The sequence below is a fragment of the Spirosoma endbachense genome, assembly GCF_010233585.1.
Lineage (GTDB): Bacteria > Bacteroidota > Bacteroidia > Cytophagales > Spirosomataceae > Spirosoma > Spirosoma endbachense.
The window spans coordinates 8,103,238-8,218,580 of sequence record NZ_CP045997.1 but is presented as its reverse complement, the minus strand read 5'-3'; the positions used below and the strand labels follow the sequence as shown (position 1 = coordinate 8,218,580).

Below are 115,343 nucleotides of genomic sequence, written 5' to 3'. Positions count from 1 at the left end.
AAACGTTTTGACCTGGAGCCGTGCCACGGTTCCTGATGACGATTAATAAACCACCGTCTGCGGCTGCGGTGGCACGGCTCCAGGTCAAAACGTTTTAAAACCAACACAAATCGTTTTCCTCACAAAGCAACCTTATCAACTTATCATGGAATCTACTGATCAAAAACCTGCTGACCGCGACCCCTATTTATGGAAACAGGCCAAAGCCCGCGTTGGCTTTCGGATGCACTTACGTTCTTATTTACTTGTCAATAGTACACTCTGGATTATCTGGGCCATTATATCATTTGCGTTTCGTTCACCAAGCCATTGGGGATTCATTTTTCCCTGGCCAATCTTCCCTACACTCGGCTGGGGTATTGGGCTGGCTTCGCATTACTTTGGTGTTTACCGGGGTGGTAGCGAAAAAGACATGATCGAACGGGAATACCAGAAGCTAACGAGTCAACAACGATGAACCAGCTAGTGAGTTTTCCGGCCGGATTCAGCATAAACGATTGCCTCCGGCTGGAAAACTCATTGATTGATTACAAGATCGTATTTCGTCAAAAGGCCGGGCAAATTATCCAGCGAGAACCGGGCTTTTTTCAATTTATTGTCATCTGGATTCAACTCCAGATTGTATGAAGTCGAGAAGTCTACCTGAGCCAGATTGTTTTCTTCGAATCGGGCCAGTTCCAGGTCACACTGTTTAAATAGTGTTCCGACCAGCTCGCATTTCAGAAAATGCGCTTCTTTCAGAGAGCAGTCTATAAAATGAGCTTTTTTCAGCTTACGGTTAATGAAAGCGGTATAATCAAGTCGGCACTCCTGAAAATCGACGTGGAATCCAAACGCATTGCACTGCCCAAAATCAACATGAGCTAGTTTGCAGTTGATAAAACGAACATCGTAGAGCTTCGTATTCCGTAGCGCTATTCTGGTTAGATTGCAGTCTTCGAAACGACAATTGACAAAATTCGACCCAGTAAATTCCATTTGGGCTAAATCGAGTTTACTGAATATGCATTGTTCAAATTCCTGACCAATCCATTGCGCGGGGGCTTTACTCTGTAGGTCAAAGACCTGATTATAGTATTCCATTGCTCGCTACCTAAACGGCTACTGGCGCTTTAATGGCCGGATATGGGTTGTAATTCTCCAGTGTAAAATCCTCGTATGTAAAGTCAAATACCGATTTCACGGCAGGATTCAGGCGCATGGTTGGCAATGGGCGTGGTTCGCGGGATAGCTGCGTTTCGACCTGATCCAGGTGATTTAGATAGAGATGCGTATCGCCACCAGTCCAGATAAACTCATATGGTTCCAGACCACATTCCTGAGCAATCATCATTGTCAATAATGCATAAGACGCAATATTGAATGGAACGCCCAGAAAAACATCGGCGCTACGCTGATAAAGCTGGCAGGATAGCTTGCCATCGGCCACATAAAACTGAAATAAAGCATGACAGGGCGGCAAGGCCATTCCTGGCACATCCGCTGGATTCCAGGCCGATACGATCATCCGGCGCGAATCGGGCGAATTTTTCAACTGCTTCAAAACATCGCTCAGCTGATCGATCGTACGCCCATCGGTAGCCGCCCAGCTTCGCCATTGACGACCATAAACCGGCCCCAGATCGCCGTTCTCGTCGGCCCACTCATCCCAGATCGAAACTCCGTTGTCTTTCAGGTATTTAATATTGGTATCTCCTTTGATGAACCACAGTAGTTCATGTATAATTGACTTCGTATGAACCTTTTTAGTAGTCAGTAACGGAAAGCCCGCCTGCAGATTGAAACGCATCTGATAACCGAATACACTGATGGTGCCGGTGCCGGTGCGATCGGTTTTGCGGGTGCCATTAGCGAGAACATGGCGCAGTAGATCGTGGTATTGTTGCATTCAGCAAAGAAACGAAAAAGCGACTTTATTACAGACCCGAAGCCTACCTTTTTGCAATCGATTCACGGGAAGTATGCCATTGATAGTTGTCGAAGTCGGTATTAGCTGATTACTAATTAAGCCGCCAGGCTCAGCGTATAGACCTGGCAGTCGGCTTGGGAAAGATAGCCTGGGAACAAAAAATGTTTATCTACTAGCTCATTAGAAGAACTTATTATTTATTTATTTTTACATTTATATCATTTGTATGATTTTACCCGATCTTATGTCTGGCATACTGAATCTGTTTTCATGTACGTCAGCCTGAAGGTTGAACTCTATTTATCCTACAAATTCTCTGCCTACCTCTATAGTAGTCTGGCTTCGATTCTATGAATTTTACTACACGTATTGGCTGGATACTGGCCGTTGGCTTATTAATTCCAATACTCATTGGTATAAATGCCCACCGCACAACAGAGCGCATGGTCAGCCAGAATCGTCTGCTCATTCATACGCATCTGGTATTGCAGAAAACGCAGCAGATCCAGGCGCATTTAACCAATTTGGATAATGATCTGCGGGGCTATCTGCTTAGTCAGAATAATCCTTTCTTTAAGGCAGATTACGATCGGAATGTCAGGCAAATGGCGGGGTTTCTAAAAAATATAGCCGCGCTCACTGTCGACAATCCCGCTCAACAACAGCGGCTGCGAACGATCAGTCAGCTTTTCGAACAAAAATTAGCTCATGGTAACATATTGTTCACCAAGCGATCACCCCAGGAGGGATTGGCTCGCCTTGATTCTGTGCGAACATTCATGGGCTTCAGCGACCAATTGTTCCACCAGTTAAAAACAATAGAAGCCGTAGAGAACGAACTGCTGACGGTAAGGGCAACTGCCAGTGAGCAATCGGCTACCTATGCCACCCGAAGCAGCATTGCAGGTGCCGTTGCAGCACTAGCGATCATTCTATGGGCCATTTTTCGGCTACTAAAAACCCTTAATAACGCAACGCGCCTAAATCGGCAGCTTGCTCAGAATGAACAGCAGCTTAAACGGTTTCTGGAAGCGGTACCCGTCTCAATTGTGGTTGTCAATAAAGATGGGGATCTGTACTATGCCAATCAGGCTGCAGCTACCATGTTCGAAGCAATTACGAAACTCAATACATACGCTGATATTTTAAAACAGATTACCATTTACCAGTTTCCCAATGGCAATCCGTATCCTACCGAAAAACGGCCTGCTTTTCGGGCAATGAAGGGGGAAACATCGCAGGTAGACGACATCGAAGTTCGGATTGGTGATAAGGCCATTCAAATCCTGAGTTCATCGAGCCCGGTTTACGATGCGGAGGGTATGCTGCAATATGTAGTCTCCTCCAGCATCGACATTAGTGATCGGGTTCAATCGCAGCTCCGTTTGCAGGAAGCCAAAGAACTGGCCGAACAGGCCGCCCGGATCAAGGAGAACTTTCTGGCCAATATGAGTCACGAGATCCGCACACCATTAAATGCGGTGATTGGTTTTTCGAACCTGCTGGAAGTGACACCCTTGAATGAGGAACAGGCCGAATTTGTAAAACTGGTTCAGACGGCGGGAAAAAATCTACTGACGATTGTCAATGACATTCTGGATATTTCCAAGATTGAAGCGGGTATGATTCAGATGGAGTCAATTCCGTTTAGCATTCGTTCGCTGGTGGCCTCGCTTCAAACGATGCTTCAACCGACGGCAGCGGATAAAAATCTGAAACTGGTCTTCGATGTAGATCCAACCTTGCCTCCTCTGGTACTGGGCGACCCAACCCGACTCACTCAAATTCTGCTTAATCTACTCAGTAATGCCATCAAGTTTACCAAAGAAGGTTCCATAACGGCTCAAATTACCAGGCAGGAAGAAACGGAGCAATCAGTACGCGTACAGTTTAAAGTAACAGACACGGGCATTGGTATCGAGGCTGATGCGCTTCCCCATATCTTCGAGCGATTCCGGCAGGCCAGCAATTTTACCACCCGCTACTACGGCGGTACAGGTCTGGGACTTAATATTGTCAAGTCGCTCACACAAATTCAGGGGGGCTGGATTACCGTAACGAGCAAACCGGGTAAAGGCTCCGAATTTACACTGGAAATTCCTTACCAGATCGCACCAGAATCAGTTCGCAAGGGCATTGATCCAGATTTAACCAAAACCAATGCGGTAAAAAAATCACTGACCATTCTGGCCGTAGAAGACAATCTGATGAATCAGAAATTGGTCTTACAGGTAATCAAACGTTTAGGCTACAAGGCCGAACTGGCTGAAAATGGTCAACAGGCACTCGATATGCTGCAAAAAGAGTCTTTCGATCTGATCCTGATGGATATTCAGATGCCCGTGATGGACGGTTATCAAACCACTCGTCATATTCGAACTACCCTGCAAAGTAATATCCCGATCATTGCCATGACAGCCCACGCACTTGCGAGCGAACGCGAACAATGTTTGCAGGCGGGGATGAACGATTTTCTGCCTAAACCCTTCCAGATGGAGGATTTACAGCGGATGATTCAGCATTATGGGTTCCCGAATGGCGAACAGGCACCGGTAGTGGAGACTTCGCGCCCTGTCCATTCAATCGATTCAACCTCATTCTCAGTCGAGCCGTTACTAAACTCAGTAGGGAATGATGCCGAATTAGCGATGGAACTGCTGGAAATATACCTTGATAAAACCCCGGATGAAATTAAGCAGTTGCAGCAGGCACTGAGCGATGGCGATGTGAAAGCGATTGGCCGTACGCTCCATACGCAGAAAGCACCCGCCATGATGATGGGATTAGAAGAGGCAACGGAGCTGAATTTAAAAATTGAAGCACTGGTAAAAGCCGATAAAGATATTACAGCCGTAGCTCCCTTGCTTGAGCAATACATCACCGTTGTCGAAGCCGGATTACCGGCAATTCATACCGCGCTGCAAAACGGAACAAATCAGGATTAACCTCTTTTGTTTGTCCAGTAGTACTACAGCGGCTGTTTAAATTTTAATCAACTAGAGATTAGTCAGATAGTAAAATAATTTCGAGCGCCAAGCCGGTGATTTTCCAGCGTGATTCTGTATTTTTCAAGCAAATCAGCATTTCCCACCTAACCCGGCTCAGCCAATGAATCAACTTCCGCTTACTGTCAGGAGATCAATTGAATTACTGGGGTTATTTCTGCTGGGCGCGCTGATCATCATCGGGAAAGCGGTGATTATGCCATTAATCATCGCTTTTTTTGTCAGTATCGTTCTTCTGCCCGTGCATCGCTTTCTGATTCAGCGTCGTGTTCCGGAAACGGCAGCTATTATTCTGTCCATTCTGCTGATGATGCTATCCGGAGTTGTCGTTATCTGGTTCTTTTCATCACAAATCAGTAAGCTATTAGCCGATTTCCCGCAGATTAAACGAACGATATTGCTTCATATCCACCAACTGAGTGACTGGCTGGTTGAACGCACTCATTTTTCAACGCAACAGCAGCTGCAGTTTTTTCACGAACAAAACGCCAAAATCCTGAACTCGGTTGGGGGTTTGCTGGGTGGTGCAGCCGTGTCGGTATCGTCGGTTTTTATGCTGCTGGGACTGATGCCTATTTATGTTTTTCTCCTGCTCTTTTACAAAAACTTACTGGTTCGATTTGTCTTTCTGTGGTTCCCCCCTCAAAACCACGACCAGGTCGAAGAAGCCATGTATGAGACCGAAACAATTATCAAAAGCTATCTGATTGGTTTGATGATTCAGATCGCCTTTATTGTTGTTATTCTGGGCGGTATACTACAAATCCTGGGGGTTCCTCACGCCTTGCTGATCGGCATTATTCTGGCGTTTCTGAACCTGATCCCCTACGTCGGAATTTTTGCGGGCACCCTGATTGGCGTACTCGTTATTCTGGCCTCTTCTGAAGAATTGTTGCCCATTATCGAATTGATTGTTGTGGTTATTGTCGTTCACTTCGTCGATCAGAATATTCTGCGTCCTCGCGTAGTTGGGTCTAAAGTCAAAATCAACGCATTCAGTAGCATCGTCGGCGTGGTCATTGGCAGTCATCTGGCGGGCATTGCGGGTATGTTTCTGTCGCTACCTATTATTGCCATCCTCAAGCTCATTTTTGAACGAACGGAAATGTTTTACCAGTGGAGTGTCTTGCTCGGCGACGAACGACCCGATGATAGCCCCATGCGAAAGCCGGAGTTACGAATCAAGCCCGGCGATGATCCCATCGATTAAAAAATAGAGTCTGAGATAGTTATAAAAGTCATTGTTTGTCTCTTTCTAAAAGCAGGCGGCTGTTAGAACGAGTTATTTTGTGTGGTGCGTTACAACTGGTTACGGAATTATTGCCTCTAGACAAGCTGGATTGCGCTTATTATAAATCTTGAATTACCCCGATTTCAAGGATCAGACGTTATGCACTATAGGTCATTCTTTTTGCTTTTCTTATTCCTTATCAATAATGCGCTTGGTCAAACGGCAAGTTCTGATAGCTCATTTCTGGTTTCGGCCCAAAATCAGGCAGTTCAGCTATACGAAAAAGCACTGAAAGAGAAAACCCATCTGTATAATGGACATGAATACTTTCAGCATGATCGCCGTATACAAATCCACCCTTATTTCGCTACGGATAGCTTAAGATCAGGAGCTATTTCGTACAATGGATTACAGTACCAGAATGAGCAAATGCTTTATGACATCGTCCGCGATGAGCTTGCCATTCACATGCCCGGAAATATATTCCGAATTCGCCCGCACAGCCAGCAGATCAACTTTTTTTCGCTGGGTAATCATCAGTTTATCCGAATTGTTGGCGATAGTGCTACCGGAGTTCGCACCGGTTTTTACGAATTGATCCATAAAGGACGCGTACAGTTTCTGGCAAAACGGGTCAAGACGATCCATGAAGACATTTCCGGTGGGGTTTATAAGGCTGATTACCTGCCCAAAGACCGGTACTTTATTCTAAAAGATGGTATTTACCACGAAGTCAGAAAGAAACGATCCGTTCTTGCCTTATTCCCTGATCAGGTAGCTCCGCTCAGAAAATACCTGCGTACGTCAAAGATTAAATTCAACGAACAGCGCGAGCAGGCTATAATGGCTCTTGTCGAGCAGTATGAAAAACTTATCCAGTAACTATGGCTCAACTTTACCGCCCTTTCCTGCTCGTTCTAACTCTATTTTGCGGCCTTATCAGCGCATCGGCACAGCAACAGGCCGATAAACCAATTAGCGGAGATTTCACGAATCTCCGCTTTGAGCAGTTCGCCAAACAAATCGAAAGCCAGACTCCCTACTGTTTCTTCTACAATCCCAGCGATATCGACAGCCTTATTGTCAATGTACAGGCTACGAATCAGCCACTTCGCGCTATTCTCCGACAGCTTTTTGAGGGAAGTAAATATTTCTTTGCCATTGATCAGAACCAGCGCGTCTACATAACCTTCGATCGACCGATACAGACCGAATTGCCCGTTGGTTATTTTCGGGGAGGCAGTGGCAGTACGGAAAATGATTCGACCATGAATGCCTATCTGAGACTGGGGAAGGCGAAGCGGGTCGAAACAGAGACCAAAGTCTATGACATCGGCAAACGAACGAATCCAATCCGGCCCGGTCGATCTACCATTGCCGGTTCTGTACGCAGCATTTCGTCGGGAGAGCCGATCGTTGGGGCCGCTATTTACGTCGAGAATCCACGAATCGGTACCGTAACCGATCAGTTCGGGTATTATTCAATCACACTTCCCCGCGGCAGGTATGACCTGAAGCTACGGAGCATTGGCCAGAAAGATACCCGGCGTCGGGTAATTCTTTACGCCGATGGCAAGCTTGATATTGAGATGGAAGACGATGTGATTGCTCTGAAAGAAGTCGTGATCGAAGCCGAAAAAGACGTCAATGTATCGGGCATGCAGATGGGTCAGCAACGCGTCGACATCAAAACGATCCGTCAGGTTCCTACTGCCCTGGGCGAAGCGGATTTACTGCGGGTAATTCTGACACTACCGGGCGTAAAATCAGTGGGCGAGAGTTCAACCGGGCTGAATGTGCGCGGGGGCTCTACCGACCAGAATCTCATTCTGTATAACGATGCGCCGATCTACAACTCATCGCACCTGTTCGGCTTTTTCTCGGCGTTCAACCCCGATATCATTAAAAGCGCCGAGTTGTATAAAAGCGGAATTCCGTCCCGTTTCGGCGGGCGATTGTCGTCGGTGCTGGATGTACAGACGCGCGATGGAAACAAAAAAAAGCTGGTCGGTTCGGGCGGAATTGGTCTGCTGACTGGTCGGTTAACGCTTGAAGGTCCGTTGTTAAAAGACAAAACCTCGTTCATTATTGGCGGTCGCTCAACCTACTCCGACTGGCTATTGCGGCAACTACCCAATTCATCGTTTAAGAACAGTCAGGCTTCGTTTTATGATCTGAACCTGCATGTTACACACGATTTCAACGAAAAAAACACACTTTACCTAACGGGCTACCTGAGTCAGGATCGGTTTCGGCTCAATAGCGATACGACCTATCAATATCAGAATCAGACCGCAACCCTGAAATGGAAACACATTATCAATAACAAGCTCTACAGTGTGTTTACGGGTAGTTACAGTGGTTATAAATACAATGTTTACAGCGAGAAAAATCCGATCAATGCCTATCAGTTAGACTTCGCCATTAATCAATCGCAGGTTAAGGCTGATTTTAATTATTACCCAAGCAATCGGCACGCGGTCGATTACGGAATCAGTTCAACGTATTATAAGCTGTCTCCCGGCAACTTCCGGCCACGGGGTAGCGAGTCATTAATTGTTCCGGATCTCGTTTCCGGCGAACAGGGGCTGGAGAATGCCGTGTACATAGGTGATAAGTTCGACATTACCGATCAGTTGTCCATAAGTGGCGGCCTGCGCTATTCGGCCTACACCTACCTGGGGCCAAAGTCCGTTTTTCAGTATGCGCCGGGTCAGGCACGAACAGAGAATACGATCATCGATACGGTGTCTTATGCTACTAATCAGGCCATTCAAACCTACCATGGTCCCGAATATCGTCTGGCTCTCCGGTATGCTTTATCCTCTACAGCATCCATAAAGGCCAGTTTTAACCGGATGCGACAGTACATTCAGATGCTCTCCAACACAACGGTTATCTCGCCCACCGATATCTGGAAACTGAGCGATCCAAACATTAAACCGCAGATTGGCGACCAGTATGCACTGGGTTTCTACCGGAACAATCGAACAAATACGATCGAGACATCCGTTGAGGTGTACTATAAAAACATCCAGAATCTCCTCGACTACCGCAGTGGTGCAATATTGCTTTTAAATCACCACATCGAAACGGATGTAGTCAATGCCCAGGGGAAAGCCTATGGTATCGAGTTTCTGATTAAAAAATCAACGGGCAAATTAAACGGCTGGCTTAGCTACACCTATGCCCGGACGCTGCTCCGAACCAATAGCCCAAACAGCGCCGAAACCATTAATCAGGGGTCCTACTACCCCAGCAATTACGACAAGCCGCACGATGTTACGATGATTGGTAATTACAAAATCAACCGCCGGTTCAGTTTATCGCTCAATTTCACCTACAGTACGGGGCGGCCAATTACGCTACCGGTATCAAAATACACGCTTGATGGTGCTCAGCGCCTATTCTACTCCGAGCGAAATCAGTACCGGGTTCCCGACTACTATCGGGCCGATTTTGCGATGAATATTGAAGGCAACCATAAGATCAAAAAATTAGCGCACAGTTCCTGGACCATTGCCGTCTATAACCTGACTGGTCGGCGCAATGTCTACTCGGTATATTTCAAATCAGAGAACGGTGTCATCAATGGGTATAAATTATCCATTTTCGGTCAGCCAATACCGTCTGTTACCTATAACTTCAGATTTTAAGGGAGCCATGAAACAGACGCTAATGCAGTTTAACCCGCGCATGAAAAAAACAGGTTTTTCCAGAGCCATCGGCTGGTTGATGATCCTTGTATTCGGGGGGTGTGTTGATCCATATCGTCCGCCCGAAGTTACCTCGCCCGGCAGCTACCTGGTTGTCAGCGGGTTCTTCAATAGTGCGCCGGGTACAACAAGCAGTATTCAGTTGTCGCGAACGCAAAACCTGACCGACCCCAAAGCACCGGCTGTAGAAACCAAAGCGCAGGTAACCATTGAAAGCGCCAGTAAGATGACCTACACACTGCGGGAAGGCACAGGTGGCGTTTATACCCTCTCGGGCGTAGTGCCCTTGCCTAACGAAACGTATCGATTGCGTATTCGCACGGCTCAGGGCAAGGAATATCTATCTGATTTTGTGCCGGTTAATACGACTCCCCCAGTTGATAGCTTAAGCTGGCATGTTGAGAACGATGGGGTTCAGATCAACGTAAATACGCACGATCCGGCGAATAAAACGCACTTTTACCGCTGGGAATTCGATGAAACATGGGAGTACGTGGCTGCGTATGATTCGGGCTATGAACTCAAAAATAAAGAGATCGTCTCCCGAACCGAACGAATCTATCAATGCTGGAGCAATTTTGTCGATAAGTCGATTCAGTTGGCTTCATCAGACCGACTGAGCCAGGATGTTATTAGTCAGCGACCATTGACGTTCGTTCGGGGCGCGTCCATTAAACTCGGCATTAAATACAGCATACAGGTCAAACAAACGGCACTCACCAAGGCTGCTTTCGACTACTATGACCAGCTGGCTAAAATAACGCAGAATGTAGGGTCTATTTTTGATCCGCAGCCCTCACAGATTACCGGCAATATTCATTCAGTAGCCAATACGAATGAACCGGTTATGGGTTTTTTTCGGGTTGGTACCGTAGAAAGTCGCCGTATTTTTATCACTAAACGACAATTGCCCTACTGGCTCACCGAGACAGGAAATTTTGGATGCCTCGTCGACACGCTGTCGGTTAGTAAGATCATTGATGAACAGCCCGGTATTATCACGTTCTATGATCGGACCAGTTATCTGACATCCAGCCATTACTGCATCGATTGCCGACTACGGGGTGGTGTCAACAAAAAACCAGACTATTGGGATCAGTAGGGAATGGTGATGTCGGGTTTGAGAATCCGACAAAAATTGCTGACGCGAACTGTCGGGTTCGAGAACCCGACACCACATACTGCCAACTGAAGATTGTCTACTGAGAACTGAGTTTATATGTATTTTATAATTAAACGAGAGCTGCTAATCAAACTGCTTCTTCTGAGCGGGTTGCGCGCAATTGCTCAGGCACCAGCATCGATTAGCCCGATCACGCAGTCTTTCGATACTTATCGCCGTCAGACGCTACAGGAGAAGTTATTTCTGCATGTAGACCAGCCGATGCACTTTACGGGCGAAACGGTATGGTTTAAGCTTTTTTACGTTGATGGCTCCTTTCATCGGCCCTTGAGGATCAGTAAGGTCGCTTATGTAGAGTTGCTGGATAAAGACCAGAAATCGGCATTACAGGCTAAAATTACCCTTTCGGCAGGTGGCGGAAACGGCAGTTTGTTCCTCCCGGCATCGATTAGTTCAGGTAATTATATACTTCGGGCGTATACGAGCTGGATGCGAAATTTCAGCACAACTTATTTCTTTGAACAACCGCTGACCATCATTAACTCGTTCAAGCCCCTGGAACCACCAGTCGCTAAAGAGACGCCCAATTTTTCGGTGCAACTGTTTCCGGAGGGCGGGAATCTGGTTCAGGGATTACCGGGTAAAGTAGCCTTTAGCGTAACCGACGCGGCAGGTCATGGCATTTCGGCCAAGGGCTTCCTGCTGACTGCTCAAAACGATACTGTTTCCCGATTCAGCACCTTCAAATTCGGTATTGGCAGCTTTTCATTTACGCCAGTGGCCGCTAACGCCTACCGGGTTGTTATCAGCGATGAAAAAGGTCGGACGGTAACGCAGGCACTGCCAGCCAGTTATGAGCACGGCTACGCCCTGCATCTGGACGAAGCCGACAACGATCAGCTAAAACTAACCGTCACGACCAACGTTACCACAGCCTCCGCGGTGTATTTACTTGCGCATACGCGGCAACTCATCAAGACCGCAGAAATGAAGCCGATTCAACGGGAAGCTACGTTTCTGCTTGACAAAAAAGCGCTGGGTGAAGGCATCTCCCACCTGACGATCTTTGACGCAGACCGCAAACCAGTGTGCGAACGTTTGTATTTTAAACGCCCTATTCATCCACTGGCCATAACGCTAAAAACCGACCAGAACCGATACGCCTATCGGACCAAAGTAACGCTGGATGCTACGGTTCAGGCATCGGCCACGAACGCTGCCCAGGCCGATTTATCGGTGGCGGTCTATCGGGTCGACTCGCTGGCTTCCTTCAAATCGAAGGATATACTCAGCTATTTGTGGCTATCATCTGATCTGGCAGGAGCGATTGAATCACCCGACTATTACTTCCAGCCCGAGAGTGTCGCCAGCCGACAGGCAGCAGATAACCTGATGCTCACCCACGGCTGGCGTCGGTTTAAGTGGGAATCAATTCTGACGAATTCGAACCAGCAGCCGGGTTTTCAGTTTATACCCGATTACAACGGACTACTGGTTCAGGGACGCATTACAGATCCTTCGTCAAATGCGCCTGCCCCCAAACTACTAACCTATTTGTCGGCACCGGGCAAACCTGTTCGGTTATTCGTTTCCAGGAGCGATTCAGTTGGGCGGATTCGGTTTGAAATGCAGGATTTCTACGGCCCCAGACAGGTCCTTGTTCAGACAACTCCGAAGGATAGCCTCTACAAACTGACCATCGACAATCCGTTTTCCGAGCAGCCATCGGCCATGCCCTTACCCGCCCTGGAAATCAATGAGCAGAACACCGAAGCCATTCAGAACCGGAGTGTAGCCATGCAGGTACAGAATACGTTCTGGGCCGATCAATCACTGCGTTATCACTACCCAACAGTCGATAGCACGGCCTTTTATGGAATCGCCGAAGAGTCGTACTTACTGGATGCTTACACGCGCTTCCCAACGATGGAGGATATATTGCGTGAATATGTGCTGGGCGTACTACCCCGAAAACGCCAGGGACATTTTCGGTTAATGGTACCCAATGCTCCCTATCGCGAGTTTTTCGATGAGGAGCCGATGGTTCTGGTCGATGGTGTTCCGGTGTACGATATGGACAAGGTTATGGCATTCAGCCCGCTTAAAATACAGAAGCTGGACGTTATCACGAACCGCTATTTTATGGGCCCTGCCTTGTTTAATGGCCTCATCAGTTTTATGACTTACAAAGGTGATCTGGCAGGGTTTCCGATCGACACCCGTGTACTAAAACTGGACTACGACGGGTTACAGCTACAGCGGGAATTCTACGCTCCCCGTTATACAAACGCCAAACAACAGGAAAGTCGTTTGCCGGACGCACGCACGTTATTGTACTGGAATCCATCGGTACGTACCAACGAACTGGGTAAAGCACAGCTTGATTTTTATACGTCCGATATGGCAGGTATTTATCTTATCGATGTAAATGGGCTCTCAAAGGATGGAAATGCTGGTTTCCAGCGGATTCTTTTTGACGTCAGGAAACCTGACTAAGCAAATCCTTATTCAACGAAGTAATTCCGCAAAATCCAGGAGATATTATACAGTAAGAACAGGATAACCACTCCGCCATGGAAGCGTTCATTTTTTACCCGAATGGCAACCATGCATAACAGAAAATGAGTCGCCACCCGTATCGGATACTCCGGGCCTAACCGATCGAAATACGCTTCCCCTTTCAGGAATGTATCGATCATATCGACCAGAAATGTTGTCCCCAGCATACCGTAAAACCATTGCTTTCGGGCAAAGAAATAGGCTTTATACCCTTCATACTCCGATAGATCTTCTGGAAACAGTAAGAAACAGATGATATAATATAGTACGATGTAAAAAATGACGAGGCTATAGGCAGCAAACGTCCATTCGTGCAATTGACTAAGCCGATACTCCCACCACCAGAAATAGACAAGAGCCAGAAAACTATACAGCGCCCATAATAAGTGTATCCAATAAGGTCGACTTTTAGTAGGATGGACAATAAACCTGGTAACACCCCGAAGCAGATGAGCGATACTTAAGCTTAAAATAAAGCCCAGTATCATCCGTATGTGGGCGAACTTATCCATGAAAATCAGTTGATTGGCATACTGAACAGCGGTCTAAGATACAAAAAAGGAGCATCCGGCGGTTCCCCGTCAGGACCGGATAAAAATAGGGATTCTCAACCCGCCTTCTTTATAGTCATCCCTGGTTGTTGACTCGCCCGCACATAGGCATACAATTTTGATATACAGATAATTAACAAAACCATCCGGTCTACCAAGACCAGGCAGACCGGATAGTTTGATTGTTCCAGGCTATCGTACGATCACTTTCAGGTGCCTATGTTCGAGAGCGGTCCGAACCTCGAGCAATAACAAACCTTTACGGTAGCCTACCGGAAGTTTGATGTATTCCAGCGAATGCGCTTGATCAATCCGATGCTGATGCACCTGCTTGCCTTGCTGATCAACCAACTGTAGATCTACCCACTGACCCGACACGCCCTTTACCTCCAGCTCAACAAACTCGCCTTCTACCGGATTGCCCAATAGGGTTAACTGTAAATTAGACGTTGGTTCTCCCGTTCCCAATCGGGCTGGCGCACTACAGGCCGACAACCAGTTGTAGCTATAACTAGCCTCCCCGGCTGAACCCGATTGAGCCGCTTTCAGGGTAATGGTCGGATTATCGGTGTAGAGATTTAGCGTGTAAGGCCCCGCTGCCGTTGTGGCTACCAGTTCATTTTCCACCCTAAAGCTGATCGGCTGACCCGTCAGCCCAGCATACTGGGGCAGGAACGTGACCGACCGAAGCCCAGCGCTTAACGTTACACAACTCAGCGTCTGTACGCCTGTGATGGCAAAACCAACTGGATTACCTACCGATGTCGAATTCACTACCGTCAGCACAAAACTGGTGGTGTTGGTGAGTCCTCCGCCATCCGTGGCGGTCAGCTTCACGGTGGATACCCCACTCACCGATGGCGTACCACTAATGGCCGTACCTGTGAGCATCAGGCCAGCTGGCAACCCTGTGGCCGAAAGGGTAACCTGATTAGGGGTTTCCTGATCAGCAAATACATTGGCTAAATTCAGATTAAATGGCTGCCCCACCGTTGCTGTCTGACTGCCCACCGGGCTGTTGATCCAGGGCGGTGTATTATCCTGTCCAGCACTACTACAGGCCGCCAGCCAGTTGTAGCTAAAGCTGGCCACCTCAGCACTTCCCGTCTGATGAGCCCGCAGGGTAATTGTGGGGTTGTCCCGATAGAGCGTTAGTGAGTAGGGTGCTGGATTGGTAGTTGGAACGAGCTCATTGACCACCTCGAAAGCAATCGATTGTCCATTCAGACCTGCATACCGTGGAGCAAAACTGAGACTGATCCGATCCGCCACGGGTGTACAACTGATGGTTGTGACGCTGGTGATGGCGAACGGGGTCGTTGGATCGGGTGGAGTACTAGCGGGCAGTACCGTCAACGTAAACTGGGTACTCACAGAGAGTCCTCCCGGATCAGTGGCCGTGATGGTCACCGAAACGGGCGAACCCACGGTGGTAGACGGTGTGCCACTCAGGGTGGCTCCCGCAAAGCTAAGTCCAGCGGGCAGTCCGGTAGCTGACAGCACCAACCCTTGCGGTGTCTCACTATCTGTGAATGTATTCGAAGGAATTACAAAGGTCACCGATTCATTTACCCGAACGGTTTGATTGGGGATTGGAGTCACCAGTCGAGGTGGCGTATTAGGCCCCTGAGAGCTCTGACAGGCTGCCAGCCAGTGGTAAACAAAACTGGTCGAGCTGCCTTGCTGGGTAGCCTGCAGGGTAATAACTGGTTTATCACTGTAGAGCTGCATGGTGTAGGGCCCCGGCTGGGTGGTGGGCAGGAGCTCATTGACCACCGAGAAGGAGACAGGCTCACCGCTCTGCCCAACGTACTGGGGCATAAAGGTGACGCTGTATCGGTTAGCCGTACTGGGCGAGCAGGCCAGAGTGGTAACCCCGGTCATGGCAAATGGAACAGTTTCCACCGCTGTCACAGTCACGCTGACTATCCCGGAAACCTGTTGTTGACCTGGCTGGCTGTTATCAGTCACCAGTACGGTAAAGCTATGCACTCCTACTGGCAAACCAGACACACTGGCTGTGTTTACCGATGGTGTGATACTACCGGCCCCTGTGAAGCTGTAGCTGTAGGGCATGGTGCCACCCGCTACAGTTGCTGTCAGGGTTGTTGCCTGATCGGTTGGTATAGGGTTAGGGCTGGCCGCGAGGGTCAGGCTCAATGGTGCTACCGGATTCGTGACGCTCAACGCGAATGCATTCGAGGTTAGGCTATTGCAGGCGCCCGTGATGACCACTGAGTAGCTACCCGCATCGGAGAGCTGGACATTGGCCAGGGCCAGCTGAGCACCCGTTTGATTAGGCAGAGGATTGCTCAGATTGTCCTTGTACCACTGGTAAGCGGTAGGTTGGCCGATAATTTCCACGGCTACTGAGACGGAACTCCCCACAAAGACCGTTGTGGCCGAGAGAGGTTGCTGCGTAATCGTTATTGTCTGGTCAGGCTGCTGACTGACGATTATACTGGTGGAGGCTGTACAACCCGTTGGAGACGTGAGCGTCACCGAATAGACGCCCGCCGAACTGACTGTGATCTGTGGTTCAGTCGAACTTGTGCTCCACAGCAAAGTACCAGTGCCTAAAGCCGTTAGTGTGGCTGTTGGACTAGCACAGGTGAGGGTAGCTGAACTAGGGCTGATACTGAGCGATGGAGCCGACTGGTCGGCGGAAATACTGGTGCTCGCTGAGGCTGTACAGCCGCTGGGAGACGTTAACGTAACCGAATAGATATTTGCCGCACTGACCGAAATTGTGGATGAACTAACCCCCGTTGACCACAGGAAGCTGCCTTCACCACTGGCCGTTAGCGTCGTTGATGGGCTGGCGCAGGTTAAGGTAGCGCTGGTGGGATTGATACTTACGGTTGGCGGGGTATTATCCTGACTGATGGTTACGCTACTGGTAGCCATACACCCATTAGGGGCCGTCAGTGTTACCGAATAGGTAGTGGCCACGCTGGCAGAGATAATCGGAGTCGTTGAGCCTGTGCTCCACAGAACAGTACCTGTCCCAACTGCGGTCAGGCTCACACTGGGACTACTACAGGTGAGGGTAGTACTGGTCGAGGTTATATGTACGGTAGGAACTGTATTGTCCGCGCTGAGGGTGATGGAGGCCGATGCTGAACAACCGCCCGGTGCCGTCAGGGTTACCGAGTATGTACTGGCCGTATTCACACTGATCTGGGCATCGGTCGAGCCGTTGGACCACAAAACGCTTCCGGATCCGACCGCCGTCAGACTAGCCACTGGATTACTACAGGTCAGTAGCGTGTGAGACGCGATAATGCTCAGGAGAGGAGTGGTCTGATCCGTCGATACCCCAGCAGTCGCAGTCGATGAGCAACCATTCGCCCCGGTTAACGTCACCGAATACGTACCAGTTGTTCCTACAGTAATGGTTTGACTGGTAGCCCCTGTGTTCCACAGATAGTTACCAGTACCGCTGGCCGTTAACGTCGTTGTGGGACTGGCGCAGGTGAGTGTAGCACTGGTTGGGTTTATGTTAACAATGGGCGCGGTGCCATCTCTGACAACCAGAACATTCGTCGAACTAAGGCAGCCCGCAGCATTGGTAACCGTTACGGAATATGGCCCTTCGGCATCCACTATGGCAATACCCGCTGTGGCATCCTGGCTCAGGATACCCGGTCCTGCAAAGGCATAGCTCGTTCCACCACCGGCCGTCAGGGTCACACTGCTGACTGCACAGGTGAGGGTAGCACTCGCTTGCAGGCTGGCTATTGGCAGCGCATTGACCCATAGGCTGGTTGCTGATGCTGTGGACTGGCCATCGCTACTGATGGTTAGTGTGAAACTCTGATTGCCTGTCTCAACTGCAGTCAGACTCTGATTGAACGTCAGGCTGGGTGTTGTGCCACTTGTAGTACTGGTGCCGTTGGTGAGGGTATACGCGTAGCTACCCGTCACATTCCCTACTAGGGCGGTAAAGGTGATGGGACTGCCTACGCAAACGGATACAGAACTCGCGCTAAAGCCCGTAAGGGTAGGCCCTGGAGATGCTCCCCCGTAGACCAGTTTGACCGAGGTACTGGTGTAAACAACATTCCAGTTGGCTGGAAGTCCTGTAACGGAGGTGAACATGCCGGATATTGCCTGAGCAGTCAGAATAGTTACTTCATCACCACTGACCGGGGTATAGTTGATCGATACGGCCAGGGTTCCGCCTAATGTAGCCGTTCCCCCTACGTCTATCTGGTCGAAATTTACGCCTGCCGTAGCCGTTCCGTTAACTTCGATGTCCATGATGCTGTTACTAAAATCTTTGCTTTCATTAAACGTCAATTTGCCTGGGGAATAGCCCGGAGATAGTGTCCCACCGGCATTGGTAAAGGTCAATGCTGCGATATTGCCCGTTCCTTTGAAAGTTCCCGCTGTATTGTTACTGAAATTACCTGCTCCCTGTTGGGTTAGCAAAGTGGTTACATTTTGTAACGCACCAATGGTAACGGTTCCAGTATTGGCAACGGTGTTATCCTGAAGATAAATGCCCACTCCCGCATTGTTGACATTAATTTGTCCTGTGGTTTGGTTTGCGAAGACAACCTGATTGTAAATTCCGTATGAGCCAACACTGGCCGTCGAGCCGATGGTTATACCCGCTGCATTGGTGAAAGTACCAGTAAAGTTCCGAAGCCCCGCCAGGGTTGAGCGATCGATATGGATGTCACCCCCGGTATTGTTGGTAAAGGTCGATCCATTGAAAATACCATGAGAGCCCACACCTGCTGTCGCGCCGATAGTGATGCCAGCCGTATTAGTGAAAGAACCGGCTGCATGATAAAGTCCTGTATCGGTGGAACGATCGATCTGGATACGCCCACCCGTGTTGTTGTTAAAATTACCGTTATTCACAAGGCCATAAAAGCCCACACCTGCTGTCGCGCCGATCGTGATGGTCGACGAGTTTGTGATCGTTCCGGTTGGGTTGTTTAACCCGGTGTCGGTGGAACGATCAATTCGGATATTTCCACCTGCGTTGTTGTTGAAAACAGCCTGATTGTAAATTCCGTAGGTTCCGACACCAGCCATTGCTCCGATGGCAATAGCCGCTTCGTTGGTAAAGGTGCCATTAAAATTGCGAAGCCCTGCCAGGGTTGTACGGTCAATATTAATGTCTCCTCCTGCATTATTAAGAAAAGTAGATTCATTGAAAATCCCATGAACCCCCACATTTTCCGACGCTCCAATGGTGATCGTTGCCGAGTTGGTGAACGCACCTTTAAGTTGATAGATCCCGGTGTCTGTAGAGCGATCTATTCGGATATGCCCGCCCGTATTGTTGTTGAAAACATTTTGGTTCGAAATGCCATACGTCCCGGCACTTTCCGCTCCTCCGATCGTGATGTCTGCATCGTTGTTAAAAGTACCGCGTAAGTTGACGATCGCGATACTGCTGGAACGATCTATGCTAATAATTCCACCAGGGCTATTTCTAAAGTTACCTGAGTTCAGTAGTATCCCATTGACTCCAACCGTTGTTGATGCCCCAATGGTGATCGTTGCTGAGTTGGTGAACGTAGCTTGTGAATAAAGCGCGACTACTGTTGTACGGTCAATTCGTATGTGCCCTCCCGGACTGTTGTTGAATGAGCCACTATTCACAAGGCCACGATTTCCCACAGCAGCAACGGCTCCAATAGTGATACTACCTACATTGGTAAAGGTACTGGCAGCAGCAATATCACACGCGAATAGATTGGTGCGATCTATATTGATGGTCCCATCTGTGTTGTTAGTAAAGGTAGCCTGGACCTCCAAACCTGTATACCCGCCATTAGCCACTCCGCCGATCGTGATGGCCCCAGAATTACTGAAGATGCCAGCAGTCTGATTCATTCCTACCCCCCCTGACAAGGTAGTTACATGATCAATTCGAATGGTTCCGCCCGTATTGTTGTTAAAAGTCGCCCGGCTCCAGAATCCATATTTCCCTACACTCTCCACCGACCCAATCGTAATGTCCGCTTCATTTGTAAACGTTCCGGATGCATGATGAAATCCGAGATTGCCGGTACGGTCAATCTGGATGAGACCACCTGTGTTATTGTTAAAGATCGCCTGGTTTTCCAAACCCGTTTTACCTCCACTGTCTACTCCTCCGATGATGATGGCTGCCGCATTTGTGAACGTTCCGGAAGTATGGTAAACCCCAAAGTCTGTAGCACGGTCAATCCAGATATGTCCACCTGTATTGTTGTTGAATGTACTCCAGCTCGACAGGCCATATGTTCCCACACTAGCCACCGCCCCGATAGTGATGTCGGCTACATTAGTGAAGCTACCCGAAGCATGATAAAGCCCATTGTCGCTCGTGCGATCAATGTTGATGCTCCCACCTGTGTTGTTGGTAAAGGTTGCGAGGTTCTGAAGGCCCGTTTTCCCCACTGTTTCTGTGGCACCAATGGTGATGGTTGCCGAATTGGCGAAGGTTGCCGATATCGATTTGGATTCGTCCGCATTGTTCATCAGACCGCGAACCGATGAGCGATCGATCTGGATGGTTCCCCCCGGATTATTGTTGAAGGTAGCTTCGTTCCAAATACCATTTAGCCCCACGTTGGTATTCGCTCCAATGCCGATGATAGCGGCATTGGTAAAGGTCCCAAATGCGTTAAACAGCCCTGTGTCAGTCGAGTTGTCAATATGGATTGCCCCGCCGGTATTGTTGGTAAAGGTGCCCTGATTAACAATGCCATATGTTCCGACACTGCTTACCGAACCCAGGGTAATGTTACCGCTATTGTTGACCGTTCCCAGGTTGTTCAACCCAGCCGTGAAATTAAACGTAAATGGCGTGGTGTATGCTGCCGAACCGTTGATGGCCAGGCTACCGGTAGCATTAATGGTCAGTAAGGCATTGGCCTGAATGAGCACCGATTGGGCTAATGCCCCTATTCCGCCTGCAATGACGGGATCGTTCGCAACGTCGGGAATTATTACATCGTCTGTCGCATCTGGTACACCCGCCGACCAGTTGCCTGATTTTTGCCAGGCGTTATCAATACCACCAGTCCAGGTGGTCTGAGCAAACGCACTGCCCGCTATCCACACAAGCATCGGGAGTAGAAGCAAAAACCGCCGTGCACCGAATCCCGGCACGGCAGTTTTTTTTGTATAAATAAGTAGTGATTTTATCATTGAATTTTATGTTCATTAAACTGATTCACCCCAAACCATTTTTCATCGTTTGGGGTGATAGCCCGTTCATTCACGACAGGAATGAAGCACAGCCTTTTTTTAATCGATAGCTGAACGGATTATTGATTTGTGTGAATGGATTGCCTGGGTTGGGCACACCGATGCCTGCCTCATAGTCGAGCCATCCTGGATTTCATACCCAGAGCACAGAAGCACCGTCCTATTTAGTTATTCCGCTGTATCCCGGAGTTGCTTCCACATCATAGTCTGCTCATGAAGCAATTAGTAAACTGTCTGCTTCATAGGTCGAACCATCCTGGTATCAATCCATTTTCCAACGGGAGCTATATACGTAATCGTGTCGCAGACAAATTTTAGCCATACGTTCCTAGTCATGGCGGCATTGTCGTCGTCTGGACCGCTGGCCATACGCAGGAGTCGTATTAGTTTTTGCCAGGTTGAGGAATAATGCGCAGGTAAGGCTTGATGGTTTTCCAACCATCCGGATATTTTTCTTTTGCTTCGGCATCAGAAACTGCCGGAACAATAATTACATCTTCCCCATCGGCCCAGTTTGCTGGCGTAGCTACCCGATGTTCGGCCGTAAGCTGCATGGAATCCAACACACGAAGTAGTTCATAGAAATTACGGCCCGTTGTCATCGGATAGGTCAGCTGGAGCTTTATTTTCTTGTCGGGGCCCACCACAAAAACAGAGCGTACCGTTTGATTGGTGGCAGCCGTCCGGCCTTCCGACGTACCCGGCTCTTCAGCGGGAAGCATATCATACAATTTTGCAATTGCTAATGTGGGATCGCCGATCATCGGATAGGTCACGGGGTAACCCTGGGTTTCTTCAATGTCTTTTTCCCATTTAAAATGGCTTTCAACCGGATCTACACTCAAACCAACCACCTTACAATTCCTCTTCTGGAACTCCGGTGCCAATTTGGCCATATACCCCAGTTCTGTAGTGCAAACGGGTGTAAAGTCTTTAGGATGCGAAAAAAGAATGGCCCAGCCATCGCCAATCCAATCATGGAAATGAATGACTCCCTGGGTAGTTTCGGCCTGAAAATCAGGAGCTATGTCATTTAATCTGAGACTCATGGTAGTTATCGGTTAATTGGTTATAATTAGAGTAAAGGTGTATTGACAAGTAGGGGTGTCAGAAAAAAAGAAATTGCTTTTTACAGGTTTCGCACCTGTAGGTTTTAGGTTGGATAGCGCCAAAAGAAATCACTTTCACCAGCCAACCGGCGATGGATTTTTTCTCAGAAATGACCAGGTTCCCACCGCAGGCTGTGCAGCGAATTCCCAGTATAGTTTGTTTAATGATGATTTTATCCAGATCGAGCAAGCCCATAACAGCGCCAAAAGTGGCGTTGCCTGAGCGTATGGCCAACTAAAAGGGATGAACGTGGCTGTTCAGGGATGAACAGCAGGAACTTTGGGAATACAGGCTGTGACAATGGAACCCAGTCCATTGAAAATGTCAGGGTTGGTTTATGCCAAGGGCATTAAAAAGCTCTTCCCGATAGGATTTCCCGATTGGAAGTTTTACACCCTGCAACGAGAGTTCGCCGGGAAAAATGTCATCGATAAGGTTGATGTTTACGGAGAAACGTCGGTGAATGCGTATGTACTGATTAGGGGGCAACTGCTTCATGAAATCATTGATCGTAGAGCGCACGATTACCCGCTTTTGTGCGATTAACTGCAGGTTAATGTAATTAGCCTCGCTCTCCAGATAAAGCAATTCACTGAAAAATATTTTTCTGAAGACATAGCCGTCTTTCACAAACATAAAATTCTTTGCGTAATGCGAAGCACTATTATCCGGTTTTGCCTCGGTTCGATTACCGGCAAAATTGCTAAAGGCAATTTCGATGGCTGCATACAGTTCCTCTTTCGTAAACGGTTTGACAATATAGGCGTGAGGTTTAACCTTTTTAGCCATGTCAATCGTTTCGACGTCGCTATTGGCGGTTAGAAAAATAAAGGGGATTTTATGGGACTCATTGATTTTTTCCGCTACGTCAAAACCATCTTTCCGACCGGCCAGCTGGATGTCGAGCAGCACTAAATCCGGTTTGTCATTGTCAAGCATATCCAGTGCTTCGGTATAATTAATGGCCGGACCACAATACGAATACCCCAGTTCATCCAGTACACTTAAAATCGTTCGTGCGATAACAAGCTCGTCTTCTATAACCCCGATTTTTAAAACTGACATAGGTTTTAATCTTCGTTTTTACGCACGTCGCGATTGGTAAAATTAATCGTAAAAGTAGCCCCTTCTTTACTCGAATACTGAACCTTTCCCCCAATTTGCCGGCTTAGGTCATTGACCAATTGCAGGCCAAGGGTAGTGGCTCCGGTCAGGTTAAAATCACTCGGTAAGCCGGGTCCATTATCGGAATACACTAACTGGTATTTCCCTTCGCTGATTACACAGATTGCCAGCTGTATCTTACCCGCCGGAACCCGTGTAAAGGCATATTTAAAGGAGTTGGATAACAGTTCATTCAAAATCAATCCAAGCGGAACGGCTGAATCAATATCCAGCTGCAAATCAGGCACAAGTATCGTGATCGTTACGGGTTTTTGTTTTTGAAAGACACTCTGCACTTGTTTGCTTAAATCATTGACAAACCGCTTCAGGTCAATGATGCTGAGATTTTCGTACTGGTACAGGTTCTGGTGGATCAAGGCGATACTTCGGACCCGGTTTTGCCCTTCCCGTAAAGCCTCTCTGGCTGTTTCATCCGTCAAGCCTTTGCTTTGAAGCTCCAGCAAACCCGAAATAACCTGTAAATTATTCTTTACCCGGTGATGAATTTCTTTCATGAGTACATCCTTTTCCAACAGCAGGGCAGACTGTTCGGAAAGCGACTGTTTTAACTGGGTCGTTCGTTCATTGACGGTTTCCTCTAATTTCTTTTTATCCCTGGCTAATTGTTGCAATCTGAAATGAATCAGTAGATAAATCGCCAGAAAAAACAGGAATACAGCCGTTAGAACGAACCACCATTGCAAATAAAAAGGTTTCAAAACGGACAACGGAATGATCAATTGACTACGACTCCACGTACCCTCCCGATTCTGGGCTTTGATATGTACCGTAAAGTTGCCGTAAGGCAATCTGCTGATTCGGATCGAGTTTTCGTTGATATAGTTCCAGTTTTTATCGAGACCCTCAATTTTATACGCATAATGGTGCCCTTCATCAGTGGCAAAATCCAGCAATTGAAAGTCAAGCGTAAAGAACTTATCGTCGGGCTCCAGGGTGATTTTCGCTGTCTTCAGCAACTCAGCTGTTTTATTGATCAATTCGTTTTTTGAGCCAACGAACTGGTTGAACGCAATGACCCGTAATGGCACTTGAAGCGTGTTGGTATCAGTTCTGAAATCGCGGGGATCAAACGCATTCACCCCGTTCAATCCGCCAAAAAACAGCCTGCCATCGCTGGCTCTGAACGATGAGGTTCGGTTAAACTCATTGTGGGAAATACCATCAATGGTCGTATAGGTATTCACTAAAAAACTGTTCCGGTTGAAGCAGATCAATCCATAATCGGAACTGATCCAGAGGTTTTCATAGCTATCAGGTTCAATTCTGTATAAAACATCGGAGGGAAAACCCGCCGTGATGTTGAATTGCCGGACGGCGTTGGTTTTAGGGTTCCAGCGGTAGAGCCCTTCGCCATTTGTGGCCAGCCAGAAGACCCCGCTGGAATCCTGATAAGCATCGAGCAAACTTAGCCCGTTCAAAAAAGGAGATTGGAGCTTAACCATCGACCAGCCATGATTGGTCTTTGCCGATAAACGATGGTTGGCGACAAGCTTATACAAACCGTTCTCTGCAATCGCCCAGATGATACCAGTTCTGTCGTAAAAAAAACGGTACACAAACCTGGCTTCAGTGCCAGAAGCAGCCACCACAGGGATCGAATCAAACCGGTGGGTGTTTGTGTTAAATAAAGAAAAACCGGTCGTCCTTCCCAGAAGCAACAGGCTGTCGTTCATCGAAAACATCGACCATATTTCAGATCCTAACCCGCCCGAATAGTTGGTCACCCTGTTCTTTACATCATCGTACAGAACCAGCGAATACCCGCCACTATATAATGCGGTATGGTGTTCAACCAGGGCATAATTAATAGCGTCGTGCGCAATAGCCTGTATTTTTCCGCCCTGTTGGCTGAATGTATGCATCCATATATTGGCGACAACCTTTCCGGTCCGATCTGCATAGATTCCTCTGGCCTGGCTGTTGGGTTGGATGGATTGCTGACTGCTGGAAAAATAAGGGGTAAACCGATTCTTTTTGAGCGTCAGTTGCAGTACTCCATGCGACGTGCAAAGCCACTGGTTGCCAAGTGCATCTAAAAACAGTCGATACAAAAATAGATTCTCAAACCCTTTCAGTTCAGATTTGTCAATCACCTTCACAAAGGCGTGTTTATGCCAAAGGTAAAGTGCATCTGTGGCGTCGTAAAACATGGAAGCAGCCCCGCTGGTTGACACGCAAACCTGGTACCAGTATCTTCCTTTCACGGTGTTCAGGTTGTATTTCGCCAAATCCGCTACAGGTACAAGGTTACCAGCAGGTGTTAGTTTGTCGATGGCAAATTCATTGACGTTGGTGGCGGTGTTGTAGGTGATTAACAGTTCATTTTGGTCCGTGAAGCCAACGGGTAATGATCGTAATACATTGTGTTGACGAAAGCCAATGACCGCATCTTTTGTGATCAGATATTGCTTTTCCTGATTGGTTAATTTCAACAGAGCTTTTTCCGGTGTAAAGCTACAAACAGGTCCCGTAGTGCGGTAGTCAAATGCTAAGCCCGTTTTGTTCCAGTCTTTCATTTCGTAGCGCAAACGAAACCCTGTTTTAGCCGAATATTTCCAAAGCCGGAACGGAAAAGCCGTCAGAAAACTGACTTCATCGGTACCGTCGTTGGCGATCCAGTACACATCCTGCTCTTTAAAAGGTAAGTTTGGATAAGTAGCCGTGAGTGTTTTAACTTCCTGCGTTGTGATGTCCATCACATCCACTTTTCCGTTGGTTATAAGTTGAAAACCTGTACTGCCATACTCAATAAACAGGTGATTGGCATCATCTTTTGCCAACTGGACGATTTTATTATCCTGAAGTTTATTACGTTGTCGGGTAAAAAGCAGGCAGGTTTTACCATCATAGCGGTTCAACCCATTACGGGTTCCAAACCACATAAAACCAGCGGCATCCTGTACGCCACAAAACACTTCGTGGGAAGCCAGTCCATTTTCAATGGAAAGGAGCCGTTTAGTGATTGTATAGACCGAAGTTGCAGGCGTGAATTTACTTTGCCCCCGTAAAGAATGAGCAGTTAGCACATAAACCAGCAGGAAGGAACTGCGAAAGAAAAGGAGAAGGGTATTTCGCTTTCCAGGTTGAAAGAAATGGGTCATTTTACAACGCCTTACTTAACAGGTAATTATAGTCGATAGGAGTGTCCACTGAGGTCGATGCGTCGATGACAACATAAAGACCAAAAGCCAACAGGTGATTAATCTTCGGCGGGTAAGGTGTGCTGCTGGCTTAGTTTCAGGTAATTAGCATGGTATTTTTTATTGGCCTTTACGCCAACGCTGGTTAGCACGCCACTCATAATGGACTTGATCCAGTAACCGAAAATAAATTTCTTCTGGTCGCGATCGTAGAAGATCCGTGCTTCTTGCCGATTCTTTTTCCGTAAAATATTGCTGGCCACAAAATTCTCGAATTTTATCAGCAGCGAGCGCCGGGATGTATCCTTATGGCCAAGCAGGCGAAGTTTTAGATTTTTGTAATAAAACCGCATATTACCAACCGACGCATACTTATTACCCGCAATACGCGCCATGATTGGTTCGAGATAGCCATCTTCCAGATCGGCCGCAGCCATCGGATTGGTAATCGGACTAAGCTCCGGCATGTTTAGATCCGACGTTCGCAGGATCATGTGAAAGCCCGACAGCGAATCACCGTACGACTCTCGATAGTGTAGTCTTTTTATGTGTAAGCCCAGGAGTTTTGTGCTGGCCAGCAATTTCAAACTATCGGTTGATTTAGTCGGTCGATTGGTAACCGTTTTCAATGTACCATTGATGTCTTTCAGGGGAACAGTGCCTACCCGGTTGGTTATTTTTGACGTCTCATGGTAATTAACCTGGCTGTTGATCACACTAATCGAATCAATATGAAACGGCACTTTGATGCCTGAAATTAACCGGGTTGGCATTAGCTTGTTAGGCAGAACGGCCGGGTCAGGCAATCGTTTATCGCGGGAAACATCAGTAATGATATTTTTAACGACAATATGATTGACGACGAGAGTTGAATCACGGTACCAGCGGGCTGCTTTAACGCCATTTAGCTGAGCCTGTTCACCCTGTATGGTGATGTAGTCTGACTGCAGGTTCGGCGGAGTCATAAACTCCTCTTTGGTAATCAGGGGACTTAGTTGAAAGTTATCAAGTTGCAGGCGCTCATTCTTGTGCTCCCAACTCACCTTTGCGGCCTTTATGGTCGATCGGGCACTCTTAAACGATAAGTCGGTAATCGCTACATTGGCATGATCAACAAACGTTGGCCACGCCATTTTCTGACCAGCGGTCCAGCGAAAATTCGGCATATCAATTGTTCCGGCAAGCCCTTTGATCCGAAGCTCTGGCGGAGCCGTATTTTTCTTCGATGTCAATGTGGGGTGCAGATCCTGGAGTGTTAGATTAGCCAGCAGATGCGTCGTTAGCGATGGTTTTCCGTCTTTGGTGGCCAGTAATTTTCCATTCGTTAGCTGAACATTGACCGACTGAACGGTTGTCTTTATTTTGGGCATGGCCAGTTTCAAATCAGCCGGGCTCACGCGTATCGAAGCAAATGTAGCATCTTCGTGTTTTTTGGCATGGATCGATTTAGCCTCCACATCAACTATGGTTTGTAGCTGAGTCGAATCCTTGCCTTTTTTAGTAATAAGGTTTATTCGGGCCTGCTGTATGTCTAACTCATGAAGCGCCAGATTAAGGGGTATGAAAAATGCTTTAGCTATCCCGGATGCCCCTGATTTTTCTTTAAATTCCGTAACCATTGTCACCTCAGGTCGATCCAGCAGTACTGAACTAAGGTTGATATTAGTAAAATCAGTGGATGGAAATGGGCCTTTAATCTGCATTTTCGGCAATACGACGTGCATTGTTTTCCCCTGGCTATTATCGGCATAACGTATGTCCGACAGGACCGTATGCTGATGACTATGCAAGGCTATTTGTGCCACAGTGATCTGCCTGCCATTGGGTTGCCGGAAATATAAATTATTGAGATTGCCCAGGAACTGCGCCCATCGGAAATACTTTGGATCGGTAGTAAGCTCAGCTATTTCAATAGTATGTCCCTCAAAACCAGCCAAACCGCTTTTCGGCAACGACGCTTTCAAATTGAGGTGATCAGCCAGTAACTTACCAATTCGCAATTTGGGTAATCCTTTAGCCTGCGGTTTGTCGGCGGCTGCAACAACCGGTTCGGCAGCAGTTGCTTTTGGCTTTATTTGGGCATCGACCAATAAATCATGCACCCGAACCTGATCGATCTGAATGACTTTGGTTTGCTGGAGTATATCCCAGCTGAAAGCCTCCCAATAGAGCTTATTGGCCGCTACACTTACTCCACTAGCCAGATCAATCTGCAATTTATCGACCCAGTTAAAGCGATGCCTGCCGTTCATTCTATAATTGGAAAGTTGCAGTTTCAAGCCATTCGCAGCAACAGTCATCTGCTGAACTTTTAGGTCAGCAATAGCCCGTTTAATCTTGATGAGCGAATCACTCGCCAGTAGATCCCTAACCATAATCAGGGCATTCAATCCCTTTAATTCGGCATGTACAGGTTTCGTCTTCCCGGCTAATTTGTATTGGCCACTGCCGTTGATAATATGAAATCGATCCACCTGAAGTAACTCACCGAAGCTATTCAGCGTCTGATAGATATCCGTTTTTTTGCGCGTAACCGTATCATGATTCGCGGTGATTTTCGGCTTCAATGGCTCTTTTCGGGTAGCGATCAGTGTAATATTTGGATTAACCAATTCGGCATCGGTAGCAACCAAACGCTTCCGGATTAAATCATCGAGACTAACATTGTTCAGGCGCAGGGCTGGTGCGGTAAAAGTCAAACCCTTACCTGCCACTTTTGGCGAAGCAGGTCCATAATGAACATTCTTAAAAAGAACGTCATCATTTAGCAGCGTGAACCGTTCTACGCTGATTTTGAACAGACTGTCTTTCGAAAAAAATGTGATATTGTTCAGGTTTAAATTAATGCTATCCGTCGTTATGAGGTGTTCGTTCTGCGGATTAACCTTCAGATTGAAGATGTTTAGATTAGCCTTCTGGGTACCTGCTTTGAGGGCATTATTTTTAGGACTTCCCAGCAAAATTTCACCGTCTTTTATTTCCGTGTAACGGATGGCAACGTTTTTAAAAAGGCTTTTAATGTTCGAGTGAATACTCGTGTCTTTTACGGGTACTCGCTGGGTAGTAAGTGGCAACGTAAGCACAGGCCTTACGCAAATAAGTGTATCGAGCGATAATTCTCCTTTCTGATAAATAGCCGGTAAATGCTTCGAGTTGAAGTAAAATTTGTCGGCCCGCAAAATTACTTCGTCCTGTTCAGCAGTAGCAGGTTTATGAAAGTGTACGGAATCTATTTCAAACAACTGGCTTGCGCTCGAAAATCGCAGCCCTCTAAAACTTAGTATATTTTTCCCGTCCGACAATACCCACCGTTGCCTCCCTAAGGCCAATTCCAGGTTATCAGAGCCAAATAAGCGTTTGTCGTTATTATCTATTTTCAAAAAATTATGAACAGTCAGCGTAACATCTTTAATGCGCAGCGGCTCGGCGCTGTTTCGCTTGAAAAGTGTCAATGACCCCTCCTGAATAACAAATGATTTAGCGTGTAAATGGTCTAAGATTTTTTGTAGGTTTTCCAGAATCATTGAGGTATGAAAACTGGTCTGATGACGGCTTTTTTCATGAACTTTATAATCGTGAATAACAATTTCGGGTTTCTCAATCAAAAAGCTATCGATCAATAATCGTTTATTAACCAGAAGTTCACGCCAGGATTCGATAGACAACTGTGCTTTCGGGATCTTTACGTCGTAGTAGACTGGCACATTCGTAGTATCTTTTCTGGTAAACACCAAATCATCAATCCTGACCGTTTTATCCAGAATTGAGAGTTTAATGTCTTTGCTTTTCAATTCATAACCACCTTTGGTTTGTTTCCCAATGGCGTACTTGATTACATCTTTTAAATCATTGACCAGAATAAAATAGGCTACACCCACTATCAGAAAGGGAATAGCCGCTAGAAGTAGAAGTAGTTTAACCCAGCGCTTCAAAGATATATTCATCAGTTTAATAGCTAGTGCTAGTAGAGTTTAAACACCAAGGGCTTCAAAATGGGCCAGCGCATTTAAGTCAGGTTCTATAAAATCAATCTCTATTAATTTTCTGCCAGTAGTCGTACGCCAGGGGAAACAATCTCCCAAAAACGACGCTCAGCTACTGCAATGTACTGTTTTCGAGCAACTTCATTGCAATCCATTGACAGCCAAAAAGCGAAACAATCGTATACTGCACAGCCCGTTTAAACCGATCAGCTTTTGCCAGACGCCTTAAGCTATAGATTATGAATGTATGCAAGTAAGAGACCAATAACAACGTGATTCACTTTTGCATTGACCGGATCGCCTAACAATAAATTTGACTCGTTTGGCGTATCGAAATTAACCTCGGGCTTAAAGGCGTTAGTGGTGCCATACGATAGCAGCAAGCCAGGCCGAAAGCTAAACTTTGGTCGCCGGATATTGGCTCCTAATTGTGCGTGGTAACTATTCCAGTTTGTTGTATAAGCGACGTAACCACCAGTATCGGCAAACGATTTTTCATCGGCATACGAGAAGTCGGTCCGTATGGATACGTATCCCATAACGGATGGTTTCACGGGAAAGCTAATTCCTACCGCAACGTTCATCACGGCCTTCCGAACATCTTTAAGTTTTAAGGAATTGGCTGTTGACGTGCTGCTTGAACCTGACGTATCGGAGCGAATGAAGTAATCATTGCGGGGCGTAATAATGGCATAGTCTTTAAGCCGGGCAAAATACTCAGCAGCCAGGTAAACATGGCCCCGTCCATAATCATAGCTGTAGCCTGCCGCCAGACTAAATGGAGTTTTGTAGTTTGACGTTAACTTCTCCTGACGCGTGTTAGCCAGCAAATTAATAGGCTCTACCGTTGGCACCAACCGAATGTTCGAAACGACATAATCGGTCATGAGCATTCCCCGGCTGAAAACACGCATCAGTGGCAGTGTAGCCAATAAACCGACATGATGCCTGGCCTGATTATAAGCAAGTCCAATTTTGGGTTTCAGGCCCATTTGCGTGTAGTCGACCCGATAAACAGCTTCGGTATTGGAGAAATCTGGAAAAAGTAAAGGCTTGGCCCCAACAGCTTGATTTAGCAAGGCCCGGCCACTATACTCAATATCGAAGGTTTTCCGACGAACCTGTGCTTCAAGCGAGGCACCCACATACAGTTTTTCGGATAGCTTAAACCCCGCACTAAAGACTCCAGAAATTTCGCTTACCTGATTTACTTCGCTGAATTGGCCGATATAATACTCAGAACCAGGGCTATAGGCATCATTCAATACATTCATTTTGGTGTCCTGCCGCTGGTTTACCCGATTATTCAGTATATAGTTGTTAATCAGTGCATAAGCCAGCACCAGCCGTTCATTCTGCTTTAACTTAAAACTGCCCGAATGCATTTGGGGTGAAATTCCGCCCGATACTGATTTCAAATCTTTCCCTTTTCCCAGCGCGTCAATGATTCGGGTAGATTCAATTTGGTATAAACTCCCCGAAAACTCCAGGGCCGTTTTCGGGCGGATAGCCAGCAGAGCCGGATTATAAAAAAAGACACCGCTATCCTTTGTATCGGCAATGGTAGCACCAGGCGTCATTAAACCGCCAGGACTATAATTCGACGACCAATAATGCGAATCCTGTGCAACAGAATAATGCAAACTAAGCCTAACCAGGAGAATGATAGTAGTGGTACGGAGCATAGCATATTGGTTGATAAGGTGGCACACCTCCAAGCGAAAGTTCTAAAAATGATACATAAGTATATCGGCTATCCTGCTTCCAGTAAAACCATATATTTTCGACTGGCCGGATTAATTCTGTACCCCACTTTATGGCATAAGCCTCTCGATTAGCATAGTTTAGTAGAAAAAAGGGAAACAAATCATTTCTGGTCAGCGTATAAATCCTGGTTTCTGTCAAACACAGCACTAAAGTGGAACGGAAACAGCCCAAAACCGCTTTATAACTAGCCAGTTAACATAACCAGAAATCTGGTATGCGCTTTACAACGTAGGTAATTGACGATAATCGAGCTTATTTGGCATGATGTGTTACCAAATCTGGCAGTTAAATTAAATTTATATTGTCTTTGTTTGTTTACCTCTTTTAACTTCCTATACCTTTAAGCTAACTCAAAAGCTATTTTTTTAAGAATTGCTACAACTTGTGTATACTAAAAAAGCTATGCAGAAGCAAAATAAAAGGAGTTAATCGCTCATTTTTCAGGGCTCTACAAGTCCGGTCCGAACGTTGAGCTATTACATATTGTTATTTAACTATATATAATCTCCCGTCCCTATTTCGTTGTCCATGACTTGTCTGGTTGCACAAGTGAGAACTTTTGCGTCTATATTTGGCTCGGTCGATGAGGAAAGCCTAGCGGAGATATTTTCAACCTGAACACCAACTATGTCGAAAAACTTAGTCATTGTGGAGTCGCCGGCGAAGGCGAAAACCATAGAAGGCTATCTGGGTAAGGACTTTACGGTGAAGTCTAGCTTTGGTCACGTACGCGATTTGCCCAAAGATGGGCTGGCTGTTGACGTGCTGAACGGCTTCCAACCGTCTTACGAAATTTCGCCCGACAAGAAAAAACTGGTTAGTGAGCTGAAATCGCTGGCTAAATCTGCCGAAGAAGTATGGCTCGCTACTGACGATGACCGCGAAGGAGAAGCCATTTCGTGGCACCTGAAAGAAGCGCTTGGACTGCGTGATAATACGAAGCGTATTGTTTTCCGCGAAATCACGAAGAATGCTATCCAGAACGCCATTAAATCACCACGCACGATTGACGTTGATTTAGTGAACGCCCAACAGGCCCGTCGAGTACTTGATCGGTTGGTGGGTTATGAGTTGTCGCCCGTATTATGGCGCAAAATCAAAGGTGGTAGCACAGGTTTGTCGGCTGGACGTGTCCAATCGGTTGCTTTACGGCTCGTTGTTGAACGCGAACGTGAAATCGACAAACACCAGTCGAAGTCATCATTTAAAGTAACGGCACAATTCATCGTTGATGGCAGTAAAGTTCTGAACGCCGAACTGCCGAAGAATTTTGCGACGGCTGGTGAAGCGCGGGCTTTTCTGGAGGCTTGTATCGGAGCTACGTTCACCATCAAAAACCTGGAGGTGAAACCCGCCAAGAAGTCACCAGCTCCGCCATTTACGACCTCAACACTTCAGCAGGAATCTTCCCGCAAACTCGGTTATTCTGTTGACCGCACCATGCGGATTGCGCAGAATTTGTACGAAGCCGGTAAGATTTCGTACATGCGGACCGACTCAACCAGTCTGTCGCAGGAAGCTATCGATAAGGCAAAGGCTGAAATTGAAACCGAATTCGGCCCGAAATACGTTCAGACCCGCCAGTTCAAGACCAAGAACGAATCGGCGCAGGAAGCCCACGAAGCCATCCGGCCAACGAACTTCAACGATCGCAATGCCGGGGCCGACCGCGATCAGAAACGACTGTACGAGCTGATCTGGAAACGATCGATTGCCTCGCAAATGGCTGATGCGCAACTCGAACGCACGACCGTTACGATTGGTATCCGATTTGCCAATGGCGTAACAGCAACGGTTCAGGCTCACGTCGATGACAGTCCATTTGCCGATACGCCACCAACGCAAGGAAGGAGCTTTCCCAATGAGCTTATTGCGCAGGGAGAAGTGATCAAGTTCGACGGATTTCTTCGCGTTTACCTCGAATCGAAAGACGACGAGGACGACGAAGACGCGAAAGGAATGTTGCCGCCGTTAACTATCGGTCAGATACTGAACCTCGGTCAGATGAAAGCTACCGAGAAGTTCACTCGTCCGCAACCGCGCTATGCCGAAGCGTCGCTGGTAAAAAAACTCGAAGAAATGGGCATCGGTCGACCATCGACTTATGCACCAACTATTTCGACGATCATTAACCGGGGCTACGTTATCAAACAGGACAAACCCGGTCAGGAACGAAAATACACGGAGTATACGCTTCAGCGGGAACAGATCAGTGAAACAAGTGGCAAAGAAACCTTCGGTTCCGAAAAAGCCAAGCTGTTTCCAACCAATACGGGGATCGTTGTCAATGACTTTCTGGTCGAATATTTTCCTGACATTGTCGATTATCAATTCACGGCAACAGTCGAGAAGGACTTTGACGAAATTGCCGATGGAAAAATGAACTGGCAGACAATGCTGGGAGATTTCTACGGTGATTTCCATAAGAACATCGAAGAAATCCAGGGATCGTCTATCGTTTCCTTTAAGACCGGGGCGCGGGAGTTGGGTATCGATTCCCGAACGGGTAAAAAAGTATCGGCCCGTTTGGGTCGCTATGGTGCCTTTGCGCAGATCGGCGAATCTACCGACGACGAAAAACCGCAGTATGCTAACCTGCGTGAAGGTCAGCTTATTGAAACGATTACGTTGCAGGAAGCCCTCGACCTGTTTGCTTTACCCCGCGAGGTTGGTTTCTTTGAAGATAAACCCATGACCATCGGTATTGGTAAGTTTGGGCCTTATGTGAAACACGACGACAAGTACGTTTCGCTAACCAAGGAAGATGACCCCTACTCCATCGATGCCGAACGGGCCATTCAGTTAATCCAGGCCAAGCGGGCAGAATCGATCAGCGAAGCCCTGGGTGAGTTTGAAGGCAAGCCGGTTAGCACAGGCAAAGGGCGTTTCGGGCCATACGTTAAATTCGAGGATAAGTACATTTCATTGCCTCGAAATGAATCGCTGGCGGGTTTAACACTCGATCGTGCAATTGAACTGATTCTGGCCAAGCGACAGATTGAAGCGAATAAATACATTAAGGAATTCCCGGAAAATCCAGCTGTAAAGGTTGTCAACGGCCAATATGGTCCTTATCTGGCCGTTGGTAAGCGTAATGTCAAAATCCCGAAAGATATTGACCCCGCTACGCTCACCCTGGAAGATTGCCTGAAACTGGCGGGCGATGATCCGGCTGCGGCTAAGTCTCCCGCTAAAAAAGCGGCCCCGGCAAAAGCAAAAGCGGCTGACGCAACGGCCAAGAAACCAGCGGCTAAAAAGACGACTGCTACTGCGAAAAAAACAGCAGCGAAGAAGTAGACATCGAGCATTCGGTGGTCTGATAATTACGGGATATGCTGGCCTTACCGGCTTTAAATGGCTTCTTCTTTTATAGACAAAAAAAACGGCCTGCTTTTGAAGCAGGCCGTTTTTTTGTAGTCGTTCAGGTTCCGAAAACCCTTACTTACCGAATATTTACATTGAACGTACCGGCGGTCAATGTCCGTTTCTTAAGCCCTGTTGCATCAAAAGCAGTGAAACTGAAGGTTCCGGTCATATAGGTAGCAGTTTTTTTCGTAATCGTTATTGTTCCGCTGCCTCCATTAGTAGTCGAAAAATCTTCTTTATTTAAGGTAAGAATGCCAATGTTGACATTACTCAAAGGATAGGTTCCCTCAACGGCCGTATTGGGCAGCGCAAGGGCTACTACATCGCTTGATTTACTATCGAGGCCATAAATCGCATAGTAGCCATTGGCACCCGTAAAGGATGAGAGTGCGTAAGCGAAGTCTGGCATATAATCCTTTCCATCAATCTTCACCTGAAAACCCACCTGCGATTGGCTTGAAGTTGTTGTTTGGGTTGGGTTGGGTGTAACATCATCCGATTTTTTGCTGCACGAGCTGATGCCGACAATACCAACGATAGCGAGGAGAATTACAATGCGAGAGGTTTTCATGAAAAATAGAGTGTTTAACGTGTAGATCAGGTACGAACCAGATGAATGGTGATTGCTCTTTCGTTCGCTTGACATGTCAAAACTACGACAACCGGAACGGGTCAATAGATGAAACTATGTAGGAGGAAGGTTTGGCTTTAAGCACGGTGAGAATAGCCCAAAAAGTGGTAAATCCGGGAAACTATTCGTTTCGATCAATGTCCGATGACTATAGTGCCTGAGCAATCGGAAAGCCATCCATAAAGCCTGGCCTGAGGGCTGTTATCCGCATCCAGGTACTGTCCAGAAACGTACTTATCTTGTCCAGAAACGGACAAGATGCGAACCGGCAAATACCCAAAATAGGCCAGAATTAAGTAGAATCGACCTTTTTCTGGTTTGGCAAGGCATTTGTTTAGCAAATAACAAGAAAATATGAAAGGCGATCATTTGCGATTATGGGTAGAGCATATTTAGGCGAATTTGAAGAATTGGTCTTACTCACCGTAGCCGTATTGGAAGGGGGAGCTTATGGCGTTACCGTAGCGGCCGAGCTGAAGCAACGCACCAACCGCACCATCAGTCTTAGTGGCGTACATATCGCCCTGTATCGTTTGGAAGAAAAAGGCTTCGTACACTCTGAACTGGGTGGTGCTACAACAGCCAGAGGAGGCCGTAGAAAACGGCTTTTCGCTATTACGGCATCAGGCAAACAGACGCTGGGCGAACTGAGGGAAGTTCGTAATCACCTGTGGGACTCCATTCCTAACCCTTCTGTGTCGTAAATCATGGCTAACTACTCCCCCACTCCCCCGATCTGGGCCGACCGTTTGCTTAAGTGGCTATGCCCTCCTCAATTGCTGGAAGAACTACTGGGTGATCTGCACGAGCAGTTTGCCGATCAGGTAGCACAGGTTGGTGAGCTAAAAGCCCGCCAGCAGTATGTAGTTGAGGTGCTCCGGTTCCTTCGCCCTTACTTTATTTCACGCCGAGCCGTTGCCCTTATTTCCAGCACAACTAATACGATCAAGACAGCAGAGCACTTTCCAAAACCGACGGCCCACCAGTTCAGGCACACCCGATATGGTGAGTATCCCCGACCATCTTTACTCCATCATTCTATGCTACGTAATTATCTGAAAATTGCATTTCGTAACCTTTGGAAAAGCAAAGGCTATGCAGCCATCAATGTTATCGGTCTTTCGGTAGCCTTCTTTGTCAGTGTCTTTTTGTTTCTGACCGCTTATTTCCAGCTATCATTCGATTCCTTCCATGAAGATGGCGGCCGTATTTTCCAGACCTATCTTTTCTCTAATGATCCCGAAAAGGCCAGCCGGTCGGGGTCGATGCCGCTTCCCCTGATTCCAACGCTAAAAGCAGAGTTTCCCGAAGTAGAAGCGGCTGCAAGGCTAATGAATGGCAGTAATGTGGTGACATATAATGGAAAATATTTCGACAAGCAGGTCATGCTAACCGATCCTGATTTTCTGAAAATATTCTCCTTCCCAATGCTCAACGGAAACAAGGCAACAGCGCTTAATGACCGCAGCAACATCGTCATTAGTCAGCATATGGCTAAAGCCGTCTTTGGCAACGAAGATCCAATGGGCAAACGAGTACAACTGGGCTTAGATGACAACAAAAAAGATTTTATTGTAACGGGCGTACTAGGCGATTTTCCCGACAATTCCTCGATTCAATACGATGCGTTCATCCAAATTGCCAATTCGGGTAGCTATCAGGTCGATAAAGACAGATGGGACGCTATGTCGCATAAAGCGTTTGTAAAAATAGCCCCGCATGTCGATCAGACAGCGTTTGAAAACCGATTAAAGTCCTTTGCCCAAAAGTACTTTTCAGGAAGTTTTGAGAGCCTTAAAAAGAAAGGCGCAAAACCTGATGAACGTGGCGACGTGTTTGCCTTACGATTACAGAAACTGTCGGATGTGCATTTTGATACGGCCATATCGGGTGGGGCCGGAGCACCCATTACGCTTGTTTACGCCCTATCGGGAATTGCCTTTTTTATCCTGCTGATTGCCTGTATCAACTTCATTAATCTGAGTGTTGCCCGATCCTTTACACGTGCGAAAGAAGTAGGCGTTCGTAAGTCGTTGGGTGCGCTTAAAAACCAGCTTTTCGTTCAGATCTGGGGCGAAGCGGCCATTATTTGTTTTGTTGGCTTTGTTGTCGGGCTGATTTTGGCTTATCTGCTTTTACCAACTTTTAACACCACGTTTCAGGGCAAGCTGAGCCTGGATTATGTATTACAACCCGACAAGCTCGCCCTCATACTAAGCATTTTTATTGTGGTTACGCTGGTGGCCGGTGGCTATCCGGCGTGGCAAATGTCGAAATTCAATGCGGTAGAGGTATTGAAGGGGAAAATCACGATAAAGCGTCCCGGCATTCTCCGCAACTCGCTCATTGTTACCCAATTCATGCTGTCGAGTTTATTGATTTGCTGTACAATTATAGCCGTTCAGCAGGTCGATTACATGCGTAAACAACCATTGGGCTTTCAGAAAGAGCAGGTGATCAGCATTCCGGTCGGCAACAAGGTAAATGGGCAGCAGGCGCTCAAACGGATGCGGAATATGCTGGCCAACGACCCCACTGTTATAGCACTCTCTGGCAGTACCGTAAACCTCGGACTGGGTAAGGATCGAAGTACGTCGCGATCCGTTATAGGGTTCACTTATAAGGAGAAAGAGATTTCGACCGACTGGTTGCAGGTCGATTATGATTACCTTAAAACCCTTAATATCAAATTAGTAGCTGGCCGTGAGTTCAGTCCGGCCTATTCGTCAGATACGCTCGACCGAGTGATTATTACGGAAAGTATGGCCAAAATGATCGGTGAAAAAGATCCGATTGGCAAATTTTTCCAGACCGACACCGCTGGCGTCAAGTATCAGATTATTGGTCTGGTACCCGATTTCAATCTGTATTCTACAAAGAATGAGAAAAAGCCAATCACAATGTACCTGGCTCATTCTCAATCCATTCCCTACATTTTTGTCAGAGTGGCCCCGCAGAGTCTGGCGGGTTCGATGGATAAATTGAAAGCGATCTGGAAAGAAGTAGCTCCTCAATCCGAATTTATCGCTTCATTTCTGGATGAGAATACCGATTCCTGGTATAAGAACGAAGAACGGCTTTCGCAGATTTTTAGCCTTGCTTCGGGCATAGCCATTCTGCTGTCCTGTCTGGGTCTGTTTGCTGTGGCGCTGATGGTCATTGAGCAGCGAACCAAAGAAATTGGCGTTCGGAAAGTGCTGGGTGCCAGCATCCCAAATATCGTTTTTATTCTCTCACAGGACTTCGTAAAAATGGTCGTTCTGGCCATCGTAATTGCAACGCCCCTGGCCTGGTTCTTTATGCAGAAATGGCTGGATAGCTATTCGTATCGAATAGAAATAAGCATCTGGATATTCATTTTAGTCGGGCTTGCTGCCATAGTCATTGCACTTGCTACGGTAAGTTTTCACAGCATCAAAGCCGCGCTGATGAACCCGGTAAAGAGTTTGCGCAGTGAGTAATGAAAGCCCTAAATCAATAAAAGGTAGCTTTTATGAAAATTTGAGTGTCTGGTTGGTCAGTTGTCTGGATTTTAGTTTTCTATTCAGATAGCTACGGGCTGGAAGTTCTACAAACCGGTACGATAGGGCCGATACGCCCAGCACAATAGCGACAAAAACGATGCAGGTAATTGGTCCTGCAAGGCCGTACACAAGCGGTTTAGCCGGGGCAGATGGGGCTGGCGGATTAATAAGTTGTATGGTCAGAAACGAAAACAGAATGGGCATGTGTACCATATAAATCGAGTATGACCAATCGCCAAGACGTTGGAACGGGCGGGTTTGCAACAACTTCGACACGCGCCCGGTGTTATAGCAGGCACCTAAAATCAGTAAGGGAAAAAACCAGATTGTCAGCGTATCAGATAACTGTAGATGATAGCTTATGGCCAGTCCAATACCCAACGCGACAAATACCCAACTCCGGCGCAACCAGTACAGGCCCGACTGCTGATTATAAGCATGATAAGTAATCATACCAAGCAAAAAGCCCGTAAAACAGCGCAGAAAACTCATTGGGAAGGTGATGTTGTCAAGCGTATTGGGTAGCAACCAAAGCCAGGGCTTGTAGGGCTGACCAGCCTGAATTGACTTTGTCAAATAGTAGTATAACCCCAATACCACGAGCAACAGAGCGAATCTGCCCATTGAAGGCAACCGCCGGAAGCCGAGCATCAGTATTGGAAATAGCAAATAGAGTAGCCATTCGCTGCCAATAGACCACGATGGAGTATTCCATGTTGCTGACCGAACGGTATTAAAGCCATGTAGCATTAACACATGCATTGGAATAGCTGATGCGTCAAAGACCCCCTGAGCAATAGGGTCTAAAACGACATGATACCCCTGAGTGAGCAGTAAATAAAGCCCAATTACCCAGAGGAGCGTTAAAATGTGGAGCGGATAAATTCGGGCAAACCGGGCTGCCATATAGCGCCGAAACGATACGGCCAACACCCGATCTTCAAACCAGCTTCCATATACATACGTTATAATGAAGCCACTCAGAATGAAGAAAAAGTCTACGAATAAATACCAACGGCGGTGTAATTGAGTGATGGCAGGATTAATAATTGGCAACACAAGCATATTGAAATGGAAAACTACCATTAAAAGGGCAGCTATCCCGCGCAAAGGCGTAAGGGTAGTCAGGTATGCACGTTTCATGGGTAAAAAGATAGAAGGGTTTGAGGAAGTTACTGATACGGAGCAAATAAATTAACATTACCATAGGTGGTTTACACCTGTATACCTTCAATCAGTTGAGTTACTACATAGCATAGTCAATACGCGAAGTCAAATTTCTTTGGTATGCCGAAAGTGAGCAGTATCGTGTTCGGAATAAAACTAAGATGAAGCCCAAAGATGATGATATAAACCATTCCCCATAGGGCAATTTGTGGGTTTTTTCATTGGTAATCAAGGGTTTAGTTCTGACTTGTAAGATAGGAATTCAATGTATCTTCACAAACTAAACCCATTAAGCGTACATTATTTCGTACAAAGCCCCACTGTGTCTAAACCTGGCCCTGTCACCTGCCACAACTCAGGCGTTTGTACCATTGACCGAAAGTTGGAGGTTGAGACAACTTATTGGTTTTTCATTCAACATCGGCAAGGGCGTAAAGCCGCGACACTAAAATAGCTCTGATTATCAGAGCTATTTTAGTGTCGCAATACTTCCTGCTGCAGCTTTTTGATCAACAAAAACAAGAAAATAGTTTACTAATTGCCAATACATTTTCTTAATTTTAGCCTAATAAAGGCAGTATATATTGACATGATAATTGGTAAGCGTGTGGGAACGGGTATTCTGCCTATTTCTTCAATGACGATAAGCTGCTATAGCGCACCCGCTCATTTTCTGTTTTACCGTAGCTTACCCGAATTCACGTAAAAATCAGAGAGTAACGACAGGAATTCATCTTTCCGGCGACGCGATACTTCTATTTCGGTATTATCACTCATCCAGACCTGTCCGCCGTCGCCTTTTACGTATCGTTTGATGTGTTCGAGATTAATGATATTTGACTGGTGTACCCGAAAAAAGTAATAGTTATCCAGAATTTCTTCGTACTCTTTCAACAAGCGTGACACAACAATAGCCGGGCCTTTGGTCAGGTGAAATTTGGTGTACGACCCCAGCGATTCACACTGGATAATATCGGTCATCTGCACAAAGTGAATGCCTTCAGCAGTAGGTAGAGCAATGCGCTGGTTGTCATTTTTTTTCCGCTGAATCAACCGAAGACTTTGTGGAATGTCGAGGTGTTCCTGTAAAATCTGAAGCTGTTGAGGATTTACGCTTGCCACCTGCGATTTCGACTTTTCGACGGCAGCCTGTAACTCTTCAGGATCAATCGGCTTGAGCAGGTAATCGATCGCACTGAACCGAAACGCCCGAATGGCATATTCCTGATAAGCGGTCGTGAAAATCACGCCAAAATCTACTTTTTCGAAACTCGACAGCAAATCGAAGCCCGTTTTGCCTGGCATCTGAATATCAAGAAAAACCAGGTCGGGGTGTTCTTTCTTAATCAGTTCGATGCCCAGATCAGCATTTTTAGCTTCGCCACAAATTTCCACCTCCGGGCAGAGAATCTGTAGCAGATTGGTCAGGGCCTCACGGGCATTTGTTTCGTCGTCAATAATCGCAGCGCGTAGGCGTTTCATGGTCTTATACTTTTTCGATAGGAATCGTCATTTGTACCCTCGTTCCTGCCGGGTTGTTGTTATCATCAAACAAATCGATCATCTCTATTTTGGCTTCACTGTCTTTCCGACGAAGTGATTCAAAAATTCCTTTTGTCATTTCCTGCCCGCGCGAAATATGGCCTTCTGTCCGGGGTGCAAACTCGCGTCCTACACCGTTGTCTTCAATAATACAAACAATGTGATTCTGATGAACCCGAGCCGTAATTTTCAGTTTCTTTTCTCCTTCTTTCGGCATCAGGCCGTGCCAGATGGCATTCTCGACATAGGGTTGAAGCAGCATCGGTGGCAGGAGTGCATCCTGAAGCACATCATTCTCTTCAATATCGAACGAATAGCTGAATTCGTGGTTGAAGCGAAACGATTCGATTTCGACGTACATGCGTAAGGTGTCGATAATTTTCTCGAAGTGAAGATACTGGTGGTTCGAATTCTCCATAATCCGGCGCACCAATTTAGAGAACTTCGATAGGTATTTAGCGCCTTCGACACCGCGATTTGTAAGCAGATAATTCTGGACTGAATTGAGCGAATTAAACAGAAAATGCGGATTCATCTGCGATTGCAGGGCTTTCAGTCGCCACTCCGCAATTTCCAGATCCAGCTGGTTCCGTTCGGCAAGCGTATTGACACGCCAGCGCATCATGCCAACAATCAGGGCGGCAATGGACAATCCAATAAGCGTCCTAAAAAACCAGGTACTTGTAAAATAAGGTTTTACCATTAATCGGATAACCAGCGGTTTATCGCTCTTTATACCCGAATTGTTGCTGCTTCTTACGCGTAATGTATACGATTTAGCGGGCAAATTTGTAAAGGAAACCGTATGCTGATTACCCATCTCGACCCAGTTGGGTTCAAAGCCTTCTAACTGGTAACTATACAGGTTTTGGGAAGTAGGCTCGAAATTCAGTGTCGTAAAGTTGAACGTTAGTAGATTTTCGTCGGGTTGAAGAACAATCTCTTCCGTGAGGTCCTGATGGAGCATTTTACCCTTCACCTCAACCGAACTGATGGCTATCTTTGGGGTCGTTATCTGCCTGTTTAACTGGTTAATATTTAGAATATTGATGGCATTGGTATGCCCCAGAAACAATTCATTTGCCGGGCTATAGAAGAACCCGACCGGCGCATTACTGAACAATCCCTCAATGGTGGTGAGGTAACGGATAGCATGGGTTTTGGGATTGGCTATGTGGATTCCTTCATTGGTGCTAAACCAGAGATTCCTGTCAGGTGCTTCCGCAATATTAGAGCAGTAGGTGTCGATCAGTGCATCGGTCTTAAATTCGAACGTGGTTAAAATCTTACCTTTAGCCGATATTTTCGATACACCTCCCCAACTGGAAATCAGAATAGATCCATCCGTGGTTCGTCGCATACCATTGATGCAATCGCCACCGATGCGTATTCCTTTATTGTCCGGCAGTTTATCGATGTTGATAAATTGGCTCTGTTTTTCGTCGAAAAAGAATAGACCACGCGAGCAGGTAGCCACCCAGATACGTCCATCAATACCTTCCAGAACACCTTTTACGTAGGTGAGATTTAACAATTTACCAGCCTCTTTGTCAGACCAGAGTTTGATTTCCTGATTCGTGAGGGGATCTATTACTTTCAGACCTTCGTTCAGGTTAGCAATCCAGAGACGTCCTTTTCGGTCGAGTAAACCATCTCGAAAGTCAGTGTTCTTAAACAGACGAGCTGTCGGCTCCCAGAGCGAAAAACGGCCATTCGTTTTATCGCCCACAAAAACCCCTTTATCCGTAAAGGCAAAAGGGCGACCCTGAATCCACCGAATCTGCTGCGTAAATGCATCAGTGGGATACGGCAATAACTGAAATTGATTGGCGGCTGGCTTCCACGATAGTACACCCGAATGCGATAAACCCAGCAGATAGTTGCCAGTGGCGGGTGCTGGTGAAATACTCGTTACCTGAACAGGCAATCGCACAACGTTGTGAGGGATCGCTACGGTTCGAATACCGATGTTCCGATAGCGGTACTTATAGACTCCACCGCTGGTGGCAATCCATAGAATACCGTTGACTTTGTCGTCGTACATATCTTTGACCTGAATACCGCTGTTATAAAATTCAGGCAAGTGATACAGTTCGTTCCGGTCAGGATAAAAAACGCTTATGCCATCATTGGTACCAACGAATAGTATTTTGCGGCCATTTTCATCCTGCGACTCCTGCACACAGACGACGTTATTGTGCTCAAAGCCTGCTTTTCTAATACTAAACGATTGATTTTCAGTAGAAAATCGAACTAACCCATATTCATAACCACCAATCCAAAGGTTACCCGCGGCATCGGCAGAGGCTTTGCACAAGCGGATTGGCACTCGGTTCCGGGGTAAACTGGCTTCTTTCCCAAGCACACAGATGAGCTTGTCGTGCCGACGGTCATAGCGATACAGACCAAGCTCTGAAACGATCCATAATGTATGCCCGGCATCTTCAAAAAAGCTGGCATACTGATACACATCCCCGCCCGACACCGTATGTGAAAACGTGTAGCGACGCAGTTTTCCGGTCGCCGGATCGTACCGTTGTACAGACGTATAGTCGCACACCCAGACCTGATCGAACGAATCAACCATACCCTGTTCGTGCAAATCATTGCTGGGGTCGGCATCATCATAATCGTTTTTCACCAGGGTCGTTACGGTCAGTGTTTTTGCATCGATTTTGCAAAGCCCCCTGGTATCGTTAGACGTATAGATATCACCCTTCGAGTCGGTCGATACGCCAGAGCAATAACCCAGTTTGAGGCTATCCAGGCGAAGGAAATTATAGCCATCGTATCGGCATATGTTACGGCCTGTACCTATCCATAAAAAGCCTTGTTTGTCTTTCGTTAAACACCATACATCATTGGATGGAAGCCCTTCTTTGGTTGTCAGGTGATCGATGGTTAGCGTAGGCATTTGGGCATCGGTTTCCCAACAGGCAGAAAAAACCAGCAGAAAAACCAATAAATACCTCATAAAATGGTGTTTTGCGAGCAAATTACAATAAAGCGATTTAGCTTCTCCCAACCCGATACGAAAGCTAATGGTCTGGCATGTGTACCCACTCATACCAGACCATCTTTATTCAGTCAATAGTAACGTATAAAATGCTCTGCCACCGCCCATAGCTCTTTCATCGTATTAATTGGTATGGTAGATACCCTTGAAAGCGGCTGATCTTTCTTTTTTCACCGATGTAGTCACTATATTCATTGCTTTTCCGCTCAATGGCTTTATCACAACACGATTTTGGTCAGTATCCGGTATCGATCTGGTGTTCCGATAGGAATCCTCTACCAAATTACCTGCCAGTTGCAGATACAGTTGAAACGGAAACATTTTAGGCTGAACAGGTGCCACACGCTGAATGGAGGTCGTGTATCTCCGTTGCCGGTCGACCAGTTTGGTTCCTATTACGAATAAGCTAATCAGTACCAGATAAGGAAATAATGCTTTCATAACTGGTATTATCGCTCGAAGATTTGGACGAGTTTAGATAAGGTGCTGTAGGTTCGGAGTGCTTTTGTGGTACTGTTTCTAGCATCGTCAAGCACTACATTACCATGTTCGTCGGTTACGTATTCGTATATCGTACCCTCATGCGCATAAACCCTGTATTTTCGCAGGAATATCCAGCACAGAGTACCAATCAGGAACAGAAGTCCAGGGAATATCAACAGATAAATAGTATCATGAATCTGACGTTGGTAGGTGCTTGTTAAATAAAACGTGTCAGACACCGGGCTATACAGAATTGGAGCCGGTTCACCTTCCCGTACAGCCGCGAATTCCTCTACGGAAATTCCACCTGTTCTGGTACGCATGACTACTTTACCTGCCTGATCGGTAAACCGAATATCGAGGCTATTGGCCGATTTTTTCAGTACGATTGCCTGGGTTTCAATACCCGTTTGCTGAACGCATTTCAGGTCAACATAATCAATATACCACCAATAGCAGACGGCAGCTCCCACGAAGAAAAAGAGTGAGAAAAGGCGAAATCCCAGCGTGTTATACTTCCGCAGAACGAAGTAGTAATACGCCATCAGGAAAGCTCCCACAGCAAGTGTTTGAAGCGTAGTCATGGTAATTTAGAGGATTTAAATCGAGTCTGTTGGATGAACCAAACTTAATTGAATCATCGACCCTCTACAGCATGACTCTATATCTGGTGGGGCGCTACTAAAAAGTGGTAGGTTTTGCTTTATAGGCGGTTGTCGCTGGTTTCGGAAAGGTGAAGAATACTTGCCTATTTTAGTTACCCGGCTTTATACTGCTACCATACAACGTGCCCCATAGACGCTAAAGCAGAGTTTTAGCGTCTATGGGGCACCACTGTTCAGTCTAAAAATTGGCGGCTAATTCACGGTTTTCCCAAGCGGCCTCAACATGACATCATTTACGGTAATATTGCCCGGCTGACTAAGCGCATAGACCACTGCATTAACGATGGCTTCTGAATCCATTTTGGGGATGCCATCCAGATTGCCATAAAGGGCACGAACTTTGGGGCTGGTGATATCATGTCCCAGTTCGGTAGCTACAGTACCCGGATAGATCGTCGTCACTTTAATTTTCTCGCCGACTTCTTTGCGTAACGTTTCCATAATGGCCCGAACGGCAAATTTGGTACAGCTATAGACTCCACCACTTGGAAATGTATTTAAACCGCCCATCGATGAAGTAGCCAGAATATGCCCGTCTCCCCTTTCCAGCATATGCGGCAGAACAGCATTAATGCCATATAACACGCCTTTAATATTGATATCAATCATGCGCTCCCATTCGGATACCTGCCCTTCCTCAAAGAACGAGAGCGGCATAATACCAGCGTTATTCCATAACACGTCTACCTGCCCAAACCTGCCGATTGCCTGCTGAATGAGGTTATCCATATCGCCCTGTTTGCTAACGTCGGTTCGTACATACATGGCATTATCACCAATTTCATTGATCAGGACTTTCAACTGATCTTCTCTTCGTGCGGCCAATACTACTTTAGCACCAAGCTGGCCGAGTTTTCGGGCTGTAGACGCGCCCATGCCACTACTGGCACCGGTGATAACGATCACTTTGTTTTTAATAGCTTCCATGATAGTATGAGTATGGCAATAAGTCAGAATAAGCAAGGTTAAACAGTGCCCGTCGATCTGCTTATTTGTCTAGATTAGTTGATAACGTGATGTGTTTCCAGGATTCAATTTCTGCCGTTTCTGCCTTACGCGCTTCGGTTAAGATCTGGTAAGCATCCGGCCCCATCAATAAGTGTACAGGTGGATTTTGCGCTTCGGTGAGTTTAACCAATGCAGCTACCAATTTATCGGGATCGCCCGGCTGGTTACCGTTTATCTGGCGCATAGCCGTTTCCAGTACGTCACTATTGTATCCCTCGATCCTGTTTTGGGCCACCATAAACGTACCCTTATCCAGAAAACTGGTTCTGAACAATCCGGGGGCAACAACGGTCACTTTTACGCCAAACGGCTTGACCTCTTCTGCCAATGCTTCAGAAAGGCCAATCACGGCAAATTTTGCTGCATTATAACTTGCCGCATTTCCATTACCCGTATACCCGGCAATGGAGGAGATGTTGATGATATGCCCTGATTGCTGCTTTCTTAGGTAAGGCATTGCCGCCCTGATCACGTTAAACGTCCCGAAAACATTGACTTCCATTGATTGGCGGAACTCCTGTGCGGTCAACGCTTCAACACTTCCCAATATAAAATACCCCGCATTGTTGACGATCACATCCAGACGGCCAAACGAGGAAATTGTCTGGTTTATAGCTTCATCGACACTTTCCTCGTTTGTGATGTCTACTGTCAGCGGCAACAAATTTTCCGAGTGATCAGGTATCTGTTGTTCGATGTCGGCGGCATTTCTGGACGTAGCGGCTACCTTGTTCCCGTTTAGCAACAATAATTTAACCAGCGCAAGGCCAAAGCCTTTAGATGCCCCGGTAACAAACCAGACTTTTCCAATAGTCAAATTTTCCTGTACCATACTTCTGTTTTTTATGGTACAAAATTAGATTCCGTCAGGATGTAAAAATTATGCCAATCAAATACATACTTATGAAATAGCGATAACTTCCCGGCGGAAATGGTTGGGGGTTTGTCCCGTCTGCTTTTTGAAGAATATATTGAAATTAGACGCATGCTCAAAACCCAGACAATAGCCTATTTCGGCAATATCCCAACTGGTGTGCAGCAATAAGGCTTTCGCTTCTTTGATTAACTTTTCGGCCAGATGTTCCGTCGTTGTTTTACCCGTGGTTTCCTTTAAGGCGCGGTTCAGGTGATTGGTATGAATGGCCAGTTGACCAGCAAATTCGCTGGCATTTTTAAGCCGAACAGTATGCTGCGGTGAAGTGATCGGAAACTGCCTGTCCAGCAGGTCTAAAAACAAGGCGCTAATTCGGGCTGAAGAACTACCGGGCAGTTTTTCTTTTTCAAGCGGTTCAATCTTAAGTGCTTCATGCATGATGATTTGCACATAACTGCGTAACAAATCATACTTGTTTATGTAGGACGACTGCATTTCAGTAATCATTTGCTCAAAAATTCCAGCCAGAAACTGCATGGATTTTTGATCAGGAACCAATACGTGATTACCACTGACTTTAAACAAAGGAGATTTTGACAGGCTATCGGCCTTTAGGTGATGCGTAATAAAGTCTTCCGTAAATAAACAGGAGTACCCTTTATCATTGGTCGACAAAGGCTCCCAGGAGTAAGGTATCATCGGATTAAAAAAAGCGATGACATTATCTTTAATATAAAAGCTCTTATCGGCATAAGATAGAACTCCTTCTGCCCTGGTTACTAACGATATTTTATAAAAGTCCCTTCGGGTATGCGGTAATGGAGTTGTGCCGTGAATGTCTTCCGTTTTGTAAATAGCAAACTGCCCTGGCTCAGAATGATCTCTGGTCAGACGCTGATGAAAATCGTTGGCGGTTTCTTTTTGCTCCATCACACAAAGTTATGTGATTCAAACAGTACATTTTACAACGACCGGCAATTTGTATACTTCTTTTTACAGTTAAGATTGCCTGGCTCATGGAAGAAGTCAGGCCAACGAACCTGGCTTTCGCATAAGCACATGCCGCCGTTTACTACCGACAAACACACCCGTTGGCAATCCGTAAAATAGGCGTTCGTAAAAAATAGAATGAATATTTTGATTAGTAAATAAACGTTTACTTACTTTGTATCATCATTTATTCTTCTCACTTAAAAAGGAAGTATGTGCATCATGAGGCCTAAAAATCTAGAAAAGGAAGAAGCGATCCGAAGCATAGCCCTTCAAATAATCGCAGAAGAAGGTCTGGAAAATCTTAGTATGCAGAAACTGGCGAAAGCTGCCAATGTATCGCCACGCACGATCTATATAAAATACGATAGCAAGGAAGATTTTCTGGTTAAGCTGTTCATCGATGAGGTATTAGGGGCTTATGAAAAAGCAGTGCTGGAAACCTTTCGCTCCGACATGGATTTTCCGGAGGGCGTAAAAACGATCTGGCTGAACACATTCCGGTATTTGACAGGGAACAGACACCATTTTGCCCTGATCCAGCATGGCAAAGCATCTCCTTTGCTGAATAAAGCCTACCAGAAAGCAAACATCAGACAAGGGCACTTTTTCGCACCCATACACCACTTCCTGGAACGCCATATTGCAACCGGTGCCATCCGGAATTTTCCATTTGATGTACACCGGGCATTGTTGTTTTCGCCCCTTTTTGACTTAGCAAGTGAGTATTTTGATTACCGGGAAAGACCCCACCAAATCATAACCGAAGAACTGGTTTTAACCTGTTGCGATGTGATGATAAAAGGCATGTTGAACTGAAAAAACAAGAACAATGAACTTACTTAACAATAAGAAAATAGCTATTGTGGGCGGAGGCCCAGGCGGATTAACGCTCGCAAGACTGTTGCAAATGAGCGGTGTAGATGTCCATGTGTATGAACGGGATAGGCATAAAGATGCCCGGCCAAAAGGAGCCACCCTGGATTTACATGAGGAGTCGGGGCTGGCGGCCCTGTACGAAGCCGGGCTGATGGAAGCGTTTAAAGCCAATTATCGACCGGGAGCAGACAAGCTGCGCATCGTTGATAAAAACGCAACTATTCTGTTTGACGACGATGCGAACGGTAAGGAAGAAACAGCCAGGCCCGAAATTGATCGCGGCCCGTTACAGACAATTTTACTCGATTCCCTGCAACCCAACACTGTTGTCTGGAATAGCCATTTTGTAGCGCTTTCACCGCAAAGTGATTCCTGGAAACTGGACTTTAAAAACGGCACGTCTGTGATTGCCGATGTAGTCATTGCAGCAGACGGGGCAAACTCAAAGATTCGTCCATACATTACCGCCATCAAGCCTTTCTATTCTGGGGTTACAGGCATAGAAGGCACCGTATATCAGTCTGAAACGGCAAGCCCAAAGGTGCATGAACTGTTGAATGGGGGGAAAATATTTGCGATGAGTGACGAGAAAAGTTTGATCGTAAGCTCAAAGGGTGATGGCAGTCTGGTGTTTTATACTGGCTGCAAAACCGATGAATACTGGAGTCAAGAAAGTGGAATCGATTTCTCAGATAAGGCGCAGGTACTTGCCTGGTTCAAAGCCACCTATTCGGGCTGGGATAGCGTTTGGGAAGAGTTGGTTAACAATGCGACGGCTCCTTTTATACCTCGTCCCTTTTATTGCATGCCTTTAGATCAGACCTGGGAAGCGTTACCAAACCTGACTATACTGGGTGATGCTGCCCACCTCATGCCCCCCTATGCCGGTGAAGGCGTAAATATGGCCATGCTCGACGCGCTGGAGCTCAGTAAATGCCTCACCAGCAACGATTTTCCTGACGTACAATCAGCCATTGCCGCCTATGAAAAACAGATGCGCACAAGAGCCTCTGAAACGGCATTAGCTACACTGGAATCAACTGCTGCGTTGCATTCGCCAGAAGCCATCTCCTTTCTTATTGATATCGTCGCTTAAGCTAACTTCAGCTTGCATAAAGCCCGTCTAAATCTCTATTCTTGCGTTTTGACGAGCTACTTTTTCTGTCATTCCGACGCTACCGGGCTTAAAGTGCCGGACTTTCCCGCAAATCCAGTATGTGCACCCAGAACCGAATGTCGGTACTGCTCTGCATCTGAAAAATGAGCCAGAAAATACCGTACCAGACCACGATAGGCATCAATCCACTGATCACGATATTTAGATCTCCAGTCTTAAAAAACTCGCTAACACTAAAGAAAAGAAACAACGCTAGCGGAAACGCAAACAATAGAAAAGCCACAATCAGAACTGGACTGGGGCTCAAACTGAGCGAAAGTAATGTTTTGCCCTTACTGCTTTTATACATGCCCTCTATACTCGGGGCAAAACTCTGTTTTTTGATTTTACTACTCACTTTCCGCACCGAAAAACTGTAGGTCGTAAAATCGCCGTAGTAAGGTTTATGGCTATAAAAGCTAAATCCGGTAATGACATGTTCGCTTAAATAGCACCGGATCTGGTCGGGAGTTAGTTCAGTCTGGTAGTTAATCTGGCGGTAGGGCAACAGCGTAGTTCGCATGAACAGAAACGGTAGCGATAAAAAGCGAGTCCGACAGTGAGGGTACAATACGGCTAATCAGTGCATTGGATTTCCCGTAAAATCGGTACTGACAATTTCTCTGAATTGCTCAAGCCCATCGGTTGATTTGAGTTGGTTATTCTTCGCAAATAGCCATTGAACGTTGGGACAACCGCGTAGCGTTTTCAAATCGACAATCTGATTGTCAGACACATCAAGTCGGCCTAGCTTCTCGGATTGCAGGCCACTCATATCGAACAGATGACAGTTTTTAAGGTATAGGTCGCCTAGTGCGGGTAGCTTTGAAAAAAGAGCCAGGTCAGAAATCCGATGATCCGACAGGTTGAGGGCAGTTACGCGCCCTTTCTGCACACAAATCTCAAAACGATTCGAAGGATTAGCCGATTGAGCGATGTGCCAGTGCTCGGTAAAAACAGCGTTCTGCAAGCCCATACCTGCCCCATTCGCGAGTTGCTCGACAGCAGCTTTCTCGGCAGGGTCAAGCCTTGAAAAATCATAATCATACTGTCCCGGCGCTGCTCTGCCATGTCCGGCTTCCATAAAGAAAGCGGTGGCATACAACCCTAAACCAAATGCACAAAATCCCAGCGACAACAAGGCAGTAATTTTATGATCACCGAAGCCTTTGAATGCCCACCAGGTTGCCAACAGGTATAGGAGGAAGCAGACTAACAGCATCGGTATGCTTAACCAATCGGGTATTTTTTTCAGGAACGAATTGGGATCCGTCAGGCCCACGGTAAACGAATAACCCAAAAAGCATGTAAGTGCAAATGAGAGCAATAAACTGCGAATGGCCATGAGGTATGCCTGCTTATACGTGAAACCAATATAATACACCTGCTTTTAGCACATAGACGGATCCATTGGCAGATTGCAGATAAAAGTCGTTTGATAGAGCCAGCGGGTAAATCCACTTGAAGCGAGCGATTTTGCCGCCAATTTTCAGGTCGAAATAAAACAGAAATTCGTCGAATGAATTTCCGCCCCACATCAGGTCGCCGTATTTTGCGGTTATCCCCTCAGTCAGTTGTAATACGCTCGTTCTATCGGTTACTGCCTGGCCTTCTGACAGGGAGAAGCGGCCATCCGACAACGAAACATCGGAATTGTTTCGATCGATGGTTACCCTGGTGTTCACATCGTATGGATGGAATTTGACGCCAGCCTTTTGTATAATTGCTTCGTCCAGCGTAAACGCAGTTGTGCTACCATCGGCAAACTTGGTAAAAACATAGGACGCATAGTTATCAGGACTCCGGTATGCAAAAGACAATTTACCAGACCTGATGCGTGCCAGAGCGTAAGCCTCATAATAGGCCTTATGCCGATCAGGTTCAAACTGAGTTCTCAGGTCCGACCGGGCTTTTCGAATGGCCTCCCAATAAGCATCCGCGTTGGTTTTGTTGCCTTTCAGCACTGCCAATGTTATCGAATCGGTTTCCTGAATATCAAATTGCTGGCCAATCTCTTTCTGCTTCAGTCGGAACCACGCCTGACTTTCCCGGTCCACCCTTGCCCAATCGTTGTTTTTTTGATCATCAGGATAGTTCCCTGTCCAGAACGCACGGACTTTATCAACGACCTTAAACGCATCCAGATCAATACGATAAAACAGGCCCGAAAACTCCCATAGTAGCAAATTCGGTTGCAACAGGGCCAATTCCATTTGTTGAATGCTCATCTCACCAAACGGGAGCTGGCGCAACCGATGACCCGCCTGATCGAATTCAACCAGTGTGTGTTGCGCAAACACGCCCGTTGAGGCAGTCAGAACAATCGCGTAGATTTTCGTTTTATCCGCCGAGAAGATAAAGTTACGAACCATCGTATCCGGCAATGAATCGACCCGAATGCTGGCATTATCGACTTGCGGTAAAAGCGGTATGTCGGGGTGCGTATCGGTACGCATGAAACAACCCGATAAGGACCAGGAAAGCAGGCTTACGCAAAGAAGGGTGGTATAGTTCATCTGAATTCACCGAAAGCCAGCAACTTTTTTATGGCCATAAGTCTTCTTGCTGCGCCTAGTTCGACCAGTTTGGGAACTGCTCTTTCAGCTGATCATCCAACTCGTCGGCCCACAATTCCAGATCAACAATGCAGGTTGTTAGTTCCTGATAATCCATTCCCCGAATGTCGCGCTCATAGGTTGCATACACGGTTTGTGTCTTGGGAGCAATGCACAACTTCACACCCAGGCGCAGATCGTTCAGTTCGAGCAGGTGCCGATAGAAACTCAGCAGGTTATTGGTCGGAATTTCGAGCAGAGGAGAGAAAATTCGCAGGTAATCGCGTCGGCTACCGTTTGGAAAATTGATGGTTTGAATGAATACTTCAATCGTAGCCGAGCCATTTTTCCAGAGCCAGTTGCTGTTTTTGGGATTGTAGGTGCTCTCTTTGGTCAACCCAATAGACTCGACATAGTGCTGAATCATGGTCGTCACACGATTGTACTGTTCATTGTAAGCAGCAGCCTGTACATCATCCGGTCTGGCCGGAGTCGGGTTTTTAATTGGTTCCATTTGATTGAGGTAGTTTTAGAATGATTCGTTTGAACAGGTCAAAACTACTACACCAGCAGAGGCCCAATAAGACAACTCTATGCCAAGTTGGTTTGGCTTTACAATTGGTATAAACTGCCTTAAAAGTGGTTATTTGTTACCCAGCAGCAGGTAGAGTTTGCACCGTCTTGTCAGGAACTCTTGTCTTCTGGGCTTCTCGCAGGAACTGGTCGCAAGTTTGTCAACGCGGTAAGTCATCGGCTCGTGAATTGCCGCTAATCTTTAGTATCCACGTTAGCCAGTAAGTATTGTTGGATAATCCAGTCTTCAGCAGCCTGTTGCGAAACCCCACCCAGGCCCTGAACGTAGGCTTTATTAAAATTAGGTTCAGCTTTCAAAAAAACATGATAACCTGCCCCCTGAAACCAGCCCGCTTCCAATGGCGATTTCTCCAGAATAGCTTGTCGTTCGGCTTCAGTAAGTCGCTCAATTTGCCGTCGAAGTCGACGGTTTTTGCTGTATTTTTCCCAAAGCATAAGTCTGTAAGTCGCGGCTGACCTGCTTTACGTTCATCGGATTACCACGAACTACCCGAACCACCGCCCCCTGAGCTGCCGCCCCCCCAACTACTGCTGGACGAACTACTACTGGATGAACTGCCCGACGACCCTCCCCATGAACTGCTGCTACCCGACGAAGAATATGTAGTGGATGAATGTGAAGTGGAGGGTTTACTTTGTCGGATAACCGCAATGGTGTACTGTTCTTCGCGATGGTGGCCACAAGCCTGGCATTGATAATCATGGCTCCCTCTTCCTTCGCGTTCAGTGGTCGCTTCCGTCACGATGCGGTTGCCTGTCAAGGACATGGCTCTCGACCCGCATTTGTTGCAGTTCTGATAGACTTTATCGTTCAGGTTTTCGTAGGCAATAGCCTGCGTGATGTTGTGGGATTCGTTGCGCCAAACATCATAGTCAACGCTACCCAGCCGCTGTTCGGTTCTCTGGTAATCAGTCAGAAAATCACCTTTCCGGGTATTATCCACTTTAGTAAGCATGTATCCTTCCGCCGATTGACGGCTATGATTTCGAATCGCGTCCAACGCCCGGTTATCCTCGCGTTTAAACCACCCGAACGGAATAGGAAATAACAGAACAGGACCCCAGCCGTTGAGTCGCGCGGCTTTGTATCGCACATAACGCGCTGACTCGGCCATGGTGCCAAAGAGTTTCTGAAACGCATTTTTTCGACGTTGCCGACGTTCCCACACGACTGCTCCTGTGTAGGCATACATAACGAGGAGAATTTGCCAGCCATGCAGCGACAAAGGTGCCCGAAGCTTTACAACCATGAATCCTACGCATACCGGCAGAAGGACATACAGCAGAAAAACTCGGGGAAATCGCCATTTCGATTGCGAAATTGTTTCGTCGATTTTGTCGACAATGGGATTCGATTTTCTGAAGAAGAATGATAGTAGTCGAAATATGAACAAAGCAGGAATTAACAACAGGAACAAGACGAAAATGGCCGAATTCTCTAGTGGCTGTCCTGCTCGGTACGTAGATTTTGACTTGTCATAAACTTCCTTTGCAGCTTCGGGTTCACTGATCAGGCGGGCAATCTCGTTAACACCGGCAATCATGGCCCCGTCGAAATCGCCGACTTTAGCCAGCGGAATCATTTTCCGGGTCTGAATCCGGCTACAAATGGCATCGGGCAGGACACCTTCCAAACCATAGCCGGTTTCCATCTCGATCCGATGCTGGTCTTTCACCAGCAACACCAACAGGCCATTATTTTTCTTCTGATAGCCCAAACCCCATTTCCTGAACAGCGCCGTAGCAAAGTCTTTGGGTATGCCTTCCCCAATGGAGTTAAGGCACACAACCGCTACCTGCGCCGTTGTGGAGTCTTCCAGCTTTCCCAGCACCAGATTAATCTGACTTACGGCCTCATTTGACAGGATATGATCCGGATTGCTGACATACTGTGCGCTCCGGCTTTGCTTCGGATTGGGTACGGTTTCAGGCGTATAGGTTTGTGCAATTCCTGGCGTAATACCTCCACACGCAAGCAGCAGGAAAAGGACTATTAACTGGATAAATTTCTGGCTCATACCCATTTAATTTTGATTTGTAGCGCCGTAACCCGACGAATACGTTCTATGCTTATCTCTGGCCTGAAGATAAGTTGTTTCTTCAAATGTGGCTGGATCGGCTCCTTTAACGGCATAATTACTGAAATAGACCCGTTCCTTGTCTTTGGCATAGTATTTTCCAATGCTTGAAAAGGTAGCGAGGTCAACTGCTTCAATTGGACTCCAGTAAAGGTCTTTACCCAGCACCAGCCCCCAGGCCGTGTGTTTATCACTAAAATTGAAGTCCGAGACTTTTCGGAATGTTGCGCCATCTACGCCCTCGATCGGCCGATCCTGAAAATAAACCCGTCGGCGGTCATGCGTCAGGTAGCTGCCATTAAACATCGGAACAAAGACAAACGTAGAGGGGTCGGCCCCTTCAATTATAAATGTGTCTTTATAAACCCGATACCGATCGCGGGCATAGGGAATCCCTTCGGCCGATATATGAACAGGCGTCTCATTGGGATTAGGGACAAAGGAGAAATGTGTTCCATCGTTGCTGATTCGCTCATCCCGGGAGTAGCCATTGTGTTTGTCTCTGGAATAGGCACTTGCCAGATACTCAAACGTAGCGGGGTCAGCATCCGGAATAATTTTCCCGATGTAGAACGCATGGTTTTTATCTTTTCCATACTCGTCATTGATTACCGTAAATGACTCAGCATCAGCCGAATCGACAATCGATCGGGTAGCTGGCCAGCCCCTATACATGACCACCTCGCCTTTTTCTATTCGATAGCCTCTGCGTGAGCTTTCGCCACAACCGACGACCAGCAACCCGATAAGTGTAAAAGCAATTGACGCAAAAGGAGCGAATACTTTTTTGAGTAGAAAATTCATAGTGAGCGGCATTAATAGCGGCTACGAGTTTGTAGTTTTGGCGTTTGACCAAGCGCCTGTTCGTGTTGCGGTCTACTGGTGCGAAGAACTGGATGATCCGTTGATTCGGTCGTCAAGGGCGAAGAAACGTTGCGCTCAACCTGAAGGATACTGTCCATTTTTTCCAGACTGACACCCTGCTCTTCTACTGGCTTTACTTCTGCCCTGGTTAGTCGATTTGTTTTTAGCCAGTTCAGGTAATAGGCAAAGTGTTGCGCGTCATGATAGGTTTGCCAGATAATCACGAAACTGCCATCCTGCGTTTCTTCGATCCGAATGGGTGTTTCGGTATCAAGAACAAAAAAACGTTTGAATTTCTGCCGGAAGGGAAGCCCTGACGTATCCATTTTTGCGCGGGCCATCTGTTTAAATTCCTCACTAACAACGCTGGGGCCGAACGAAATGGCCAGGTAATGCGAGAATGTAGTAACGTGAGACTTCCCCGTCGAGACCATAGACGAGGTCATTCCCTGCCACCAGTTGAACTGAACCACTTCGCCCGATTGGGTAGTTAGTGTTCCTTCCGCACAGGAATAATAAGGACTGCCAAGCAGTTCGGACACTTGGTCCGGAACAACGGTTGCTTTATAAATTTGATTGCTACTGAAAAACTGCTGAAGGCTGCTGTCTTCTTTTTTGCGAAAGACAACCAGCGATGCAATGAAGCTGGGAATAAATAATAATGTTGAACTGGTACCACCGAAAATCAGCATAACCGCCATCAGCCCGACCCAGCAACCAACCGCAACCCGAATTGCCAGCGACGGTGAGACTTTCCGGCCAATCAGGTACGTCATCAGAAAAAAGACGGCATAAATTCCGCCGAAGAAAATGCTTTTATAGACGATGTCCTGGTTCATGAAAGTCGATAGTCAAGCCTTAAAAAAAGATCAGCGTAAGCAGAATAATTAACGTTATGACAACCAGTGCAATCCAGTCAAACCCTCGTTCCAGGAAACGCTTTGATCCTTCTTTGATCGATTTTACTACGTCTTTTTTTATAAAATGCTCGCCCCGATCCATACCCGTTTCTTTTGGTGTTGATATTGATAACTCATTATAAAGTTGAGTCAAAAATTCAGACAGATTTAGTCGGATTGATAAGTGGATGGAACGGCGTAAAAACCGGTAGAATTGGCTTGATATATGGCCCGGCTTTTTTGAGTAGGTTTAGGAGTATCGACTAGAGTCGTGCCACGGTTTGTGTGCGGGAATAGTGAACCGTGGCACGACTCTAGTCGATACTCCTACGGTTGTGTTTCTGAAGAAACGATTTTACCCTATACACAGAACTGCGAAGTTTAGTCGAAGCATCCTATGTTTCGACTAAACTTCGCAGTTTTGTGTACTAACCCAATCAGAATCTCATGGTTCTGAACGCTTATTCAAAATAATACCCGAAAATTATACCCATCTCATCTTCGCTGGTCAGGCCAAAACGGACAAGCTTGGCGGTGGTATTATTGTACGTTATTTCAGACATTAGCCCTTCTCCTTTTTGCAACGAAATGGGTGTCTGGAAGGTAACAATATCAGGGTGTTCCCAGTCGGTCGATGTATAAATGACTTCACCATCGCGGCTCCCACCTTTGATTTTAATGACAAACTTTTCGCCCAGTTTGTGCATATGCGAAGTTAAAGTCAGGACTTTGCGTGGCTTATCAAAAAGAAAAGACTTCGAGATCGTAACCCGGGTATTGGCTGGAATAGTAAGATTCGAGTTTCCCAGATCGAGCGTCTGAACCAGTTGCTGTACTTTAGATTTGTCTACTGTGTATAGATTGATCTGCGCTTCGCCCTTCATCACCGACGTGGTTTTATTGACAAAGTGTGAATTAAGATCAAGCGAAGTGCCCGCCGGAATCAACAATGCTGCCCCTTCTGGAAACTTATAATCCTGGTATTGAGCCTGCGACCCCGCCAGATACACATGGTTCGACATGGATAGCGTTGTGAGCAGATTCAGTGAATTATCGGCATTTCGCAGATCACGAATGTCGTTCATGTTCGGCAGAATCGTATTATCCCGAAAATTATAGGCAACAAAGTGGTGGCTGCCACTCCGCATTTTGGTTTCGTACCGGTTTACGTATATATCCTGTGTATTGCCAACCACCCGACGGGTAAATAATTCACGTTCAAAATTCGGCTGAATATCAAACGCGGGAACGGCCATTTGAATACCGGTACCCGTTGCTGGTACCGGCAGGGGCTCATAAGCCGTTCCAGATACGGTTTTATCATCTAATAGGGTGGGATCAGCGATACTACCCGTCTTGGGTGCACCGGCATCAATCCACCGCCGAACATATTCAATCTGTCCATCAGAGAGTGGTGGGCTACCCAATGGCATGGGATTACCATATTGTTTGCCTGTATGGTGGCTAGCCGTAGGGGTCAGTTTATGGTACAAAAGGCTCTCCAACGATGCGAACGCTTTTACACGCTTTAAGCCGTCTGCTTTAGCCGCACTATTTTTCGGATCGACACCTACCAGATTTTCATAAGCTACGCCGGCTGCTAACACCAGACCATGCTGCACAAAATCAGCGTCTTTTTCAGATGAATGGCAACCCGATGTGGCACAGGATGGTGTCAGAATTTTTTGCTGAATTAAATCGAAGGAAGCAACGGCCATTGGGTCCTCCGTACCATTAGTAGAATTCTGACAGGAAACCGAATTTAACAATATACTAACAATAAATATACTAATTCCAAAACGGATAAAATTCAAGGATTTCATATAGCAGTAATCAGCCAGAGGTATACTGAAAATTAACTATATTATCTCATCTTCCGGCGCATAATTTATTTCAAGGACTATTAAAACTAGCGACTATATTCGGCGGGCCCTAGACGCAAAGCTGTGCCACGGTTTGCTGAGATGTAGTGAACCGTGGCACAACTTTGCGTCTAGGGCCCGCTAAAACCTTAGTATGAAATCCTGACGCGGCTGCTCTTTTCTAAAAAATACCAAGCCCACCCAGAATAAGTCGACCGATACGCTTACTGAGGAATGTGCTTTAATAGTTGCCCACGCCTGTTCCATTTCGGCAGACCAGTGAATATCGTCGAATACAAATACCGTATCGTTGTGGATCTTCGTCAGGCATGTTTCAAAATAGCGAATTGTCGGTTCGTAGCGATGATTGGCATCAAAAAAAACAAAGTCGAGTGGTGTCGATTTTTCCACCTGGATAGGCAATGTTTCGTCGATATTCCCGACTACGATGTCTACATTTTGAATGCCCAGCTCATCAAAATTCCGGCGGGCAACAGCCGCCGTCTCCGGACACCCTTCAAATGTCAGAATGCGTCCATTTTGTGGTTTGGCAGCCTGGGCCAGATAAACCGTCGTGACCCCAAGTGATGTACCTAAATCCAGAATAGTTTTTGCGTCGAACCGGCGAATGAGCCGAAACAGCAATCGACCGAACCGGGCTGGTTTCTGGGAGTTTCGGGCAATATCCCGAATGCTTCGCTGTTGGGAGGCATTTACTTTCGAACCCGCTCCGAAGTCCGTTATATGAATCAGCTGGCGATTTTGACGAAGCTTACTTTGTAATGCCCGAATAGGTTTAAAAACAGGCTCAGAACGATTGCCCGCCCGAATGACACGAGTATAAAGCGTAAACAGAAAGGGCGAGTGAAGAGAATGCTCGTCGCGAGCGCGAGCGAGGTAGCGTAAATAAGCAAACAACATAGGAAATGGATAATGTAGAATATAAAATGAATAGTTCCGTCATACGACAGTTATTCATTGAGAACCGCCCACGGGGTTCATTATCCATTATGGCTCATTAATTCAATTTATAGGGTACAATCATCGTGAACTCCGGAATGGCTACACGAACCTGTTTCCCATCAATAATGCGTTCAACGAGGTAAGTACCAGCCATTTTGCCCATACTTGAGCGGAGATTACAGCCCGATACATACTGATGAACTTCTCCGGGTTCCAGTACGGGTTGTAAACCAACCACGCCTTCCCCTTCAACCTCACGGACGGTGCCGTTGGAATCATAGATTGTCCAATGCCGTCTGAGCAACTGAATGGTATAGTCGCTGGCATTTTCGATCGTAATCCGGTAAGTGAACACGTAATGCGCCTGGAGTGGACTGGAGTAATCGGATTGATACTCTGTCTTCACACTTACCTTTACGCCTTCTGTGACTGACGATACCATAAATTTAGTGTCGTTTGCAACCTTAAAACGAAAATTAAGTTGATTAGTTTTGATACGCAAGAACAGTCTTGAAAAAATTTTCAAAGAGTGGCTCTCGGCGTTTTTAGGCCTATAATGCCGAATCACCCTTATCAGTTCCCTACATGAACGTATCTATTGCAGAATCATGGCAAACAAGGCTACAGTCCGAATTTGATAAGCCTTATTTTACCGCATTAGCGGAATTTCTGCGGCAGGAGTACAGCACCCAGCGTGTTTATCCGCCCGGTCGGCTGATGTTCAATGCTTTCAATTCGTGCAGTTTTGACGATACACGCGTTGTCATTCTCGGCCAGGACCCCTACCACGGTGAAGGGCAAGCCAATGGACTCGCGTTTTCGGTTGCCGATGGCATCAGTAAGCCGCCCTCTCTGGTCAATATTTTTAAAGAAATTCAGGATGATCTGGGCAAACCAGTTCCTAAATCGGGAAATCTCGAACGCTGGGCTCACCAGGGTGTAATGTTACTCAACTCGACGCTTACCGTACGGGCGGGTCAGGCAGGTTCACACCAGGGCAAAGGCTGGGAAACGTTTACGGATGCTGTGATCAAACTGATCTCCGATGAGAAGCAACATGTCGTTTTTATGCTTTGGGGAGCTTACGCTCAAAAGAAAGGCGCTGTCATCGATGGCAAAAAACACCTGGTTCTGAAAGCAAAACATCCATCACCGATGGCTGCTCAATGGGGTGGCTGGTTCGGTACCAAGCATTTCAGTCAAGCCAATAGCTACCTGGAGAGTAAAGGTCTACCGCCAATCGACTGGTAGTTTTTAGTAGGCAGTTTACAGTCCTCAGTAGGCAGTATTTAGTCAATAGTCATTTACTTACTGCCTACTGCTATCGTAATTTATAATCTGCCCGCATACCATCGCATATCCAGTTAGCCAGAGCCTGCCGGTTACCTGCCAGCAAAAAGCGACGCTGATCTTTCTCGTTCCGGATATTGCCTAATTCAATAAAGACGGTTGGCGGATGGCTGTTTTTTACCACGTACAAGCTACTCCGGTCCGATACGTTGCCCAGATAGCTCCGGTTAGGCTGGTATCGCTTATAGCCAGCGTTGAAGCTCCGATGGATATTTTTTGCCAGCCTTTTCCCTACACCACTGTTCTGGTGGTGATAGAAAAACACATCGATGGTTTCGCCCGCGCTCCGGCTGTCGACATGAATGGTTACCATTCGTTGATACGCCCCCTTATGTTTTCGGTTTAGCCGGTTCACGGCATCCGTACACTGGCGTAGCCGAAGGGTCTGGTTTAATGGGATTGTCTGTCGGAGATACGTAACTTCGTCGCGGTCCAGCTTCAGTATTTTATCGTCCCGAATGCCATCATTAGGATCCTGAAGAATCATGTAAACAGTAGCACCATGTTCCATCAGGGCGCGAGCCAGCCGGATAGTTACGTCGTAGGCGTATTCATCTTCGGGTAAGACATACTTGCCATACCGGCCCAGCGCGCCCGGATCAGGCCCGCCATGCCCCGATGCCAGATAATAGACCGCTCCTCTCAGCAAATGATCTTTCACCGCTACACGGGCATATCTCGGGCCAAACAAGGCTACAGTCGTTGATGAAACGACCTTCTTGTTTTCCTTAGCCAGCGCTTTTCCCTTCGTTGCTTTGCGATTGACTGCGATTGACTTGATTGTTGAGCGCCGATGTACTTTTCCCGCTATTCGTTTCTTGCCGGGTTTAGTCGGAGCGACATGGCTATTGGTTGGTCTGGCCAGAATCTGCTGATCTCCCCACCGACTTAAGCAGAAAAATAGGGTTAAAAGGACGACAAAAAACTGAGTATTGATGGAAGTATTCCGTTTCTGCACTGGCGTTATGTAGCTATCTATGAACAAAGTAACGCTATCTTTCAGTGAATTGATGTAGATATAGCGAATAAACCGACTTCCATTTATGGAAAGGCCCCGAATGTTCATTCGGGGCCTCACGTCAAACTCGTATGGTAGATTGATTAATCAATCGTTCGGAACAACCGATTCCAGCGGATTTTATTCCAGACATTAGCTGGGTTTGGATCAAGTGACATCCAGACAAATACCGCTTTCCCAACGATATGATCCTCGGGAACGAAGCCCCAGAAGCGGGAATCGAGTGAGTTATCACGGTTATCGCCCATCATGAAGTAATAATCCTGCTTGAAGGTATAGGAGGTGATAGGCTGACCGCCAATTTTAATACCGGTTGGTGTTACCTCCACTTTCTCGTTGCCCTCATACAATTCAATAACCGAGCCGTATAACGCAATTGTTTGCGCGTTGACCTGAATTGTAGCCCCTTTTTTCGGAATGGTGATCGGCCCGAAATTATCATGATTCCACTTGAATGTCGGTGTACCATAAATACCGGGCGACATCTCGCCGGGCTTGTCGGCCATTGGCTCGATACCCTTCACCCAGTCGAATTCTTTAAATTTGGCCATTACATCGGCAGTAGTGTTCACCATATAGCCAACCATCGCCGATGTTTTGGTCGAGTCGTTGTACTGCTCCAGTGGCTTCCAGTTTTCGGTTGGCTGGCTTGGATCACGATAGTCGTTAACGATTTCGTATTTACGGAAGAAAGTAGCATCCAGCACTTCCGTTGTTTTTATGAAATATTTCTGTTCCGAACGGGGCGGAGTTGGAAACGCTTTTCCGTTCACGAATACCTCGCGCTGACGGACTTCGAGCACATCGCCCGGAATGCCAATGCAGCGCTTGATGTAATTCGTTTTCAAATCAACGGGATAGTCGATATTGTCGTTGAGATACTTAGGAGGAACATTAAAGACCACAACATCTCCATTTTTGACGTGTGTGAATCCCGGTAAGCGGTAAGATGGCAACTGGATGGCCGTGCTGTAGGAAGGTATTTCGGTACCCCATATTTTCTGGTGCGTCAGCGGAACCTGCAAGGGGGTTCTGGGTGTGCGGGTGCCATAATGAAGCTTGCTTACAAACAGGAAATCACCAACCATCAGGCTATTTTCCATCGAAGGTGTCGGAATCGTAAACGCTTCCATAAACAGCCATCGGATAAGCGTAGCCGCTACAACAGCGAACAAAACGGAATCGAACCACTCCCGAATGGCCGATTTTTTGGGTTTAGCCGGCCTCGTTTCGGCCTGTGTTTTGGTTATCGACACTGTAACTAATGGTGAATTATGAATGATAAATGATGACTACGTTAACTAACGGGTAACTAATTGAATGAACTTTTAACGAAATTACGAAGATGGATTGGTTTTATTTGACCTATTCCGATTCATAATTGATCACTCCCCAATAAATCGTCCATTCCAAAGATGCCCTCACGGCCAATAATCCACTCTGCCGCAACCACCGCTCCAAGGGCAAAACCCTGCCTGCTGTGGGCAATATGTTTAATTTCAATTTGGTCAACTTCCGAGTCATACCGAACCGTATGGGTTCCGGGCACGGTTCCTTCACGCAGCGACTCAATTTCAACGGCATCAGTCGAGTCGATTAACGAACCTTCGCTGCCCGCTTCCCGATTCACCCAGCGATTTTTGCCCGGTAGGTTTTCCAGTACGCCCTCTGCCAGTGTAATGGCCGTTCCACTGGGCGCATCCCTTTTCTCGGTGTGGTGAATCTCTGTCATCGACACCTGATAGGATGGGTAATTCCGCATAAAACGCGCCAGCGTTTTATTTAACCGAAAGAACAGATTTACACCGATGCTATAGTTCGATGCGTAGAAAAACGCACCTTTTTTTTCCTGGCATATCTGCTCGATTTCAGCCCGGTGGCTTAGCCAGCCCGTTGTTCCGCAAACTACCGGCCAGCCGCGTTGAAGGCAGTACTTGATATTCTCGGCGGCCGACTCAGGCGAGCTAAATTCAATCACCACATCGACAGCATCTGATGGCGTAGTTTCCAGGTCAGCACGATTGTCAGCATCGATACGAACGGCTATCTGGTGGCCCCGTTCGAGCGCAATTTGCTCGATGGCCTTACCCATTTTTCCGTAGCCAAGAAGAAGAATATTCATAAATAGTTAATCTATAACGAAGAATGTTAACGTAGATGGCATCGATTAGTGTACATCATACATCCTTCATTTAAAGGTGAAAGCGACCCGAACGCCCGGAACAAACCCTGCGCCCGGCACAGGTAAGACCCGGGGTTCGATGCGCATAGAAATATCGTCGGATAAATCAAACGTTTTGAGGTGTGCCGCTACATTAGCCTCAATGATGTTGATGGCCCAAAGCCCAACCGACAGCAAAATATTCAGATCACGATACCGACGATACAGATCATAACCTGCTTTGGCCCCTGTTGTCGTGCGGATAATTTGCGTTCCGATCACAACAGAATCGACGGGCTCATATACTTTATCACTAATTTTTCGTCCGTATAGAAGCAACCGATACCCGTCTTCTGCCTGGTTAGCCAGACCTTTGTATTTCACAAATAAATAACCCATCACACCGAAACCAGCGTAAATAAATGGGATTTTATAGTATTGTCGATTGTAGGCCTGCCCCAAGCCGGGCAGAATCAGCGAGCGAATGGTGGCTTTACGGGGGATGATTTTCCGGATTTCAGCTTCCTGCTTCGCTGTAACCTGAACGGTATCGCTGGCCCGTATTCCCGAACCGCCCTCTGGTGTCAACACGGAGCTTCCAACCCGAATCGGTCGGGGAGCCGCATCTGTGCCAATCCGGCCCTTTTGCTGAACAGCCGGTGGAATCGTATCCGGGGTTGAACGCAAATTCAAATTACCCGTCGAATCGATTGGAGCCGGTGTTGGGGCCGGATTAATGGCTGGTTGCTGGGCAAACAGGGGCAACGTGAACAACAGAATAACGACCAATAAGGCACTAATTTGTTTCATAGAAACACAACGCCCAATGCCACTTCGTCTCGACCGACGAGTCACCCTTTTAAGGTAATTTAACACGGTCACGCCTGTGAGTTCAGTACCTCCAGAATTTTAGTTAATTCTTCCTGAGAAGTAAACGGAATTTTGATTTCGCCCTTATGCTTTTCGTCTGCTTTAATCGAAACCTTCGTACCAAACAACGACGATAGCTTAAACTGAAGGCTACGCATCTCCTGCTTGGGCAGTGTTACACGACGACTGGCAAGGGGTTCCTCGCCATCGTCAGAGAGATTTCGAACGGCTTCTTCAACCTTCCGAACCGACCATTCTTCGTCGACGGCGCGATTAAAAAGGCGAATTTGCGAATCGGGGTTTTCAATATTAATGATCGCACGGGCGTGCCCCATCGAAATTTTATTGTCACGAAGAGCCGCCTGAATCACGGGCGGAAGCTTCAGAAGCCGAATGTAGTTATTAACCGTTGTGCGGTTTTTTCCGACACGTTCGCCCAGTTCTTCCTGTTTCAGACTACACTCGGTAATAAGACGCTGATAGCTCAGGGCAATTTCTATGGAGTTGAGGTTTTCGCGCTGAATGTTCTCAATCAGAGCCATTTCCAGCATTTGCTGGTCATTGGCCGTCCGGACATAAGCCGGAATATGAGTCATTCCAATCAGTTTGGATGCCTGAAGACGCCGTTCGCCCGAAATTAACTGGTAGCGATCTTTGCCCAGTTGCCGAACCGTAATGGGCTGAATAATACCCTGAATCCGAATCGAGTCGGCTAATTCCTGTAAGGCTTCTTCATCAAAACGGGTACGGGGTTGAAAAGGATTTGTTTCAATCAGCGTTAAACTGATTTCCGTCATCGTACTAATGGACTCAAACGGCGACGGTTTCGACTGCCGATTGACCGCTTCGCTGTCGTGCAACAGGGCACCCAAGCCTCGGCCCAATCCTATCATCTTCTTATTCGGTGCTTTGGTGTTCGCGTTGTCCATACCTGTAGCGCGGGAGGAAGCCCGCATTTTCTCTACACTACTAACGGGTTCCCACCCGCTTTACACTTCATGTGGCATCAACCCGTTTTTAGCCAGAATTTCGCGGGCCAGATTCAGGTAGCTTACCGCTCCTTTGCTGTCGGCATCCTGAGCAAGTGCCGGAACGCCGAAGCTTGGCGACTCACTCAGTCGAATATTCCGCGGAATTATGGTGCTGAATACCATCTGCTGGAAATGACTGGTCACCTCGCCAACTACCTGATTTGAGAGTCGGACACGCAGATCATACATAGTCAGCAAAATTCCTTCAATGGACAAATGCGTATTTAATCGCGATTGAATAATCTTGATCGTATTGAGCAATTTACCCAGGCCTTCGAGCGCAAAATACTCGCATTGAACCGGAATTATAACTGAATCAGCAGCGGTCAGGCTGTTGATTGTAATTAACCCCAGCGACGGCGAGCAGTCGATAATGATGAAATCGTACTCGTCGCGGATGCTGTCGAGGGCATTTTTCATCTTATCCTCCCGGTTTTGGAGATTAATCATCTCGATTTCAGCACCAACGAGGTCAATGTGCGAAGGAAGTAAATTCAGGTTCGGGAAATCCGTCTGAATAATGGCATCCTGTGGACGAACTCCTTCGACCATGCACTCGTAAATGCTGTTCTCGATTTCTTTTGGATTGTATCCCAGCCCGGAGGTTGAGTTCGCCTGCGGATCTGCATCTACAATAAGCGTCTGAAATTCGAGGGCGGCCAAGCTGGCGGCCAAGTTGATTGTTGTCGTAGTTTTACCGACGCCCCCCTTTTGGTTGGCGATAGCAATGACTTTACCCATGGGTCTGTGCGTTGCAGTCCCAAAGATGCCGGATAGTTTTCACGAATGCAAGAACTGTTCCACGGAATGTTCCACAAAATTTAAGGAGTGAATGAGTGAATAAGTGAATAGCTGGCGCAAAAACTATTCACTCATTCACTCATTCACTCACTCACTCATTCACAATTAACTCAGGCCCAAACCTTTGTACCTTCGGTACAGTTGCGGCACATTTCTATTTCAGAACGGGAGCGGAGTAATGTCTGGCGAAACTCCTGGTAAGATGGACCCTGCCAGAGGTCAGCAAATGATTCGTTCTGAAGGTCACCAAGCCGATGGTGAGCATCTTTATCGAAACAGCAGGGCACCACCAGACCATCCCAGGTGATCACGCAGGAGTGCCACATTTTCCAGCAATGGTCACCGAAGCCATTCTTGATTGCATACGTCCCGTCGGATTGATGAGCGTACCGGCTATACTGGTCTATTGTCGGAATCAGGTCTGAACCGTGCTCATAATCATAGATCTGCGCCGTTTTCAGGCCAACTTCATCGACACCTAATTCACGCGCCAGTTTTTTCACTTCCGCGATCTGATGCTGGTTGGGCTTTACAACCAGAAACTGGAACACAACATGGGGCGTCCGCGATTTCAGTTCTTTTTTCCAGCGGATAATGTTCTTCGTGCCCTCCAGCACCTTTTCGAGTTTCCCACCTACCCGATACTGCTGATACACTTCCTGCGTTGTTCCATCGATGGAAATAATCAATCGATCCAGGCCCGATTCAACCGTTTTTCGAGCATTGGCATCGGTTAGGTAATGAGCGTTGGTGCTGGTTGCAGTATAGATATTACGGTCAGTGGCATACCGCACGAGTTCCAGGAACTGTGGGTGCAGATAGGGTTCGCCCTGAAAATAAAAGATCAGATAAAGCAGCGTTTCGTGCAGTTCATCGATCGTGCGTTTGTAGAGATCTTCCCCGAGCATTCCGGTCGGTCGCGTAAATGATCGCAGACCGCTGGGGCACTCAGGGCATCGCAAATTGCAGGAAGTAGTTGGTTCAAACGACACAGACATAGGCAAGCCCTGGTGCATGGACTGGCCCGTTTGTCGGGAACGGTAATAACTGTACAATACCTTCAGCGCATTAGCCACACGCTTTGGCGTTAGTTTGGAAGCAAAGTTAAGGCCGTCGAGCAGGTTGCGATTCATCGTGTAAAGGTACAACCGAAAGCGCTAGCGAAACACGTTCTTCAAATCAATCGAAATGTCATTGGTTAACAGGTATAGTTGCCCGAAACTACCAGCTTTTCAACCTTCCAACGACTCGATAGTATGCCAGATCCGGCATCCACCCTCCTCAAAAACCAGCTCCATCGAAGCTGTTTGCTCCAGTTCTGGAATCGTATCGGGTAACTCGTCGGAATAAGCTGCAGCAAAAACATAGCCCGTTGGCCCCGTGTGTGTCCAGGCAATGAAGTCACGATCGGTGCTCTGTGCATCGGGAGCCACCAGCCAGCGGGTTTCCTGACCGGCAATGACTGGCCAGATACGTTCGGCAAACGTCCGGATACGCAGAATACTTTTGAATTGCTCTACGTTCTGCCCCCATTCGTATGGGCCGTGCGTCACCTTATCGGGCTGACGATCATCTTCGATCTGAAAAACGTACAGTTTCGAGTATTCTTCGTTTGTTCCCCGCTCATCATGGAGATTACGCAATTCAAATCCCAGGCCGATATAACTGGGCATATCGGTAAGAAAGAGCGCCGTAAAATAGCGAAACAGATTGCCGGTCTGGTAAAATTCATCGAAGCGCGGATCATCTTTATCGGCCGAGATAACGGTAAAATTAGGCGCAAACCGACGCGTCTTCAAGTAGTCGTAATAGGCCGAGAACTGGCGATTAAACTCCTCAGAGCCCACGACCAGCGACTGCAAATCACCCAGCGTCGATTCAGCCTCAATGGCGTCCAGATGATCTAGTTCATCGCCATAACCCATCACATCAGGCGGAGCCAGAAATGTTTCGGCAAAGAACGCGAAATGAGGTGATCCATTCCCCCGGACATAGCGTTTGATGGCCCGCAAGGGGTCATAATAGTGCCCTATCATCTCCGGAACGCCCGCTGGCCGCATCTGAACATGCGCCATGTCGCCCCGCATAAAGTCGAAATTATAGGTCTGCTGACACTCGTGCACTTTCTGACAGATATAGGCCCAGGCCGGGTAATTCGGTCGGTCGAAGTCAAGCTCCCAGTTCTGGTTATTATCTTTCGATTCATAGAAACGATACCGGGCTAATGGGCCAAATACGCGCGACATCAGTTGCGGTTCGTCGAAGGCATACTGATACCACGTCTGCCCATACTCATCGACGATAAAATCTGTTGGATCGATATGAATTCCCCGATACGGTGGAGCCATTGTCATCGGCAGCGTTTCAAGTCCCTGTGCCGTCAGGTGACGAATCAGATTAATTCTCCGCTGAAGACGGCCGCCATAGTCGTTAAAATGACCAAACAAAATTCGTGATCGCTGATCGTCGGTCAGAATAGCCAGCTCGGTAGAAAAGAAAACGTCTTTGGCGAACGTTATCGGCGTTCCATCGGCGGCACCAACATACTTCAGGTATTGCCAGATCGCTTCTTCCACATATTTATAAACCAGACTGGAATGATCATTAATTTTATCGCCGTCGCGCTGAACCCACTCGAACAAGGACGGACAGGCCAGCACCATTTCCGAAAAACGGTCGGTATGCGGAATGACATCCATTCCAACGGTGCGCCCCATAGCATGGAGCAGGTTCATAACCACCTTTAGCTGTTTTTCGACCGTATCCAGCGCCGGAACAAAGCGCGCCAGATCGACATCAAAAAACTCAGGATTGATTTGCCAGCTTACCATGCCATATAAGCTCCCCACCACACCCGGCTCCCAGATCGGTAACAGGTGAATACTGTCATGACTGGCCGGAAGCGTGAGAACGTAATTGACAACCTGCCAAAAGGAGCCAGTCGTCCGTACGTTGACACCGATCATATTACTACGCTTCATCCATTCGCCATCGGGCCGACCTTTAACGGGGCTGGCAATGGTTTCAACCGGATCTAATGCCCGTCGAAGCGTTTCATTCCCTAAACGCTTGTGCAGCATTTCCAGCGTCTGATAGACCGAAAATTGCATGGCAAATTGCGGCAACAGATTGGTAATAAACGATGAACGCCCAGATTGATAGGCCTCCATGTAGATTGGGTGATTCAATTGCCAATCGGCTTTCAGATCGTTGGACAAGATAGACATGGAGCAAATGTAAAACGGTTTTTATAAAACCAAATAGACTTGTTAATTGTCTACTTATTTATCGAGAGCACATCAAACTAATGAATAGCCTTCGGGTCTGAATTACTGTCGACAATCGGGATGTTCAAAACAGACGTTGTCATTATTGGTGGCGGGCTGGCTGGCCTGGTCAGCGCCCTTGAACTGGCGAAAGCGGGCCATGCCGTTGTGCTCGTGGAGCGTAAGTCCTATCCGTTTCATAAAGTCTGTGGCGAATATGTATCGAACGAAGTAAAACCTTACATCCAGGCTTTAGGCGTTAACCTCGAGAGCCTTGGAGCGGCCACTATCAATCATTTTCAGGTATCGGCTCCTTCGGGTCGGTCGTTATGTGCGCCCCTTGATCTGGGCGGATTTGGCATCAGTCGTTATACGCTTGACCATGAGTTGTATCAGTTAGGAAAAGCCGCTGGTGTTGAGTTCCTGCTCAACCAAGAGGTCGACAGCGTACTATTCAATGACAGCCTGTTTACGGTTTCAGTAAGCGACCGACTCACTGGAACCAGCCAAATCCTGACCAGTCGATTAGTGATTGGTGCCTTTGGAAAACGATCCAAACTCGACAAAACCCTCGATCGGTCTTTCCTGCGACAACCCGCTCCGGCAAGCCGGTCTTCTTATATCGGAGTCAAGTACCACATCAAATGCGATTTCCCGACGGATCTGATAGCGCTGCATAATTTCACGGATGGCTACTGCGGTATGTCGGCCATTGAAGACGGCAACTATTGTCTCTGTTACCTGACAACCCGCTCTAATTTGCGCTTATTTGGCAACATTCCTGATATGGAGCGAGCTGTTTTATATAAAAATCCACATCTGAAGATTGTCTTTGAGAACGCTGATTTTTTGTATGACAAACCTGAAGTGATCAATGAAATTTCATTTGCGTCGAAACAGTCCGTCGAAAATCATATGCTCATGGTGGGCGATTCGGCCGGGTTGATTACCCCCTTGTGCGGCAATGGCATGGCCATGGCTATTCATGGGGCAAAGCTGGCCAGTAATCTCTCGGCTGCTTTTTTGAGCGGTCAGCTAAACCGCTCCGATATGGAACAACGCTACCAGCGCGATTGGTCGAAGTTGTTTGCTCAACGCCTTTGGGTTGGCCGGACTGTACAACAACTCTTTGGTACTGACTGGTTATCGGAGCTGGCCGTGCGGACGCTGAGTGCGTTCAAACCGGCGCTTCGCGGCATTATGCGCCAGACCCATGGAGCCATAATTTGAAAAAGCCGTTCTCAGTAAGCAGTGTGCCGGGCTTGATTGCCTACTGAGAACAGAGAACCTGCCTATTCGCTTTTAAATCGCTTTGGGAAGCGAACCCGAACCAGAGTGCCTCTGTCGGAATTGGTTTCGATATCAAGATTAGCTTCCAGCAACTCACAAAGGCGTTTTACAATATGCAATCCGACACCTTCTCCTTTCGATTTGATGACGTTCGGTTGGCGTGGAGGGCCTGGCGACTCACTCACTGGCAGGTCTGGCTTAACCCGGCTATCAAATACGGATGCGCTATCCTGAGTAGGCTTCAGCGTACCGACTATCGACGTAAGTGAACTATCGGGCATTCCTGGCCCTGTATCCTGAATGCCAACTGTCCATTGGTGATCATTTTCTTCTACCCAGGAAATAGAGACAACACCCGTTGAGGTGTACATGAGTGCATTTAATAACAGATTTTGAACAATGCGTCGAACCTTACCCGGATCGCTTTTTACCACAAGCTGTTCTGGGCCATCGGCCAGAAGTGGTAAACCCTGCTGAATGGCCAAAGGCTGAGCACTCTGCACTAATTCGTGCAATAGAGCTGCTACATCGAACTCACTGATTTCCGGGGTCTCCTGCCCCGCTTCTAGCCGGGCCAGACTCATCAGGCTTTGCAGCATGGTTTCCAGACTGGTCAGGTTTCGGTTGAGCATCGCCATCAACTGGTTACGCTCTTCGGGACTTTGATTATCCAGATCGAGCATAAAGACAGCCCCTTGCGCAATGCCTACGCTACTGCGAAGATCATGGCTGGATGTTCGTAAGAGGTCCGATCGCTGACGAGCAAGTTCGTTTAGTTGATCTAGGGCCGCCTGAAGTGTATCAGCACGGCTAACTGCGGCCGTTCTTTCCAGGTCATCGTAGCGAGCAGCACTTCCTTCGAGCGTCTCTTCATTGATTCCAATAATTTCACCATATGCCCGCGTAAGCACGTTTGCATTCGTGGCTGGATAAAGCTCGGCATACGTCTTTAATTCATCCGAAATAATTCGAAACAGATGTCCGACTTCTTTCAGCAACTCCCGTAATGTGTATCCTTTATGCCACCGATGTAACCCATGTTCGTTGGCGACTTGCATAGGGTCCAGTTCTGCCGGTTGTCCACTCAGTCGCTGCCCCAGAATATTGAGAATGGTTGGCACCATATCATTAAACTCTTCGCGGGAGAGTCCAGAAGTAGCCAGTATGGTTGTATCCTGTTCGCAGCGGGTTCGCCATCCGTTGAGTATTGCCTCGCGCCGGGCAAATAAGTAGGTAGCTAAGTCTGGTTGCAACGAAGCCGCTGATAAAGGCTCATTTGTCATAGCATTAGCAAATTTTAGTGTATGTAGACTAGTGGTTTTTATCAATTCTATTAACTGTAATGGCTTAATTGAGTTTTATAGTTATGCTGGTAAAGTCGTTTTTTTCGGTTCTGGTTATTTCAGGAATTTCGCCGAAAGGCGTGCTGCGGTTCTTAATGATATTCTGATAATACGTGGCACACCTTGCTGCGAAACGCCTAATAGCATAGGCTCAGTCTACTGAATTATACCACAAGGATTATTCAGCAATGCTGGCTTGAGCAACTCCATTTCTCAGGAAAAGAAATGACGCATTCAGCAATTCGTAACCAGTCACTCTGGTAGCTGTCAGCGAACTCAATTGCTATTTTTTCTTGATTCTACCCCTTATATTGCCATACTAATCTTAAATCTCCTTCTCAACGCAACAAATGAGCTTGAATCGTCACAATTTGTCAGTAAGCAGCCAGAATTTTAAGCACGCCAGTCTGCTGGTTGTTGAAGACAATGACGACCATTGGCGTTTGATACAGCTGGCAATGGGCCGGTCATTGGCAGAGGTTAAAGCAATTCGGGCAGCCAACGCCGATGAAGCTATTACCTACCTGAATAATTGTTTCTTAAATGGCCATGATTTACCAAAACTGATCCTGCTTGATTTATATCTGCCCGATCGTGAAGCAGGATGGGGTTTATTGAAACAGCTTAAGCACAGTTCATCGGCCTTTAAACAATTACCCATTGTCATTCTAAGCTATTCTAATAACCGGGAAGACATTACCGAATCCTATTTCTACGGAAGCACATCCTACATCACTAAACCTACCGATGTAGGAGAATGGCAATCCTATATTGAAACCCTCCGCATTTATTGGTGGGAAACAGTTACGTTACCGAACGATCGCATCATCATGTAAGTACGGCTATTGATCCTTGCAGGGAATCTGCATTCGTTATTATTGAACAGTCATTTACTGCTCATTACTTTATCAATGGGTAACGCAGCAAAGGTTAGCCAGTACCGGCAAATACGCTCGGTAGCTTCAGTAAAAGCAACATAATTGGTTTCACAGACAACCGAATTGGCTCCGGCAGCGTAACAGATTTCAACGTCATTGCCCGACTGCTCCCGCAAAAACACAACGGTAGGAATCTGCCGGAATCGATTATCTGTCTTAATAAATTCAAGCGTATTCAATAAGGCCCAGCCAACCGTCCGAACTTCCAGCAATACCAGGGCAGGCAGGCTCTCGGGTACAGTCTGGGGCAACTGCCCAATCAGTGAAGTACTGGATTCGAAAAACTGAATGGTGTAATGGGGGCATTTTTCGCTGATAATCTCTGCCAGCAACTGGCGTTTTCGTTCGTCCTGCATAAACGTATACACGAATCGCTCAGGCAATTCGATTCCCTGTTTTGCTCGACCGACCTGGCTTTTGCCGTTCATTTCAACGGGTTCCTCCCGTAAGCCTTCCGTTCCATTCGTTTCATCGTGAGTTGTATTGGAAGCGTGTAAACTATCGGCCACCTCCAGCCATCGACGGCGGCTAATAGGCAGTAGCGTTCCCCCCACCATGGTTATAGATCCCGGTGCTTTCGCACGCAGGGGCGGGGTGATATCTTGTATATAAGCTGGATTTATCAGCGCCGTCTTATGAATTCTGATGCATGACGGCAGCAACTTTTCAAAGTAAGTTAATGACTTCGACACCAACAGCCGGGGTCTGTCTTTGAAGTAGACCCACGTGTAATTACTAGCGCCTGTCAGATGAGTAATTACCGCCAAATTGCTCACTATCTCCTTCTGCTTCATACTCTACTAAAGCAGTGTTTGTATTTTTTTGTTTATCAGGAAACGGAGACAGCGGGCTAAACTGGCTTCATCGTACGTATCTCAAAGCACACCTCCGATCGGCCTGATTAGGATTTTTTCTGGAAATTATCAATTTAACACTCTTTTAACCGCGCCTTAAGACCAATTTAAGTTGTTGACGGCACCTTTGCGCAGGGTAATTTAGTCCACCGCCAATTCATGAATAAATTCATCAAAGGCATTCTGTCGTTCTCACTGAAGAACAAATTCTTTATATTTTTCCTGACGGCACTGGCTGTTGTTGCAGGGATTATTAGCTACCAGAATACGCCCATCGAAGCCTTTCCGGATGTAACAAATACTCAGATTACGCTCATCACACAGTGGCCTGGCCGCTCGGCTGAAGAGATTGAGAAATTCGTTACGATCCCCATCGAAATTGGGTTGAACTCCGTTCAGAAACGTACAGACATCCGATCGACATCGCTTTTTGGCCTGTCGGTCGTTAAGGTACTTTTTGAAGATGGTGTCGATGACGCATTCGCTCGCCAGCAGGTTAACAACCTACTTAACGGCGTCGAACTTCCGGAAGGAATCAAGCCCGACGTTCAGCCACCCTACGGCCCAACCGGCGAGATTTTCCGGTATACGTTGCAGTCGCCGACACGCACGGCCCGCGAACTGAAAACCTTGCAGGATTGGGTCATTGAACGGCAGTTGAAGAGTGTACCGGGTGTGGCCGATGTGGTCAGTTTTGGAGGTGAGGTAAAAACGTATGAGATCTCGGTCGATCCGCGCCGGTTAAGCGACTACAACATTACACCCCTTCAATTATATCAGGCCGTAGCCAATTCCAACGTCAATGTTGGCGGTGATGTGATCGAAAAAAATTCGGAGGCTTATGTCGTTCGGGGAATCGGTCTGTTAAAAAACCAGCAGGATATCCAGAACGTCATTATTAAAAACGCCAACGGAACACCGATCATGGTTCGCAATGTAGCCCAGGTTTCTGAAGCGGCTCTACCCCGGCTCGGTCAGGCAGGGCGCGATAAACAGGACGATGTTGTTGAGTGTATTGTTGTAATGCGCAAGGGCGAAAACCCCAGCGAGGTCATTGAGCGGGTAAAGGATAAAATCAATGAGCTCAACACCAGCATTTTACCGTCCGACGTACAGATAAACACGTTCTATAACCGCGAAACGCTGATTCATTTTGCGACCCATACCGTAACGCACAATCTTATCGAGGGTATCGTGTTCGTAACGGTTATCGTGTTCCTGTTCATGGCCGACTGGCGAACAACGGTCACGGTGTCGATCATCATTCCTCTGGCGTTGCTGTTTGCCTTTATCTGTCTGCGCCTGAAGGGAATGTCGGCCAATCTGCTCTCCATGGGTGCCATCGATTTTGGTATCATCGTCGATGGGGCCGTGGTTATGGTAGAAGGTATTTTTGTGACGCTCGATGAACTGGCTCACGAACGGGGCATGGCCAGGTTCAATAAACTGGCCAAGCTGGGTGTTATTCGTAAGACAGGAACAGAAATGGGGAAAGCTATTTTCTTCTCTAAACTGATCATCATTACCTGCCTTGTCCCGATTTTTTCGTTCCAGAAAGTTGAAGGCAAAATGTTCTCGCCACTCGCCTGGACCCTCGGGTTCGCGCTGCTGGGGGCACTCATTTTCACACTGACGCTGGTGCCGGTACTGGCGAGTATATTGCTCCGCAAAAACGTTCGCGAAAAACACAATCCATTCGTGAACCTCGTGACCAAATACTCGACAAAAGCATTTGGATTCACCTTCGCTCACAAGAAAATGAGCCTGCTTGTCACGGCCATTATCGTTGCTATCGGCTTATCTGGTTTTACGCTGCTTGGCACCGAGTTTCTGCCCGAACTCAACGAAGGCTCTATTTATGTCCGGGCCACAATGCCCATGAGCATTTCGCTGCCCGAATCGGTGAAGCAAACGGTTCAGATGCGCCATATTTTTGAAGACTTTCCTGAAGTAAAAGGCGTCATTTCACAAACGGGCCGTCCTAACGATGGAACTGATCCGACAGGCTTCTATAACATTGAGTTTCTGGTGGATATCTATCCACAGGATGACTGGAAAAGCGGCCTGACGAAAGAACAGCTCATCGACAAAATGCAGGAACGACTGAGTGTCTTCCCTGGTGTGAACTTCAACTTCTCGCAGCCCATCATGGACAACGTTGAAGAAGCCGTATCGGGGGTTAAAGGGTCCATTGCCGTTAAAATTTACGGTCCCGATCAGAGCATTCTGGAAGAAAAGGGGGGTCAAATTGAAAAGCAACTGGCTACCGTACATGGTATTGAAGACCTTGGCCTGATTCGTACGACGGGTCAGCCTGAGATGCGGATCGAACTCGACGAGCAGAAACTGGCTGTTTATGGCGTTAACAAAGCGGATGCTGAAGCCGTAATCGAAATGGCCATCGGCGGGAAAGCTGCCACGGAGATATACGAAGGGGAGCGCAAATTTGACCTTCGTATCCGATACGACCGCCCGTTCCGGTCAAACGAGCAGCAAATCAGCCAGCTTATGGTGCCAACGGAGAGTGGTTCGATGATCCCGATCAAAGAAATTGCTCATGTATATACCCAAACCGGACCGGTATTGATCTTCCGTGAAGCCAGTCAACGATATGGAGCGGTGAAGTTTTCGGTTCGGGGCCGCGACATGGGTGGTGCCGTTGCCGAAGCTCAGCAAAAAGTAACGGCTAATGTGAAATTGCCAGCGGGTTATACCATAAAATGGGCGGGTGATTTTGAAAATCAGCAACGGGCAACCCTCCGCCTGGAACAGGTCGTACCGATTAGCCTGCTGGGTATTTTCTTTATTTTGTTTGTGTTGTTTGGCAACGTGAAGGATGCCGGTCTGGTGCTGTTCAATGTACCCTTTGCGATTATTGGCGGCATTGCGGCTTTGCTAATCACGCACGTCAACTTCAGCATCTCGGCCGGTATCGGCTTCATTGCGCTGTTCGGTATTTGTATTCAGAATGGCGTTATTCTGATATCGGTTTTCAAGAAAAACCTGCATAACAAAATGTCGCTCAATGATTCGATTCACCTGGGTGTGGTTTCACGCATTCGTCCAGTGGTTATGACGGCAATGATGGCTGGCATTGGTCTGATTCCGGCGGCTGTTTCGCACGGGATCGGCTCCGAAACGGCCAAACCACTCGCGATCGTCGTAATCGGTGGTTTGATCACAGCCACACTCCTGACATTGTTCGTGTTTCCGTTAATTTTTTACGCCTTCTACCGGAATAAGTTTGCAGCGCTCTCCGAGTAAGCATACCGTTAAACGAACGAGCGGTATCCGTTTCAGAAACGGATACCGCTCGTTCGTTTAACTAAGTAGTACGGCCAAACCGCTACATAGCTTAAAATCCTATTCGCTCACGGGTTTGCTGAATACCCAGCGTCCGGGCCAGCTCGAAAGCGATGCGATCGTCATATTTTCGTTTCCAGTAATCGGCCTCCAGACGGAGCTTATCCAGTTCAACCTGTTGCTTCTCAACAATCAGGTTCAGGGTTGCCAGCTCATGGGCAATGTCCTGCTCATTTTTTTGCTCAACGACCTGCGCCGGAATAGCCTCATCGGAAAGCAATACCAATGGCGATAGAGCCAGCACGCTGGCAATCTGGTTCAGGCGCGAAAGGGTCAGTTCAGTTTTACCGCGCTCAATATCGCCATAAGCTGTTGTTGACAGATTGAGCAGATCGGCCATATTTTCCTGCGATAAACCCCGCTGGAGACGTTGCAGCCGTATTTTTTCTTCGATGGACGTCTTCATATCAAGTAACTACGATAAATTCTAAACCCAAACCGACACTAATTTTCGGTAGGATAACGCAATTTTGCAAGGAAAGAATTCGGATCGGCCGGATATTAGCGTTAGGAACACCCAACGTCCAGTATCAATAAATCCCGAACCTGATTCGCCCATTATTCGTTCTCAAACCAAAGGAGTAAACCCAATTATGAATCAAGAAAAAGAATTCCGCAATTTCGCGGTACACCACATGGGCCTCAATGGCCTGACCGTAGATGGTTATATGAACCACACTGTCGAAAACATGACTCGCTCGGTTATTGAAGAACGTCCGATGAACTTCCGTGAAGTAGACGTCTTCTCCCGGCTCATGGCCGACCGTATTATTTTCATGGGCCTGCCCGTCGATGACAACATTGCTAACATTATTGTGGCGCAGTTGCTGTTTCTGGAGTCGGCTGATCCTAAAAAAGACATCCTGATGTATTTGAATAGCCCTGGCGGCTCGGTATATGCCGGTCTGGGTATTTATGATACAATGCAATATGTTCGGCCCGATGTTGCCACTGTCTGCACGAGCCTGGCAGCATCGATGGGTGCTGTGTTGCTCGCTGGCGGTGCTGCCGGAAAACGGTCGGCTCTGCCCCATGCCCGTGTTATGATTCACCAGCCATCGGGTGGTGCACAGGGAACCTCGAAGGATATGCAGGTGACCATGAAAGAAATGCTTGAATTAGAAAAAGATCTGTATCGCATTTTAGCCAGTCACTCCGGTCGTACGTACGAAGAAATCGAACAGGCTTCCGACCGCGACAAGTGGTTCAGAGCCGAAGAAGCCAAAGAATACGGTCTGATCGACGAAGTCCTTCGCCGGGAAAAAGCGTAAGCTGATTTCTTCAAAACATATAGTTTTGATCAGTTGATTAACATCAATAAGCGCAGATTGCCTCCGGGCGGTCTGCGCTTATTTGCGTTAAGGACTTTATACCAACTAACCGTTCGCTAAACATTTTGCCCTGAAGAAACGTTTTCCCTACAGTATAGCGTTTCATGACCTGATAGTGCCTGGCTTCAACCAATAACCCGCATGAGAATCGGTTCTATATTGATTCGGCTGAGCTATATAGCGGTTCTTCTGAAACTGACTGGCTGTTCGGCTCCGAAAGCCGACGAATCTGGCCCAACCCCGCACTATCGGCTCCATAAAACAACTTCATACGCCATTGCCGGACGTACTGTCAATGTCGATACAACGGTCTTTACGTATGACGCGACCGGGCGTCTGACCAATTACGAATCTCATGGGACCGATCCAAAGCTTATTCGCAAAACAACCCTTTCCTACAACTCAGCCGACCGGATTGATCATATTGATCAGATTTTGCCCAGTAGCTATGTCGACGGTGTTAACAGGATAATTGGATTTCGGGCGGTTTACAGTTACAATGCAACAGGGAACGCCGAAACGGTTAAAGTATCCCTAATTGCTGAAGGCTTTACCCTATTCATTCCGCAGGATGAGTATAGTCTTACCTACGGAGCTGATAATATACCAACTAAAATAAGCCATGTTAACCTGAATAGCCCGTATCAGGATGAGTATGCTTATGTGTATTCAGGCGGTAATGCCGTTAAAGTCCGGTATTCAACTCACACGCAAACCGTAGACTACAGTTATCAGTATGATGATAAGCCAAATGCTTACAAAGGAACTGTAAAGCTCATTCCTGCTATTGATCCGTATAATAAAAACAATCTGATCAGCGATCTCACACCCACCTACAACGAACAGGGTTATCTCATAAAAACAATAGGCTCAGGGCAATACCAGGGTAATATAGCCACCTACGACTACGAGCAATACCTTGCGAAATAAGCAAGGCACTACTGTAACCCGACCAATGTCTTTTATCAGCTTATTTGGCCTTTTCAATACCAAATGGTAATTTTGTTAATTACGAACGGCCCAAATTAGCATGGGTCATTTTTTCTGCTGAACTTAGTTTAAAAAGCGCCGGGACAAACTGTTAACAAAACCAGTCAATAGCCTGCCCAGGTAGCTATTTATTCGTATAACTACGTCAAATACACTGCAACCTTACATGCCACAAATCAGTTGCTCGTTCTGCGGACGGCGCAAAAACGAGGTACTGTTGCTGCTATCGGGCATCGACGCACACATCTGTAACTACTGCATTGAGCAGGGACACCAGGTGGTACTGGAAGAAATGCGCCCGAAACGGAGCGAACCGACAGAGGTAAATATCAACCTCATCAAACCCGTTGAGATGAAGCGCCACCTCGACCAGTATGTTATTGGTCAGGATGATGCAAAAAAAGCCATTACCGTAGCGGTCTATAATCACTACAAACGGTTGATGCAGCCCAAAACCAATGATGACGTTACGATCGAAAAATCGAACATCATTATGGTGGGCGAAACGGGTACGGGCAAAACGTACCTGGCCCGATCAATCGCTAAAATTCTTGAAGTCCCTTTCTGCATTGCCGACGCCACCGTCATTACCGAAGCCGGTTATGTAGGTGAAGATGTCGAAACTATTCTGACACGACTATTACAGGCCGCCGATTACAACGTTGAAACAGCAGAACGCGGGATCGTTTACATCGATGAGATTGACAAAATCGCTCGTAAGTCCGATAATCCAAGCATTACGCGCGATGTAAGCGGAGAAGGGGTTCAGCAGGCCTTGTTAAAGTTGCTGGAAGGCTCTGTCGTTAACGTCCCCCCCCAGGGAGGCCGTAAACATCCCGACCAGCGGCTGATCGCCCTCAATACGGAAAATATTCTCTTTATATGCGGGGGAGCTTTTGACGGGATCGAGCGTCATATCGCCAAACGGATCAACACTCGGCCTATTGGTTTCTCCGGCGATCGTCGGCTGAATGATACCTTCGAAAAAGGTCACCTGATGCGGTATATCTCTGCTCTTGATCTGAAATCATTCGGTCTGATTCCGGAACTTATCGGCCGACTGCCCGTTCTGGCGCATCTTGAACCGCTCGACCGCGATGCGCTGATGCAAATTCTGACGGAGCCGAAAAATGCAATTACCAAGCAGTATAACAAGCTTTTCCAGATGGAGGGAATAACCCTGCACTGGGACCCCAGCGCCCTGAACTATATTGTTGATCAGGCTTTGCAATATGGACTCGGAGCACGCGGTCTACGGTCTATATGCGAATCAATCATTATGGATGCGATGTTCGAGATGCCCTCACAAACCGGGGTTAAAGAACTAACCGTAAGCCTGGAATACGCTCAGGAGAAATTCGGCAAGTCGAGCACTTATCAGATGCGTTCAGTAGCCTGACAATAGGAATTTATTAAAAAACAAGCCCCGATTTCCTGACGAAATCGGGGCTTGTTTTTTCCATTAAATCGGATTTTATCGATGGTTTTCAACAAATGTAAAGGCAGCCGGTTTACCCCTTGATAAGTCTATTCGTTACACGTAAGCCAATCAATTTAACACAATGAAAACCAATACTCAACGCTTGTTGGTAGGTCTCCTGATGACCACCCTGTTCACTGCCTGCAACCGCCCGGTCGCCTATTTTCAGAAAAGCCCACGCGAACACTTTGCGGTGACCACACCAACGCCCGCACCTGTCGTAACGACTGAATCCGCTCCCGTAGCCCTGGCTGCGACTACCGTTACACCCGAAACCGCGTCAGGCCCGGTTGCCCAGGCCACCCAGGTGAACGAAGCGCTAAATCAAATGGATGCTCTGGTTCGTAACGACAGCAAATTAGCTGCCGACAAAACCGTTCAGAAACGTCTGAATCGCATTCGGTCGTTAGTAGCCTCCACCTCCGCTAAATCTACGCTGGCACCTTCGGCAACTACTGCTCCCAAGAAAGCAAGCCTGATGGAACGGCTCGTGCTGAAGCAGATGAATAAAAAAATCAGCAAACAACTTGCTCCGAATAACCCCAATAAAACAATGGCCAATACCGGTATTCTGGCAACAGGTGCCGTTCTGGTTATTATTGGTCTATTGCTACTCCTGCTAACTACTGGTACCGGCGCAACCGTCGGTGTTATTGTTCTGCTGGCAGGTGCCGTCATTTTACTGGTTGGATTGCTGTAGCGAAATTTTCTGATCAGGACTATGTATCCCGTTCAGCCTTCTTACACACTGGCTGAACGGGTTTTTATTGCGATTTTCCGGTTCGCTCACTCAGATTCCAACTTTTTTCAAGCGAATACGCGATAATTGCGCAACAAACCGATAGAGTTCCAGTTGTTGAGTTTGATAATTTTATGGTCCCACTAAAAAAAACGTGTTCTATGAGCCCAATTTCCAAACACCTTTTCGCAGCCCTGTTAGGGGTATCTATCCTTTCTTCATGCAGCCGTCCGGTAGCTTACTTCCAGCCAAGTCAGCGCGAACATTTCACGTCGCCTAAAACCGAAACCGTTGCAGCCGTCGCCCCGACTGTAGCACCCATAGCCGAGCCAGTTGCAACCGAAGCGCCTGTCGCATCTGAAGCCGCTCCCGCTCAAACAGCACAGGTTGCTCAGGCAAAGCAGGCAATGAGTCAGATTGAAGCCTATGTTCGCAACGATAGCAAACTGGCATCCAACAAGAAACTGACGACGCGGATGGCAAAAGTGAACGAGTTACTCGCGACTGCAACCGACAAGGCTGACGTATCAACAAAGGCTACATCAGCGAAGAAAATGAGCCTGATGGAGCGGGTGATGCTCAAGAAACTGGATAAGAAGATTAAAAACCATGTAGCACCTGAGGAGACCAAAGCGCTTAACCGAAATACCAAAAATGGTATCATCATCGGTGCTATCGGTCTTATTCTATCGCTCATTTTCGGTGGCGTGCTTGGGGTAATTGGTCTCGTTCTGCTCGTGGTCGGTATCGTTCTGATTCTATTGGGCGTTCTGGAAAGCTAGAACAAAGTGCTTAAACTATTCCTAAAGTCGGCGTGACTATCGATCAGATCAGTCACGCCGACTTTTTTGTACTCCTTCCTACCACCGCTCACACGATTTATGCCAATTTTTAAGCGTATTCCAGCATTTCTTATACCTACTGGTTAACAAAGTTACCAACGCGTGGTTGTTGGGAATGAGAATCAATAATTATACTTTAAACGAAAACTGCTCTATGAAAACAAGTCTCAAACACGTTTATTTTGCTCTGATTGGAATAGCGATTCTCTCGTCCTGCAGTCGCCCCGTGGCTTATTTTCAACGTGGCCCGGTCGAACGCTATCACACATCAACGATTGAACCAGCCGCCGTTCGTACACCTGCCGAAATTACCCCATCGCCCGCACCCTCCTCAATCACCAGCGACGTAACGATTCCAGTAGCCTCCCCCACCGAACAGGTTGTTCAGGCCAAACAGGCCGTGAATCAGATCGAAGCGTACGTACGCAATGATAACAAACTAGCCTCCAACAGGAAATTGACGAGCCGGATCGAGCGGGTTAAATCAATGCTTAGCTCGACATCCGCGAAAATGTCGCTGGCTTCGACCCCGCCTGTCGCGTCTAAAAAAATGACGCTGCTTGAACGTGTAGCCGCCAAAAAGATCAATAAAAAAATTCAGCAGAAACTATCACCTGAGCAGCCTATGGCCACGTCAATGCTAACCATTGGCCTGATTGTAGCAGCAGCCGGTTTGTTATTGCTTCTTATTGGCAACGGCTTTGGTGCGGTCATTGGCGCCATCGCTTTAGTGGTTGGCCTGGTGCTGATTCTGCTGGAACTTTTGAAACAATAAGCTTAGTCAACCATAGCATGCAGACTCCATTTTCGGTGATTCTAATCCACGGTCACGGTGTCGATGCATCCATCTGGGATAGCATCCACGCCGATCTGGCCCTGGATCACCCTGTTCTAAAACCTGACGTTGCCCGCCTGACTTCACATGCAACCATTGAAGCTTATGCGGAAGAGCTAAACGCCCGGCTCCAGGCTGCTTCCATCAACGATGTAGTGCTGGTTGGCCATTCGATGGGTGGTTATATAGCGCTGGCTTTTGCCGAACGTTACCCGACACAGGTGCGTGGTCTGGTCCTTTACCATTCGACGGCCTACGCCGACGACGAAGATCGTAAAGCACAGCGTCGCCAGCTTATTGAAACGATGCGCACTCAGGGCGGGGCACAATTCATTGAAAAGCAACTCCCGAAAATGGTTGCACCCGATTATCCTGCCGAAAAAGTACAGGAGCTGATCGATCGCTATCGGGATTTGCCTACCGATGCGCTCATTGCCGGTATGGAAGCCATTGCGGGACGCCCCGATCGGACGAACATTTTACGGGATGCGCCCTTTCCGATCCTGCTGGTTTTAGGAAAAGAGGATCAGCTCATACCCCTTGAGAAAACAAAGAAACTGGCCGAATTATCGGATCGAATCCGTGTAGCACTAATCGACAACGCGGGCCATCTGAGCATGGTCGAACAACCCGAAGCATCGCAGACAATACTCCGCGACTTTGTGAAGCCGCTCTAAGCAGTCATTTGACGATAGATGAGCAACTAAGAGGAGGCCAACTGGCTTCCTTTTTGCGTTTAAACGCCGTTTTCCCCCCGATTCTCCGTAAACTTGCACTGGTTTTCAAGAACCTGGTCATCATTATCATCGTAAATGCCGGATACATTGGTTATTCGGTCTGGCAATGGCTGAACTTTTTAACGTTTACCCGCTCTACGACATTGAACCCGTTCGGGCGCAGGGAAGCTATTTATGGGACACAAATGGCACCCGTTACCTCGATCTATATGGCGGTCATGCCGTAATTTCGGTCGGCCACACGCACCCACGTTATGTGCAGGCGTTAACCGATCAGCTTCATAAAATTTCGTTCTATTCTAATTCTGTCCGAATACCTCAGCAACAGGAACTGGCGGATAAACTGGGAAGCCTTTCAGAGCATCCTGATTATGCGCTGTTTCTATGTAATTCCGGAGCAGAAGCGAACGAAAACGCCCTCAAACTGGCGTCGTTTCACAATGGCCGGACACAGGTAATTGCCTTTCGGAAAGGCTTCCATGGGCGTACGGCGGGCGCTGTTGCCGCCACCGACAATCCATCCATTGTCGCACCTGTCAACTATAACAAGCACGTTACGTTTCTGCCCTACAACGACGCCGAAGCAGCTCGGGAAGCGATCACAACCGAAACTTCAGCCGTCATCGTTGAAGGCATCCAGGGTGTGGGCGGAATACATGTCGCCAGTGATGACTTTCTGCAAACCCTCCGGAAACGGTGTGATGAAACCGGTACGGTCCTGATTCTGGACGGCGTTCAGTGCGGTTACGGTCGCTCAGGGAAGTTCTTTTCGCACCAGTTCAGTGGTATTCAGGCCGATATCATTTCGATGGCGAAAGGCATGGGCAATGGATTTCCAATTGGTGGCATCCTGATATCTCCCAAATTCAAAGCCAGCTATGGTTTGCTTGGCACCACCTTCGGTGGTAACCATCTGGCCTGCACAGCCGCTATAGCTGTACTGGATATCATGAAAGAAGAAGGACTGATCGAAAATGCCGTTCGTATGGGCGATTACTTCATGAACGGTATTCGGCAGATTGGTGGTTATAAAGAATTGCGCGGTCGAGGGTTGATGATCGGGATCGAGTATGATTTTCCGGTTGAGTCGCTGCGTAAAAACTTATTGTTTGAGCATAAGCAATTTACCGGCGTAGCGGGTAAAACGATAATCCGGTTGTTGCCTTCGCTGGCTATTGGTACAGACGAAGCCGACATGTTCCTGGAAGCGCTGGAAAAGTGTTTAAAAACAGAGCAAACAGCGGCTTAAAATGAGTGGTGTCGGGTTTGAGAACACGACACCACTCATTTACATATCCAGTATTTTTTTGACAGACAGAGCATCTGGATCTGATAGTGAATAGACGAAGATTGCCAATTTATTTTTTGCATAAGCATCAACCCAATAACCATTAATGGTTTTAGGGCAGGTATAAAAAGGCTCTTCAAGTCGATCTTTATTATCCGCATCAGCAATTAATAGTATATCAAGAAAATCACGAAAATCGTAGAAATTTCGTGTATGGTTTTCAGAAAATCGTTCAGCTATGCAATCCCTAATTCTAATAATTCGGTTCATATCACACCTTGTTTTTAGATCCATTTTTAAACTTCAGTAAAGCTACAGGTGACAGTAAATGTATCCTAATTCATAACTTGTTTTAGTTATGATAGCCCCATAAAAAAAACGAAGCGATTTACCTTTGCTTAACTTACATTCATGATAAACTGGCAGGAGTATATTCATTCGGACGAAAAAGTATTATTGGGGAAACCTGTCATAAAAGGAACGCGCTTATCCGTTGAATTTCTGTTAGAACGTCTGGCAGACGGCTGGACGGAGCAGGATTTATTAGACAATTATCCGCGCCTTTCAAAAGAAGCTTTGCAAGGTATTTTTTGCCTTTACAGTAACACATAAATGACTAATTTTCTGTCCCTCGCCGATGTCACTGACCTCGACGCCCTGATACAATCTGGCCGCGATGCCAAAGCCAACCCGTTTGCCGATCAACACCTGGGGAAAAACAAAACCATTGGGCTTATTTTCTTTAACTCCAGCCTCCGCACGCGCCTAAGTACCCAGAAAGCAGCTCAGAACCTCGGCATGAACGTCATGATCATGAATGTCGGGCAAGACAGCTGGGGTTTGGAAATGGAAGAAGGCGTATTGATGAATGGCGACAAAGCCGAGCATGTTCGTGAGGCCGCTGCGGTGATCGGCCGTTACTGCGACATGATCGGCATTCGGGCTTTTGCTGAGCTTAAAGACCGCGATAAAGATTACAAAGAGCAGGTCATGCACCAGTTTGCACGCTATGCAAACGTCCCGATTGTTAATCTGGAATCAGCAACGCGCCACCCGTTGCAATCATTGGCCGATTGCATCACCATTGAAGAAGCGAAAGCCAATTCGAGTCTGATTCCGGCCCGCCCGAAAGTGGTGTTGACCTGGTTGCCTCACTTCAAGCCCCTGCCACAGGCCGTCGCCAATTCGTTCTGTGAGTGGATGAATGCCCGCGCCAAATCAGGGAACGTAGATTTTGTGGTAACACATCCCGAAGGCTACGAACTCGCTCCTGAATTTGTTGGCAACGCCCGTGTCATGCATAATCAGGATGAAGCTTTTGATGGCGCCGACTTCATCTATGGTAAAAACTGGTCGTCCTATACGCATTACGGGCAGGTTCTCACTCAGGATCCCTCCTGGGCAGTCACGATGGACGATATTCGCCGGACGAATAATGGCAAATTTATGCACTGCCTTCCCGTTCGACGTAACCTGAAAGTGTCGGATGAAGTGCTGGATAGTCCTCATTCACTCGTCATTGAGCAGGCAGCTAACCGCGAATGGTCGGCGCAGGCAGTCCTGAAAGAAATTTTAAAAAGTATATAAATAGACGTTGGAAACTGAACATTCGACTTTCTAAGACGGGAGTCTATTGTCTGACACCAACCAACGTTCTTGTGTTTATGAACACCCTTACGGTTATCAAAATAGGCGGGAATGTGATCGACGATCCAGCCGCTCTAAAACGTTTCCTGACCGCCTTTGCTTCTGTGTCGGGCATGAAAGTTCTTATTCATGGCGGAGGAAAAATTGCGACGCAGGTAGCCGACAAATTAGGCATCCAAACGACCATGGTCGAAGGGCGACGGATCACCGACCAACCCATGCTCGATGTTGTCACGATGGTTTACGGCGGCCTCGTCAACAAACAGATTGTTGCGAAATTACAGGCACTCGACATCAATGCGATTGGCCTGACCGGTGCCGATGGCGGTACGGTTCTGGCGAAAAAACGCCCGGTTAAGGATATTGATTATGGGATGGTGGGCGACATTGAAGAAGTGAATTCGGGACAGATTCAGTTTTTTCTGCGTCAGAATTTAACCCCGGTTTTTGCCCCGATTACGTATAGCCAAACAGGCGATTTATTGAACACCAACGCCGACACCATGGCTTCTGCCATAGCCGTAGACATGGTCGGGCACAATGCCGTTACCCTGGTTTATTGTTTTGAGAAAAAAGGTGTTCTGGCTGACCCAACCGACGACCATAGTGTTATTGGTGAACTAACTCCTTCGCTCTATGCTGAACATAAAGCTGCTGGATCGATAAACAAAGGTATGATTCCGAAGCTGGATAATGCCTTTAAAGCACTGGGTAATGGCGTATCGAAAGTAATTATCTGCCATGCCGACGAAGTAGCAGCAGCTCTTCAACAAGGTGCCGGGACCACGTTGAGACTGGATGATTAACAGTGATTGGGTAACGGCCCAATCACTACTTATTTGTCAGGAGATTAAGTACGCGCCGAACGCCCACGAACCGACGCTGATAGTAAGAAGCATGCAGATAATCGTAGCGGACGCCCCCATTCCAGGCGGAGTGGATAAATTTGATACGGTCGCCAACAACTTCGGTAATCAGGCCTACGTGCCCGATGTGGCTTCCGCCAGAGCTATGTCCTTTAAAAAGAATCAGGTCGCCGGGTTTTGCATCGGCTTGATCAACCGCCTGACCTACATTACCCTGGGCAGCACTGGAATGAGGAAGCGAAATACCGAATTGGCTGAAGCAGAACCGGGTAAAACCAGAGCAGTCGAAACCGCGTTTGCTGGACCCTCCCGAGCGATAACGAATCGAGAGATGTTCTTTAGCAAAGCCGATCAGATCACCTACGAGCGGAATTTGCTCGTAAAACGACTTTTGACTAGAAGTTACGGTGGATAAATCTTGGGTTACGGCGGGTTTACTGTCTGTTACGGTAGAAATGTCTTGTGTTACGGTAGGTACGGTCTGGGCTTGAACGATGCCAAACGAGACGGCAATAAGCGCCGTCAGGAGCATTTTCTTCGTCATAGAAATAGGTCAAATCCAAGTTAGGTTGTATAAAAGTAGGGCATTGTGGAATTATTGCCAAATAAATGAGGAGTATTTTCTACACTTTTAATGTAAAGTAATTTTACTGATTTTTATATGATACTGGTTTCCAATGAAGTAAGTACACAAAAAGTTACATACGAACCAGAAATTTAATATCACCTACTCTGGATTAAGTAACCTAGCCTCGCAGACAAGCACAAAAAAGCGTTGCATCATATTGACCCCAAGTTCTCAGGCATTAACATAATGAAACGCTCTCAAAGAAAGTCAGTAATAGGCTATCCGTTTCGCCAGAAGCCTGCCCTGTCCATCCCGACTGCCCGGACCATGAACTGGTTGTTATTGGATGGAGGAATAAACTAGTGGTTTAGGATTGGGTGCCAGTGCTCTTCAATCAAGAGAACTTCCCCTAGATGTATGCGACGATCAGGAACATAACTTAAGCCTTCTCTTCTGTTTATTACTAATTCCATGAAAGCTCAGAAGCCTGAATGTATCCGATTATATCGTATTCTGGCCAAAAATGTTCGGATTTGGGACAAGGCGTACTAAAGAAGATTGCATCTCATTTTTTTAGTCTATATTTCCTTTATTAATTAGATTATCAGTTAGTTAATATGTTATTTCTATCCTCTAACCTTAGACTCACTCATGAATCCGCTCTCCATTCCTCCCGAGGAATCAGACCCTCATTCTAAAACCGTTACCTATGCCTTATTAGTCGGTATTAATACTTATACCATTTCTCCACTTCAGGGACCTGTCAATGATGTCAAAAAGGTAGCTGATTTTCTAAAAACACTCACCGATATTGATACGCACATCAAGATATTAACAGATAGTGAAGCGACAAAAACCGCACTAATCACCGCTTTCCGCGAACACCTCGGCCAGGCAAAATCAGGCGATACAGTTCTATTTTATTTTTCGGGTCATGGTACCAGCGAACGAGTCGATACGACCATCTGGTCGGACGAATCGAGTGGAGTTTTAGAGTGTATTGCCTGTTATAATGGCGACACAACCAACAGCTGGGACTTTTTGCTGGCCGACAAGGAACTACGGTACCTGCTTCATGAAGTCGCCCAGGAAGGGAAAGTGCATACCGTTGCCATATTTGATTGTTGTCATTCTGGCGATAACACAAGAAGCCTCCTCGACCTGGACGCACAAGACACGCGTCAACGCAGTATTCAAGATATTTTTCCGCTTCGCCCCTGGACTGCTTTTCTTTTCAGCAGTCAAATTTCTGAAGAGCAGGCTCATTCTCAGCCAATGCCGGAATGGCTTCCAGAGCCAATACATATACAAATGTCGGCCTGTGCAGCCGACGAAAAGGCATTAGAGGTAGAAAATGAAGGCGTGTTCACTAAAAATCTGTTGTCTGTATTACAGGCTAATAGTGGGGCCGTTTCGTACGAATCTCTGATTGATCACGCACGTCAGTACATGCGTTTTGGGTATGACCAGCGTCCCCAACTGTTCGCATCAGGCAGCATTCCCGAAAAACTCAAGCGAAGCCCCTTTCTGAACCGTTCTGTTAATACTGAATTGCCCGCCGTTCAGGCACAGTTTAGCCAAAGTAAAAATGAAACTCAAGGTGGGTGGTATCTGAACGTCGGGGCTTTACATGGGCTACAACCTGGCCAGGAAGTTAAGTTGCTAACGTCTATAGGGCAACCGTTACTAACTGCACCCGTCTCGGAAGTAGGGTTAGATTATGCACGCTTGTCAATAGACTCAGCGGTATCGGTTCAGCCTGATCCAGCAATCGTCTATCGCGTCGATGTGCCTGGGTTGATGAGCAAACCCCTGCGAATTTTCTTTTCCAGCCGAAATGGTTCTCCGGCCGAGCAGGCAAAAATGATCACCAATCTGATGGCCGGAGCGGGCAGCTGCTATGTGCCCGAAGAAGACGAATCGGCGGCTGATTATGCGCTTTATGCCCGTAATGGCTGGTATTTTTTAACCCTTCCCAACACCGAAGACCAGCCCGACAATGAATTCCGGCCATTGGTTAGTCCGGTCATGTTTACCGATAAAAATGTCAATCAAAAACTCGGAAATTATATTCGTCAGTTCTCCCGCTGGACGTATCTGAAAACCTTAAAAAATCCGGTAGCCACTGGGCCAGGGGTTAAAATCGAGGTTGTGCCGGAAGGCAGTTCATCTGTTGCCCATAATGGCCCTATTGTGCCTATCACGCTGATCGAACGAGATGAAACGCATACGAATGAGGTCGTTGTTCGAGTTACCAACACTACAAACCAGTTATTGTATTGCACTGTCGTTTACCTGACACACGGCATTGGTTCGTGGCTCCAGTTTCTGGACACAAATACGGAACTGGTACCAAATCAAGTGGTTATTATCGGTCAGAATGCCTATGAAGGAGCCGATAATTCAACGCGAATTTCGATTCCGATATCCTCGGCAGGAGAAAACGTTGTACACGACTATAATTGGCCCGCCGTAGACGAGCGATTACTGTTCATTTTTACCACCAAATCAGCGAATGCGTCGGGTGTGTTGAGTGAGTCTACCCTGAATTTTCTGCAATTTGATGAACTCCCTCCACCGCCTACTCTAGCCGACCGAATGGACGGAGGAACGAAGGCCATAGCTGCATCACGTGCATCAACGGCAGTGGCTCTACCTACCTGGTGGACACAATCGATCAACCTGCGCTGGGAAAACCCCGCGTACAACAAAATTAGTAAGTATGATCTCCATGCGATGATCAGTCCGCAACCAGATACAGTTGCCGATGATGCGCTGGCCGATTGTGCGCTGGGTTTATATTTTACGACCAGCACCAATCAATCGCCTACTCTACAGGTCAAACCTCAACTTCAGCAATACTGGATCAACCAGCAGGATGGCCAGAAAGGCCTGGGTGAAGATATCTCCTTGGCGTTGGCCAGTCGAGTATCACAATCCATTCGAAACCGGCAGTTTCAAGAAAACCGAACGGTTTACCCAAATCGGGCACGGGTCGTCGCTAGTGGCGATTCGTGGTTTCAGTATCCCTTTCTGATTCGCGATATTGTCGACTGTTTAAGCAATGGATATCTGGTGTATAGCCTTGCTTCGACGGATAACACGCTCCAAACCATTGAGCCAAACGACGTTTTGCAGGCTATTGACGAATCCGACGCTCAGTTTTTATTGTTTAGCGGTGGGTTAAATGACCTCATGGATCAGTTTCCTGATCGGTTCATTCTTGACATAACCGATTTGCCGCAGACAAATCCGCGCCAGTGGCTGACCGACGAGTTTTTTCAAACTCTTGATGCCATGCAGGTTCAATATGAGTCGCTGTTCGAGGTCATCCGGCGAGAAAAATCCAACGTGTATATCATTGCACATGGTTATGATTATATCCGGTCGGTCAACGCGGTATCGGAAGAGCGGAACTGGCTGGCCCCAGAACTTACCAGAAAGGGAATCTCCAGCCCACAGGTACAGCAGGACTTGTTGAACCTGGTAATCGATGAGTTTAATGAGCGGCTCAAAACCGCAGCCGACAAATTCGATGACATGGTAACATATTTGGATCTGCGCCACATTGTGGCCAAACCAACCTACTGGCACGACGAAACGCATCCGAATGATGCTGGCTTTCTGGATTTGGCCTATCAATTTGTAAAACAGATCCGCACGATTCAAAAGCCAGCCAGCGCAACAATTCACTGACCGGATTTTGATTATTACGGCTATCACCCTAAATGACCAGGGGTGATGGCCGTGATCGTATTTTAGTTTGTAAAAATGCCCAAGACAAGCTCCCTAAACCTATCTATCCATGTACAGACGTTATATATCACTCAGTTTGGCTCTGCTATTCTGTTGTTATAGCTTAGTTGGACAGATAATACGTGCACCTCTAAAATTGGCTTCCCAAAAAAAGTCTATCGTATCTACGACCGAAACAAGGAGCTATTGGGTAAAACAAGGAGACGCATTCATGCGGCAACGTCAATACACGGCTGCCTATTCGGCGTTTCTGCTGGCAAAAAGCCTGGGAGCATCCGGCATGTCGGATAAAATGCAGAATGCCCAGCAAAAAAATAGTAAACAACTTCAGGACAATGCCGTCCAACTTCGGGCTAATTCTGTCCGTCTTGCCTTTCAGGCAGGGTTGCAGCAAGCCAGAAACATAGCGGATACCAATCTGACTCAAAGTCTACGCCTGCTCGAATTTCTGCGGAATACCTACGACAGCACAAGCCGCAACGAAGCTGCCGTGCTCCGGATCATCAGTGAGGTGGTTGCTAATTCTGAGCAGGGACTCTATCAGACAAACAGAACAAGGCGCCTGTCATCCAATGAATTTGCGTCAGAAAACGATACGGTCAGGTCAGATTCGCTTCCGCAAAAACTCCAGCAGCAAGTCGATTCTGTTTTTCGGCAACTGACTGTGCCTCCTTATCAGCCAATAAAAGGATTTCAGGCGTCCCTCCCAATAGGAAAAAAGGAGCCAGGAGGCTATCATTTTATTGCCGCCCATCATCTCCTCTTCACTTATTATACTTATTTCTACTATGACACTAATTCTGAGGAAAAGCGGGATTCATCCAATTCGGTTATTCTCTGGCGAACCGATGGTGACCATCTAATTCCTATTCACACATTTATTAATCAATTTGACAATTTACCACGCCTTTCGTCCGATGGCCAGATACTGGCCCTTCAGTTAAAGCTAAATAAGGGCGGGGCTACGGTTAAAATAGACAGCATCTACCAGGTAACCGACACCGAACTCATTGGCCTTAAAGGATTTACCGACCAGGGCTCTATCTGGTTCTCTCCCGATAACCACTATATCGTGATCCATGGTGGAGGCAGGAAAGGACTGAACATTATCTGGCGAAAGGTAAACAGTGATCTGTATTACATGCTGTCCATCAGTGGGTCTCCTCTATCGACCCGGTTTGCAGGAGAACAGATTACGATGGATATGCTGAATGAAGCCGACCCTTATTCGACAACGTCCCTGACCATCGATTTGAAAACGCAGCAGCTAATTCTGCCCCCCGCATGCCATTATCGAACCAAAGCAACTAACGTTTTCTTCGTGGGCGATAACTACCTGATGGTCCAGCATTTGGCGGACAAGCCACATATTGTTCTGTATTCGATACAGGACTGGTGGCTGGCACAATGTGAGACGATCTTCTGGGGTGATTTCAGGACTGGATCAATGGCGTCGAATGGTCGGTATGTCGTCCTGCGCCCCCGCGATTCTGCCAAGCCCGCCGAGTTATGGGAATCTGACCGATTTGGTCACTTTAATCGGGTAAGCGGATTATCGGAATCGTTCGAAAACGCCATTTTCTCGCCAGACAGCAGAATGGCTCTTTTTTCTGATAAAAAACGCTCTGGTCAATTACGGATGCTGGACAACACCGGCTTTCGCGTTATTCACACATTTACTGAACGTTTTAAAGCTACAGATTGCCAGTTTTCACCGAATTCAAAATGGCTGTTCGTCGACTTTTTCGGGAGTGCCATTGATTCACTCTGGCAGGTTAGATCAGAAGGGCTGGGTCCTGCCAAAGAAACGATATCTTTTGAGCCCACGATTACGGCAAGATTTCACCCCAACAGCCAACAGCTAGTCACGCTGACTGGGGGAAACAATATGATAAAATACTATGAACTTGGGGCTGATGGCCTCGTAAGCAACTTATATGACCCAACGCAGCTTCCGGCAGCAAATACCCTGTATATCATTGGTGATCAGATCGTTTACAGTAGCACCGACACGTATTCGACAAATCGTACCCAGCAGGATCAGGACGGTACACTCATAACGAATAAACTAAGCAAGGGGGCTCTGGAATCACCCGTTTATGACGACGGAGAGACCCTGTTTTTTGTGGTGTATTCCGAACTGTCACGCCAGCGAACACTGGTGGGTTACGACAAAATACTTCGGGAGACGGTCCTGAGTCGCCCGGTGAATGGCGCATTCGATCTGACCATGACCGATGATAAAAACATCCGTCTCGCCGATCCAACAGGACTTTATACCGTCATACCGCCCCGAAAAATACTGCGGCTACTTCAAAGCGGCAAAGTAGCTCCATTAACGGATGAATTGCGCAGAAAATTTGAGCCCATTCAACCTTAAACCTGTCGTGTATGTTTCCTAACCGCCACGCTTATCTGCTAGGAGTTCAGGACTATCAGGATAGCAGAATTCCGAAACTATCAACACCCATCAATGATATCAACCGACTAGCGTTGATATTAAAGGAAAGGTACAATTTTACGGTCGTGTGTATTCCTAATCCGACAGCAAATCAGTTTCGTAACGTATTTATCGAAGACCTTAAATCCCTGCCTTCCGATGCCCAGGTAGTCATATACTACGCAGGTCATGGAATGACAGCGCAGGAATACAACGTAAACCAGTCTGATACTGAACAGGGCTACCTACTTCCGGTCGATGTAGTATCCACCGACAATGGAGAGGCCCCAGATCTGGCCATTTCCATGGAAGAAATAGCCCACAATCTGGCCGACCTACCTTTTTCTCAACTGCTGCTGGTTCTGGACTGCTGCTATGCAGGTATGTTTCAGCAGGCTGCCATGAAATTTACTCGTCCAATTACCCTTAAACGATCTGATAGTAAAACCCTAGAATTGGAAACCCACACGGCTATTGCGTCAGGTACTGAGCGTGCAATAGCCGGATCGCGGGTTAGTCGACAGGTAAACAAGGAAGAGTTCAATGCATTTATCGGCTACAAAGCCAGGCAGATCTTCACCTCTACGGCCTATGACCAGAAGGCAAAAGACAGTTATATGAATGTTACGCTCGAAAACGGGAACTCACCGTTTGCCGATAAGCTCTGCGATGCGTTGAGTTCTGATCAGGAAACAGTAGATAGCAATGATGACATTATCACTCTTTTTGAACTACAAAACTACATGCAGCCCCGGCTGGACCCCTTCCAGCAAGTCTGCTGCATTTTCCCATTTTCGGGTCATAATGGCGGAGAATTTGTTTTCCTGAACAAGAACTCAAAACACCTTCCAACGGATAAACGCAGAAATCCATTTATGGGCTTGCTCGACTATGAATCGAGTGATGCACCGTATTATTTCGGTCGCCGGACCGTGATCGACGAACTAACACCGCTGGTACTCAACAATCCATTTGTCGTTGTAGTAGGCGCATCAGGAAGCGGCAAATCATCGTTGGTGAAAGCGGGAATTTTACCCAAGATCGAATCAGAACCCCATTTGAAAGTGATTCGACCGGGGAAAAATCCGATGGAAGGCCTGGCAAACTTTTCGGCTCATCCAGAGCAGTTTCTGGTCATTGACCAGATGGAGGAACTCGCCACCCAGACTGACATATGTGTACAAGACAAGGTACTTCAGAATTTTTTCCAGGAGGCCTTTAAACTAATCGACACCCAACAGGTTCGGGGAATCATTGGTACGTTACGGATCGAATTCATAAAACCCATCAAAACCGCCGTTGAAGCCGTAAGACCAGGCTTTTGGCAGCAATACCTGGTTCCCACCTTCAGTATTGAAGACCTTAATGATATCATTCTCTGTCCGGCTGAGCTCGTAAAAGTTTTTTTTCAGCCTGAACGCGAAGTAGTTGGCAAAATCATCAATGATTTTCGACTATATCCCAATGCATTACCGCTCCTCTCACTGGCTCTGGACGACCTCTTTTCCAGTACTTTCCGGATCGATCGCACGATTCGATTGGTGGACTATAAAGGCATTGAAGCCGTCCTGCAAAAGAAAGAGCATGTACTAAAAGAGATTAAGACTACCGATCTCGAATTAGATCAGCACGACATCGATGAATTTCGAAAAAACCTGATGATTCGCTTTGTTTCGTATCAGAATGGAACCTATGTCCGACGAAGAATTCCGACTATCAATGGTGAACTATCGTTTGGTCAGAAGTATGACCAGCTAGCGAAACGCCTGATCAACGCGCTGACAGAAAACCGGCTCGTCGAGAGAATAGAACCCAAACTCGACAGTAGTTCAAATGCAGTTAAGCAGGAAGGTCATATTGAACTGGCGCATGAAGCGCTGATTTTTTCGTGGGATGAATTCCGGACTTTTCTGCTCGAACTGGGTTCCGATTCGCTCATCCGGCGCAATAAACTAGCGGATGATACGACGCTGTATAATCCTGCCGACCCAGAACCGTCTCTTTGGACGAATAGCCAGATGCTCGCCCTGCTCAGCAAAGCAGATCGAAATATCGATACCATGGATTTTATATTGGGTAAATATATACTGCGTCCTATACTGCGTCGGTTTGGCAAAACAGAGCGTCCGCCGTGGACCTATTTCCTGATCTTTGAGCCATTCGAGAGCGTATTTGGTGCTATAAACTGGCTGCTGACAGCCGAGCAAAATTTCCTTAGAGTAAGTTACAAAGCTGCGGTCGGCAGACGATTTAGAGCGGTTAAAACGACGCTGATCGCCTTTTCGTTTCTTTACGTTGCTCAACTGGGGCTGAGTATATATATAGGTAGACGTTATGAGATGGACAAACAGAAGGAAAAATTAGAGGACGAGATGATACGTAAAACAAAAGAACTTGAGGAAAATACAAAAGATGATATTAATGATAAAATGAAGTCTGCGGAAGCGCTGACTTACATCAATGCTTACCCTGAAGCCCTCAGGAAATACAGCGAACTGGATCGTTTTTTAGTGGCCGATACGCTCCTCCGGAAAGATAGTATACGCACCAAACGGGCCGAAATCAGTCAGAAAGTCAAACAGACAAAAAGCCGCCAGAAAGCGTTTAATGCCATTACGCAACTTATTAAAAAAGCTGATTCATTAAGTCAGTGGCCCCTAGTACACCCAACGTCGGAAATGGCAGAATCCTGCCTTCATCATACCTATTTTAAGATGGCCGCTGATCGCTATGTGGAGGCTAGCCAATACTTGAATGCCAATAAAATGCTATTCAGGGACAAGTTCTTTTCGCAAACCTGGAATGAATTAAACCGGCAAACCCAGAACGGTCTGAATATAGCCACCATCGAACTCAAAAATTTGCAGCGTATTTGTCTGGATGTGAGTGCCGGATTTAACCTGGTTAACGCCAACACAGGAAATTATACCCAGCAACAGAGTAAATACAAGCAGATTAGTCAGGCTATCGACGACTATCTGAAGCAGAAGAAACCCAAGCCGACGAAAAACTAAATAACTCTGGGCTCCGCTTATACAATTCACTCAAAATCAATTGTGTAAAAATTAGAATGTAGCTACATTGAAAACTACCTCCCTAACCTTGACTTAACAATATGAGCGCTTCCACACGCACGCTATGGACCGATGATTTTCTGAACCAGAAACGACTGATTGGCGATCCGCTGGCCGATACCACCATTGGAACGATTATGAAGCTTGGTCTAAAAGGCGAATTAGATCAACTTTTTCGCTTACTAACCCAAAACGACTCTTTCGCCACGCTTTCAGCACATAAATTTCAAGGTTTTAGCCCGGAGCTTGTGCGGGCTATCGAGCCTTTTTTCGAAGAATCGGGTCAACTTCCGGCCGACCTGGGCGATCCCTTCGAATTGAACACAGCTGCTGATGAATTCGAAGATCGCATGATACCCATTCTGTTGTCGCTTCATTGCAAATCGCTCCCGCTTAGCTATGCCTGTGCCAATGGAGCTAAAGTGCTGCATCAGGCTGGCCGCATGGTCGTGCATGATAAGTCGCTCAAACCCTTTACACGACGGCTGTTCGAAACGGCTCAGTTTGTGAATAATCTGATGGCCAAAAATGGATTTGAGCCAACCGGTAATGCCATCATCAGTGTTCAGAAAGTGCGGCTTATGCACGCGGCAATTCGTTTCTACACCAAACTTCGGCCCTGGGATGTCGGCCTGTTTGGTGAACCCATCAACCAGGAAGACCTGGCTCTCGGTCACCAGATTTTTAGTTCGGTCATTATCAGCGGGCTCCGGCAACTTGGCATCGAGGTATCTGACAATCAGGAACGGTGTTATCTCTATTTATGGCAGACCGTAGCACACATCCTGGGCATTCAACCCGATCTGGTAACGCAGACACAAGCTGATGGCGAGTATTTATTACAACGAATTATGGACAGGCAGGCCGCCCCTTCCGATGAAGGAGCTGCGCTGACCTACGCCTGCATCGAATTTGTTGACGGCAAATTGCAATGGTCGTCTATCAAGCATCTGACACCACGGCTGATGCGCTTCCTGATCGGTGACCAATACGCCCGGATGTTGCAAATTCCGGGTACACCAGCTGTTGCTGAAAATGCTAATCCAGAGGATTTCAGTCTGATAAGTACTTTATTTCCAAGATGGGATGCCGTGAATGAAAGCAATTTACTACTTAAGTCGGCTACGCGGTTTATACTCAATAGTGGTCTCGACGTTGGGCTTAAAGCCTACAACGATAGCCCTCAGGATCAGTTCTTTGTGCCGTCATCGCTCTCGGATTATCTCAACCAAAAGAATGCCATTTCCCTATCGGCCGGGGCCGAGGCTCAAACGTTGACCATGGCCATTGAACGGTTTGATGCCTTAACAAAGCTCCTCAAGAATCTGAATCACCCCCTTGGTTTCTTTACCATTGCCGGGAGCCACTTAACAAAACAGGTAGCCGACAACATTCAGAAAAAAGCATTTGTCAATCATGCATCGATCGGCGCACTCTACCTGAAAAGCGTCAATCGTTTTTTTAACGAGGTCAATCACGTTGGTAAAGATGAGGCCGTTGCCGGGCCCTGGCGCGTAGTATTTCAATCTGACCAACGACTACTCACTATTGATCAGCACCTGTTGCTTCCTGGCTATGCCTATCTAGCCTATGACCTGATCCGGGTATTGACCGATAACCTTACAGCTCAACAGCTAACAGGCTTCAAATCAGATTACCAGCACATCATTACACTGTTCACCAACATCTATATGAGGCTCATCGAGCAGCTTGGCCGTATACATCCCGACTACGGCTGGCTAGCTGGCCTGGCCTTTGAACCTGCCCGCGAATCTGCATTTGCCACGTTCCGGGCTGAAGTCACTGACGCCTGGTCATTTACCACTCAACTCACGGATTTGGACGCTGATTCTACGGCAACCAGACTTGCACATGATTTGGCGACGGCGACTGTAGCCGATCAAATTGCCAACCCTACTGACGACAGCCGCCAAAAATTAAACGAACTCGCTGAGCGTCAATTCCCTATCGATCAACCTGACCAGACAGTAGCCGCTAAACTGGATGCTTTGTTAGCCGACGACTTTCATTAATTCCCTTTCTCTTTTAACTATTCTACACTATATGACACCAGCTTTAGAAGTACCTCATGAACAAAAGAGTATCAATGAACAGGAAATAATTAACTATTATGATGACTGCCAGATCGATTATGAGATTGTCTGGCACCTAAAGTCGAAGATGTGTATGCACTACGGTTACTGGGATAACACGACCCGGCGGCTGCGCGACGCACTGACTAATATGAATCGAAAAGTGGCTGAATTTGCCAGGATTACACCGGGTGAAACAATCCTCGATGCAGGCTGTGGCGTAGGCGGTATGTCTATTTTTCTGGCACGCCAATACCGATGTCAGACAGTAGGAATCACGCTCAGCGAAAAACAGGTTCGAACCGCTACCAACAATGCCAGTAAACATGAAGTGGCTCTGAACTGTCGGTTCGAGCGACAGAACTACCTGGCCACCACGTTTCCCGATAACTCCTTCGATGTGGTTGTAGGCATTGAAAGCATCTGCTACGCCCACGACAAAGCCGATTTTCTCCGCGAAGCGTTCCGGGTGCTAAAACCGGGTGGTCGGGTGATGATCGCCGATTTTTTCAGCAATGGGGTCCTTCCAGACACAGATGAGGCCCAGCTGATGCAAAAATGGACTGCAACCTGGGCCATCAAAAGCTATGCAGATAGCAACGAATTCTGGGAAGCACTGCCGGCGGTAGGTTTTGTGAACTGTCGGCAACAGAACGTAACCGATCATGTAGTGAAAAGTATTCGCCGATTGTATTATTCGTTCTTTCCGGGTGTTATCGTTACCAAGTTGCTCCAATGGGTCGGTATTCGTAATCAGACACAGACCGATAATACCTGGTCTACCCATTATCAGTACAAAGCCTACCAGCAGAATTTATGGCAATATCGATTCTTCTGTGCCGAAAAACCCAATGTGTGAAACGTTTATGAGCATAGGTTTGTGGTTGCCAGGCTGGCATATTACCAAGTCCGGCGCAGCAACCACCACTAATTAACCGTACGAGTACAACATTCAATTCGCCATCATGGATACGCTATCTACACTACTTTATGAGAGTGACGAAACCCTGATCTTCCGCGAGAAAGGTCCCAATGGGACGCAAATCCGGAAGGTGTTACGGGCCACGACACCTGATCCTGACCAGATTCTTCAGTTCACGAATGAGTTTGAATACACAAAAGATCTGCGCATTTCCGGCGTTCGCAGGTCGCTTGCCCTTCACAAGGAAAATCAGCAATATTCGCTCCTGTTGGAATACATTGACGGGGCTACCCTTGGCGAAGTATTTGTTGGCAAGAATCAGCCGCTCGATACGGTGCTTTCACTGTTTATTACGGTGTCAGGAATTTTAGGGCAGTTACATAATCGAAATATCATCCACAAAGACATTCACGACAACAATATCCTGTGGATCGAAAAAACGAAAAGCCCTGTGGTGATTGATTTCGGAATCGCTAACCGGATCGACCTGCTCTCCACAAATCTGGGCAATCCAGAACGGATCAAGGGTCGACTCACGCACATGTCGCCGGAGCAGACAGGCCGTGTCAATCGAAAGGTCGATAGTCGATCGGATCTCTATTCGCTGGGTGTTACCATGTATCAGGTACTGACGGGTCAATTTCCTTTCCAGGCAACCGACCCGCTTGAACTGGTGCATGCCCATATTGCCTGGCCGATTCCGAATGCAACATCCGCGAATCCGGCAATTCCGGCCATTGTCTCAGAAATCGTGACTCAGCTCATGGCCAAAAATGCAGAAGAGCGCTATCAATCAGCATTTGGGCTGAAAGTTGACCTCGAACGTTGCCTGACTCAATATCGCGAAACTGGTCAGATCAACCCATTCCCGTTGAAACAACGCGATTTTTCGGGGAAATTTCAGATTCCTCAGAAACTCTACGGGCGGCCTGGTGAAGTAGAAACGCTCTTACGGGCTTTCGACCGGGTCAGTCGGGGTAGTGTCGAACTATTTTTGGTTGCCGGTTATTCGGGGGTAGGCAAAACAGCCCTTATTGGCGAAATTTATAAGCCTGTCACCGAGAAACGGGGGTATTTTGCCGGCGGCAAGTTCGATCAGTATCAACGCAACATTCCCTATTTTGCGTTTAAACAAGCGCTGGGAGAATTCTGTATGCTGTTACTTACCGAACGTAAGGAAACCCTCAGCCGGTGGCAGCAATTGATACAGGAAAGTGTCGGTGAAAATGGGCAGGTACTAACTGACATGATTCCTGAATTAACGACTCTTATTGGCCCACAACCCGATGTACCTAAACTAGATCCACAGGAAGCTACCAACCGCTTCAATCTTGTTTTTTCAAAATTCATGAAGGCTATTGCCCGACCTGAACACCCATTTGTTCTCTTCCTGGATGACCTTCAATGGGCCGATGTGGCCTCGCTCAATCTCATTCGCCTATTGATAACGGATGTAAATCATTCGTGCTTTCTGGTAATTGGTGCCTACCGCGACAACGAAGTAAGTGCTGGGCATCCGCTGTTGAAAATGCTCGATACAGCCCAGGATGAATCGGCAGTAATCAACGCTATCGTGTTGGACCCACTACGCGAAGAACACCTGTTTCAACTCATCAAAGAATCATTACTGACCGATGATAGCACGGTACAGGAACTAACCAAATTGGTTTATGCCAAAACGCAGGGCAATGCATTCTTCACGCTGGAATTTTTGAAATCGTTGAATCAAATGGGGCTGGTGATCTTCGACGCCAACCAACTCAAATGGCAAATTGATTTTGCCGGTATTCGTCGCCGGGCCATTACCAACAATGTGATCGATCTGTTGGTAGAAAAAATGGGAATGCTGCCCGAAACCACTCAGTCGCTTCTGAAAATGGCAGCCTGTATTGGTGGTTTGTTTGATATGCAGCTGTTGGCCTATCTGAGCGGGCAGGATATACCAGAATCATTACAGAATCTATGGGCGGCTGTCGAAGAAGGGCTCATTTCGCCAGTCGGAGAAAACTATCAGTATGCAGACATTATTCAGCATACCGAGTCATTCAGGATTCAGATCGAGTTTTCACACGACCGCGTACAACAGGCCGCTTATTCGCTCATGACCAGCGACGAGCAGGCCAGGCTTCATTTACGGATCGGGCGTTTTCTGCTCCAGCACCAACTCCACAACGAAGACCATTTGTTTGATCTGGTCAACCACCTCAACGCAGGTGCTGAACTAATCACGGAACCCGCCGAACGCGCCCAGCTCACCCGCCTGAATCTGACAGCCAGCCTGAAAGCCCGCCAGGCAAGTGCGCATCTATCGGCCTTCACGTATGTCAATCTGGCCCGGCGGCTGGCAGGCGATCAAAGCTGGACCGACGATTATGATTTTGCTTTATTGCTCCACAAAACAGCGGCTGATCTGGAATACCTCAACGGCAATTTCTCGGCGGCAGAAACCCTAATGCATGTCTGCCTTGAGCATGTACAGACCTTATCTGAAAAAGCGGATGTGTATTTTCTGCTGATGCAGATTCAGAGCAATACAACTCGTTACTACGAGGCTATCGAATCGGCCCGACAGGGACTGAAATTGCTCGATTTCGACTTCCCCGAAAAAGCGGCCGACGCAGATGCGCTCATTCCGGCCGTGCTCACAAAAATTCTGACGTATTTCGGTCAACACGGGGTCGAAGGTATCTACGACAAAGAAGACATGACCGACAAACGGTTGTTGGCCATTATCAACATTCTGGACAATCTCTCACCACCAACCTATGTAACAGGGGAGTCAAGTTTGTGGACCATCCACGTACTGTTCAAAATTGACCTGACCATTGAGCATGGCCTGACTCCACAGGGCGGGTATGCCTTTTCTGAGCTTGGCTTGCTGTTTTTCATTTTGAATCAGTATGATTTCGCTTTTCCGGCGGCTCAGCTTAGCCGAAAAATAGCCCAAAAATTCATCAAAGAATCGCCCCGGCATCTGAGCCGGGTAGGCCACTTATACACCAACTACAACCTGCCCTGGATGCGCCCCATTAGCGAAACCGTGGCCCTAAATGATGAATTTTATCAGCTCAGCCTGGAGGCAGGCGAGTTGATTTATGCAGGATACACCAGCTTTTTTCCGTATTTCAACAGCTATTATCAGGGTAAGGAGTCGCTGAATGCATTGCTCAATCGCCTACCCGAGGGGCTGGAGTTTACCAAAAAAATCCATCACGATTTAGCCCACGATTCGCTTTGGGGGCTGAACCTCGTACTAGCCTGTCTGACCGGAAAAACAGCATCGGAGAATAGCTTCGACTTACCCGAGAAAAGTGAGCAGGAATTACTCTCCTATTGCCAAACCGTCAATGACGCATTCGGTAGTACGGTCTATAATGTACTGAAAGGACAGGCTCTCTATTTACTTGGACGGCTCCACGAGGCTCAGGAGTGTCTGGAAACAGCTTATGCGCTGGCTGGCGCGATGAGCGGCTGTGTGGCCATAGACACTTCGTTTCGACTAACATACTGTCTGACATTACTGGCTTTGCTACCCCAGGCAGATGAGCAGACAAAAGCTTTGTACTGGACAAAAATTGACCAGTTCAGCCTGCAATTTACGACATGGGCACTACACAACCCTGCCACATTTACCCATAAAAAACTGCTGATTGATGCAGAAATTGCCCGTACCAGATTAGAAAATGCAGTAGCTGTTCGGAACTATGCCAAAGCCATAACTTCCGCCGAAGCCAATGGCTATGAACGCGAACTGGCTCTGATTCACCGCCTGGCAGCTGATTTCTGGCTGGGAGCGGGTTACCCGTTTTATGCTAAACCCCATATCGAAACGGCCCGATACACGTTTTACCGGTTGGATTACACACGGGTAGCTGAGGCAATCGACAAAAAATATGAATCCTTGTTTGCTGCTGTTGACCCCAATAGCGACGGCGCGACTAGGCCATACTACCTGAAAGCCCGAAATTATCTGCGTACAACCGTTTCGGAAAACAGTAGTGTACTTGATATTCGAAGCGTGCTCAAAGCGGCCAGTGCGTTATCGGAAGAGCTGGTTCTGGATCGTTTACTGGACAAAATGCTCCGGATCGTGCTGGAAAATGCGGGGGGGCAGCGAGCCGTATTGTTAGTTCCCAACCTGGGTGCCTGGCGCGTTGAAGCCGAACAAAATCTATTGGCTACGAATAAATCTGACTTTGAACCAACTGATCTGGATAACATAAAAACGCTGCCTGCAACGGTAATCAACTATGCGATTCGTACCCAGGCTGAAGTTTTTTCCAGTAATACAAAGTTGCTCAAAGCTTTCGAACGAGATCCGTATCTGAAAGCACAGGCACCAGCGTCCTATTTATGTATTCCGTTGATTTTCAAGGGCGATATGGTTGGCATTCTTTATCTTGAACACCAGACCGGTTATAACGCCTTTACGTCTACAGGTCTTAATCTGCTGCGTCTACTGAGCAGTCAGATGGCTGCTTCGCTTGCCAATGCCATCCTCTATCGCGAACAGGTAGAACTAAGCCGGGCCTACCAGCGGTTCGTGCCGCATTCGTTCATCAACGCGCTAGGCCGGAAAAACATTTTACAGGTCGAGCTAGGCGACAATATCGATCAGGAAATGACAGTAATGTTCTGCGACATTCGCGCTTATTCGAGTTTGTCGGAAGGCATGACCCCGGAAGATAATTTTCGTTTTATCAATACCTACCTCAAACGTGTCGGACCTGTGATCCGGGCCAATCAGGGCTTCATCAATCACTACCTTGGCGATGGCTTCATTGCCGTATTCAAGAACAATCCTGAAGATGCACTACGGGCTGCTCTTCAGCTTTCAGAAACGATTGAGCAGTATAACGAAAAGCGCCTGACTGATGGCCGGATACCGATTAGCGTAGGCATGGGTATTCATACCGGTCGAGTAATGATGGGTATTATCGGCGACGAAGAACGCCATGATGCCAACGTTATTTCCGATGCCGTCAATATTTCGTCACGACTGGAGGGACTTACCAAAACATTTGGCAGTACGATTCTGCTGAGCGAAAAAACCCTGACTGGCATTCTCCATCCTGGCTTATTCATGTTCCGGTTTCTGGGTCATATTCGGGTTAAGGGGAAAGAAGATGCGTTGGATGTATACGAGATGATCAGCACAAATGCGCCTGATTTACTTGAGAAGAAGATACAGACGCTCGACTTATTTAAAGATGGATTAGATAATTATTACAAAAAGCGGTTCGGCGAAGCAGCCGTTTCGCTACGAAAAGTATTGGACATAAATCCGGCCGATAAAACGGCTTATCGGTACTTGCTGAACGCAGCGCGGTATTTAGTGGAGACCCCATCGGAGGGATGGGATGGCGTAGAAACAATGACCGAAAAATAAAGGACTGATAGCCAATTGGTCGAATCAAGTAGTACAGATCCCGCCCTTAGTAACTATCCGTTTCGCCGGAAGCCTCCCCCGCCCTGTCCATCACGACCACCCGGACGCATGAACCGGTTGTTGTTGGATGGCGGTGTAAAACCGGCTCCGAACTTACGCAGGTTGTAAACAAAGCTCAGGGTAAAATACCGATTCAGAACCCGGCTCTGTACTTCTTCGACGTACGTATCCGTGACGTTCCGGACAACGCTGCGGTTCTGATTGAGCAAATCGAAGACCTGAAGTCTCAATTCGCCCTGTTTCTGTTTAAACAACTGGCGCGCCAATGCCATATTGAGTAGCGTAAACGACTGGTTGTAGCTACCCGACGTGCCTCCGTAATGGTTAAATGTGACATTGGTCGTAAACGTAAACCGTAGCGGAAGCTGGTAGTATAAATCCAGTGTTCCGGTTTGGTTCAGATACGTTGTATTCTGTTGTGGTTGCAGCGAATATTTCGCCGACTGCAGGCTAATGTTTCCCGCCAGGTTCAGATCCAGTTTATCATACAGGTTTGTGTTCAGGCTTAACCCCTGCCCAATGAGCCAGTTCTGAGCAAGGTTTGCCCGCTCATTCACAAAACTCGTCCCCTGATTGTACGTCAGATTGGTATTCAGGTTCAGGTTGACCCGCTGATCCTGGAATTTCAGTGCCCGACCCAGTACCAGAAAACCGGTTACCGTATAGTAGCCATTTGTGTTGACGGGCCGGGTAGTCTGGGCACCCGACGGATTAAACGTCGTTGAATTGACAATTTTATTGTCGGTTCGGCTGGCATTAATCGACACGAACATATTGCGGAACGTGGCCGGATCGAACCGGTTGAAATTGAGGGATATGTTATGACTGTATTCGGGTTGCAGATCGGCGTTCCCCAACTGGATATTCAGCGGGTTGGTGTTATTGGGCACAGGCTGTAACTGATTTACCGAAGGAGCATTGATGCGGGTACGATAATTGAACCGCAGGGTGGTATTTTTGGCAAAATTATAGGTAAACAGTGCATTCGGCAGCAGGTTCGTAAACGTGCGGCTCAGGGACGTTTCCCGGCTCAGGTTCGTTGAATTCAGGCTGGCCTGCTGCCCATCGACACCCAATGCATATGTATACTTTAACCGCTTGGTTTGCCACGTTAACCCGCCCCGATTGGTCATGTACGTATTGATGAAATTATTGCTTAATAACGCATTCGGACGGTCATATTGCCCCGTTGTTTCGTTGAAGTCCGTGACTGCCCGGTTCGATTCATTGTGGTTATTCGACAGATTGTAGTGAAACTCAAGCGTTTGCCGCATCGACAACGGCTCCGTATAGGACGCGTTGATGCTGTTGGTCATGGAGTTCGTTTGCTGGCGGTTCTGCTGATTGATTTGCTGCGTATACAATCCATCGGTGGTGGTCTGGCTGCTTGGCGATCCAGACGACGTAGGGAGTGGCGTAGTCGACTTGGTCAGTGACTTGTTAATACCCAGATTATCCTGATCATTGATCGCTATGTTCCAGTTCACGGAGAATGTACGGCCAGCTTTGCGAAACTTCCGAAACAGCAACAAACTATTGTTTCCGTTGATACCGCTGCCGGTCGAGTTATAGTTTGTGTTGCTCGTGTTGGTTGTAACACCTTGCCCACTAAGTGTTTGTGACTGGCTTTGATTCATGTAATTTGACTCAAGCCACGACACATTGGGAATCAGCCGGATGGTCGTAAGCGAGTCGAGTCGATAATCGAGCCGGAGGTTGAACCGGTTATTGGTATTTGTATTCTCTGAACCATTGGTCTGGTTGCGTACAAATGTCGAATCCGTACGGACGGATGTCCCTGATGTGCTGGCACCGGGCAGAATATTTTCCCGGCGGCTGCTCTGATTGGTCAGGGTATTGGTGTTAGATATGTTGTAACTTCCAGCCATATCGATTTTTTTACCGAAGCTATTGCGGTAATTGATACCGCCCGCCCATGATTTGGTGATGGCATTATTACCGACCTGACCGTTTCCGTTGCCACTCCCCCCGCCGTTGCCACTGCGCACGAAGCTCCCTCCGCCCGAATTACCCCCCGACCCCTGGCCGCTACCGCCAAAGTTATTGCCGAGTCCTAAATCCTGCGCCGTAAAGCCCTGCTGGTTAATGTTATTAGCCATACCCAGGATCGACATCTGCTGACCATTGCTAAACCGGTTTAAGGTAGCTTTAGCGACGTAGCGCGGATCGTCTCCCGGCTTGGGCCCTACCCCAATCGATTGTTGCCCAAATGTACCTTTACGCTTGTCCTTCTTGGTTGTGATGTTGATCGTTTTGGACCGGTCGCCGTCATCGACGCCCGAAAACGCCGATTGTTCGGACATCTGGTCCAGCAACTGCACTTTGTCGATAATATCGGCGGGCAAATTGCGGGTAGCCATCTTAGGATCATCGCCAAAAAACGGCTTTCCATCGACAAGCACTTTTTTAACAGCCTGGCCCTGCGCCGTAATGTTTCCATCGCGGTCTACCTGAAGGCCGGGCAGTTTCTTCAACAAATCTTCTACCTGAGCATTGGGCTGTGTTTTAAACGACCCGGCATTAAATTCGAGCGTATCGCCTTTAACCGCCATGGGCGCTTTTTCACCCTGAACCGATACCTCCGTCAGTGTCTGAGACTGAGCCAGTAATTCCAGCGCCCCTGCATCGACATTGGGGTCAGCTTTGGTCACAGAAACCCGCTTTGAGGCACCTCGGTAACCAACATAGGTGACCAAGACCCGGTATTGTCCTTCTGTGACATTCTTGAAAACAAACTGGCCTTCGCCATCAGTGATACCAAAGTTGACCAGGGATGAATCACGTGCCAAAAGCAAAGAGACCGACGCTTCCAGCAGCGGTTTTCTGGTCACGGAATCCACAACAGCTCCTTTGATCGTACCTGATTGGGCCTGCGCCCATGTTGCGGTCAGACTTAGGATCAATACAATAAGAAGGCCACGAAAAAGGCGTGAAGTGAAAAAGTGGTTCATGACTGTAGGATGACTTACTAGTTACAGCAGGCAGTTTTCAGCTGGCAGTGGGCAGCGTACGTTGACGAGTACCCACTGAAAAATACCTGCTGAAAAATTTATAGCACATTAATTCCGGCCCGTACCCGGCATGGACGACATCATACGCTGGCGGAAATCAGCCATCGACTTCCGGCGCATCTGCTCCATTTCTTCCGACGTAATTGATTTTGCATCGGCAGGCGGTTGCACGGCTGATGCTGCTATCGCTTCCGTCGAAATTGACGACGCCTTGTACGATTCGTTATCGGATTCGATCTGAAGAACAACGCCCGTTGGAGGTGTCAGATCAGAAACAGGTGAGTACGTAAAAGGCAGATCGGTCGTGTACCAGATCGTGTACGTCTGCTTCCGGCGGGTTGCGGTGGCTTTGTGGCAGGTGAAGCCCGCTATTTTCTTGGTTTTGTCGCTGGCTTGCCAATCGCTGGCAGTTGGCATTGGATTCTCCGAACGATAGGTCGTTTGGCTCGTTGAATCTTTTTTGACAGTCAGCACATCGATGCGTTTCCGATTACCCAGATCCAGATACGTCTGCTGCTCAAACGGGGGCGTCATGCGCATGTTGCGCGGAGGGCCGCCCGCGTTGCCGGAACCATCGCCTTCTCTGTTCCGGCGCATCATCATATTTTGGGGTCGATCGCGTTCTTCTTTAGCCATCGTTCCCGAGAAGACAAGCTTCTGCGTGAATGACATTACTTCCGGCATGCCTTCGGGAGCGTCGGGAGCACCCGCGCTTCCGGGTCGGACTTCCTGTCCGTTGATGACCGTTCGCATTTGCGACCGATCGATCTGGCGCATGCCTTCATACGTAATTTTACCAGAAGCATATTTATCCGGCGTGGCTGTCTGAGCCGTCGTGCGGATCGAAATCAGCAAACCAGCTGCCAATAGGGTGATTATCTGAGCTTTCATCAGGATAAGGAGCAAAAGTGGTATGTAAAAGTTGCACAAAATTTGTTGCTCTCCGTATCGGATTTGCTAAAAGGCATGAAAATGCAGTTAAAACCCTATTTTTGAGTACTGAATGCCCGTTTTATGCCCCCTCAACGTATCATTTCACTCGTCCCCTCGCAAACTGAATTACTCTTCGATCTTGGCCTTGACAGCGAGATTGTTGGTATTACGAAGTTCTGCATTCACCCGACCGACAAAGTAAAAAACAAGGCACTTGTTGGCGGCACGAAAACGATTGATCTCGACCGGATTCACACACTTCGCCCGGATTTGATCATCGCCAATAAAGAAGAAAATACCCGCGAAGAAATAGAGGAGCTACAACGACAGTATCCCGTTCACATCACCGACATTATAACCATACCCGATGCTGTAAACATGATTCGGGAAGTGGGAGCACTTGTTGGGAAAGAATCAGAGGCTGAAACAATGGCTGACCAGATTAAGACAACGCTGATCACGCTATCCGATGATGGCCAGCAACAAACAGTTGCTTACTTTATCTGGCGCAAGCCGTATATGGTTGCGGCTAACGACACGTTCATTCACACGATGCTGGAAACTGCCGGATTCCGGAACGTATTTGCCAATCGAACCCGATACCCGGCCATAACCCCGGCGGACCTACAAACTGCCCAGCCCGATCTGATCTTTTTATCGTCGGAGCCTTTTCCGTTTTCCGAAAAACACATCAACGAGTTTCGGACTATTTGCCCATCAGCCCGGACCCTGATCGTTGATGGTGAGGTGTTTTCGTGGTATGGCAGCCGGTTGTTGCGGTCGTCGGCGTATTTTCGGAACTTGCATAACGAAATCGCCCGGCCCCAACGATGATCACCGATATTTCTCAGCTCGATCCGAAAGGAACCTACACCTACACCGACTACCTGAAGTGGCAGTTCGACGAAAGCGTAGAACTGATAAAAGGAAAATTATACAGAATGTCGCCCGCTCCCAAGCGGAAACACCAGGATGCATTTGTAAACCTGGAATTTGCCCTCCTGAAGTATTTTGAGGATAAATCATGCAAAGTGTATGATGCCCCCTTCGATGTTCGGTTCCCTGTTCAGAATCGAAAAAACCCAAACCAGATATACACAGTCGTACAGCCCGATATCTGCGTCATATGTGACCTTAAAAAGTTAGATGACGATGGTTGTTTGGGAGCGCCTGACTGGGTCATTGAAATTACATCGCCCCGAATGGCAAAGAATGATTTCAATGAGAAATACAATCTTTATGAAGAAGCCGGTGTTCGTGAATACTGGATTGTTCAGCCCAAAGAAAAAGCAGGCAATGTCTATACGCTCGAAGATGGGCAATACGCACTGGTGGATGTTTACGAGTCGACGGACATTCCCTGCCGTATTTTCCCGGATCTGATTGTTTCGCACGAACGAATCTTCCCATAAACACCCGTGACTACATCCGATACCAACAATAATACGCTCTCGATTGCCTCCGTCAATCTGATTTTGTTTGCAGCCCGGCAACGTGGAATCAATGCTGACGCGCTGGCCCGTACAGTAGGCATCAGCGTTGACGAGTTGCGAAACCCCGACGGACGCGTTCAGATCCGCCAGGTACAGGCACTCTGGCGTGAGATCGTAGCCGCTACCGGCGACTCTAGTATTGCGCTGAAACTTGGCGAAATGATCAATCCGGTTGCCATTGGTGTGCTGGCTTATGTGATGATGCATAGCCCAACACTTGGTAAAGCGTTTGAGAAGTTATGTCAATACCAGGATATTGTCTGCGAAGGCGTTTCTACGCGGGGTGAGGTTGTTCATTCCGGGCGTTCAGTCGATCACTTTGTTCTGTCGCTACACATCATCAGCCCAGACATTATTTATCCGGAATATACACTCAACTCCGAATTATCAATCTATCAATCGGCTATTCGCGCCTTAACTGGTCAGCACGTTACAGCTACCGAAATCCGGTTTGCCTATCCGCGTCCCCTCAACACGAGCGAGCATGAGCGCGTTTTTGGCCCCGCCCACCTGACGTTCGACGCAGACGTAACGGCTTTTGTACTCGATGCATCCTGGCTTGATACGCCGGTTCTGAATGCCAACCCTGCCCTCTCGGCCATGTTTGAACAACACGCTACGGGACTGCTTAACCAGCTCAAAACGCCCTCGCTTAGTAGTCGGGTTAAAGCCGAAATTGTGTTGCTCATGAAAGGCGAAGAACCTACGCTGGCAACCGTAGCCGACCGGCTGGCAATGGGCATTCGGACCCTACAGCTTCATCTAAAAGAAGAAGGTACCAGCTACCAGCAACTGCTGGACGAGATCCGGAAAGAGCTTGCTATTCAACATTTGCGGGAGCAAAATCTGAGCACAACAGACATCGCTTATCTGCTGGGTTTTGCCGAGCCGAGTGTTTTCTTCCGGTCGTTTAAGAAGTGGATGGGCGTT

81 protein-coding genes (1 of these 81 running past the window's edge) are annotated in these 115,343 nt (G+C 47.4%); 36 read left to right on the top strand and 45 right to left on the bottom strand.

Features of this window, described 5'->3' with window-relative positions; all coding sequences use genetic code 11:
- Nucleotides 1–145: 145 nt before the first annotated feature.
- Nucleotides 146–457, top strand: coding sequence for a 2TM domain-containing protein (locus GJR95_RS33375; RefSeq protein ID WP_162389980.1), 312 nt, complete (start codon nucleotides 146–148; stop codon nucleotides 455–457).
- A gap of 59 nt (nucleotides 458–516) precedes the next feature.
- On the opposite strand, the gene GJR95_RS33370 is transcribed toward GJR95_RS33375, so the two are convergent.
- Together GJR95_RS33370 and GJR95_RS33365 are read right to left on the bottom strand one after the other, a co-directional pair.
- Nucleotides 517–1,083 (bottom strand): pentapeptide repeat-containing protein, encoded by a 567-nt coding sequence (locus tag GJR95_RS33370; RefSeq protein ID WP_162389979.1) that lies wholly within the window; start codon nucleotides 1,081–1,083, stop codon nucleotides 517–519.
- 10 nt (nucleotides 1,084–1,093) lie between these two features.
- Complete coding sequence (locus GJR95_RS33365; protein ID WP_162389978.1) at nucleotides 1,094–1,888, bottom strand: thymidylate synthase; 795 nt, start codon at nucleotides 1,886–1,888, stop codon at nucleotides 1,094–1,096.
- Nucleotides 1,889–2,259: 371 nt separating this feature from the next.
- On the opposite strand from GJR95_RS33365, the gene GJR95_RS33360 reads away from it, so the two are divergent.
- From GJR95_RS33360 to GJR95_RS33335, 6 genes are all read left to right on the top strand, one after another.
- A complete protein-coding gene (locus GJR95_RS33360; protein ID WP_232540943.1) occupies nucleotides 2,260–4,854 on the top strand; it encodes a hybrid sensor histidine kinase/response regulator in 2,595 nt (864 codons plus the stop codon).
- Nucleotides 4,855–5,017: 163 nt separating this feature from the next.
- The gene (locus GJR95_RS33355; protein ID WP_162389977.1) at nucleotides 5,018–6,124 is read left to right on the top strand and encodes an AI-2E family transporter; all 1,107 of its coding nucleotides are present in this window, start codon (nucleotides 5,018–5,020) and stop codon (nucleotides 6,122–6,124) included.
- A 180-nt stretch (nucleotides 6,125–6,304) separates the two neighbouring features.
- Complete coding sequence (locus tag GJR95_RS33350) at nucleotides 6,305–7,027, top strand: hypothetical protein (protein WP_162389976.1); 723 nt, start codon at nucleotides 6,305–6,307, stop codon at nucleotides 7,025–7,027.
- A gap of 2 nt (nucleotides 7,028–7,029) precedes the next feature.
- Nucleotides 7,030–9,801, top strand: a complete 2,772-nt coding sequence (locus GJR95_RS33345) for a TonB-dependent receptor (protein ID WP_162389975.1) — start codon at nucleotides 7,030–7,032, stop codon at nucleotides 9,799–9,801.
- 7 nt (nucleotides 9,802–9,808) lie between these two features.
- The gene (locus GJR95_RS33340; RefSeq protein ID WP_232540942.1) at nucleotides 9,809–10,963 is read left to right on the top strand and encodes a DUF4249 domain-containing protein; all 1,155 of its coding nucleotides are present in this window, start codon (nucleotides 9,809–9,811) and stop codon (nucleotides 10,961–10,963) included.
- Nucleotides 10,964–11,080: 117 nt separating this feature from the next.
- The gene (locus tag GJR95_RS33335) at nucleotides 11,081–13,480 is read left to right on the top strand and encodes a hypothetical protein (protein ID WP_162389974.1); all 2,400 of its coding nucleotides are present in this window, start codon (nucleotides 11,081–11,083) and stop codon (nucleotides 13,478–13,480) included.
- 8 nt (nucleotides 13,481–13,488) lie between these two features.
- Here GJR95_RS33335 and GJR95_RS33330 read toward each other — a convergent pair whose 3' ends face one another.
- The 7 genes from GJR95_RS33330 to GJR95_RS33300 all read right to left on the bottom strand — a co-directional run bounded on the left by GJR95_RS33330 (nucleotide 13,489) and on the right by GJR95_RS33300 (nucleotide 32,415).
- Entirely contained in the window at nucleotides 13,489–14,055 is a 567-nt protein-coding gene (locus GJR95_RS33330; protein WP_162389973.1) for a hypothetical protein, read from the bottom strand.
- A gap of 231 nt (nucleotides 14,056–14,286) precedes the next feature.
- Nucleotides 14,287–21,252, bottom strand: coding sequence for a putative Ig domain-containing protein (locus GJR95_RS33325; protein ID WP_162389972.1), 6,966 nt, complete (start codon nucleotides 21,250–21,252; stop codon nucleotides 14,287–14,289).
- 443 nt (nucleotides 21,253–21,695) lie between these two features.
- Nucleotides 21,696–22,361 (bottom strand): peroxiredoxin, encoded by a 666-nt coding sequence (locus GJR95_RS33320; RefSeq protein ID WP_162389971.1) that lies wholly within the window; start codon nucleotides 22,359–22,361, stop codon nucleotides 21,696–21,698.
- A 385-nt stretch (nucleotides 22,362–22,746) separates the two neighbouring features.
- Complete coding sequence (locus GJR95_RS33315) at nucleotides 22,747–23,487, bottom strand: LytR/AlgR family response regulator transcription factor (RefSeq protein ID WP_162389970.1); 741 nt, start codon at nucleotides 23,485–23,487, stop codon at nucleotides 22,747–22,749.
- A 5-nt stretch (nucleotides 23,488–23,492) separates the two neighbouring features.
- Nucleotides 23,493–26,708, bottom strand: a complete 3,216-nt coding sequence (locus GJR95_RS33310) for a histidine kinase dimerization/phosphoacceptor domain -containing protein (RefSeq protein ID WP_162389969.1) — start codon at nucleotides 26,706–26,708, stop codon at nucleotides 23,493–23,495.
- 98 nt (nucleotides 26,709–26,806) lie between these two features.
- Complete coding sequence (locus GJR95_RS33305) at nucleotides 26,807–30,691, bottom strand: AsmA family protein (protein WP_162389968.1); 3,885 nt, start codon at nucleotides 30,689–30,691, stop codon at nucleotides 26,807–26,809.
- 269 nt (nucleotides 30,692–30,960) lie between these two features.
- Nucleotides 30,961–32,415, bottom strand: coding sequence for a hypothetical protein (locus GJR95_RS33300; RefSeq protein WP_162389967.1), 1,455 nt, complete (start codon nucleotides 32,413–32,415; stop codon nucleotides 30,961–30,963).
- 709 nt (nucleotides 32,416–33,124) lie between these two features.
- On the opposite strand from GJR95_RS33300, the gene topA reads away from it, so the two are divergent.
- Complete coding sequence (topA, locus tag GJR95_RS33295; protein WP_162389966.1) at nucleotides 33,125–35,794, top strand: type I DNA topoisomerase; 2,670 nt, start codon at nucleotides 33,125–33,127, stop codon at nucleotides 35,792–35,794.
- 145 nt (nucleotides 35,795–35,939) lie between these two features.
- Here topA and GJR95_RS33290 read toward each other — a convergent pair whose 3' ends face one another.
- Entirely contained in the window at nucleotides 35,940–36,434 is a 495-nt protein-coding gene (locus tag GJR95_RS33290) for a DUF6252 family protein (RefSeq protein WP_162389965.1), read from the bottom strand.
- 437 nt (nucleotides 36,435–36,871) lie between these two features.
- Between GJR95_RS33290 and GJR95_RS33285 the strand changes: the two genes are divergently transcribed.
- Entirely contained in the window at nucleotides 36,872–37,198 is a 327-nt protein-coding gene (locus tag GJR95_RS33285; RefSeq protein ID WP_162389964.1) for a PadR family transcriptional regulator, read from the top strand.
- A gap of 3 nt (nucleotides 37,199–37,201) precedes the next feature.
- On the top strand, nucleotides 37,202–39,955 hold the full coding sequence (locus tag GJR95_RS33280) for an ABC transporter permease (RefSeq protein ID WP_232540941.1): 2,754 nt from the start codon (nucleotides 37,202–37,204) through the stop codon (nucleotides 39,953–39,955).
- Between the two features lie 30 nt (nucleotides 39,956–39,985).
- Here GJR95_RS33280 and GJR95_RS33275 read toward each other — a convergent pair whose 3' ends face one another.
- From GJR95_RS33275 to GJR95_RS33240, 8 genes are all read right to left on the bottom strand, one after another.
- Nucleotides 39,986–41,161, bottom strand: a complete 1,176-nt coding sequence (locus GJR95_RS33275; RefSeq protein ID WP_162389963.1) for an acyltransferase family protein — start codon at nucleotides 41,159–41,161, stop codon at nucleotides 39,986–39,988.
- 702 nt (nucleotides 41,162–41,863) lie between these two features.
- Nucleotides 41,864–42,667: a LytR/AlgR family response regulator transcription factor gene (locus GJR95_RS33270; RefSeq protein WP_162389962.1), complete on the bottom strand. Its 804-nt coding sequence runs from the start codon at nucleotides 42,665–42,667 to the stop codon at nucleotides 41,864–41,866.
- 4 nt (nucleotides 42,668–42,671) lie between these two features.
- The gene (locus tag GJR95_RS33265; RefSeq protein ID WP_162389961.1) at nucleotides 42,672–45,701 is read right to left on the bottom strand and encodes a histidine kinase; all 3,030 of its coding nucleotides are present in this window, start codon (nucleotides 45,699–45,701) and stop codon (nucleotides 42,672–42,674) included.
- A 165-nt stretch (nucleotides 45,702–45,866) separates the two neighbouring features.
- Nucleotides 45,867–46,184 (bottom strand): hypothetical protein, encoded by a 318-nt coding sequence (locus GJR95_RS33260; protein ID WP_162389960.1) that lies wholly within the window; start codon nucleotides 46,182–46,184, stop codon nucleotides 45,867–45,869.
- A gap of 8 nt (nucleotides 46,185–46,192) precedes the next feature.
- A complete protein-coding gene (locus GJR95_RS33255; protein ID WP_162389959.1) occupies nucleotides 46,193–46,810 on the bottom strand; it encodes a hypothetical protein in 618 nt (205 codons plus the stop codon).
- Between the two features lie 273 nt (nucleotides 46,811–47,083).
- On the bottom strand, nucleotides 47,084–47,818 hold the full coding sequence (locus tag GJR95_RS33250; RefSeq protein WP_174260246.1) for an SDR family oxidoreductase: 735 nt from the start codon (nucleotides 47,816–47,818) through the stop codon (nucleotides 47,084–47,086).
- Between the two features lie 61 nt (nucleotides 47,819–47,879).
- Entirely contained in the window at nucleotides 47,880–48,731 is an 852-nt protein-coding gene (locus tag GJR95_RS33245; protein ID WP_232540940.1) for an SDR family NAD(P)-dependent oxidoreductase, read from the bottom strand.
- A gap of 69 nt (nucleotides 48,732–48,800) precedes the next feature.
- Entirely contained in the window at nucleotides 48,801–49,703 is a 903-nt protein-coding gene (locus GJR95_RS33240) for an AraC family transcriptional regulator (RefSeq protein WP_162389958.1), read from the bottom strand.
- A 282-nt stretch (nucleotides 49,704–49,985) separates the two neighbouring features.
- On the opposite strand from GJR95_RS33240, the gene GJR95_RS33235 reads away from it, so the two are divergent.
- Both GJR95_RS33235 and GJR95_RS33230 read left to right on the top strand, forming a co-directional pair.
- Nucleotides 49,986–50,582, top strand: coding sequence for a TetR/AcrR family transcriptional regulator (locus GJR95_RS33235; protein ID WP_162389957.1), 597 nt, complete (start codon nucleotides 49,986–49,988; stop codon nucleotides 50,580–50,582).
- A gap of 13 nt (nucleotides 50,583–50,595) precedes the next feature.
- Nucleotides 50,596–51,738: an FAD-dependent oxidoreductase gene (locus GJR95_RS33230; RefSeq protein WP_162389956.1), complete on the top strand. Its 1,143-nt coding sequence runs from the start codon at nucleotides 50,596–50,598 to the stop codon at nucleotides 51,736–51,738.
- Nucleotides 51,739–51,826: 88 nt separating this feature from the next.
- On the opposite strand, the gene GJR95_RS33225 is transcribed toward GJR95_RS33230, so the two are convergent.
- The 12 genes from GJR95_RS33225 to apaG all read right to left on the bottom strand — a co-directional run bounded on the left by GJR95_RS33225 (nucleotide 51,827) and on the right by apaG (nucleotide 62,055).
- Complete coding sequence (locus tag GJR95_RS33225; protein ID WP_162389955.1) at nucleotides 51,827–52,321, bottom strand: hypothetical protein; 495 nt, start codon at nucleotides 52,319–52,321, stop codon at nucleotides 51,827–51,829.
- Nucleotides 52,322–52,378: 57 nt separating this feature from the next.
- Entirely contained in the window at nucleotides 52,379–53,143 is a 765-nt protein-coding gene (locus GJR95_RS33220; protein ID WP_162389954.1) for a leucine-rich repeat domain-containing protein, read from the bottom strand.
- A gap of 13 nt (nucleotides 53,144–53,156) precedes the next feature.
- Nucleotides 53,157–54,314, bottom strand: a complete 1,158-nt coding sequence (locus GJR95_RS33215) for a hypothetical protein (protein WP_162389953.1) — start codon at nucleotides 54,312–54,314, stop codon at nucleotides 53,157–53,159.
- Between the two features lie 55 nt (nucleotides 54,315–54,369).
- Entirely contained in the window at nucleotides 54,370–54,867 is a 498-nt protein-coding gene (locus GJR95_RS33210; RefSeq protein ID WP_162389952.1) for a YbjN domain-containing protein, read from the bottom strand.
- 254 nt (nucleotides 54,868–55,121) lie between these two features.
- Nucleotides 55,122–55,382 (bottom strand): hypothetical protein, encoded by a 261-nt coding sequence (locus tag GJR95_RS33205; protein WP_162389951.1) that lies wholly within the window; start codon nucleotides 55,380–55,382, stop codon nucleotides 55,122–55,124.
- Nucleotides 55,383–55,423: 41 nt separating this feature from the next.
- The gene (locus tag GJR95_RS33200) at nucleotides 55,424–56,965 is read right to left on the bottom strand and encodes a TPM domain-containing protein (RefSeq protein WP_162389950.1); all 1,542 of its coding nucleotides are present in this window, start codon (nucleotides 56,963–56,965) and stop codon (nucleotides 55,424–55,426) included.
- Between the two features lie 6 nt (nucleotides 56,966–56,971).
- The gene (locus GJR95_RS33195) at nucleotides 56,972–57,829 is read right to left on the bottom strand and encodes a DKNYY domain-containing protein (RefSeq protein WP_162389949.1); all 858 of its coding nucleotides are present in this window, start codon (nucleotides 57,827–57,829) and stop codon (nucleotides 56,972–56,974) included.
- A gap of 11 nt (nucleotides 57,830–57,840) precedes the next feature.
- Nucleotides 57,841–58,728 (bottom strand): hypothetical protein, encoded by an 888-nt coding sequence (locus tag GJR95_RS33190; protein WP_162389948.1) that lies wholly within the window; start codon nucleotides 58,726–58,728, stop codon nucleotides 57,841–57,843.
- Between the two features lie 19 nt (nucleotides 58,729–58,747).
- Nucleotides 58,748–58,942: a hypothetical protein gene (locus GJR95_RS33185; protein WP_162389947.1), complete on the bottom strand. Its 195-nt coding sequence runs from the start codon at nucleotides 58,940–58,942 to the stop codon at nucleotides 58,748–58,750.
- Nucleotides 58,943–59,249: 307 nt separating this feature from the next.
- The gene (locus GJR95_RS33180) at nucleotides 59,250–60,611 is read right to left on the bottom strand and encodes a monooxygenase (protein ID WP_162389946.1); all 1,362 of its coding nucleotides are present in this window, start codon (nucleotides 60,609–60,611) and stop codon (nucleotides 59,250–59,252) included.
- A 180-nt stretch (nucleotides 60,612–60,791) separates the two neighbouring features.
- Nucleotides 60,792–61,571 carry an O-methyltransferase gene (locus GJR95_RS33175; protein WP_162389945.1) on the bottom strand — a complete coding sequence of 260 codons (780 nt, stop codon included), beginning with the start codon at nucleotides 61,569–61,571 and terminating at the stop codon, nucleotides 60,792–60,794.
- Between the two features lie 97 nt (nucleotides 61,572–61,668).
- Complete coding sequence (gene apaG / locus GJR95_RS33170; protein WP_162389944.1) at nucleotides 61,669–62,055, bottom strand: Co2+/Mg2+ efflux protein ApaG; 387 nt, start codon at nucleotides 62,053–62,055, stop codon at nucleotides 61,669–61,671.
- Nucleotides 62,056–62,198: 143 nt separating this feature from the next.
- Here apaG and ung point away from each other — a divergent pair, with 143 nt between their 5' ends.
- On the top strand, nucleotides 62,199–62,864 hold the full coding sequence (ung, locus tag GJR95_RS33165; protein ID WP_162389943.1) for a uracil-DNA glycosylase: 666 nt from the start codon (nucleotides 62,199–62,201) through the stop codon (nucleotides 62,862–62,864).
- A 70-nt stretch (nucleotides 62,865–62,934) separates the two neighbouring features.
- Here ung and GJR95_RS33160 read toward each other — a convergent pair whose 3' ends face one another.
- From GJR95_RS33160 to GJR95_RS33125, 8 genes are all read right to left on the bottom strand, one after another.
- Complete coding sequence (locus tag GJR95_RS33160; protein ID WP_162389942.1) at nucleotides 62,935–64,029, bottom strand: N-acetylmuramoyl-L-alanine amidase family protein; 1,095 nt, start codon at nucleotides 64,027–64,029, stop codon at nucleotides 62,935–62,937.
- Between the two features lie 35 nt (nucleotides 64,030–64,064).
- Nucleotides 64,065–65,237: a signal peptidase I gene (lepB, locus tag GJR95_RS33155; RefSeq protein ID WP_162389941.1), complete on the bottom strand. Its 1,173-nt coding sequence runs from the start codon at nucleotides 65,235–65,237 to the stop codon at nucleotides 64,065–64,067.
- 119 nt (nucleotides 65,238–65,356) lie between these two features.
- Nucleotides 65,357–66,103 (bottom strand): 4-hydroxy-tetrahydrodipicolinate reductase, encoded by a 747-nt coding sequence (gene dapB, locus GJR95_RS33150; RefSeq protein WP_162389940.1) that lies wholly within the window; start codon nucleotides 66,101–66,103, stop codon nucleotides 65,357–65,359.
- Between the two features lie 66 nt (nucleotides 66,104–66,169).
- Nucleotides 66,170–66,952, bottom strand: coding sequence for a DUF5683 domain-containing protein (locus GJR95_RS33145; protein WP_162389939.1), 783 nt, complete (start codon nucleotides 66,950–66,952; stop codon nucleotides 66,170–66,172).
- A gap of 68 nt (nucleotides 66,953–67,020) precedes the next feature.
- On the bottom strand, nucleotides 67,021–67,941 hold the full coding sequence (locus tag GJR95_RS33140; RefSeq protein ID WP_162389938.1) for a ParB/RepB/Spo0J family partition protein: 921 nt from the start codon (nucleotides 67,939–67,941) through the stop codon (nucleotides 67,021–67,023).
- Nucleotides 67,942–68,001: 60 nt separating this feature from the next.
- The gene (locus tag GJR95_RS33135; RefSeq protein WP_162389937.1) at nucleotides 68,002–68,784 is read right to left on the bottom strand and encodes a ParA family protein; all 783 of its coding nucleotides are present in this window, start codon (nucleotides 68,782–68,784) and stop codon (nucleotides 68,002–68,004) included.
- A 170-nt stretch (nucleotides 68,785–68,954) separates the two neighbouring features.
- The gene (locus GJR95_RS33130; protein WP_162389936.1) at nucleotides 68,955–69,977 is read right to left on the bottom strand and encodes an SPASM domain-containing protein; all 1,023 of its coding nucleotides are present in this window, start codon (nucleotides 69,975–69,977) and stop codon (nucleotides 68,955–68,957) included.
- A 99-nt stretch (nucleotides 69,978–70,076) separates the two neighbouring features.
- Nucleotides 70,077–72,071, bottom strand: coding sequence for an alpha-amylase family protein (locus tag GJR95_RS33125; RefSeq protein WP_162389935.1), 1,995 nt, complete (start codon nucleotides 72,069–72,071; stop codon nucleotides 70,077–70,079).
- 120 nt (nucleotides 72,072–72,191) lie between these two features.
- On the opposite strand from GJR95_RS33125, the gene GJR95_RS33120 reads away from it, so the two are divergent.
- Nucleotides 72,192–73,340, top strand: a complete 1,149-nt coding sequence (locus GJR95_RS33120) for an NAD(P)/FAD-dependent oxidoreductase (RefSeq protein ID WP_162389934.1) — start codon at nucleotides 72,192–72,194, stop codon at nucleotides 73,338–73,340.
- A gap of 62 nt (nucleotides 73,341–73,402) precedes the next feature.
- On the opposite strand, the gene GJR95_RS33115 is transcribed toward GJR95_RS33120, so the two are convergent.
- Nucleotides 73,403–74,683, bottom strand: coding sequence for a sensor histidine kinase (locus GJR95_RS33115; protein ID WP_162389933.1), 1,281 nt, complete (start codon nucleotides 74,681–74,683; stop codon nucleotides 73,403–73,405).
- Between the two features lie 410 nt (nucleotides 74,684–75,093).
- Here GJR95_RS33115 and GJR95_RS33110 point away from each other — a divergent pair, with 410 nt between their 5' ends.
- Nucleotides 75,094–75,579, top strand: coding sequence for a response regulator (locus GJR95_RS33110; protein WP_162389932.1), 486 nt, complete (start codon nucleotides 75,094–75,096; stop codon nucleotides 75,577–75,579).
- Nucleotides 75,580–75,629: 50 nt separating this feature from the next.
- Here GJR95_RS33110 and GJR95_RS33105 read toward each other — a convergent pair whose 3' ends face one another.
- Entirely contained in the window at nucleotides 75,630–76,475 is an 846-nt protein-coding gene (locus GJR95_RS33105) for a LytTR family transcriptional regulator DNA-binding domain-containing protein (protein ID WP_162389931.1), read from the bottom strand.
- A gap of 219 nt (nucleotides 76,476–76,694) precedes the next feature.
- Between GJR95_RS33105 and GJR95_RS33100 the strand changes: the two genes are divergently transcribed.
- Nucleotides 76,695–79,799: an efflux RND transporter permease subunit gene (locus tag GJR95_RS33100; protein ID WP_162389930.1), complete on the top strand. Its 3,105-nt coding sequence runs from the start codon at nucleotides 76,695–76,697 to the stop codon at nucleotides 79,797–79,799.
- A gap of 91 nt (nucleotides 79,800–79,890) precedes the next feature.
- Here the strand turns inward: GJR95_RS33100 and GJR95_RS33095 are convergent, their stop codons facing one another.
- Nucleotides 79,891–80,304, bottom strand: a complete 414-nt coding sequence (locus tag GJR95_RS33095; protein ID WP_162389929.1) for a helix-turn-helix domain-containing protein — start codon at nucleotides 80,302–80,304, stop codon at nucleotides 79,891–79,893.
- Nucleotides 80,305–80,491: 187 nt separating this feature from the next.
- On the opposite strand from GJR95_RS33095, the gene GJR95_RS33090 reads away from it, so the two are divergent.
- The 8 genes from GJR95_RS33090 to GJR95_RS33055 all read left to right on the top strand — a co-directional run bounded on the left by GJR95_RS33090 (nucleotide 80,492) and on the right by GJR95_RS33055 (nucleotide 88,101).
- Nucleotides 80,492–81,169: a ClpP family protease gene (locus GJR95_RS33090; protein WP_162389928.1), complete on the top strand. Its 678-nt coding sequence runs from the start codon at nucleotides 80,492–80,494 to the stop codon at nucleotides 81,167–81,169.
- 201 nt (nucleotides 81,170–81,370) lie between these two features.
- The gene (locus GJR95_RS33085) at nucleotides 81,371–82,159 is read left to right on the top strand and encodes a hypothetical protein (RefSeq protein WP_162389927.1); all 789 of its coding nucleotides are present in this window, start codon (nucleotides 81,371–81,373) and stop codon (nucleotides 82,157–82,159) included.
- A 226-nt stretch (nucleotides 82,160–82,385) separates the two neighbouring features.
- Nucleotides 82,386–83,618, top strand: a complete 1,233-nt coding sequence (clpX, locus tag GJR95_RS33080) for an ATP-dependent Clp protease ATP-binding subunit ClpX (protein ID WP_162389926.1) — start codon at nucleotides 82,386–82,388, stop codon at nucleotides 83,616–83,618.
- A gap of 163 nt (nucleotides 83,619–83,781) precedes the next feature.
- Nucleotides 83,782–84,399: a hypothetical protein gene (locus GJR95_RS33075; protein ID WP_232540938.1), complete on the top strand. Its 618-nt coding sequence runs from the start codon at nucleotides 83,782–83,784 to the stop codon at nucleotides 84,397–84,399.
- Between the two features lie 200 nt (nucleotides 84,400–84,599).
- Nucleotides 84,600–85,220, top strand: coding sequence for a hypothetical protein (locus GJR95_RS33070; RefSeq protein WP_162389925.1), 621 nt, complete (start codon nucleotides 84,600–84,602; stop codon nucleotides 85,218–85,220).
- 214 nt (nucleotides 85,221–85,434) lie between these two features.
- Nucleotides 85,435–86,055, top strand: a complete 621-nt coding sequence (locus GJR95_RS33065) for a hypothetical protein (RefSeq protein WP_162389924.1) — start codon at nucleotides 85,435–85,437, stop codon at nucleotides 86,053–86,055.
- Nucleotides 86,056–86,072: 17 nt separating this feature from the next.
- Nucleotides 86,073–86,792, top strand: coding sequence for an alpha/beta fold hydrolase (locus GJR95_RS33060; RefSeq protein ID WP_162389923.1), 720 nt, complete (start codon nucleotides 86,073–86,075; stop codon nucleotides 86,790–86,792).
- 166 nt (nucleotides 86,793–86,958) lie between these two features.
- Entirely contained in the window at nucleotides 86,959–88,101 is a 1,143-nt protein-coding gene (locus GJR95_RS33055) for an aspartate aminotransferase family protein (protein WP_162389922.1), read from the top strand.
- Between the two features lie 39 nt (nucleotides 88,102–88,140).
- On the opposite strand, the gene GJR95_RS33050 is transcribed toward GJR95_RS33055, so the two are convergent.
- Nucleotides 88,141–88,410, bottom strand: coding sequence for a hypothetical protein (locus tag GJR95_RS33050; RefSeq protein WP_162389921.1), 270 nt, complete (start codon nucleotides 88,408–88,410; stop codon nucleotides 88,141–88,143).
- Nucleotides 88,411–88,551: 141 nt separating this feature from the next.
- Between GJR95_RS33050 and GJR95_RS33045 the strand changes: the two genes are divergently transcribed.
- The 3 genes from GJR95_RS33045 (at nucleotide 88,552) to argB (ending at nucleotide 90,593) form a co-directional block, all read left to right on the top strand.
- The gene (locus GJR95_RS33045) at nucleotides 88,552–88,752 is read left to right on the top strand and encodes a DUF433 domain-containing protein (protein WP_198424766.1); all 201 of its coding nucleotides are present in this window, start codon (nucleotides 88,552–88,554) and stop codon (nucleotides 88,750–88,752) included.
- Entirely contained in the window at nucleotides 88,753–89,727 is a 975-nt protein-coding gene (locus GJR95_RS33040) for an N-acetylornithine carbamoyltransferase (protein WP_162389920.1), read from the top strand. It abuts the gene before it with no gap.
- A 77-nt stretch (nucleotides 89,728–89,804) separates the two neighbouring features.
- Nucleotides 89,805–90,593, top strand: coding sequence for an acetylglutamate kinase (gene argB, locus GJR95_RS33035; protein ID WP_162389919.1), 789 nt, complete (start codon nucleotides 89,805–89,807; stop codon nucleotides 90,591–90,593).
- A gap of 25 nt (nucleotides 90,594–90,618) precedes the next feature.
- On the opposite strand, the gene GJR95_RS33030 is transcribed toward argB, so the two are convergent.
- Nucleotides 90,619–91,197 carry a C40 family peptidase gene (locus tag GJR95_RS33030; RefSeq protein ID WP_162389918.1) on the bottom strand — a complete coding sequence of 193 codons (579 nt, stop codon included), beginning with the start codon at nucleotides 91,195–91,197 and terminating at the stop codon, nucleotides 90,619–90,621.
- A 675-nt stretch (nucleotides 91,198–91,872) separates the two neighbouring features.
- Here GJR95_RS33030 and GJR95_RS33025 point away from each other — a divergent pair.
- From GJR95_RS33025 to GJR95_RS33000, 6 genes are all read left to right on the top strand, one after another.
- Nucleotides 91,873–94,917: a caspase family protein gene (locus tag GJR95_RS33025; RefSeq protein ID WP_162389917.1), complete on the top strand. Its 3,045-nt coding sequence runs from the start codon at nucleotides 91,873–91,875 to the stop codon at nucleotides 94,915–94,917.
- Nucleotides 94,918–95,188: 271 nt separating this feature from the next.
- The gene (locus GJR95_RS33020; protein WP_162389916.1) at nucleotides 95,189–97,357 is read left to right on the top strand and encodes a WD40 repeat domain-containing protein; all 2,169 of its coding nucleotides are present in this window, start codon (nucleotides 95,189–95,191) and stop codon (nucleotides 97,355–97,357) included.
- Between the two features lie 11 nt (nucleotides 97,358–97,368).
- Nucleotides 97,369–100,431, top strand: a complete 3,063-nt coding sequence (locus tag GJR95_RS33015) for an nSTAND1 domain-containing NTPase (protein ID WP_162389915.1) — start codon at nucleotides 97,369–97,371, stop codon at nucleotides 100,429–100,431.
- Nucleotides 100,432–100,532: 101 nt separating this feature from the next.
- Nucleotides 100,533–102,524, top strand: a complete 1,992-nt coding sequence (locus tag GJR95_RS33010; RefSeq protein ID WP_162389914.1) for an oxygenase MpaB family protein — start codon at nucleotides 100,533–100,535, stop codon at nucleotides 102,522–102,524.
- Nucleotides 102,525–102,555: 31 nt separating this feature from the next.
- A complete protein-coding gene (locus GJR95_RS33005; RefSeq protein WP_162389913.1) occupies nucleotides 102,556–103,443 on the top strand; it encodes a methyltransferase domain-containing protein in 888 nt (295 codons plus the stop codon).
- A gap of 106 nt (nucleotides 103,444–103,549) precedes the next feature.
- Nucleotides 103,550–108,895, top strand: a complete 5,346-nt coding sequence (locus GJR95_RS33000; RefSeq protein WP_162389912.1) for an AAA family ATPase — start codon at nucleotides 103,550–103,552, stop codon at nucleotides 108,893–108,895.
- A 53-nt stretch (nucleotides 108,896–108,948) separates the two neighbouring features.
- On the opposite strand, the gene GJR95_RS32995 is transcribed toward GJR95_RS33000, so the two are convergent.
- Both GJR95_RS32995 and GJR95_RS32990 read right to left on the bottom strand, forming a co-directional pair.
- Nucleotides 108,949–111,927 carry an outer membrane beta-barrel family protein gene (locus tag GJR95_RS32995; protein WP_162389911.1) on the bottom strand — a complete coding sequence of 993 codons (2,979 nt, stop codon included), beginning with the start codon at nucleotides 111,925–111,927 and terminating at the stop codon, nucleotides 108,949–108,951.
- A 108-nt stretch (nucleotides 111,928–112,035) separates the two neighbouring features.
- Entirely contained in the window at nucleotides 112,036–112,878 is an 843-nt protein-coding gene (locus GJR95_RS32990; RefSeq protein ID WP_162389910.1) for a GLPGLI family protein, read from the bottom strand.
- A gap of 123 nt (nucleotides 112,879–113,001) precedes the next feature.
- Here GJR95_RS32990 and GJR95_RS32985 point away from each other — a divergent pair, with 123 nt between their 5' ends.
- The 3 genes in view from GJR95_RS32985 to GJR95_RS32975 are tightly spaced (at most 6 nt apart) and all read left to right on the top strand, a layout consistent with a single transcriptional unit that may run on beyond the window.
- A complete protein-coding gene (locus GJR95_RS32985; RefSeq protein WP_162389909.1) occupies nucleotides 113,002–113,754 on the top strand; it encodes an ABC transporter substrate-binding protein in 753 nt (250 codons plus the stop codon).
- Nucleotides 113,751–114,332, top strand: coding sequence for a Uma2 family endonuclease (locus GJR95_RS32980; RefSeq protein WP_162389908.1), 582 nt, complete (start codon nucleotides 113,751–113,753; stop codon nucleotides 114,330–114,332). The genes GJR95_RS32985 and GJR95_RS32980 overlap by 4 nt, the downstream gene beginning before the upstream one ends.
- 6 nt (nucleotides 114,333–114,338) lie before the next feature.
- Nucleotides 114,339–115,343 carry the 5' portion of an AraC family transcriptional regulator gene (locus GJR95_RS32975; protein WP_162389907.1) on the top strand. Its footprint extends 36 nt past the window's final position, so the window shows 1,005 of its 1,041 coding nt (coding positions 1–1,005); its start codon is at nucleotides 114,339–114,341; its stop codon lies off the right edge, out of view.

Excerpts from the sequence above, each read along its gene's own strand:
- GJR95_RS33375 (WP_162389980.1), top strand. The coding sequence starts at position 146 with ATGGAATCTACTGATCAAAAACCTGCTGACCGCGACCCCTATTTATGG.
- GJR95_RS33370 (WP_162389979.1), bottom strand. The coding sequence starts at position 1,083 with ATGGAATACTATAATCAGGTCTTTGACCTACAGAGTAAAGCCCCCGCG.
- GJR95_RS33365 (WP_162389978.1), bottom strand. The coding sequence starts at position 1,888 with ATGCAACAATACCACGATCTACTGCGCCATGTTCTCGCTAATGGCACC.
- GJR95_RS33360 (WP_232540943.1), top strand. The coding sequence starts at position 2,260 with ATGAATTTTACTACACGTATTGGCTGGATACTGGCCGTTGGCTTATTA.
- GJR95_RS33355 (WP_162389977.1), top strand. The coding sequence starts at position 5,018 with ATGAATCAACTTCCGCTTACTGTCAGGAGATCAATTGAATTACTGGGG.
- GJR95_RS33350 (WP_162389976.1), top strand. The coding sequence starts at position 6,305 with ATGCACTATAGGTCATTCTTTTTGCTTTTCTTATTCCTTATCAATAAT.
- GJR95_RS33345 (WP_162389975.1), top strand. The coding sequence starts at position 7,030 with ATGGCTCAACTTTACCGCCCTTTCCTGCTCGTTCTAACTCTATTTTGC.
- GJR95_RS33340 (WP_232540942.1), top strand. The coding sequence starts at position 9,809 with ATGAAACAGACGCTAATGCAGTTTAACCCGCGCATGAAAAAAACAGGT.
- GJR95_RS33335 (WP_162389974.1), top strand. The coding sequence starts at position 11,081 with ATGTATTTTATAATTAAACGAGAGCTGCTAATCAAACTGCTTCTTCTG.
- GJR95_RS33330 (WP_162389973.1), bottom strand. The coding sequence starts at position 14,055 with ATGGATAAGTTCGCCCACATACGGATGATACTGGGCTTTATTTTAAGC.
- GJR95_RS33325 (WP_162389972.1), bottom strand. The coding sequence starts at position 21,252 with ATGATAAAATCACTACTTATTTATACAAAAAAAACTGCCGTGCCGGGA.
- GJR95_RS33320 (WP_162389971.1), bottom strand. The coding sequence starts at position 22,361 with ATGAGTCTCAGATTAAATGACATAGCTCCTGATTTTCAGGCCGAAACT.
- GJR95_RS33315 (WP_162389970.1), bottom strand. The coding sequence starts at position 23,487 with ATGTCAGTTTTAAAAATCGGGGTTATAGAAGACGAGCTTGTTATCGCA.
- GJR95_RS33310 (WP_162389969.1), bottom strand. The coding sequence starts at position 26,708 with ATGACCCATTTCTTTCAACCTGGAAAGCGAAATACCCTTCTCCTTTTC.
- GJR95_RS33305 (WP_162389968.1), bottom strand. The coding sequence starts at position 30,691 with ATGAATATATCTTTGAAGCGCTGGGTTAAACTACTTCTACTTCTAGCG.
- GJR95_RS33300 (WP_162389967.1), bottom strand. The coding sequence starts at position 32,415 with ATGCTCCGTACCACTACTATCATTCTCCTGGTTAGGCTTAGTTTGCAT.
- topA (WP_162389966.1), top strand. The coding sequence starts at position 33,125 with ATGTCGAAAAACTTAGTCATTGTGGAGTCGCCGGCGAAGGCGAAAACC.
- GJR95_RS33290 (WP_162389965.1), bottom strand. The coding sequence starts at position 36,434 with ATGAAAACCTCTCGCATTGTAATTCTCCTCGCTATCGTTGGTATTGTC.
- GJR95_RS33285 (WP_162389964.1), top strand. The coding sequence starts at position 36,872 with ATGGGTAGAGCATATTTAGGCGAATTTGAAGAATTGGTCTTACTCACC.
- GJR95_RS33280 (WP_232540941.1), top strand. The coding sequence starts at position 37,202 with ATGGCTAACTACTCCCCCACTCCCCCGATCTGGGCCGACCGTTTGCTT.
- GJR95_RS33275 (WP_162389963.1), bottom strand. The coding sequence starts at position 41,161 with ATGAAACGTGCATACCTGACTACCCTTACGCCTTTGCGCGGGATAGCT.
- GJR95_RS33270 (WP_162389962.1), bottom strand. The coding sequence starts at position 42,667 with ATGAAACGCCTACGCGCTGCGATTATTGACGACGAAACAAATGCCCGT.
- GJR95_RS33265 (WP_162389961.1), bottom strand. The coding sequence starts at position 45,701 with ATGAGGTATTTATTGGTTTTTCTGCTGGTTTTTTCTGCCTGTTGGGAA.
- GJR95_RS33260 (WP_162389960.1), bottom strand. The coding sequence starts at position 46,184 with ATGAAAGCATTATTTCCTTATCTGGTACTGATTAGCTTATTCGTAATA.
- GJR95_RS33255 (WP_162389959.1), bottom strand. The coding sequence starts at position 46,810 with ATGACTACGCTTCAAACACTTGCTGTGGGAGCTTTCCTGATGGCGTAT.
- GJR95_RS33250 (WP_174260246.1), bottom strand. The coding sequence starts at position 47,818 with ATGGAAGCTATTAAAAACAAAGTGATCGTTATCACCGGTGCCAGTAGT.
- GJR95_RS33245 (WP_232540940.1), bottom strand. The coding sequence starts at position 48,731 with ATGGTACAGGAAAATTTGACTATTGGAAAAGTCTGGTTTGTTACCGGG.
- GJR95_RS33240 (WP_162389958.1), bottom strand. The coding sequence starts at position 49,703 with ATGGAGCAAAAAGAAACCGCCAACGATTTTCATCAGCGTCTGACCAGA.
- GJR95_RS33235 (WP_162389957.1), top strand. The coding sequence starts at position 49,986 with ATGAGGCCTAAAAATCTAGAAAAGGAAGAAGCGATCCGAAGCATAGCC.
- GJR95_RS33230 (WP_162389956.1), top strand. The coding sequence starts at position 50,596 with ATGAACTTACTTAACAATAAGAAAATAGCTATTGTGGGCGGAGGCCCA.
- GJR95_RS33225 (WP_162389955.1), bottom strand. The coding sequence starts at position 52,321 with ATGCGAACTACGCTGTTGCCCTACCGCCAGATTAACTACCAGACTGAA.
- GJR95_RS33220 (WP_162389954.1), bottom strand. The coding sequence starts at position 53,143 with ATGGCCATTCGCAGTTTATTGCTCTCATTTGCACTTACATGCTTTTTG.
- GJR95_RS33215 (WP_162389953.1), bottom strand. The coding sequence starts at position 54,314 with ATGAACTATACCACCCTTCTTTGCGTAAGCCTGCTTTCCTGGTCCTTA.
- GJR95_RS33210 (WP_162389952.1), bottom strand. The coding sequence starts at position 54,867 with ATGGAACCAATTAAAAACCCGACTCCGGCCAGACCGGATGATGTACAG.
- GJR95_RS33205 (WP_162389951.1), bottom strand. The coding sequence starts at position 55,382 with ATGCTTTGGGAAAAATACAGCAAAAACCGTCGACTTCGACGGCAAATT.
- GJR95_RS33200 (WP_162389950.1), bottom strand. The coding sequence starts at position 56,965 with ATGAGCCAGAAATTTATCCAGTTAATAGTCCTTTTCCTGCTGCTTGCG.
- GJR95_RS33195 (WP_162389949.1), bottom strand. The coding sequence starts at position 57,829 with ATGAATTTTCTACTCAAAAAAGTATTCGCTCCTTTTGCGTCAATTGCT.
- GJR95_RS33190 (WP_162389948.1), bottom strand. The coding sequence starts at position 58,728 with ATGAACCAGGACATCGTCTATAAAAGCATTTTCTTCGGCGGAATTTAT.
- GJR95_RS33180 (WP_162389946.1), bottom strand. The coding sequence starts at position 60,611 with ATGAAATCCTTGAATTTTATCCGTTTTGGAATTAGTATATTTATTGTT.
- GJR95_RS33175 (WP_162389945.1), bottom strand. The coding sequence starts at position 61,571 with ATGTTGTTTGCTTATTTACGCTACCTCGCTCGCGCTCGCGACGAGCAT.
- apaG (WP_162389944.1), bottom strand. The coding sequence starts at position 62,055 with ATGGTATCGTCAGTCACAGAAGGCGTAAAGGTAAGTGTGAAGACAGAG.
- ung (WP_162389943.1), top strand. The coding sequence starts at position 62,199 with ATGAACGTATCTATTGCAGAATCATGGCAAACAAGGCTACAGTCCGAA.
- GJR95_RS33160 (WP_162389942.1), bottom strand. The coding sequence starts at position 64,029 with ATGAACATTCGGGGCCTTTCCATAAATGGAAGTCGGTTTATTCGCTAT.
- dapB (WP_162389940.1), bottom strand. The coding sequence starts at position 66,103 with ATGAATATTCTTCTTCTTGGCTACGGAAAAATGGGTAAGGCCATCGAG.
- GJR95_RS33145 (WP_162389939.1), bottom strand. The coding sequence starts at position 66,952 with ATGAAACAAATTAGTGCCTTATTGGTCGTTATTCTGTTGTTCACGTTG.
- GJR95_RS33140 (WP_162389938.1), bottom strand. The coding sequence starts at position 67,941 with ATGGACAACGCGAACACCAAAGCACCGAATAAGAAGATGATAGGATTG.
- GJR95_RS33135 (WP_162389937.1), bottom strand. The coding sequence starts at position 68,784 with ATGGGTAAAGTCATTGCTATCGCCAACCAAAAGGGGGGCGTCGGTAAA.
- GJR95_RS33130 (WP_162389936.1), bottom strand. The coding sequence starts at position 69,977 with ATGAATCGCAACCTGCTCGACGGCCTTAACTTTGCTTCCAAACTAACG.
- GJR95_RS33125 (WP_162389935.1), bottom strand. The coding sequence starts at position 72,071 with ATGTCTATCTTGTCCAACGATCTGAAAGCCGATTGGCAATTGAATCAC.
- GJR95_RS33120 (WP_162389934.1), top strand. The coding sequence starts at position 72,192 with ATGTTCAAAACAGACGTTGTCATTATTGGTGGCGGGCTGGCTGGCCTG.
- GJR95_RS33115 (WP_162389933.1), bottom strand. The coding sequence starts at position 74,683 with ATGACAAATGAGCCTTTATCAGCGGCTTCGTTGCAACCAGACTTAGCT.
- GJR95_RS33110 (WP_162389932.1), top strand. The coding sequence starts at position 75,094 with ATGAGCTTGAATCGTCACAATTTGTCAGTAAGCAGCCAGAATTTTAAG.
- GJR95_RS33105 (WP_162389931.1), bottom strand. The coding sequence starts at position 76,475 with ATGAAGCAGAAGGAGATAGTGAGCAATTTGGCGGTAATTACTCATCTG.
- GJR95_RS33100 (WP_162389930.1), top strand. The coding sequence starts at position 76,695 with ATGAATAAATTCATCAAAGGCATTCTGTCGTTCTCACTGAAGAACAAA.
- GJR95_RS33095 (WP_162389929.1), bottom strand. The coding sequence starts at position 80,304 with ATGAAGACGTCCATCGAAGAAAAAATACGGCTGCAACGTCTCCAGCGG.
- GJR95_RS33090 (WP_162389928.1), top strand. The coding sequence starts at position 80,492 with ATGAATCAAGAAAAAGAATTCCGCAATTTCGCGGTACACCACATGGGC.
- GJR95_RS33085 (WP_162389927.1), top strand. The coding sequence starts at position 81,371 with ATGAGAATCGGTTCTATATTGATTCGGCTGAGCTATATAGCGGTTCTT.
- clpX (WP_162389926.1), top strand. The coding sequence starts at position 82,386 with ATGCCACAAATCAGTTGCTCGTTCTGCGGACGGCGCAAAAACGAGGTA.
- GJR95_RS33075 (WP_232540938.1), top strand. The coding sequence starts at position 83,782 with ATGAAAACCAATACTCAACGCTTGTTGGTAGGTCTCCTGATGACCACC.
- GJR95_RS33070 (WP_162389925.1), top strand. The coding sequence starts at position 84,600 with ATGAGCCCAATTTCCAAACACCTTTTCGCAGCCCTGTTAGGGGTATCT.
- GJR95_RS33065 (WP_162389924.1), top strand. The coding sequence starts at position 85,435 with ATGAAAACAAGTCTCAAACACGTTTATTTTGCTCTGATTGGAATAGCG.
- GJR95_RS33060 (WP_162389923.1), top strand. The coding sequence starts at position 86,073 with ATGCAGACTCCATTTTCGGTGATTCTAATCCACGGTCACGGTGTCGAT.
- GJR95_RS33055 (WP_162389922.1), top strand. The coding sequence starts at position 86,959 with ATGGCTGAACTTTTTAACGTTTACCCGCTCTACGACATTGAACCCGTT.
- GJR95_RS33050 (WP_162389921.1), bottom strand. The coding sequence starts at position 88,410 with ATGAACCGAATTATTAGAATTAGGGATTGCATAGCTGAACGATTTTCT.
- GJR95_RS33045 (WP_198424766.1), top strand. The coding sequence starts at position 88,552 with ATGATAAACTGGCAGGAGTATATTCATTCGGACGAAAAAGTATTATTG.
- GJR95_RS33040 (WP_162389920.1), top strand. The coding sequence starts at position 88,753 with ATGACTAATTTTCTGTCCCTCGCCGATGTCACTGACCTCGACGCCCTG.
- argB (WP_162389919.1), top strand. The coding sequence starts at position 89,805 with ATGAACACCCTTACGGTTATCAAAATAGGCGGGAATGTGATCGACGAT.
- GJR95_RS33030 (WP_162389918.1), bottom strand. The coding sequence starts at position 91,197 with ATGACGAAGAAAATGCTCCTGACGGCGCTTATTGCCGTCTCGTTTGGC.
- GJR95_RS33025 (WP_162389917.1), top strand. The coding sequence starts at position 91,873 with ATGAATCCGCTCTCCATTCCTCCCGAGGAATCAGACCCTCATTCTAAA.
- GJR95_RS33020 (WP_162389916.1), top strand. The coding sequence starts at position 95,189 with ATGCGGCAACGTCAATACACGGCTGCCTATTCGGCGTTTCTGCTGGCA.
- GJR95_RS33015 (WP_162389915.1), top strand. The coding sequence starts at position 97,369 with ATGTTTCCTAACCGCCACGCTTATCTGCTAGGAGTTCAGGACTATCAG.
- GJR95_RS33010 (WP_162389914.1), top strand. The coding sequence starts at position 100,533 with ATGAGCGCTTCCACACGCACGCTATGGACCGATGATTTTCTGAACCAG.
- GJR95_RS33005 (WP_162389913.1), top strand. The coding sequence starts at position 102,556 with ATGACACCAGCTTTAGAAGTACCTCATGAACAAAAGAGTATCAATGAA.
- GJR95_RS33000 (WP_162389912.1), top strand. The coding sequence starts at position 103,550 with ATGGATACGCTATCTACACTACTTTATGAGAGTGACGAAACCCTGATC.
- GJR95_RS32995 (WP_162389911.1), bottom strand. The coding sequence starts at position 111,927 with ATGAACCACTTTTTCACTTCACGCCTTTTTCGTGGCCTTCTTATTGTA.
- GJR95_RS32990 (WP_162389910.1), bottom strand. The coding sequence starts at position 112,878 with ATGAAAGCTCAGATAATCACCCTATTGGCAGCTGGTTTGCTGATTTCG.
- GJR95_RS32985 (WP_162389909.1), top strand. The coding sequence starts at position 113,002 with ATGCCCCCTCAACGTATCATTTCACTCGTCCCCTCGCAAACTGAATTA.
- GJR95_RS32980 (WP_162389908.1), top strand. The coding sequence starts at position 113,751 with ATGATCACCGATATTTCTCAGCTCGATCCGAAAGGAACCTACACCTAC.